The 115,343-nt window shown below is 45.3% G+C and carries 106 protein-coding genes, 1 tRNA gene and 1 other RNA gene (1 of these 108 running past the window's edge); 52 read left to right on the top strand and 56 right to left on the bottom strand.

Going from position 1 to position 115,343, the window contains the following annotated elements; genetic code table 11:
* A protein-coding gene (locus GO620_RS03380; protein ID WP_157526336.1) for a hypothetical protein crosses the window boundary here: on the top strand, nt 1-913 show its final stretch. The gene continues 1,169 nt to the left of window position 1, outside the view; 913 of the gene's 2,082 nt are visible here — the last part of the coding sequence; its start codon lies off the left edge, out of view; the stop codon is at nt 911-913.
* A 137-nt stretch (nt 914-1,050) separates the two neighbouring features.
* Here GO620_RS03380 and pruA read toward each other — a convergent pair whose 3' ends face one another.
* The 4 genes from pruA to dctA form a co-directional block, all read right to left on the bottom strand.
* Nucleotides 1,051-2,679 (bottom strand): L-glutamate gamma-semialdehyde dehydrogenase, encoded by a 1,629-nt coding sequence (gene pruA / locus GO620_RS03375; RefSeq protein WP_157526334.1) that lies wholly within the window; start codon nt 2,677-2,679, stop codon nt 1,051-1,053.
* A gap of 282 nt (nt 2,680-2,961) precedes the next feature.
* Entirely contained in the window at nt 2,962-3,840 is an 879-nt protein-coding gene (gene sucD / locus GO620_RS03370) for a succinate--CoA ligase subunit alpha (RefSeq protein ID WP_157526332.1), read from the bottom strand.
* Nucleotides 3,841-4,577: 737 nt separating this feature from the next.
* Complete coding sequence (locus GO620_RS03365; RefSeq protein ID WP_157526330.1) at nt 4,578-4,856, bottom strand: hypothetical protein; 279 nt, start codon at nt 4,854-4,856, stop codon at nt 4,578-4,580.
* Between the two features lie 99 nt (nt 4,857-4,955).
* A complete protein-coding gene (gene dctA, locus GO620_RS03360; RefSeq protein ID WP_157526328.1) occupies nt 4,956-6,215 on the bottom strand; it encodes a C4-dicarboxylate transporter DctA in 1,260 nt (419 codons plus the stop codon).
* A gap of 328 nt (nt 6,216-6,543) precedes the next feature.
* Between dctA and GO620_RS03355 the strand changes: the two genes are divergently transcribed.
* On the top strand, nt 6,544-9,549 hold the full coding sequence (locus GO620_RS03355; RefSeq protein ID WP_157526327.1) for a leucine--tRNA ligase: 3,006 nt from the start codon (nt 6,544-6,546) through the stop codon (nt 9,547-9,549).
* Between the two features lie 436 nt (nt 9,550-9,985).
* On the opposite strand, the gene GO620_RS03350 is transcribed toward GO620_RS03355, so the two are convergent.
* From GO620_RS03350 to GO620_RS03340, 3 genes are all read right to left on the bottom strand, one after another.
* The gene (locus GO620_RS03350) at nt 9,986-10,654 is read right to left on the bottom strand and encodes a carbonic anhydrase (RefSeq protein ID WP_157526326.1); all 669 of its coding nucleotides are present in this window, start codon (nt 10,652-10,654) and stop codon (nt 9,986-9,988) included.
* Between the two features lie 12 nt (nt 10,655-10,666).
* Nucleotides 10,667-11,419: a YoaK family protein gene (locus GO620_RS03345; RefSeq protein ID WP_157526325.1), complete on the bottom strand. Its 753-nt coding sequence runs from the start codon at nt 11,417-11,419 to the stop codon at nt 10,667-10,669.
* 86 nt (nt 11,420-11,505) lie between these two features.
* Nucleotides 11,506-11,838 carry a hypothetical protein gene (locus tag GO620_RS03340; protein WP_157526324.1) on the bottom strand — a complete coding sequence of 111 codons (333 nt, stop codon included), beginning with the start codon at nt 11,836-11,838 and terminating at the stop codon, nt 11,506-11,508.
* Nucleotides 11,839-11,977: 139 nt separating this feature from the next.
* On the opposite strand from GO620_RS03340, the gene GO620_RS03335 reads away from it, so the two are divergent.
* The 7 genes from GO620_RS03335 to GO620_RS03305 all read left to right on the top strand — a co-directional run bounded on the left by GO620_RS03335 (nt 11,978) and on the right by GO620_RS03305 (nt 22,414).
* Nucleotides 11,978-13,840, top strand: a complete 1,863-nt coding sequence (locus GO620_RS03335) for a glycoside hydrolase family 13 protein (RefSeq protein WP_157526323.1) — start codon at nt 11,978-11,980, stop codon at nt 13,838-13,840.
* A gap of 316 nt (nt 13,841-14,156) precedes the next feature.
* Nucleotides 14,157-14,807 (top strand): beta-phosphoglucomutase, encoded by a 651-nt coding sequence (gene pgmB, locus GO620_RS03330; protein WP_157526322.1) that lies wholly within the window; start codon nt 14,157-14,159, stop codon nt 14,805-14,807.
* 159 nt (nt 14,808-14,966) lie between these two features.
* Nucleotides 14,967-17,270 (top strand): glycoside hydrolase family 65 protein, encoded by a 2,304-nt coding sequence (locus GO620_RS03325; protein ID WP_157526321.1) that lies wholly within the window; start codon nt 14,967-14,969, stop codon nt 17,268-17,270.
* 69 nt (nt 17,271-17,339) lie between these two features.
* On the top strand, nt 17,340-19,142 hold the full coding sequence (locus GO620_RS03320) for an alpha-amylase family glycosyl hydrolase (RefSeq protein WP_244139456.1): 1,803 nt from the start codon (nt 17,340-17,342) through the stop codon (nt 19,140-19,142).
* Nucleotides 19,143-19,355: 213 nt separating this feature from the next.
* Nucleotides 19,356-20,462 (top strand): chorismate synthase, encoded by a 1,107-nt coding sequence (aroC, locus tag GO620_RS03315; protein WP_157526320.1) that lies wholly within the window; start codon nt 19,356-19,358, stop codon nt 20,460-20,462.
* Nucleotides 20,463-20,552: 90 nt separating this feature from the next.
* On the top strand, nt 20,553-21,776 hold the full coding sequence (locus GO620_RS03310; protein WP_157526319.1) for an MFS transporter: 1,224 nt from the start codon (nt 20,553-20,555) through the stop codon (nt 21,774-21,776).
* Nucleotides 21,777-21,778: 2 nt separating this feature from the next.
* On the top strand, nt 21,779-22,414 hold the full coding sequence (locus GO620_RS03305) for an HAD family hydrolase (RefSeq protein ID WP_157526318.1): 636 nt from the start codon (nt 21,779-21,781) through the stop codon (nt 22,412-22,414).
* A gap of 11 nt (nt 22,415-22,425) precedes the next feature.
* Here GO620_RS03305 and GO620_RS03300 read toward each other — a convergent pair whose 3' ends face one another.
* Both GO620_RS03300 and moaC read right to left on the bottom strand, forming a co-directional pair.
* Complete coding sequence (locus GO620_RS03300) at nt 22,426-23,541, bottom strand: NTP transferase domain-containing protein (protein WP_198173599.1); 1,116 nt, start codon at nt 23,539-23,541, stop codon at nt 22,426-22,428.
* Nucleotides 23,522-24,010: a cyclic pyranopterin monophosphate synthase MoaC gene (gene moaC, locus GO620_RS03295; protein WP_157526317.1), complete on the bottom strand. Its 489-nt coding sequence runs from the start codon at nt 24,008-24,010 to the stop codon at nt 23,522-23,524. The genes GO620_RS03300 and moaC overlap by 20 nt, the downstream gene beginning before the upstream one ends.
* A 128-nt stretch (nt 24,011-24,138) precedes the next feature.
* On the opposite strand from moaC, the gene GO620_RS03290 reads away from it, so the two are divergent.
* Complete coding sequence (locus GO620_RS03290) at nt 24,139-24,720, top strand: chemotaxis protein CheB (protein WP_157526316.1); 582 nt, start codon at nt 24,139-24,141, stop codon at nt 24,718-24,720.
* Here GO620_RS03290 and GO620_RS03285 read toward each other — a convergent pair whose 3' ends face one another.
* Entirely contained in the window at nt 24,721-25,236 is a 516-nt protein-coding gene (locus GO620_RS03285; RefSeq protein ID WP_157526315.1) for a DinB family protein, read from the bottom strand.
* 123 nt (nt 25,237-25,359) lie between these two features.
* Between GO620_RS03285 and GO620_RS03280 the strand changes: the two genes are divergently transcribed.
* Nucleotides 25,360-26,877: a L,D-transpeptidase family protein gene (locus GO620_RS03280; RefSeq protein ID WP_157526314.1), complete on the top strand. Its 1,518-nt coding sequence runs from the start codon at nt 25,360-25,362 to the stop codon at nt 26,875-26,877.
* Nucleotides 26,878-26,925: 48 nt separating this feature from the next.
* Here the strand turns inward: GO620_RS03280 and GO620_RS03275 are convergent, their stop codons facing one another.
* From GO620_RS03275 to GO620_RS03260, 5 genes are all read right to left on the bottom strand, one after another.
* Nucleotides 26,926-27,747, bottom strand: coding sequence for a murein L,D-transpeptidase catalytic domain family protein (locus GO620_RS03275; protein ID WP_157526313.1), 822 nt, complete (start codon nt 27,745-27,747; stop codon nt 26,926-26,928).
* A gap of 174 nt (nt 27,748-27,921) precedes the next feature.
* Nucleotides 27,922-28,497: a nitroreductase family protein gene (locus tag GO620_RS03270; protein WP_157526312.1), complete on the bottom strand. Its 576-nt coding sequence runs from the start codon at nt 28,495-28,497 to the stop codon at nt 27,922-27,924.
* A gap of 18 nt (nt 28,498-28,515) precedes the next feature.
* Nucleotides 28,516-28,806 carry a type II toxin-antitoxin system RelE/ParE family toxin gene (locus GO620_RS17460; protein ID WP_198173598.1) on the bottom strand — a complete coding sequence of 97 codons (291 nt, stop codon included), beginning with the start codon at nt 28,804-28,806 and terminating at the stop codon, nt 28,516-28,518.
* On the bottom strand, nt 28,803-29,009 hold the full coding sequence (locus GO620_RS17455; protein ID WP_394368544.1) for a DUF2683 family protein: 207 nt from the start codon (nt 29,007-29,009) through the stop codon (nt 28,803-28,805). Before GO620_RS17455 ends, GO620_RS17460 begins: the two co-directional genes overlap by 4 nt.
* A 17-nt stretch (nt 29,010-29,026) precedes the next feature.
* Nucleotides 29,027-31,459: an alpha-ketoacid dehydrogenase subunit alpha/beta gene (locus GO620_RS03260; RefSeq protein ID WP_157526310.1), complete on the bottom strand. Its 2,433-nt coding sequence runs from the start codon at nt 31,457-31,459 to the stop codon at nt 29,027-29,029.
* A 291-nt stretch (nt 31,460-31,750) separates the two neighbouring features.
* Between GO620_RS03260 and GO620_RS03255 the strand changes: the two genes are divergently transcribed.
* The 3 genes from GO620_RS03255 (at nt 31,751) to ssrA (ending at nt 33,965) form a co-directional block, all read left to right on the top strand.
* The gene (locus GO620_RS03255; RefSeq protein WP_157526309.1) at nt 31,751-32,152 is read left to right on the top strand and encodes a DUF1573 domain-containing protein; all 402 of its coding nucleotides are present in this window, start codon (nt 31,751-31,753) and stop codon (nt 32,150-32,152) included.
* A gap of 111 nt (nt 32,153-32,263) precedes the next feature.
* Nucleotides 32,264-33,463 carry a pyridoxal phosphate-dependent aminotransferase gene (locus GO620_RS03250; RefSeq protein ID WP_157526308.1) on the top strand — a complete coding sequence of 400 codons (1,200 nt, stop codon included), beginning with the start codon at nt 32,264-32,266 and terminating at the stop codon, nt 33,461-33,463.
* Nucleotides 33,464-33,595: 132 nt separating this feature from the next.
* Nucleotides 33,596-33,965, top strand: a transfer-messenger RNA (tmRNA) gene (gene ssrA, locus GO620_RS03245).
* A 245-nt stretch (nt 33,966-34,210) separates the two neighbouring features.
* On the opposite strand, the gene GO620_RS03240 is transcribed toward ssrA, so the two are convergent.
* Complete coding sequence (locus GO620_RS03240) at nt 34,211-34,459, bottom strand: DUF3253 domain-containing protein (protein ID WP_157526307.1); 249 nt, start codon at nt 34,457-34,459, stop codon at nt 34,211-34,213.
* An 84-nt stretch (nt 34,460-34,543) separates the two neighbouring features.
* Nucleotides 34,544-35,212 (bottom strand): response regulator, encoded by a 669-nt coding sequence (locus tag GO620_RS03235; protein ID WP_157526306.1) that lies wholly within the window; start codon nt 35,210-35,212, stop codon nt 34,544-34,546.
* A gap of 262 nt (nt 35,213-35,474) precedes the next feature.
* Between GO620_RS03235 and GO620_RS03230 the strand changes: the two genes are divergently transcribed.
* Genes GO620_RS03230 through GO620_RS03215 form a run of 4 tightly spaced genes read left to right on the top strand, consistent with a single transcriptional unit; the run spans nt 35,475 to nt 39,417 of the window.
* Nucleotides 35,475-36,434, top strand: coding sequence for a glycosyltransferase family 4 protein (locus GO620_RS03230; RefSeq protein WP_157526305.1), 960 nt, complete (start codon nt 35,475-35,477; stop codon nt 36,432-36,434).
* A gap of 6 nt (nt 36,435-36,440) precedes the next feature.
* On the top strand, nt 36,441-37,733 hold the full coding sequence (locus GO620_RS03225) for a glycosyltransferase family 4 protein (protein ID WP_157526304.1): 1,293 nt from the start codon (nt 36,441-36,443) through the stop codon (nt 37,731-37,733).
* The gene (locus GO620_RS03220) at nt 37,734-38,291 is read left to right on the top strand and encodes a D-glycero-alpha-D-manno-heptose-1,7-bisphosphate 7-phosphatase (RefSeq protein WP_157526303.1); all 558 of its coding nucleotides are present in this window, start codon (nt 37,734-37,736) and stop codon (nt 38,289-38,291) included.
* Nucleotides 38,284-39,417, top strand: a complete 1,134-nt coding sequence (locus GO620_RS03215) for a glycosyltransferase family 9 protein (protein ID WP_157526302.1) — start codon at nt 38,284-38,286, stop codon at nt 39,415-39,417. Before GO620_RS03220 ends, GO620_RS03215 begins: the two co-directional genes overlap by 8 nt.
* On the opposite strand, the gene GO620_RS03210 is transcribed toward GO620_RS03215, so the two are convergent.
* The 11 genes from GO620_RS03210 to GO620_RS03160 form a co-directional block, all read right to left on the bottom strand.
* A complete protein-coding gene (locus tag GO620_RS03210; protein ID WP_157526301.1) occupies nt 39,344-40,336 on the bottom strand; it encodes a glycosyltransferase family 9 protein in 993 nt (330 codons plus the stop codon). The genes GO620_RS03215 and GO620_RS03210 overlap by 74 nt on opposite strands.
* Complete coding sequence (locus tag GO620_RS03205; RefSeq protein ID WP_157526300.1) at nt 40,333-41,292, bottom strand: glycosyltransferase family 2 protein; 960 nt, start codon at nt 41,290-41,292, stop codon at nt 40,333-40,335. Before GO620_RS03205 ends, GO620_RS03210 begins: the two co-directional genes overlap by 4 nt.
* Nucleotides 41,204-43,009, bottom strand: coding sequence for a carbamoyltransferase family protein (locus GO620_RS03200; RefSeq protein WP_157526299.1), 1,806 nt, complete (start codon nt 43,007-43,009; stop codon nt 41,204-41,206). Before GO620_RS03200 ends, GO620_RS03205 begins: the two co-directional genes overlap by 89 nt.
* Nucleotides 43,010-43,207: 198 nt before the next feature.
* Nucleotides 43,208-43,645 carry a hypothetical protein gene (locus tag GO620_RS03195; RefSeq protein WP_157526298.1) on the bottom strand — a complete coding sequence of 146 codons (438 nt, stop codon included), beginning with the start codon at nt 43,643-43,645 and terminating at the stop codon, nt 43,208-43,210.
* 1 nt (nt 43,646) lies between these two features.
* Nucleotides 43,647-43,922 (bottom strand): hypothetical protein, encoded by a 276-nt coding sequence (locus GO620_RS03190; RefSeq protein WP_157526297.1) that lies wholly within the window; start codon nt 43,920-43,922, stop codon nt 43,647-43,649.
* A gap of 181 nt (nt 43,923-44,103) precedes the next feature.
* The gene (locus GO620_RS03185; protein ID WP_157526296.1) at nt 44,104-44,688 is read right to left on the bottom strand and encodes a GIN domain-containing protein; all 585 of its coding nucleotides are present in this window, start codon (nt 44,686-44,688) and stop codon (nt 44,104-44,106) included.
* 626 nt (nt 44,689-45,314) lie between these two features.
* Nucleotides 45,315-46,559 (bottom strand): multiheme c-type cytochrome, encoded by a 1,245-nt coding sequence (locus GO620_RS03180; RefSeq protein WP_157526295.1) that lies wholly within the window; start codon nt 46,557-46,559, stop codon nt 45,315-45,317.
* Nucleotides 46,560-46,626: 67 nt separating this feature from the next.
* Nucleotides 46,627-48,147, bottom strand: a complete 1,521-nt coding sequence (locus GO620_RS03175; RefSeq protein ID WP_157526294.1) for a RagB/SusD family nutrient uptake outer membrane protein — start codon at nt 48,145-48,147, stop codon at nt 46,627-46,629.
* A gap of 18 nt (nt 48,148-48,165) precedes the next feature.
* Nucleotides 48,166-51,588: a TonB-dependent receptor gene (locus GO620_RS03170; protein ID WP_198173595.1), complete on the bottom strand. Its 3,423-nt coding sequence runs from the start codon at nt 51,586-51,588 to the stop codon at nt 48,166-48,168.
* Nucleotides 51,589-51,840: 252 nt separating this feature from the next.
* Complete coding sequence (locus GO620_RS03165) at nt 51,841-52,833, bottom strand: FecR family protein (RefSeq protein WP_157526293.1); 993 nt, start codon at nt 52,831-52,833, stop codon at nt 51,841-51,843.
* Between the two features lie 79 nt (nt 52,834-52,912).
* Complete coding sequence (locus GO620_RS03160) at nt 52,913-53,494, bottom strand: RNA polymerase sigma-70 factor (RefSeq protein WP_157526292.1); 582 nt, start codon at nt 53,492-53,494, stop codon at nt 52,913-52,915.
* A 273-nt stretch (nt 53,495-53,767) separates the two neighbouring features.
* On the opposite strand from GO620_RS03160, the gene GO620_RS03155 reads away from it, so the two are divergent.
* Nucleotides 53,768-54,160, top strand: a complete 393-nt coding sequence (locus GO620_RS03155) for a RidA family protein (protein ID WP_157526291.1) — start codon at nt 53,768-53,770, stop codon at nt 54,158-54,160.
* 30 nt (nt 54,161-54,190) lie between these two features.
* On the opposite strand, the gene GO620_RS03150 is transcribed toward GO620_RS03155, so the two are convergent.
* The 4 genes from GO620_RS03150 to GO620_RS03135 all read right to left on the bottom strand — a co-directional run bounded on the left by GO620_RS03150 (nt 54,191) and on the right by GO620_RS03135 (nt 56,577).
* Complete coding sequence (locus tag GO620_RS03150; protein WP_157526290.1) at nt 54,191-54,733, bottom strand: DUF4142 domain-containing protein; 543 nt, start codon at nt 54,731-54,733, stop codon at nt 54,191-54,193.
* Between the two features lie 112 nt (nt 54,734-54,845).
* Nucleotides 54,846-55,178 (bottom strand): DUF3140 domain-containing protein, encoded by a 333-nt coding sequence (locus tag GO620_RS03145; protein ID WP_157526289.1) that lies wholly within the window; start codon nt 55,176-55,178, stop codon nt 54,846-54,848.
* 215 nt (nt 55,179-55,393) lie between these two features.
* Nucleotides 55,394-56,266, bottom strand: a complete 873-nt coding sequence (locus GO620_RS03140; RefSeq protein WP_157527017.1) for an IS3 family transposase — start codon at nt 56,264-56,266, stop codon at nt 55,394-55,396.
* A 2-nt stretch (nt 56,267-56,268) separates the two neighbouring features.
* Nucleotides 56,269-56,577, bottom strand: coding sequence for a helix-turn-helix domain-containing protein (locus tag GO620_RS03135; RefSeq protein WP_200229806.1), 309 nt, complete (start codon nt 56,575-56,577; stop codon nt 56,269-56,271).
* Between the two features lie 229 nt (nt 56,578-56,806).
* Between GO620_RS03135 and GO620_RS03130 the strand changes: the two genes are divergently transcribed.
* Nucleotides 56,807-56,986, top strand: coding sequence for a DUF2188 domain-containing protein (locus GO620_RS03130; RefSeq protein ID WP_157522014.1), 180 nt, complete (start codon nt 56,807-56,809; stop codon nt 56,984-56,986).
* Here the strand turns inward: GO620_RS03130 and GO620_RS03125 are convergent, their stop codons facing one another.
* The 5 genes from GO620_RS03125 to GO620_RS17175 all read right to left on the bottom strand — a co-directional run bounded on the left by GO620_RS03125 (nt 56,987) and on the right by GO620_RS17175 (nt 61,977).
* Complete coding sequence (locus GO620_RS03125) at nt 56,987-57,373, bottom strand: DoxX family protein (RefSeq protein WP_157522017.1); 387 nt, start codon at nt 57,371-57,373, stop codon at nt 56,987-56,989.
* A 100-nt stretch (nt 57,374-57,473) separates the two neighbouring features.
* Nucleotides 57,474-58,331: an NAD(P)-dependent oxidoreductase gene (locus GO620_RS03120; protein WP_157522020.1), complete on the bottom strand. Its 858-nt coding sequence runs from the start codon at nt 58,329-58,331 to the stop codon at nt 57,474-57,476.
* 59 nt (nt 58,332-58,390) lie between these two features.
* Nucleotides 58,391-60,847: a TonB-dependent receptor gene (locus tag GO620_RS03115; protein ID WP_157522023.1), complete on the bottom strand. Its 2,457-nt coding sequence runs from the start codon at nt 60,845-60,847 to the stop codon at nt 58,391-58,393.
* 61 nt (nt 60,848-60,908) lie between these two features.
* A complete protein-coding gene (locus GO620_RS03110; protein ID WP_244139455.1) occupies nt 60,909-61,640 on the bottom strand; it encodes a glycoside hydrolase 5 family protein in 732 nt (243 codons plus the stop codon).
* Complete coding sequence (locus GO620_RS17175; RefSeq protein ID WP_244139454.1) at nt 61,597-61,977, bottom strand: hypothetical protein; 381 nt, start codon at nt 61,975-61,977, stop codon at nt 61,597-61,599. Before GO620_RS17175 ends, GO620_RS03110 begins: the two co-directional genes overlap by 44 nt.
* A 595-nt stretch (nt 61,978-62,572) precedes the next feature.
* Here GO620_RS17175 and GO620_RS03105 point away from each other — a divergent pair.
* From GO620_RS03105 to GO620_RS03080, 6 genes are all read left to right on the top strand, one after another.
* The gene (locus GO620_RS03105) at nt 62,573-62,806 is read left to right on the top strand and encodes a bacteriocin (RefSeq protein ID WP_157522029.1); all 234 of its coding nucleotides are present in this window, start codon (nt 62,573-62,575) and stop codon (nt 62,804-62,806) included.
* A gap of 108 nt (nt 62,807-62,914) precedes the next feature.
* Nucleotides 62,915-63,151, top strand: coding sequence for a hypothetical protein (locus GO620_RS03100; RefSeq protein WP_157522032.1), 237 nt, complete (start codon nt 62,915-62,917; stop codon nt 63,149-63,151).
* 70 nt (nt 63,152-63,221) lie between these two features.
* A complete protein-coding gene (locus GO620_RS03095) occupies nt 63,222-63,455 on the top strand; it encodes a hypothetical protein (RefSeq protein ID WP_157522035.1) in 234 nt (77 codons plus the stop codon).
* A gap of 51 nt (nt 63,456-63,506) precedes the next feature.
* Nucleotides 63,507-63,722: a hypothetical protein gene (locus GO620_RS03090; RefSeq protein WP_157522038.1), complete on the top strand. Its 216-nt coding sequence runs from the start codon at nt 63,507-63,509 to the stop codon at nt 63,720-63,722.
* A 105-nt stretch (nt 63,723-63,827) separates the two neighbouring features.
* On the top strand, nt 63,828-65,042 hold the full coding sequence (locus GO620_RS03085) for an HlyD family secretion protein (RefSeq protein WP_157522041.1): 1,215 nt from the start codon (nt 63,828-63,830) through the stop codon (nt 65,040-65,042).
* A gap of 9 nt (nt 65,043-65,051) precedes the next feature.
* Nucleotides 65,052-67,547 (top strand): peptidase domain-containing ABC transporter, encoded by a 2,496-nt coding sequence (locus tag GO620_RS03080; RefSeq protein ID WP_157522044.1) that lies wholly within the window; start codon nt 65,052-65,054, stop codon nt 67,545-67,547.
* A gap of 263 nt (nt 67,548-67,810) precedes the next feature.
* On the opposite strand, the gene GO620_RS03075 is transcribed toward GO620_RS03080, so the two are convergent.
* Complete coding sequence (locus tag GO620_RS03075; protein ID WP_157522047.1) at nt 67,811-69,250, bottom strand: TolC family protein; 1,440 nt, start codon at nt 69,248-69,250, stop codon at nt 67,811-67,813.
* Nucleotides 69,251-69,632: 382 nt separating this feature from the next.
* Complete coding sequence (locus GO620_RS17290) at nt 69,633-69,758, bottom strand: hypothetical protein (protein ID WP_262895025.1); 126 nt, start codon at nt 69,756-69,758, stop codon at nt 69,633-69,635.
* On the opposite strand from GO620_RS17290, the gene GO620_RS03070 reads away from it, so the two are divergent.
* The 6 genes from GO620_RS03070 to GO620_RS03045 all read left to right on the top strand — a co-directional run bounded on the left by GO620_RS03070 (nt 69,751) and on the right by GO620_RS03045 (nt 78,171).
* Nucleotides 69,751-69,824 (top strand) — tRNA-Arg (locus tag GO620_RS03070). The genes GO620_RS17290 and GO620_RS03070 overlap by 8 nt on opposite strands.
* A gap of 175 nt (nt 69,825-69,999) precedes the next feature.
* On the top strand, nt 70,000-70,731 hold the full coding sequence (locus GO620_RS03065; protein WP_200230629.1) for a hypothetical protein: 732 nt from the start codon (nt 70,000-70,002) through the stop codon (nt 70,729-70,731).
* A complete protein-coding gene (locus GO620_RS03060) occupies nt 70,728-73,487 on the top strand; it encodes a TonB-dependent receptor (protein WP_157522053.1) in 2,760 nt (919 codons plus the stop codon). The genes GO620_RS03065 and GO620_RS03060 overlap by 4 nt, the downstream gene beginning before the upstream one ends.
* Before the next feature lie 2 nt (nt 73,488-73,489).
* Entirely contained in the window at nt 73,490-74,653 is a 1,164-nt protein-coding gene (locus tag GO620_RS03055; RefSeq protein ID WP_157522056.1) for a DUF4249 domain-containing protein, read from the top strand.
* The gene (locus GO620_RS03050; RefSeq protein ID WP_157522059.1) at nt 74,654-75,811 is read left to right on the top strand and encodes a DUF4249 domain-containing protein; all 1,158 of its coding nucleotides are present in this window, start codon (nt 74,654-74,656) and stop codon (nt 75,809-75,811) included.
* 2 nt (nt 75,812-75,813) lie between these two features.
* Nucleotides 75,814-78,171 (top strand): hypothetical protein, encoded by a 2,358-nt coding sequence (locus tag GO620_RS03045; protein WP_157522061.1) that lies wholly within the window; start codon nt 75,814-75,816, stop codon nt 78,169-78,171.
* A gap of 29 nt (nt 78,172-78,200) precedes the next feature.
* On the opposite strand, the gene GO620_RS03040 is transcribed toward GO620_RS03045, so the two are convergent.
* A complete protein-coding gene (locus GO620_RS03040; RefSeq protein ID WP_157522064.1) occupies nt 78,201-79,436 on the bottom strand; it encodes a Gfo/Idh/MocA family protein in 1,236 nt (411 codons plus the stop codon).
* A 174-nt stretch (nt 79,437-79,610) separates the two neighbouring features.
* On the bottom strand, nt 79,611-79,994 hold the full coding sequence (locus GO620_RS03035; protein WP_157522067.1) for a hypothetical protein: 384 nt from the start codon (nt 79,992-79,994) through the stop codon (nt 79,611-79,613).
* A 135-nt stretch (nt 79,995-80,129) separates the two neighbouring features.
* Between GO620_RS03035 and GO620_RS03030 the strand changes: the two genes are divergently transcribed.
* Complete coding sequence (locus tag GO620_RS03030; RefSeq protein WP_157522071.1) at nt 80,130-80,708, top strand: Crp/Fnr family transcriptional regulator; 579 nt, start codon at nt 80,130-80,132, stop codon at nt 80,706-80,708.
* 104 nt (nt 80,709-80,812) lie between these two features.
* A complete protein-coding gene (locus GO620_RS03025; RefSeq protein WP_157522074.1) occupies nt 80,813-81,715 on the top strand; it encodes an SDR family oxidoreductase in 903 nt (300 codons plus the stop codon).
* Between the two features lie 127 nt (nt 81,716-81,842).
* Here the strand turns inward: GO620_RS03025 and uxuA are convergent, their stop codons facing one another.
* On the bottom strand, nt 81,843-83,036 hold the full coding sequence (uxuA, locus tag GO620_RS03020) for a mannonate dehydratase (RefSeq protein WP_157522078.1): 1,194 nt from the start codon (nt 83,034-83,036) through the stop codon (nt 81,843-81,845).
* Nucleotides 83,037-83,040: 4 nt separating this feature from the next.
* Nucleotides 83,041-83,664 carry a YhcH/YjgK/YiaL family protein gene (locus tag GO620_RS03015; RefSeq protein ID WP_157522081.1) on the bottom strand — a complete coding sequence of 208 codons (624 nt, stop codon included), beginning with the start codon at nt 83,662-83,664 and terminating at the stop codon, nt 83,041-83,043.
* A 167-nt stretch (nt 83,665-83,831) separates the two neighbouring features.
* On the opposite strand from GO620_RS03015, the gene kduI reads away from it, so the two are divergent.
* The 7 genes from kduI to GO620_RS02980 all read left to right on the top strand — a co-directional run bounded on the left by kduI (nt 83,832) and on the right by GO620_RS02980 (nt 90,301).
* A complete protein-coding gene (gene kduI / locus GO620_RS03010; RefSeq protein ID WP_244139453.1) occupies nt 83,832-84,662 on the top strand; it encodes a 5-dehydro-4-deoxy-D-glucuronate isomerase in 831 nt (276 codons plus the stop codon).
* Nucleotides 84,662-85,480 carry an SDR family oxidoreductase gene (locus GO620_RS03005; protein ID WP_157522087.1) on the top strand — a complete coding sequence of 273 codons (819 nt, stop codon included), beginning with the start codon at nt 84,662-84,664 and terminating at the stop codon, nt 85,478-85,480. The genes kduI and GO620_RS03005 overlap by 1 nt, the downstream gene beginning before the upstream one ends.
* Nucleotides 85,480-86,517, top strand: a complete 1,038-nt coding sequence (locus GO620_RS03000) for a sugar kinase (RefSeq protein WP_157522089.1) — start codon at nt 85,480-85,482, stop codon at nt 86,515-86,517. The genes GO620_RS03005 and GO620_RS03000 overlap by 1 nt, the downstream gene beginning before the upstream one ends.
* The gene (locus GO620_RS02995; RefSeq protein WP_157522092.1) at nt 86,507-87,166 is read left to right on the top strand and encodes a bifunctional 4-hydroxy-2-oxoglutarate aldolase/2-dehydro-3-deoxy-phosphogluconate aldolase; all 660 of its coding nucleotides are present in this window, start codon (nt 86,507-86,509) and stop codon (nt 87,164-87,166) included. Before GO620_RS03000 ends, GO620_RS02995 begins: the two co-directional genes overlap by 11 nt.
* 17 nt (nt 87,167-87,183) lie before the next feature.
* Nucleotides 87,184-88,473, top strand: coding sequence for an MFS transporter (locus GO620_RS02990; RefSeq protein ID WP_157522095.1), 1,290 nt, complete (start codon nt 87,184-87,186; stop codon nt 88,471-88,473).
* Nucleotides 88,466-89,269: a hypothetical protein gene (locus GO620_RS02985; protein WP_157522099.1), complete on the top strand. Its 804-nt coding sequence runs from the start codon at nt 88,466-88,468 to the stop codon at nt 89,267-89,269. Before GO620_RS02990 ends, GO620_RS02985 begins: the two co-directional genes overlap by 8 nt.
* 171 nt (nt 89,270-89,440) lie before the next feature.
* On the top strand, nt 89,441-90,301 hold the full coding sequence (locus GO620_RS02980; protein WP_157522103.1) for an N-acetylglucosamine kinase: 861 nt from the start codon (nt 89,441-89,443) through the stop codon (nt 90,299-90,301).
* A 382-nt stretch (nt 90,302-90,683) separates the two neighbouring features.
* Here the strand turns inward: GO620_RS02980 and GO620_RS02975 are convergent, their stop codons facing one another.
* The gene (locus tag GO620_RS02975; RefSeq protein WP_157522106.1) at nt 90,684-91,646 is read right to left on the bottom strand and encodes a ligand-gated ion channel; all 963 of its coding nucleotides are present in this window, start codon (nt 91,644-91,646) and stop codon (nt 90,684-90,686) included.
* Between the two features lie 668 nt (nt 91,647-92,314).
* Nucleotides 92,315-93,010 (bottom strand): NUDIX hydrolase, encoded by a 696-nt coding sequence (locus tag GO620_RS02970; protein ID WP_157522109.1) that lies wholly within the window; start codon nt 93,008-93,010, stop codon nt 92,315-92,317.
* 129 nt (nt 93,011-93,139) lie between these two features.
* Between GO620_RS02970 and pfkA the strand changes: the two genes are divergently transcribed.
* From pfkA to gap, 3 genes are read left to right on the top strand one after another with little or no spacing between them, the layout of a single operon-like run.
* Nucleotides 93,140-94,120, top strand: a complete 981-nt coding sequence (gene pfkA / locus GO620_RS02965) for a 6-phosphofructokinase (RefSeq protein WP_157522112.1) — start codon at nt 93,140-93,142, stop codon at nt 94,118-94,120.
* Between the two features lie 4 nt (nt 94,121-94,124).
* On the top strand, nt 94,125-94,973 hold the full coding sequence (locus GO620_RS02960) for a hypothetical protein (RefSeq protein WP_157522115.1): 849 nt from the start codon (nt 94,125-94,127) through the stop codon (nt 94,971-94,973).
* A gap of 6 nt (nt 94,974-94,979) precedes the next feature.
* On the top strand, nt 94,980-95,975 hold the full coding sequence (gap, locus tag GO620_RS02955) for a type I glyceraldehyde-3-phosphate dehydrogenase (protein ID WP_157522117.1): 996 nt from the start codon (nt 94,980-94,982) through the stop codon (nt 95,973-95,975).
* Between the two features lie 399 nt (nt 95,976-96,374).
* Here gap and GO620_RS02950 read toward each other — a convergent pair whose 3' ends face one another.
* The 3 genes from GO620_RS02950 to GO620_RS02940 are packed head-to-tail and all read right to left on the bottom strand — an operon-like array spanning nt 96,375 to nt 97,543.
* The gene (locus GO620_RS02950) at nt 96,375-97,103 is read right to left on the bottom strand and encodes a TMEM175 family protein (RefSeq protein WP_157522120.1); all 729 of its coding nucleotides are present in this window, start codon (nt 97,101-97,103) and stop codon (nt 96,375-96,377) included.
* A 44-nt stretch (nt 97,104-97,147) separates the two neighbouring features.
* A complete protein-coding gene (locus GO620_RS02945) occupies nt 97,148-97,345 on the bottom strand; it encodes a type II toxin-antitoxin system HicA family toxin (RefSeq protein ID WP_157522123.1) in 198 nt (65 codons plus the stop codon).
* On the bottom strand, nt 97,346-97,543 hold the full coding sequence (locus GO620_RS02940) for a type II toxin-antitoxin system HicB family antitoxin (protein WP_198173459.1): 198 nt from the start codon (nt 97,541-97,543) through the stop codon (nt 97,346-97,348). It abuts the gene before it with no gap.
* Nucleotides 97,544-97,636: 93 nt separating this feature from the next.
* Here GO620_RS02940 and GO620_RS02935 point away from each other — a divergent pair, with 93 nt between their 5' ends.
* The 4 genes from GO620_RS02935 to GO620_RS02920 all read left to right on the top strand — a co-directional run bounded on the left by GO620_RS02935 (nt 97,637) and on the right by GO620_RS02920 (nt 102,602).
* Entirely contained in the window at nt 97,637-98,056 is a 420-nt protein-coding gene (locus GO620_RS02935; protein WP_157522129.1) for a GNAT family N-acetyltransferase, read from the top strand.
* A 76-nt stretch (nt 98,057-98,132) separates the two neighbouring features.
* Entirely contained in the window at nt 98,133-99,248 is a 1,116-nt protein-coding gene (locus tag GO620_RS02930; RefSeq protein ID WP_157522132.1) for a M42 family metallopeptidase, read from the top strand.
* Between the two features lie 15 nt (nt 99,249-99,263).
* Nucleotides 99,264-100,163 carry a nucleotidyltransferase family protein gene (locus GO620_RS02925; RefSeq protein ID WP_157522136.1) on the top strand — a complete coding sequence of 300 codons (900 nt, stop codon included), beginning with the start codon at nt 99,264-99,266 and terminating at the stop codon, nt 100,161-100,163.
* A gap of 180 nt (nt 100,164-100,343) precedes the next feature.
* Nucleotides 100,344-102,602, top strand: a complete 2,259-nt coding sequence (locus GO620_RS02920; protein WP_157522139.1) for a glycoside hydrolase family 31 protein — start codon at nt 100,344-100,346, stop codon at nt 102,600-102,602.
* A gap of 397 nt (nt 102,603-102,999) precedes the next feature.
* Here the strand turns inward: GO620_RS02920 and GO620_RS02915 are convergent, their stop codons facing one another.
* Together GO620_RS02915 and dnaK are read right to left on the bottom strand one after the other, a co-directional pair.
* Nucleotides 103,000-104,541: an acyl-CoA carboxylase subunit beta gene (locus tag GO620_RS02915; RefSeq protein ID WP_200230616.1), complete on the bottom strand. Its 1,542-nt coding sequence runs from the start codon at nt 104,539-104,541 to the stop codon at nt 103,000-103,002.
* 346 nt (nt 104,542-104,887) lie between these two features.
* Nucleotides 104,888-106,795, bottom strand: coding sequence for a molecular chaperone DnaK (dnaK, locus tag GO620_RS02910; protein WP_157522142.1), 1,908 nt, complete (start codon nt 106,793-106,795; stop codon nt 104,888-104,890).
* A 72-nt stretch (nt 106,796-106,867) separates the two neighbouring features.
* Here dnaK and GO620_RS02905 point away from each other — a divergent pair, with 72 nt between their 5' ends.
* The 3 genes from GO620_RS02905 to GO620_RS17280 are packed head-to-tail and all read left to right on the top strand — an operon-like array spanning nt 106,868 to nt 107,385.
* Nucleotides 106,868-107,029 (top strand): hypothetical protein, encoded by a 162-nt coding sequence (locus GO620_RS02905; protein ID WP_157522145.1) that lies wholly within the window; start codon nt 106,868-106,870, stop codon nt 107,027-107,029.
* Nucleotides 107,019-107,276, top strand: coding sequence for a hypothetical protein (locus tag GO620_RS17285; protein WP_262895023.1), 258 nt, complete (start codon nt 107,019-107,021; stop codon nt 107,274-107,276). The genes GO620_RS02905 and GO620_RS17285 overlap by 11 nt, the downstream gene beginning before the upstream one ends.
* Nucleotides 107,248-107,385: a Txe/YoeB family addiction module toxin gene (locus tag GO620_RS17280; RefSeq protein ID WP_317198321.1), complete on the top strand. Its 138-nt coding sequence runs from the start codon at nt 107,248-107,250 to the stop codon at nt 107,383-107,385. The genes GO620_RS17285 and GO620_RS17280 overlap by 29 nt, the downstream gene beginning before the upstream one ends.
* Nucleotides 107,386-107,497: 112 nt before the next feature.
* On the opposite strand, the gene GO620_RS02895 is transcribed toward GO620_RS17280, so the two are convergent.
* The 5 genes from GO620_RS02895 to GO620_RS02875 form a co-directional block, all read right to left on the bottom strand.
* A complete protein-coding gene (locus GO620_RS02895) occupies nt 107,498-107,788 on the bottom strand; it encodes a hypothetical protein (protein ID WP_157523478.1) in 291 nt (96 codons plus the stop codon).
* Between the two features lie 57 nt (nt 107,789-107,845).
* Complete coding sequence (locus GO620_RS02890) at nt 107,846-109,039, bottom strand: MFS transporter (RefSeq protein ID WP_244139452.1); 1,194 nt, start codon at nt 109,037-109,039, stop codon at nt 107,846-107,848.
* A 37-nt stretch (nt 109,040-109,076) separates the two neighbouring features.
* Entirely contained in the window at nt 109,077-111,254 is a 2,178-nt protein-coding gene (locus tag GO620_RS02885) for a bifunctional alpha,alpha-trehalose-phosphate synthase (UDP-forming)/trehalose-phosphatase (protein ID WP_157522148.1), read from the bottom strand.
* 124 nt (nt 111,255-111,378) lie between these two features.
* A complete protein-coding gene (locus tag GO620_RS02880; protein ID WP_157522151.1) occupies nt 111,379-111,864 on the bottom strand; it encodes a hypothetical protein in 486 nt (161 codons plus the stop codon).
* Between the two features lie 286 nt (nt 111,865-112,150).
* On the bottom strand, nt 112,151-113,008 hold the full coding sequence (locus GO620_RS02875; RefSeq protein WP_157522155.1) for an oxidoreductase: 858 nt from the start codon (nt 113,006-113,008) through the stop codon (nt 112,151-112,153).
* A gap of 134 nt (nt 113,009-113,142) precedes the next feature.
* Here GO620_RS02875 and GO620_RS02870 point away from each other — a divergent pair, with 134 nt between their 5' ends.
* Entirely contained in the window at nt 113,143-113,868 is a 726-nt protein-coding gene (locus GO620_RS02870) for a DUF72 domain-containing protein (protein WP_157522158.1), read from the top strand.
* Between the two features lie 5 nt (nt 113,869-113,873).
* On the opposite strand, the gene mnmE is transcribed toward GO620_RS02870, so the two are convergent.
* Nucleotides 113,874-115,244 (bottom strand): tRNA uridine-5-carboxymethylaminomethyl(34) synthesis GTPase MnmE, encoded by a 1,371-nt coding sequence (gene mnmE, locus GO620_RS02865; RefSeq protein ID WP_200230607.1) that lies wholly within the window; start codon nt 115,242-115,244, stop codon nt 113,874-113,876.
* Between the last annotated feature and the right edge of the window lie 99 nt (nt 115,245-115,343).

Below are 115,343 nucleotides of genomic sequence, written 5' to 3'. Positions count from 1 at the left end.
ACTTCAGCTGATTATTACCCGCGTGGATAATCAGGAGGTTTTTGCCTTACCGCAAACCGGCTTTTCCGCGTTTACGCTAAGCGATTCAACCTTGAGAAAGATAGCGCAGATGCCGCCGCTCATCGCCATGTTCGGGAATTACAACGCGATCGGTAATGCGGCTGTGCTTTTCAAGCAAAAGATCGGCAGCATTGGCACTAATTACCCCTTAATGGTTTTCGGTGACGATCGCGGCAGACGCACTGCAGTTCTGGCGGGTGAAGGTTTGTGGCGATGGCATTTGGCCGAGTATGAAACGTTCGGCACCCATTCAGCATTGGAAGAATTGGTATCACAAACTGTAATGTACTTAACTGCCAATGCGTCGCGGCAGCGGTTTAGGGCATACGCGGCGAAAAATATCTTTAACGAAGGTGAGCATGTATTGCTGAATGCCGAACTCTATAATGAAGCGCTCGCACTTACCAACGCACCGGACGTTAAGCTCGACCTAAAAAATTCAAACGGTAAAAACTATAGTTTTCAATTTAGCCGCAACGGGCAAAGCTACCAGTTAGATGCGGGCGACCTGCCGGCAGGCGATTATAGCTATACCGCTGCCACACAATTGGGTAAAGAAACGTTTAAAGCAAGCGGGCAACTAAGCGTAAAAGCCATCGGCCTGGAAGCCAAACAAAGTCGCGCGGATCATAACTTACTATATAACATTGCTAAATCATCGGGCGGGCAACTGCTGCAGCCAAACGAGATCGGAAAACTTGCTGACCTTATCCGCAAGAATGATAACATCAAAACCATCCTTAACGAAGACAAGCATTATTCTGAACCTATTGACCTGAAATGGGTGTTTGCCATAATACTTCTCCTCTTGTCGGCCGAGTGGTTTTTACGTAAACGGGAAGGAGAAATATAAATAAAAACAAACCATGTCATTGCGAGGAGCGTAGCGACGCGGCAATCTTATAGGACATTTTTATGCTAAGATTGCTTCGTGCCTCGCAATGACACTTGGTTATAGCCCTCTCCTTTGAAGAGAGTTGAGTGAGGCCTTTACTTCTGCAAAAACGGATACCTGTAATCCTTTGGTGGGTCAAATGTCTCCTTGATCGTTCTGGGCGACACCCAACGCAGCAAATTTAGCATTGAACCTGCTTTATCGTTGGTACCCGATCCGCGTGCACCGCCAAAAGGCTGCTGACCAACTACAGCGCCGGTAGGTTTATCATTTATGTAGAAATTACCTGCAGCGTATTTCAACTTGTCCGACGCTTTGGCGATCGCGTAACGATCCTGACTGATGATAGATCCGGTTAACGCGTATTTGCTGGTGGTGTCTATAATGCCCATAATGTTGTCAAACTCGGCATCGTCATAAACATAAATAGTCAGCACAGGCCCAAAGAGTTCGTCGCACATGGTTACGTAATGCGGGTCTTTGGTGACAATAACCGTTGGGCTGATGAACCAGCCTTTGGTTTTGTCGTGAGTGCCACCTGCTATCACCTCAACTTCAGGATCAGCGTTAGCGGCATCGATATATTTAGCCAGTTTATCGAACGAGCGTTCGTCAATAACCGCATTCACGAAATTGCCAAAATCTTCAACCGGGCCAACTTTAAATGACGCGATTTCGTTCACTAACTTGTCTTTCAGCTGCGGCCAAAGTGAGGCGGGAATATATGCCCTTGATGCGGCAGAACATTTCTGCCCCTGGTATTCAAACGCGCCGCGGAGTAAAGCCACATTCAGCACATCAACGTCGGCGCTTGGGTGCGCAAGCACAAAGTCCTTACCACCGGTTTCGCCCACAATCCGTGGGTACGATTTATATTGATGGATATTCTCACCGATGGTTTTCCAAAGATTTTGGAACACGCCCGTAGAGCCGGTAAAGTGCAAACCTGCAAAGTCGGGGTGTTTAAAGATCACCTCACCCGCGGTCGGGCCATCGCCATAAATTAAGTTGATCACGCCGGGAGGCACACCTGCTTCGAGGAATAACTGCATGGTGATGTTTGCTGCATAGATCTGCGTAGGCGCAGGTTTCCAAACCACTACATTACCCATCATGGCGGCAGACGCGCAAAGGTTGCCTGCAATAGCTGTAAAATTGAAAGGCGTTATCGCGAATACGAAACCTTCCAGCGGCCTGTACTCTACCCTGTTCCAAACGCCTTTGCCGCTTTGCGGTTGCTCCGCGTAGATCTGTGTCATGTAATGCACATTAAAGCGCAAAAAGTCTATAAACTCGCATGCGGCATCAATCTCGGCCTGGTAAGCGTTTTTAGATTGGCCCAACATGGTAGCCGCATTTAGCCTGGCGCGGTAAGGGCCTGCTAACAGATCGGCGGCCTTTAGAAAAATAGCTGCGCGCTGTTCCCAGGGCATATTTTCCCAATCATGCTTAGCTGCCAAAGCCGCGTCAATAGCCGCAGTAACATGTGAAGCGTCGCCATCGTGGTAGGTAGCCAATAGATGCTGATGATCATGCGGTGGGCGTACCTCTAAAGTTTTGCCTGTCCGAACTTCCTCGCTGCCGATATACATCGGTATGTCGGTCACAGAAGCGCGCATTTCGCTCAAAGCGGCTTGCAATTCGGCACGTTCAATACTATGCGGACCGTAGTTTAAAACGGGCTCATTGACAGGGTTAGGTACGTTGAAAAATCCTTTTAACATGGCAGGTAATTTGGTGCTGCAAAGATAAGGGTTAACGGTTGTTTATTTGTTTTGCGGGTGTAAATTCTGCCATCAATATCACGTCAAGTTCGTTTCGCATCTCACAGGACATTCAACGATATAATACCGCCCCACCCAACCCTCCCCAGAAGGGAGGGCTCTACTTTTTTTAGCCCCTCTCCGTCGGAGAGGGGTTGGAGTGAGGCTTAAACAAAAAAAGTCCCGGTTTATACAACCGGGACTTTCAAATATTTAAACCGTTCAGCTTTCGCCGTTCGGCCGTTAACCTTTTTTAGCCAATTCTTCAGCCATTGCAGCACCTATCTCGGCAGGCGATTCCACCACGCGGATACCGCACTCGGCCATGATGCGCATTTTAGCCGCAGCCGTATCATCTGCACCTCCAACTATAGCACCCGCGTGGCCCATACGGCGTCCCGGAGGCGCAGTTTGCCCGGCAATAAATCCTACAACAGGTTTAGTGCCATGCTCTTTTATCCAGCGTGCAGCTTCGGCTTCCATGCCACCGCCAATTTCGCCTATCATGATAATGCCATGCGTTTCAGGGTCGTTCATCAGCATTTCAACAGCTTCTTTGGTTGGTGTACCGATGATCGGGTCACCTCCAATGCCAATGGCAGTAGTAATACCCAAACCGGCTTTCACCACCTGGTCGACAGCTTCGTAAGTTAGGGTGCCCGATTTTGAAACTACACCTACATTACCTTTTTTGAAAATAAAGCCCGGCATAATACCAATTTTGGCTTCATCGGCAGTGATCACACCAGGGCAGTTAGGGCCAATCAACCGACTGTCTTTACCAACCAAATATTCCTTAACCGCGATCATATCTTTAGTTGGGATACCTTCGGTAATACAAACGATCACCTTGATACCTGCCGCGGCAGCTTCCATAATGGCATCGGCTGCAAATGCCGGCGGAACGAATATAATCGAAACATTTGCACCCGTTTTGTCAACCGCGTCCTGCACGGTATTGAACACAGGGCGGTCAAGGTGCTGCTGCCCGCCTTTGCCCGGCGTAACACCACCAACCACCTGTGTACCGTAGGCGATCATCTGCTCTGCATGATAAGTACCTTCGTTACCGGTAAAACCTTGTACAATTACTTTCGAATCTTTATTTACGAGAACGCTCATGATGTTTTTCTGTTAGCGATGGCAAAGCTAATGTTTTTAAGGAAAAAGCCTTAATGCGAGGAAAGAGAAATAAAGATTTTACGAAAAGTTTGTGAGGTAAGAATGGTGTGTTGTGTGAGTTAAGAGTTGCTGTTATGAATTTGATGAAGATGGTAAATCAAATTACTATTGCCAATAAGCACTCCCAACGCTTTATATTTTGGGCGTTGCCCGCTTCGCGGGCCGGGCTATCCGTTACAAGTCCTCTCCCGATATTGCGGAATGCGGGCTTTTCACTACTATCCCTAACGCAAATGTCTGAACTGGAATTTACAGAATGTAAGAATGCCATCGGCTTATTCAATAAAAGGTAACTTTTTTTTGCGCGCTGCTTCGGCAATGTTGGATGAAGTTATTTAAAAGGCAGTGGTAATAACGGAAATTGGGCCTTATATGTCAGCGCGCAGCTTCGGTGATAAATTGCTGCAGGTACTAGGCCTGCGGGGTTGAGGGCCGATGCAGCAATTTTGCAGGGCAAAGGCTTTGTGCGGCAAAAGAAGCCTTGCGCTGACTTGGCATTTTTGGTTCTTTTGTTGCTAAGACAAAAGAACAAAGCCTTTGCGGCACCTGAGCCGCCGACAATCATCCTACGGGATTGCTTCGTGCCTCGCAATGACAAATTTGTCACTTTTGATTATTCAAGCCTTGCATCTAAGGTGTTATACTGATATTTCCGAAATATCAGTAGCGCGAAAGCCCTAAAATATCGCCACCCTAAATAGCCAAACAATTATTCCGCTAAACACACTTATCGCCATAAACATCACCAGCATATAACTGCTAAGCATTTGCGTGTCTTTTGCATTAATTGCATTGCGCGCAGTCAGGAAGCGTTGAACGATAAATAACAAAACGCCCAATATCAGCCCAATGCCCAAGCCGTATTCTACCCCATCGTCCCATGCAAAACCAAGCGCGAACGAGTAGGTAAGTCCGGTAAAGAGTCCTAAAAGCGCGGTGTAAAAGGTGATGAGCATTTTTGTCTGAATCCGAATTTACGGAATTTGAGAATTAACAGAATTAACTTTCGTTCAAAGTTCGAAATTGAAAATTCGACATTCGAAATTCTTCCCCCTTCAGGGGGTTAGGGGGTTAATCGCCTTTTGATATTTCGCCTCATCAAACTCCTTTTCACTTTTAGCGATCACCACGCTGGCGAGTCCGTTTCCGATCACGTTCGTCAATGCCCGGGCCAGCGACATAAACCTGTCTACGCCTAAAAGTATAGCAACGCTTTCCAGCGGAATGATCTTTATCGCCGTCAAGGTAGAAGCCAGCACAATAAAGCCGCTCCCGGTCACGCCAGCCGCGCCTTTCGAGGTGATCATCAAAATACCAATGATGGTCAACTGCTGACCAAGTGACAGCGGGATATGAAACACTTGTGCCAGAAAGATGACCGACATGGATAAATAAATGGTTGTGCCATCCAGGTTAAATGAGTAACCCGTCGGGATCACCAGTCCGACAACCGATTTAGCACAGCCAAATCGTTCCATCTTTTGCATCATGGCAGGTAATACCGGCTCTGACGATGAGGTGCCCAAAACAATAAAGATCTCTTGCCTTATATATTTTAAATACTGCCATAAACTGATCTTGTAGATAAAGCAGATAATATTAAGCACTACAAAAATGAATATGAGCATGGCCAGGTACACCGCTCCCAAAAGCTTGAGCATTGGCACAAGTGTCGACAAACCATAAGTGCCGACTGTATAAGCCATCCCCCCAAAGGCACCTATCGGCGCTACGCGCATCACCACTCCCATTATATTGAAGAGCACCTTGGATATTTTATCTATACCGCGGACTACACCCTTGCCTTCTTCACCCAACTTGCTCAGCCCATAGCCAAATAATATCGCGAAGAATAAGATCTGCAGAATGTCGCCATCTGTAAACGCCTTAAAAGCGTTACCGGGGATAATGTGCGTAAAAAAATCGCCCCAATGCATTTGCGTGGCTTGCTTCTCATAGCCCGCCAGTTTGATATTCTGTGCGGCGCTAACGGCCTTAACAACCATACCATCGCCGGGCCGCAAAACGTTGGCCAATACCACACCCAGCAGCAAAGCAAAAGTCGTAACGATCTCGAAATATAAAATAGCCTTACCTCCTACCCTGCCCACCTTTTTCATATCATTCATGTTGGCAATGCCTAACACGATGACGCAAAAAATGATGGGCGCTATGAGCATGGTGATCATCTTGATAAAGGTGTCGCTGATATCTTTCGCCGTTGGCGCGAACGATTTAAAATAGATACCTACCAGCACACCAAGAACGATGGCAAGCAATACCTGAAAGGTTAGGTTAGAGAATAAGCGTTTCATTGATAACAATAATAATCATAAAAATCATCCGGCACTACAATGCCAGTAATGATTTGAGTTTGTCAGTAATATTAGTGTTTCAAGTGCTTAAAAGCCCACGTACTGACAAAGTAGTGCTTGCAGGTAAACGCTGTTAGCCCCTGATAACCAGCAAAGAGCAAGTTCCTGTCACATACCTAAAAGTATGGAACAACTGTTTCAACTGTTTCAGGTGAAACAGTGAAACAGCAAACGCGTTGGGTCATCTGTTCATTAAGCCATTGCCTGCCCAAAAACCGCCCAATTTTCTTAATTTCGCCATCGCTGAATATTTACAGCGATTGCGATAATGGACTACCAGTTTAAAGATATAGAGAAAAAGTGGCAAAAGTTTTGGGCCGACGATCAGACTTTTAAAGCCGACAACCACTCCTCAAAACCCAAATATTACGTGCTGGATATGTTCCCCTACCCTTCGGGCGCGGGGCTGCATGTAGGGCACCCGCTGGGCTATATTGCTTCTGATATTTTTGCGCGTTATAAACGCCTCAAAGGCTTTAACGTGCTGCATCCTATGGGTTACGATAGCTTCGGCCTGCCGGCCGAGCAATATGCGATACAAACAGGCCAGCACCCTGCCATCACTACCGAGCAAAATATAGCTACCTACCGTCGCCAGTTAGACCAGATCGGCTTCTCTTTCGATTGGAGCCGCGAAGTGCGCACCAGTTCGCCGGGATATTACAAGTGGACGCAGTGGATATTTATGCAGCTGTTCAACTCGTGGTACAATAAAGACGCTGACAAAGCCGAGTCGATAGATACGCTGGTTAAACATTTCGAAACCAATGGATCGGCAGGCATCAATGCCGTTAGTGATGAGGATACACAAACCTTTACCGCCGGCCAGTGGGATGGATTCAGCAACGAAGAACAACAAACCGAATTGTTGAAATACCGCCTCACCTACCTGCGCGAAAGCACGGTAAACTGGTGCCCTGCCTTGGGAACGGTACTTGCGAACGACGAAGTTAAAGACGGCTTCTCTGAACGCGGGGGCTACCCTGTTGAGCAGAAGAAAATGATGCAGTGGAGCATGCGCATCACCGCTTACGCCGACCGCTTACTGCAAGGCCTGGACACCATCGACTGGCCTGAGCCGCTTAAAGAAATGCAGCGCAACTGGATAGGTAAAAGTGTGGGTGCGCTGGTTCGATTTCCTATTGCCTCCCTCTCCTTTGGAGAAGGCCGGGGTGAGGCTCCTTTCATAGAGGTTTTCACCACCCGTGCCGATACCATTTTTGGCGTTACGTTTTTAGTGATAGCGCCTGAGCATGAGTTGGTTTCATCCCTGACTACTCCTGAACAGAAAGCAGCGGTCGAAGCGTACATCGCTCAAACTAAAAAGAAATCGGAACTGGACCGAATGGCTGATACCAAAACGGTATCAGGCGTGTTTACAGGTAGTTATGTAATTAACCCGCTGAATAATGAGCAGGTGCCGGTCTGGATAGCCGACTATGTGCTGGCAGGCTATGGTACAGGCGCGGTTATGGCAGTTCCGTCGGGCGACCAGCGCGATTATTTGTTTGCCAAACATTTTGATCTGCCGATCATCCCGATCATCGACATACAGAATATAGAAACAGAGGCCGATCCGACCAAAGAGGGCAAATACATTAATTCTGATTTTATAAACGGACTGAATTATAAAGAAGCTACATCGGCGGTTATTGCCAAGCTGGAAGAAGTAGGCTCGGGCAAAGCGCGCGTAAACTTCCGTATGCGCGATGCCATTTTTGGCCGCCAGCGCTATTGGGGCGAACCCGTGCCGGTTTACTTTAAAAACGACCTGCCATACCTGATCAGCGAAAGCGACCTGCCATTAATACTACCCGAAGTGGACAAATACCTGCCCACAGAAACCGGCGAACCGCCATTAGGAAGAGCCGAGGGTTGGACTTACAAAGCCCCACCCAAACCCTCCCCGGCAGGGAGGGCTTTAGAAAAAGTCTCCCCTCCCGGGGGAGATTTAGAGGGGGCTCAAAGTGAGGCTTTCCCTTACGAACTTTCCACCATGCCTGGTTGGGCAGGCAGCAGCTGGTACTGGTACCGTTATATGGATGCTGATAACAATGCTGAATTCGCATCTAAAGACGCGGTGGATTATTGGAAAGCGGTTGACCTATACATCGGCGGTTCCGAGCATGCTACCGGCCACTTGCTGTACAGCCGTTTCTGGAATAAGTTTATGAAAGACCTAAACCTTGTGGTAGAAGAAGAGCCTTTTAAAAAGCTCATTAACCAGGGGATGATACAGGGCCGCAGTAACTTTGTGTATCGTGTAACAAAATTTGATGAGGACGAGTCGCCAAGTCACTATTTTCTATCAAAAAAGCAGTGGAACCGGTACAACGACCCTAATGCAAGTGCAGGAATGTTATTCGAGGAATGGGGGTTTCCTATAAAAAGTAACTTCGCAACTCACAGTTCACCAATACACGTTGACGTTAACATAGTTGAAAACGATAACCTAAATATCAAAAAGTTTAGAGACTGGAGACCGGAATTTGCAGACGCCATTCTGATACTTGAGGACGGTTCTGTCTCCCTCCCTTCCGGGGAGGGCCGGGGTGGGGCTCCATACATCTGCGGCGTCGAGGTCGAAAAGATGTCGAAGTCGAAGTTTAACGTAGTTAACCCCGATGACATTATAGAACGTTACGGTGCCGACACCCTGCGCATGTACGAGATGTTCCTTGGTCCGCTCGAGCAAAGCAAACCGTGGAATACCAACGGCATAGAGGGTGTATTCAAATTTCTACGCAAGTTTTGGCGTTTGTTTCATAATGAGCAGTGGGAGCTAAATATATCTGATGAAGCGCCAACCAAAGCAGAACTGAAGTCGCTGCACAAGATCATTCGCAAGGTTGAAGAAGATATTGACAGGTTCTCTTTTAACACCTCAGTATCCAGTTTCATGATCGCGGTCAATGAACTCACCGACCTGAAATGTAACAAGCGGGCGATATTACAGGATATGGTGATCATCCTGTCGCCGTATGCACCGCACATTTGCGAAGAGCTTTGGGTGTTGCTGGGCAACCAGCCGGGTACGCTGTCTTACGCACCTTATCCGCAGTTCAACCCGGGTTACCTGGTAGAAGATGAGTTTGCCTATCCTATTTCTATAAACGGCAAAATGAAAATGAACCTTAACATTCCGCTTTCATTGGAGACTAAAGAAGTTGAGGATTTCGTTCTGGCCAACGCCGACGTGCAGAAATACCTGGAAGGTAAAGCGCCAAAGAAAGTGATCGTTGTTAAAGGCAGGATAGTGAATATGGTGGTGTAGGATAGAAGCAAGAGACAAGAACCAAGAGACAACAAGCAAGAAGCAAGAATTAAGGCTTAATAAAACTTTGTCAGGCTGAGCCTGTCGAAGCCCACGCTTGCGTCATGCCGCCCGATTTAAATCGGGATTGTTTCGGTATCTCAAAGGACGGCATGTGGTTACGCTCATTCGCCGCTAAAGGCTCGTTACTTTTTCCTTAGATGAAAAAGTAACCAAAAAATCAAGCCAGCGAAAGGCTTCTTTTCCGCACAAGCTTTGCCCTGCAAAACACTCGCATGGCCCTCATCACACAGCCCTCAGTAGCGGCTCGTTTTTTCGCCCGAAGCTGCACGCTGGCGTTTGAACATCCGTTGATTTGATAGCTTATAAAACACGACGCCGCTGCATTTCTGCAGCGGCGTCTATCTTGATTCGTTAATGCAGATTCCTGATTCTCTTATATATCGAACCTGAAAACTTCTTCCATACCGCTGTTGTCTTTGCGGCTAACGTTAAGGTCTTTAATAAGCCCGGTGCTTAATTCATATACCCAGCCATGTACCTGCAGCTCACGGTTCGGGTCTTTCCAGGCGTTTTGTACGATGGTTGTTTTGCCCAAGTTATATACACCTTCTATCACATTGCACTCCACCAACCGGTCAGATTTCGTTTTCTCGTCAGTGATGGCATCCAGCTCATCGGCGTGCAAACGGTATACATCCTTAATATGGCGCAGCCAGTTGTCGATCAGGCCAAATTCTTTGTTGGTCATTGCGGCATTCACGCCACCACAGCCGTAGTGGCCTACTACGATAACGTGCTTCACCTGCAACACATTTACCGCGTAATCCAGCACGCTAAGCATGCTCATATCGGTGTGCACTACAACGTTGGCAATGTTGCGGTGCACAAATATTTCGCCCGGACTGGTGTGGGTGATCTGGTTTGCAGGCACCCGGCTGTCCGCACAGCCTATCCATAAAACGGGTGGCTTTTGACCGGCGGCAAGTTTGGTGAAATAGTCGCCGTCCTCTTTCAATGCTTCGGCGACAAAAGTTTTATTGCCCTCTAAAAGCGATTGGTAAGTAATATGATCTGTGTTGTGTGGTTTTATGTCTTGATTCATGATTTCTAAAATTTAAATAGTGGTTGATGTTTTTGGTTTTTTTGAAAATATACGTAACAGTTTATGCAAAGCAATTGGCGACAGATCATAATACAAAATGGTGAGCAATATAAACGGTACCACATAAAATATCGCGAATTCATAAATATTGAAAAAGTATCCGCCTCCAACAGCGCCAATAAAGTAAAATCCTAATATGGTCAACCTGATCAGTATCTTATTACGGATCACGGTTGTTTTAGCTGTTTTTGGATGGAACCATTCAGCTACCTCACCGCCCAAATCTGTAAACAAGCCTGTCAGATGAGAGGTCTTGATCAACCCTCCGGATATGGTAGAAACCATACTGTTTTGCAGGCCCATTACAAATAACATCAGGCTGATGAGTACTTCCTTTTCAAATTGTGTTTCCTGGTAAAGATGGTGAGCGTACAAGGCCGCGGCTAACATCAAAATGATCTCAATACCTATGATGGTGGCGTTCGCCTTATACAGGCTCTTTTCCTGTACAGACCTGATGATAAATGTGGCCGCGAAAGCGCCTGCAAAAAACATGAACAGCCAGATCAAAAATATACCTATCTCGTGGTAATTCTGTTGAACCACATGATTGGCCAGGTTGGCCACGTGACCGGTAACGTTCGATGAAAACGCCAGGAAGGCCAGTAAACATACTACGTTAACAATACCCGATACAAACGCCGTAGACGATGCCAGCATCAGGTTTTCGCGAAGCGATCTATTCTCCTTTTCTTGCCTCAGCATAAACTAAAATTATAAATAAATACAATAAAGAATTGTTTCAACCCATTGAAGGCGTTGAACAAAAGTTGATAATAAACTAAAGTTTATTAGACGTTTGGAGGCGGCACAGGTACCCTTGGATGGTAAACCTGCTTAAAAAGGGCCTTCTCTTTATTATGAAGGATAATAGTTGCAGAAACTATGAGCGTATAGTCGTGGTGATGAATAAACTTCTCGTCAAAGAATTTCTTCTCCTTTGAAAAATCTTTCTCAGCGCTGTCCTTATCACCCTTAGTTTCCTGCTCTAACTGGGTGATCACGGCGTTAACCGTTTTATTGTTCATGCTCACAAAAATGGGCGCAATGCCGATGACCATCTTAGTCATAAAGATGCCCAAAAACAAAATACAAAGGCCTATTTTAAAATCGCGTAGCTTCATTAGCAGTGCGCAAACTTACAAAAAGCGAGCCAAAGCAACAGGCTAAAAACCATTGATGACATTTTGCCGACCGTCGCCTAACTTTTTCATGCATCCAAACACTTTTATTTTAAATTTGAAACACCAACAGAACCGCACTATGAAGAGATTTTTATTAGCTGCCATTTGCTGCATACTTTACAATACTCACCTTCTAGCGCAGCTACCCGCCTTAGACAAGGTAGAACCCATGAACTGGTGGGTAGGCATGGCCAACCCAAAACTGCAATTGGTAGTTCACGGCAATAATATAGCTTCGCGGCAGGTGCAACTGGCTTACCCTGGTGTAAAATTGGCAGCAGTACATAAGGTAGAAAACTCAAATTACCTGTTTTTAGACTTAGTGATATCACCGTCGGCCAAGGCAGGCACATTTGCTATAAAGTTTACTGCTAAAGGCGCGCAGCCTTTGGTTTATAATTACAAACTAAATACCCGCGACCGCAGCGCGAACCGTGTGCAGGGTGTAACCATTAAAGACCTCATCTACCTCATCATGCCCGACCGCTTTTCAAATGGCGACCCCAATAATGATGTGGTTAAAGGAATGCGCGAAACGGGCCTGCACCGCGACTCGATGTTTAGCCGCCATGGCGGCGATATACAAGGCGTGATGAACCATCTCGACTATCTGAAAGATCTGGGAGTTACTACCGTTTGGTTTACCCCTGAGATAGAAAATGACGAGCCGCAGGCATCGTACCATGGCTATGCCGTTACAGACTATTATAAAATAGACCCTCGCTTTGGCACTAACGAGCTTTACAAGCAATATGTAGAAAAATGCCACAGCATGGGGCTAAAGGTCATCAAAGATATTGTGCATAACCACGTGGGTACCGAATGCTACCTGATACAGGATATGCCGATGAAAAGCTGGGTGCACCAATGGCCTAAATTTACCAACTCCAATTATCACGACATGGTGGTGATGGACCCGCACGCTTCGGCCAACGACAAGAAGATCATGCTCGACGGTTGGTTCGACCGGCGCATGGCCGATCTCAATGAAAACAACCCTTACGTACAGAACTACCTGACCCAGAATCATATCTGGTGGGTTGAGTACGCGGGCATTGACGGGTTGCGTTTGGATACTTACCCTTATAACGACGGCCCATACATGTCGCAATGGGCAAAAGATATCCGCGCCGAGTTTCCAAACCTTTCCATTTACGGTGAGACTTTAGTTTGGAGCGCTGCCGACCAGGCGTTCTTTACCGAGGGCAACAAATTAAATCAGGGCTTGGATACACACTTGCCGGGCGTAACCGACGGCGTAGTTAAAGACGCTATCTATGAAGCGCTTAATGGTAAAGATGGCTGGACCGATGGTGCAAGCCGTTTGTATGCTGTGTTAGCACAGGACTTTTTGTACAAGGACCCGACTAAGAATGTAGTTTTTCTGGATAACCACGACATGAGCCGTGTTTTCTCGGTGGTAAATGAGGACTATACCAAATATAAATCAGCATTCGCACTTTTATTAACCACACGCGGCATTCCGCAAATGTATTATGGCGATGAGATCCTGATGAAAAACTTTTCTAATCCGGATGGCTTGGTACGCGAGGATTTCCCGGGTGGATGGCCGGGCGACAAGAACAATAAATTTACCGCAGGTGGCAGAAACAAAAAAGAGAACGATGCCTTTAACTACATTAAAAAACTGGCCAACTACCGCAAGAATACAACTGCCCTGCAAACGGGCAAACTATTGCAATACATTCCGCAGAAAGGGGTGTATGTGTATTTTAGGTACGATGCCTTGAAGACGGTAATGGTGGTTTACAACAGCAATGAAAAAGAACAGGAAATGGAAACTGCCTACTTTGCCGAGGGATTGAATGGCGCGCGCAAGGGCAAAAACGTAATTACCGATGAAGCAGTCGACATTGCAAAACTAATTATCCCTGCAAAAACAACTTTGATCTTTGAACTGATGCCGAACGGCATACATTGAGTGAGGGAAAAGGTGAAAGGCAAAGCCGGAACGCTAACGGAGGAACAATAATTTGGATCAGTTAGACAAGCGCGTTAGCGATTGACGTGCAAAGCCCGGAGTGGAACGAAGTGTAATGAGGACTTGAACAAAAAGCGCGGCCCGACGCAGGAGGGTAACGCCTAATCATTTCAACGGTCAAACTTCAAATAAGCTTTCCCCTCCTTACTTATTTTAACCAACGTAACTATAGAAGATAACAACCTCCATACATTGCTAATAACATCATTTATAGTTTTGTAAGTTTACCCAGAACATTATTATTAACATAGCACATATGCCTGATATAAAAGCTTGCCTGTTCGACCTCGACGGCGTTATTGTAGATACCGCGGTTTACCACTACAAAGCCTGGAAACGGTTGGCCAATTCGCTTGGGTTCGACTTTACCGAAGAACAAAACGAGCACCTGAAAGGCGTAAGCCGTGTGCGCTCGCTGCAATTAATATTGGGCTGGGGCGGCATCACCAAGACCGAAGCAGAACAAACAGAGCTTGCTACAGAAAAAAACAATTGGTACGTAGAAATGATCAATAAGATGACACCTGCTGAAGTGCTGCCCGGTGCGAAAGAATTTTTAGAAGGTTGTCGCTCAGCCGGTATTAAAACCGCTTTAGGATCGGCAAGTAAGAACTCCGGTATCATTTTAAAAAATACAGGCATCGAGCATTTATTTGATGCCATTGTTGATGGCAACCATGTAACGGCACCTAAGCCAGACCCTGAAGTTTTTATTAAAGGCGCAGAAGCTTTAGGTGTACTTGATACCGAATGCGTGGTTTTTGAGGATGCCATAGCGGGCATCGAGGCGGCTAAGAACGGCGGCATGAAAGCCGTAGGCATCGGCTCGCCGCAGATATTAACCCAAGCCGATTTGGTGATCAGCGGCCTGGATCAAATGACGATGGAAAAGTTGAGAGAATTATAATTATCACTTTCTTGTCATTCTGAACGGAGTGAAGCCCGATAGCTATCGGGATTATCCAGTAATGCATTAACGGATAAGATGCTTCGATAGGCTCAGCATGACATTGTAAAAGATAAACAATTAGCCCCCTCCCCTTTGGAGAGGGATGGGATGAGTCTTATGAAAAACTACATAAAAACAGACGAGTGGAAGATCATTGAAGAAGGATTTGATCCACATCTGAACAAAATTTCGGAGAGCATCTTCAGCCTGGGTAATGGCCGCATGGGTCAGCGCGCCAATTTTGAAGAGGCTTACAGTGGCGACACCTTGCAGGGCAACTACGTTGCAGGCGTTTATTATCCCGATAAGACCCGCGTAGGCTGGTGGAAAAACGGCTATCCCGAATATTTTGCCAAAGTACTTAATGCTGCTAACTGGATCGGCATTGGTGTGGAGATAGATGGCGAAGAGCTGGACCTCGCTAAATGCAGCGTTCAGGACTTTCGCCGTGAGTTGAATATGAAAGACGGCTATCTGAAACGCACTTTCACCGCCACTACAATTAACGGGAAACAGGTTGCAGTGGAGGCCATCCGTTTTTGCAGCATGGTTGATGACGAGGCCGGCGCGATCAAATACACCATTATGCCTGTGAACTTCCCGAGTTCGATAAAACTTACGCCTTACGTAGACGGCGATGTGGTTAACAAAGACTCAAACTACGATGAAAAGTTTTGGGACGAAGTGAAAAAAGGTACTTCCGGCAACGGCGGTTTTGTTCAGCTGAGAACCAAAAAGACAGGATTTGAGGTTGCTACCGGCATGCTGGTATTTGTCAATTATAACGGAAAAGCAGTTGACGCGAGTTTTTCGACTAACGAAAAGGAAAAGTTTGTGTCACTAAGCACTACCATCGATGTTAAGCAAAACGAAGCGGTCACGCTGTATAAGTTCGCGGCAAATCTGTCGTCGCAAAACCATCCGGCAGATCAGTTGGAAACAAAACTGAACGAGGTCCTGCAAACTGTTTCAGTTAAAGGCTTCGACAAAATGTTAGAAGAACAGGCAGCGGCCTGGGCTGAAAAGTGGAAGCACAACGACATCATCATCGAAGGTGACGCGTCTGCACAACAAGGCATTCGCTTTAATATATTCCAGCTAAATCAGACCTATACAGGTGAGGATGACCGACTGAACATCGGCCCAAAAGGTTTCACCGGCGAAAAGTACGGCGGTTCTACTTATTGGGACACAGAGGCTTACTGCGTGCCTTTTTATTTGGCTACAGCTCCGCAAAAAGTAACCAGGAATTTACTATTGTACCGGTACAAGCAACTGTGGAAAGCCATTGAAAATGCAAAACTTCTTGGTTTTAAAGACGGTGCAGCCCTCTACCCTATGGTTACCATGGATGGTACCGAATGCCATAATGAATGGGAGATCACCTTCGAAGAGATCCACCGCAACGGTGCCATTGCATATGCCATTTTTAACTATGTGCGTTACACCGGCGATGAAGACTACCTTGCTGATTACGGCCTTGAGGTGCTGATTGCCATTACACGCTTTTGGTCGCAGCGCATTACCTGGAGCGATGACAAGCAACAGTATGTAATGCTTGGCGTTACGGGGCCTAACGAGTACGAAAACAACGTTAACAACAATTGGTACACCAGCAAAATAGCGGTCTGGTGCTTGAAATATACGCTTGAAGTTATAGATAAAGTAAGCTCTTCAGACCGCGGTAAACTGGATGCGCTGCTCGAAAGGGTTAACTTCAGACAAGCAGAAGAATCTGCCAAATGGCAGGATATCATCGCTAAAATGTATTTGGGCGAGTCCAAAGAACTGGGTATTTACCTACAGCAGGACGGTTACCTGGACAAGGAACAAATACTGGTAAAAGACCTGCCTGCTACCGAGCGGCCGATCAACCAAAAATGGAGTTGGGACCGCATCCTGCGCTCATGCTATATTAAACAGGCCGATGTGCTGCAAGGCATCTACTTTTTTGAAGACGAGTTTGACATCGATACCATACGCCGCAACTTTGACTACTATGAACCACGCACGGTGCATGAGTCGTCTCTGTCGCCGTGTGTACACTCTATTTTGGCATCTAAACTTGGTGACGAGGCAAGGGCTTACGAGTTTTATCTGCGTACCTCACGCCTCGACCTTGACGATTATAACAACGATACGGAAGATGGCTGCCATACCACATCGATGGCCGGCACCTGGATGTCTGTTGTTGAAGGTTTCGGCGGCATGAGGGTAAAGGATGGTAAACTATCATTTGATCCGTTCTTGCCTGCTAAGTGGGATTCGTTCTCTTTCCATGTTGGCTTCCGCGGGGCTTTGCTGAATATCAAAGTAAGCAAACAGGCCGTGCAAATCACCAATAGCAGCAATACGGATATAATGGTGATTGTTCGTGGTAATGAGCAATTGGTAAAAGGGAATAGTGAGGTTATAGGATAATAAACATTACCCAAGCGTCATTGCGAGGAGTTTCGATGAATATCGCAATGATGTGTAGAAGAACTAAAAATGAAACGATTAACCTTTGCATTGGTGGTAATCGCGTTCGCTTTAACAGCAATGGCGCAGCCGCATGTAAAGCACCCGGATAAAAAGAAGAATATGTCATCAACACCAAACGATAAACTCACCATTTACCAGTTAATGCCGCGCCTGTTCGGCAATAAGAATACTACCAATAAATTTTACGGTTCTATAGAAGAGAACGGCTGCGGTAAGTTTAACGACATTAACGAAACAGCGCTTACCGAACTAAAGAAGCTGGGCATCACCCATGTATGGTACACCGGAGTGGTATCGCATGCTACCATGACAGATTATTCCGCGTATGGCATTCCTGTAGATGATCCGGATGTGGTTAAAGGCCGTGCCGGTTCGCCCTACGCGGTAAAGGATTATTACGATGTAGACCCTGATCTGGCTGTCGACGTTAAAAAGCGCATGGATGAATATCAGTCGTTGATCGAGCGCACGCATAAAACCGGTTTAAAAGTACTGATGGACTTCGTGCCGAACCACGTCGCCCGAACCTATCACTCTCCTGCTGCAGGTAAGCAAAGTTTTGGCGTCGCAGACGACAAAACCAAAGCCTTTGATCCTAAGAATGACTTCTACTACATTCCGGGTAAGCCTTTTGTAGCGCCTCAGGGATATAATTCCGGGGGCGCAAACTTTAATAGCCCGCTAAAAGATGGCAATTTTGACGAAAACCCGGCTAAAGCTACCGGGAATGATGTGTTCAGCGCGTCGCCATCGATTGACGATTGGTTTGAGACGATTAAGTTGAACTACGGCATAGATTATTCAACTCACAAAACTTTCTTCGATCCCATCCCGCCCGTGTGGCAAAAAATGTTTGATATCCTTAACTTCTGGAGTAAACAGGGTGTCGATGGTTTCCGCTGTGATATGGTGGAGAACGTACCGACGGAGTTTTGGGGTTGGGTTATCGGCAAACTGAAAGAAACACACCCCGACCTGATATTTATTGGCGAGGCTTATGACAAGAGCAAATACAACAACTACCTAACCAATGGTAAGTTCAATTACTTGTATGATAAGTCGGGTTTGTACGATTCTATCAAAAAGCTGACGCGTCATGAAGACAGCGGCACCATTTGGGACATCAACGGTGTATGGAACTACGACACCAAAGGCATAGGCAGCCATATGGTGCGTTTTATGGAAAACCATGATGAGCAGCGCGTTGCATCTCCGTTCTTTGCGGGTAACGTTTGGTATGCTATTCCGGGGATGATCATAACAGCGACATTATCTACCGGACCGGTGATGATTTACTTCGGTCAGGAAGTGGGCGAACCGGGCATGGGCACCGAAGGTTTCAGTGCCGAAGACGGCCGGACAAGTATATTCGACTATTGGGGGGTGCCGCAGCATCAAAAATGGGTAAACGGCGGCAAATATGACGGCGGTGCACTGTCCGACGAACAAAAGTCGCTGCGCAACTTTTATAGCAAGTTGCTAAATGCCGTTAAAGACAACGAAGCGCTAAGCAGGGGAGAATTTTATGAGTTGATGTTAGCAAATGGCAAGAGCCCGGGTGTCGACACGCATACTTACATTTACCTGCGTTACACGGCTAATAAACGTGTTTTGATTATCACCAATTTTAATCGCGAAGAGCGCAATATGAATGTACAATTAACACCCGACCTAATCAGGCTGTTGAAGTTAAATGGCGTGGTTAAATTTACTGATCTGCTTCATGGCGCGTCTTACAGCACTGCAGATATTACCAAAGGGCTGGATATTACGCTGCCCGCTACCAGTGGGGTAATGCTGGAGTTTTAAATCCATGTTTGTAATTCTGAACATAGTAAAGAATCTTATTTAGCAGTGCTTTAACGCATAGATCCTTTGTTTCACTCAGGGTGACAAGATTAAAAAATATGTCAGCCTGAGCCTGTCGAAGGCCTTTAACTAATGCTTCGACGAGCTCAGCATGACATTTGCGGGTTAATGTATCGGCTGTTTTTCCATCTATAATGTTAGATTTGCATCAGCATGGCAGGCAATACATTCGGGCAACTATTCAGGATAAGCACATTCGGCGAATCGCATGGCGAGGCGATAGGTGTCATCATTGATGGCTGCCCCGCCCAACTGGATATCGACCTCGAGTTCATCCAAACCGAGCTTGACCGCCGTAAACCCGGCCAGTCTAAAATTACTACGCAACGAAAGGAAAGCGATACAGTAAAGATTTTGTCCGGCGTATTTGAAGGTAAAACAACGGGGACACCTATTGCCATGCTGATCCCTAATGAAGACCAGCGTTCAAAAGATTACAGCCATAATACCGATGTGTTTCGCCCGTCACATGCAGATTACACTTATTATGCTAAATATGGTATTCGCGATCACCGCGGTGGCGGCCGCTCATCAGCCCGCGAGACTGCGGCGCGTGTAGCAGCAGGTGCTGTCGCTAAGTTGTTGCTAAAATCGCAGGGGATAGATGTGATATCTCATGTGAGCAGCGTTGGCAAGATCAACGCGCCCGCGCCTGATTTTTCTAATGCAGACCGTTTTATAGAAGAACGCGAGAAGAACATTGTGCGTTGTGTTAACCAGTACGTTGCAGAAGAAATGATCACGCGTATTGACGAGGTACGCAAGCAAGGCGATACCATTGGCGGCAAGGTTACGTGTTACATTAACAACTGTCCTGCAGGCTTGGGCGAACCGGTATTTGATAAACTACATGCTGATCTGGGCAAAGCCATGCTAAGCATAAACGCCGTGCACGGTTTTGAATACGGGTCTGGTTTCGCAGGCAGCGAAATGCTGGGCAGTGAACATAATGATAGCCCCATCCCCCACCCTTCCCCGGTTGGGAAGGGAGCACTAATTCAAACGCTTACGAACAACGCGGGCGGTATTTTAGGTGGGATTAGCAACGGCATGCCAATCGAGTTTACGGTTGCCTTTAAACCGGTAGCCACCATTATGCATAACCAGCAAACTATTAATGCAAAGGGCGAAGCTGCGGAAATAAGCGGCAAAGGCCGCCACGACCCATGCGTTGTTCCCCGCGCAGTACCGATCGTCGAAGCGATGGCCGCGCTGGTTATTGCCGACCATTTGTTAAGGCATAGGGCGTCAAAACTTTAAATATTTGCAAATGAGCAAATATGCATATGTGCAAATGTTAACGCCTAGGTGGCATATGCACATACGCACATCCTCGCATCTATAATCAAAATGCGCATCATCCAACTTTATAAAAAAGCATATAGCGGTTTATCCCTAAACAGCTGGTACTTGTCGCTGGTGATTTTGATCAATCGCGCGGGGACTATGGTGGTGCCTTTTATGACCATTTATTGCACACAGAAGCTGCATTTCAGTATCACACAGGCGGGTGTAATTATGGGATTATTTGGTGCAGGATCAATCACGGGCGCGTTCATTGGCGGCAAGGTAGTAGACAGGCGCGGTTTTTATGATGTGCAAGTAGGTTCGCTATTAAGCGCCGGCTTGCTATTTATTCTATTAGGCTATCAAACCGGTTTCGCCGCTATTTGCAGCTGCGTGTTCGTTTTAAGTTTATGTAATGACGCTTTCAGGCCGGCCAACTCAACCGCGGTGGCGCATTACAGCACTTCAGAAAATAAGACCCGCTCTTATTCGCTTAATCGCTTGGCCATAAATTTAGGTTGGTCTGTAGGCGGCGCGTTAGGCGGTTTCCTGGCTGCACACAATTACCAGCTGTTGTTTTGGGTTGATGGCGCAACCAATATTTTATCCGGATTATTATTGTTGAAGATCATTCCTCGGGCTAAAAGTTTCAAAGCGAAAGAAACTGTAGAAACATCAGAGATGGGGTCTTCACCCTACCGCGACGGCGTGTATCTGCTGTTTATATTATTGGTAGTACTATTTGCCTTCTGCTTTTTTCAGATGTTTACCATGCAGCCGGTATTTTATAAAACGCAGTGGCACTTCAGGGAGACCACCATTGGCTGGCTAATGGCTTTAAACGGATTGATGGTGGCATTTATCGAGATGATACTGGTGCACCACCTCGAAGGTAAAAGGCATCCGTTAAGATACATTTGTTTTGGTGTGTTGCTCACCAGCTTAAGCTTAACATTGGTAAACTGGCTTCCTTCAACGGTTGTGGTGGCTATAGTGGTGATGGTCGGCGCATCGTTCGGCGAAATGTTTGCCATGCCCTTTATGAATGCCTTTTGGGTAATTCGCACCAACAGCCACAACCGGGGGCAATATGCTGCACTTTATACTATGGCCTGGTCTACCGCACAGGTACTGGCGCCATTGGTTGCCAGCCAGATCATCATGTATGCAGGTTTCACCACACTGTGGTGGGTTTTAGGGGCAACATGCCTTACGGCCAGCGCAGGCTTTTATATATTATACAAAACCAGGTTTCAAAAACAACTGGTTACGGTAGCGGTTAAATAAGCATGATAAAGGCCCTGATATTAGATTTGGATAATACCATATTCCCTACTAAAACTATCTCTGATGAAGTATTTGCTAAGGTTGAAAAATTAATGGCTGCGCCGGGCAGCAACATGAGCAAGGAACAGCTGGAAGAAGCGCGTATGGAGTTAAGCCGCACACCGTTTCAAAAAGTAGCCGACCAGTTTGGCTTGAGCGAGGAATTGAAAACCAAGGCTACTGAAATACTTAACAATACTACCTACGACAAGCCTATAGCGCCATATAAGGATTATGAAATGGTACACACCATTCCGCTGCCGAAGTTCCTGGTTACATTTGGCTTTGTTAAATTACAGCAAAGCAAGATAGATTGCCTGGGCGTGCGCAGCCATTTTAAAGACGTGTTTGTGGTCGACCCGGAGCGAAGCAGCAAAACCAAAAGAGACATCTTTCTGGATATTATGGCTAAATACGGTTATGATAAAAAAGAACTCTTAGCTATTGGCGATGATCCCGAATCTGAAATTGCCGCGGCGATAGACTTAGGCATCCCCACCTATTTATACGATCCTGAAAGCCGCTTTAAAACGGGGAAGGTAACCTATCACGAGCAGAGCTACAAAAAGCTTGTTAAGCTGATAGATGAGCAGAAATAATACCTTCAGTATTATAAACTGCCGAAGAACCTAAGCGCTTCGTCACGTTCTGAGGGGTGGTTGATATTTCTGAACTCCGAAACATCGGGTGCTGCCAACAACTTTACATCGCTATTGATCAAAACCTTGCGCGGGCAAGAGTAACCCTGACTTAAAAACTGCAGCATCCGTGGATAGGCACGCGGTTCCCAAATGGTGATCAAAGGTTCGGGAAATTTACCCTCACTGTCCAAAAATGCAGTGGCCGTTTTTGATGGATCGCGATTCTGTGTAAGGTATCGTAAAGTGTCTTCCGTAAGGTATGGCAGATCGCAGGCAATGGTAAGCCAGGCTGCATCAGGGTTTTGTTGCATAGCAGACACAATGCCGCCCAGAGGCCCTAAACCTAAAAACGTATCTGCAATAATGGGGTAACCATCCTCGGCTGCGCCGGATATAAACACTTCGTCAACAATCTCTGACAGCAAATCATAAGAATGCGCGCGCTGGCTTTTGCCATGATAAGCAATTGCCCCCTTGTCGGTGTGCATACGTGTACTCTTTCCGCCCGCCAAAACCAATCCGTAAACCGGTGCAACATGTGCTTCTATGTACCGCACTAAAAATTCACCAATGCCGGCTTCATCATCCAGTGACAAAACGGGAACGTCTCTGCCATCCACCAATTTCGAAATAAAATCAGGTACAACTTGCCCGGGTGATAAAAGAATAAGTATAGCGTCTGTCAGCTTATCAGTTTTACCGTATAAACTTTTATCGGGATGGATAATAACCACCTGCTTTCGTGCATTAAAATGGTTGCCGTTTACAAGCACCAGGTCTGCATTATTAAACACTGCATGCCTGTCGAAACTATTAAACGGTTGCTGCTGGTTAAGATATTCGTTTTGGATACCTTTTGTGTAGCTTATACTAATTGAGGATACTTCCTCTCTCTTGTTATGACTTTCATCTGCAAAAGCCAATTTAAATTTCTCGCTTAAAATATCTGCCCATGCCTCAACAGATTGCCTGATGACGTAACATGGTGCGCCATATATGGCCAGTTCCAGTCGGCCAAACTCACCTAAATCTGCTCGCGCTATCTCTTCATGCTTGCGATGTTGCTCAGCGGGCCTGGTAGTCACTCTTCCCTCCTGTTTTCCTTAATAATCTGGTTTCCTTTATCACCATATCATGCGAAACTGCTTTGCACATATCATACACAGTAAGTGCAGCTACACACGCCCCGGTTAATGCCTCCATCTCTACGCCTGTTTTCGCAAGCACACTTACAGTACATGTTATGATCACATCTTCATCATTGGTGGTTATATCAAACTTTATCGCGTCAACAGGTAACGGATGACACAAAGGAATAAGGTCGCTTGTTTTCTTGACTGCCATGGTACCGGCAATAATAGCGGTTTGAAAAACGGGGCCTTTTTTTGTGAAGATTTCGTCGTCTAAAAGCAAGGCCATTACCGCGGTACCGATCCATATTGTACTTTGAGCAATAGCTATTCTTTTAGTGGTTTGCTTGTCGCCAACATCAACCATTCCGGGCTGATTAGTGCGTTCATCTATATGCGAAAATTGCGAAATGCTTGTACTCATGGCTGTTAACAAAGCTAACCATTAGTTAACTCTTTTAAATATTTTTTGGCTTTACAGCGCAATTTGATTTGTGAGACACAGTTTCGGGCATTCAAATTGTAGTTTTAAATTTTTAAGGATGCGTAAAAATGATAACCGCTAACAGTGTAACTACTCTAGATCAGATCGTTTTGATCGGTGGCTCTGCAGGCAGCCTGCATGTGGTGATCAGCATCCTTTCCGGCCTAAAGCGCGATCTGCAAATACCCATCGTTATTGTTATCCACAGAAAAAACGATGCTGCATCAAATTTAGGGCACTTGTTGGATATCCGCTCGCATCTTAGGGTTAAAGAAGCAGACGATAAAGAAATAATTCAGTCCGGAATAGTTTACCTTGCGGCAGCGGATTATCACCTATTAGTTGAGCAAAACAAGCACTTCGCTTTGGACGATTCAGAAAAAATAAACTTTTCCCGTCCGAGTATCGATGTTACTTTTCAATCCATTGCAGAGGTTTTTGGCGCAGGTGTCACTGCCATACTCCTCTCGGGCGCTAATGCCGATGGAGTTGAGGGCATGCGATTTATTCAGCAGGCGGGTGGTAAAATATTGGTACAGGACCCCGACAGTGCACAGGTTGCTTTTATGCCGCAATCTGCTGTAGACGAACTGAAGTTGGACAAGGTGCTCGCCATAGACGACATTGCTCCTTATATAAACGCCCTGTAATCAGACCCAATTTTTAAGGACATTTACTGTAACCAATAACTGGCCGGTGTGCCGCATGGTATGCTCGGCCATGTGAAACAACAAACCGCCAACGGTTGATGGTAAATTCTTTCGGCCAACACCGCGGAAATCTGTGAGTGTGGTAACATCGGTAGCTTTAAGTTCTGCGATCGCTTTCTCAATTTGATGATTAAGTATCACGAGTAACTTGTCGACTGTTACATCATCGGTTAGATGACCCTCCTTGTTAAGATAATCGAACTGCTGTTCGGATAATGGCAGGTTATGTTTGTAAGTGATCATGCGGTCTATTACCCCCGCAATATGCTGTAAATGAAAAGCAGGTGACGCTAAACCTGCCGGCTTGGTCCATAACAGGTCCTGCGGAAATTCCTTTATCAACTCATTTATTTCCAACTGCGCCTGGACTAACGCATGCGCTATAGGTTGTAACAGACCTGGCACTCCTTCTACCGGTCCTCGCAGCCAAAATTCAGGAAGTTTTACATTGTCCATTCGCTAATACTAACTGCACTAAACGGGATATGTTTATTCACATCAAAGCTCTTAAAAAGTTTATGGTATAGCAATTGCTATGTATGCGGCATATCACAAATATCATTGTAAAACTATATTCTGATGCGTAAACAATATACTTTAACTCTTTTAGCAATAACCTGCGCTTTCCTGTTTACTCTACAAAGTTGTAAAAAAAGCCGCTCTGAAATGGGCAAAGAGCTTTACCAAAAAACTAAAAATAAGGTTTTTAAAAACGTTACTCCCGAAGGCTTTTTACCCGTGTTTCAACAGGAACTGGAAGCCGAAAAATCTACGCTAAGCAACCCGAAACTCATTGCCGCGTTTTATGAACAGCATGATTATGATCCCATTTTTGTGATGGACCATCTCAAAACCGATGACCTGAAATTATTTGCGGGTTATCTGGAACATGCGAACAGCCATGGCATCAACCCCGAATATTTTAACGCGCAAGAGTATTCTTCTTTGCTAAATAAATTTTACGATAAAAAAGGTATCAAAACAACAGATGAGGCATACCATGATATGGCCAAGCTAGAGGTGATGACAGCCAATCTGTTGATCGCTTATTCTGATGCCTTGCAATACGGATTGGTTAATCCCAAGCAGCTTTTCCAGCGTTATTACATTGCCACGGCCCGTCCTGACAGTGCTTTTCATAACCGTGTGCTGGCGGTAAGCAACTTTAAAACTTACTTGGATAGCATCCAGCCCAAAAACCCGCAATACCTTGCGCTTCAAAAAGCATTGGCAGATAGCTCTACCGGCGCGGGAACGTTAGAACAAACTAAACGCGTTATCGCAGTGAATATGGAACGGTTACGCTGGAAGAATAAGCCCAATGCAGATAAATATGTATTCGTAAACGTACCAGACTTTAGGCTCGATGTTATTGAAAATGGCAAGTCGACTTTGAATATGAAAGTTTGCGTTGGCCAGGGCCGTAACAAAGACTATACGAAATCTTTAATTAGTTATCAGGATACAGATAAAAGTGACAGGCCATTTTCGCGCGAGACCCCGTTGCTAAACAGTATGATATACGAAGCGCAGGTAAACCCGATATGGAACATCCCGCAAAGCATTGTAAGCAAAGAGATTGTAAAGCATGCCCAGGATGACCCTAACTATTTAGATAACTCACATATCGACGTTTATCATCATGGAAAGAAATTGGATGACACAGAAGATATAAATTGGGGTAGCGCAGATCTGTCTGACTATGAATTTAAACAGCAGCCCGGCGAGGACAATTCATTAGGTAAAGTGAAATTTTTATTTCCTAATAAAAGCAGTGTTTATCTTCACGATACCCCTGCGCAAAAACCATTTGGATATGATATGCGCGCGGTGAGCCACGGTTGTGTAAGACTGGAAAAACCACTTGATTTTGCGCATGCCATTTTTGGCGATGGCAGCAAATATAATTTGATAGCCAAGTACATGGGTGAAGATAAACCCGAGCCAACCGATATTAGCTTGCCTAAAAAAGTGCCCGTGTATATAAATTATATCACCTGTTGGTCTGATGAAAGCGGAACCATACAATACCGTAAAGACGTTTACGGTTTAGACATAGTGCTTTACTCGCACCTTAAGAAATATTTAACGGCATAAAAAAAGCTCCCCGATTTCGGGGAGCTTTGAATTTTATCATTATCAGAATTACAATGCTGCACGCAATGTAATTGGATGTGCGCTGGTATCTGTAACAGTTGGCAATGCATAGTTGGCAGCCATAGTCATATCCAGATACTTTGAAGAGTATCTGCTATCAGGTCCGTTAACAAAGATAGCTGTCTTTCCCTTTAAAGTGCCGATAACCTGATCAACCACTTCGGGCGATACCGCAGGGCAACCAAAACTACGGCCTAAGCGGCCTAACTGGTTAATAGTATTCTGGCAAACATAATCTGCCGCGTGTAATACAATAGCGCGGTTACGAGCATGGTCATTAAAGCCCTGGTCCATACCGTCTAATCTTAACGAGCGACCATGTTTGCCCATGTAGATATCGTCTGTTACATAGAATCCTAAGCTGCTTTGATGCGACTCGTCATTATTAGAAAAATGGCTTGCCATGTCATCACCACTACCCTGGCCATGCGCCACCCAAGTATTCAACAGCAACGATTTAGAAAACAGATCTACGATCCACAGGCGTTTCTCTCGACTTGGTTTAGAGAAATCAACAACCGTCAAAATATTGCTGTTTTGCGGCAGTTTATGAGCTGATTTAAGATTGTAAAAACCTGTCAAAGCCTTTTGGAAGACACCCATATCCAAACCGGAAGCTTGCAAGCCTGCAGCCTGATAAATATCTGATACCATGGCGCCAAAGCGCATCTCGGTAGTTAAAACTTTAGGATTTGTTACACCGTTGGCAGCGCCTTCGGCATGTTTATCAGCTACAGCACTTTTAAAGCTGACAGCGATAACAGAAAAGATCAATAAAATGCTTGTTACCCACCAGAATGTTTTCTTCATTACTTTCTTTTTAAGTTTAATCAACAGTTAAAAGCAAAGCGATCAATTAGGTTGTAGTCTCGCAATTGGTACATCAAAGATAAGAAGCGTGACCGAAATTCCGGTCATGCGAGTATCACGAATATTTAAAGTTAAATAATTATTCTTAAAAGAGAAGAAGGAAGAAGAAATAAATTATTTCCAGGATATCTTTTCATCAAGAGGGACCTTGCGGCGGCCTTCGGGCTGTACATCTGTGTATCCTAAATACAGCACGCCCATCACCTGGTCAAGATCGCCTAACTGAAGATATTCTTTCATGGCGGGTTTAAGCGTCATGCCGCCTGTGCTCCAAAAAGTGCCGATGTTTAGCGCGGCAGCGCCAAGCATGATATTCTGAATAGCGCACGCGGTAGCTGCTATCTCTTCAAACACAGGGATCTTAGTGGTTTCTTCGCGGTGCATATACACGATTATCGCATGCGATGCTTTGGCACCTGTTTGGCTTAAACCGCTGTATTGCGCCTCATTGAAATTTTCTTCAGCGGTATTTTGTTTATAGAGTTGAGCGTGAACGGCATTAAATTCGAGCGGGCGTTCATAAACAACAAAGCGCCATGGTTCTGTCAAGGCATGTGTAGGTGCCCAGTTTGCCAATTCCAGCAGAGCAGCTATTTCACCATTAGGCACCTTATTACCATTCATGGTGCCCGGTTTAACTGTCCTGCGGTTTTTTATGTTTTCGGCAACTGCCGTAAAAGTGGTGTTCATCTTGGTGTTATTTGTAGATTATAAAAATTGTGGTTCTTGCCGGTTTTCCCAGAAATACATGAGAAGTATTTCTGTTTCTGATATTTTGTAGAAAACAGAGGTTTGTTCTGTAATAAATCCTTTCCTGATCTCATTTCCTAAATGAATGCTCTTAAACATCATAGGATTTTCAGATATCAGTGTAACAACTTTTTCTGCTTTGTCAATAAATTTATCAGCTACGCGAGTTCCGAATCGAAGGATTATAAAATCATGTATAGCGTTAAGTGTGCTAATAGCATCGTCCGAATAAATAATTTTCAAACTCACTTTGGTCTTATCATATCTCTGATACTCGTGAACGGATACACTTTCCCTTCTTCTGCATCTCTCAAAGATCTCTTTATTCCTTCAATTACATGAGCAGGATATTCTTCAGATTTCTGCTCAAAAGCGATCTTCATTGAGTTGATCACAGACTTCAATGCGGACAGTTGCTCTTCGTTCTCAGGATAAACAATTAATGAGTCCATATACAAAGATAATCCTTTTAATATATCGCCGGGAATTTAGCGGGGTTAGATTCGCTCATCATCTGGTAAACTGCTTCGATGATATCATCATGCGACGGCTTGCTAAAGTAATCACCATCAGAACCATAAGGCGGGCGGTGTTCTTTAGCGGAAAGTGTGCGTGGCTGCGAATCCAATTGGTAATAACCCGCCTGGGCTTCCAATACTTTCTGTAAAATATAGGCCGAGCCCCCGCCCGGCAAATCTTCATCTACAATGAGCAGCTTGCTGGTTTTGGCCAGCGATTGCGCGCATATGTTGTCTGTGTCGAACGGAAACAAGGTTTGCGGGTCTATAACCTCGATGTTGATGCCCATATCCGTTAATTCTTCTGCGGCTTCCATTACAATTCGCAAGGTTGACCCGTAAGATATTACGGTAACATCAGTTCCTTCTTTTATCACTTCTGCCTTACCCAGCGGAACTGTAAACTCGCCAACATTTTCAGGTAGCTTTTCCTTTAAACGATAGCCGTTAAGATTTTCTATTACCAAAGCCGGCTCATCTCCGCGTAACAGGGTGTTGTACATACCGGCTGCCTGTGTCATATCGCGCGGAACGCAGATGTGCAGTCCACGCATAGCGTTTAATATAATTCCAAGCGGAGAGCCCGAGTGCCATATACCTTCTAACCGGTGCCCGCGTGTGCGTACAATAAGCGGGGCCTTTTGGCCGCCACGGGTGCGGTAGCTCAAGGTTGCAAGGTCGTCGCTTAAAACTGTAATCGCGTACAATAAATAATCGAGGTATTGTATTTCAGCAATAGGTCGCAGGCCACGCATAGCTAAACCCATGCCCTGCCCTATAATGGTAGCCTCACGGATACCGGTATCTGTGATCCGCAGATCGCCGTATTTGGCTTGTAAACCTGCAAAGCCCTGGTTAACATCGCCGATATTCCCTACATCTTCGCCGAAGGCAACAATGGTTTTATCGCGCTCAAAGTTTGCGTCAAAGCAAGCGTTAAGCACTTCGCGGCCATCCAGGGTACGGGCATCATAACCATATTGGGCGGAGATCACAGGCACATTTAATGGCGAGTGTATGGTATTGGTAAAAAGTTTACTGTTGAACCGTTCATTGTCATCTGCCGACTGCTTTGCAAACCATTGCAGCAGCTGCTGCTTAGCGTTATTGCTTTCGCCCGCGGTTAAACGTAACGTTTTGCGCACCGCGTTGGCCACATCCTTACGCCCCGGATCCATACATGTACGCAGTGTTGTAGCTACGCTTTCAATTTCTGTATTTAGAGATGATTGCCGCGCAACGTCATCTATTAATAACGCAGCCTGATCCAGTTCCGACTTAATTTCGGACTCTAACTCATTCCAGGCAGCCTTTTGGCATTCGCGTACATAAGCTTTTGCTGCCGTCTCTATTTTATCCAGTTCATCCTCGGTTGAAATGGCAGACGACACGATCCATTTGCGCATTTGCACCAAACAGTCGTGCTCGTTTTCCCAAACCAAGCGGTCTTTAGATTTATAACGCTCATGCGACCCGGAAGTGGAGTGCCCTTGTGGCTGGGTCATTTCCGTAACATGGATCAGTACCGGTACCTGTTCGGTACGGCAAACCTCTATCGCACGTGCATAAGTTTCGCAAAGGCCAACATAATCCCATCCGCGTACTTTAAATATTTCGTAGCCGTTAGAGCCGTCTTCGCGCTGGAATCCTTTTAGTATTTCAGAAATGTCTTCTTTAGTTGTTTGCAACCTGGCAGGGACAGAAATGGCGTAGGCATCGTCCCAAACAGAGATGGCCATTGGCACACCTAGGACCCCCGCAGCATTAAAGCTTTCCCAAAACAAACCTTCAGAAGTCGAGCCATTGCCGATGGTACCAAAAGCAACCTCATTTCCGCTTTTTGAAAATTGCGTTTGCTTTGTCAGTTCAGGGTTTTCGCGATAAAGTTTAGATGCGTAAGCCAAACCCAATAAGCGCGGCATATGACCGCCTGTAGTTGATATGTCTGACGAGCAATTCATCGTCTCGGATTGGTTTAGCCAGTTACCATCAGCATCAACAAAACGCGTAGCATAATGGCAATTCATTTGCCTGCCTGCAGATGCGGGATCTTTCTCGATATCAGGGTTGGCATAAAGCTGGGCAAAGAACTCTTTTATATTGCTCATGCCGGTAGCGAACATAAAGGTCTGATCGCGGTAATAACCCGCGCGCCAGTCGCCGGCCTTAAAAGCCTTGGCCATAGCTAATTGAGCCACTTCCTTACCATCACCAAAAATGCCAAACTTTGCTTTTCCTGTAAGTACCTCACGGCGGCCTATAAGCGCGGCCTGCCTGCTCTCAAATCCGATACGATAATCAGTGATGACTATTTTTTTAAAGTCTTCAAAGTTTAGTTCAGAAGTGTCAAACCTGTTGGTAGTGTTAAGATCGGTCTGAGGCATATATAATTTTGGTTAGCCTGTAAAGTTATAAAATTGAATTCTGTTATTTACGTATTCTACAAGGCAATTGTTTCTCCGTTACAAATAATGGCAACCGACGTTTTATAACGTCCGTTGGACCATTTATGCAAGGATATGAAAAAATCAGTTATTTTAATCTTTGCCCTTCATTTGTTGACGCCCGACAGAGAATCCACTACCGTCGGCAAATGGTAAATTTAATTTGTGCAGGTCAACACAAATTTTTGATTAATCCATTTTATTCTATATTTGTCTTAACAACAAAAAGATATGAAAAAGTTAATGATCTTATGCGCTGTGTTAGTAGGTTTTGCCTTCAAAGCGTCTGCACAAACCGATAGCAAACCGGCATTCAAATTTAACGAAGAAAAGCACGACTTTGGCAAAGTGCCTCAGGGCAAACCCGTTACAACTGTTTTTACTTACACAAACGTTGGTGAAGAGCCATTGATCCTGACAGAGGTTAAACCAACTTGCGGTTGCACCATTGCTGATTACACCAAAACTCCGGTTAAAAAAGGTGGCGAAGGTAAAATTACGATCACTTACAACGCTGCTGTAGTAGCTCCGTTCAACAAAACGATCATTGTAACCTCAAACGCGGCTACGCCTCAAAAATATCTTAACATTGTTGGCGAAGTTGTTGCTGCGCCGGCTACCAGTTCAAGATAGGCCTCATCCTAACCTTCTCCAAAGGAGAAGGAGCTATCATATTATTGAAAGGCGCACATGTTGCGCCTTTCTTGTTTTTAGCCCGTTCTCAATTTTTCCTACCTTTGGCCCATGCCAAAAATTTCGCACAAAGGCGAGCATATGCCAGCCTCGCCCATACGTAAACTCACCCCATTTGCAGACGCCGCCAAGAAACAAGGGAAGAGGGTCTACCACTTAAACATTGGTCAGCCTGATATCGAAACGCCGCAAGGTATGCTGGATGCTATTCATAACAGCACATTTAAAGTTTGGGCTTACACAGCATCTGAGGGCACATTAAGTTATCGCGAAAAACTGACAGGTTATTATAACAAGTTACGCTACGGCATTACTCCGCAAGATATTATTGTAACTACAGGCGGATCTGAAGCCATCACCATAGCAATGATGACCTGCCTTAATCCCGGTGATGAAGTAATAATTCCGGAACCATTTTATGCTAACTATAACGGTTTTGCCTGCCAGAGCGACATAGTGGTAAAACCTATACTATCATATATTGACAATGGTTTTGCGTTGCCACCTATAAGCGAATTTGAAAAACTGATCACCGAGAAAACCAAGGCGATCATTATTTGCAACCCGAATAATCCTACAGGATATTTATATTCAAGAGAAGAACTGGAAGCTTTAAAAGAGTTGGTGATAAAGCACGACCTCTATCTTTTCTCTGACGAAGCTTACCGCGAGTTTTGCTACGACGGGCGTGAGTTTATCTCACCTATGCATTTAAGCGGAATTGATAACAACGTTATTGTGATGGACACGGTAAGTAAGCGGTATAGTGCCTGCGGTGCAAGGCTTGGCTGTCTCATTACCAAAAACAAAGAAGTTTTAAAAACAGCTTTAAAATTCGCACAGGCCAGGTTAAGTCCGGGTATGCTTGAGCAAATTGCAGGCGAAGCAGCGGTGGATACGCCCGACAGTTACTTTGAAGCCGTGAACAAAGAATACACACAACGCCGCGATATACTGGTAAACTCGCTTAACGCAATGGACGGCGTGTTTTGCCCAAACCCGGGTGGAGCATTCTATGTGGTAGCTCAATTACCGATAGACAATGCCGACAAGTTTTGCCAGTGGATGCTGGAGGAGTTTAGTCACGATAATCGAACCGTGATGATGGCGCCTGCAACAGGTTTCTACAGTACGGCAGGCAGCGGCAGTAACGAAGTGAGAATGGCATACGTTTTGAATACTACCGACCTGCAAGCCGCGATGGTTTGCCTTGAAGAAGCCCTTAAGGTTTACCCGGGACGAGTTAACTAGTTATAGGTTGTCGGTCTTCTGTTGTGAGCATGTGACAATAATAATTAATGACCATAGTTTAGCTGATTACTTTTCGTAATTTTGATGACTCATCTGATAACTGAAAACTTACAACAGACAACTTATAAGAAGGGGGCCGACCGGAATTGACAGGATGGAGATAAGTAGGTAAGCATGCAGCGCGTTGGGCGAATTAGCGCTATAATCTGAACGCTCAAAACAACAAATGGCGAAAATACTTACGCCTTAGCTGCCTAATTTAGAATTAGCATAGCTTTTGTCCCGCCGGTTTTCCGTTCTACCGGACCGGCATATGGGGCATCGAACAGATAGAACTGGCCTGCTTAATGGTGTGCAAAGCGGGCGAGATAAAGCACCTAAGGCAGACGGTATAGGCGAGCAACTGGCCTTCCCCTACCCTACAACTAAACAGCGCTAAGCATGTAGAAAGCTTACCTTATACCATGTTTGGACGAGGGTTCGAATCCCTCCGGCTCCACTTTAAACAAATTAAGCTGCTCGTAAGAGTGGCTTATTTTGTTTAACAATAGTTTGCGATTTGAACCCGGTAAGAGGGTTCGGACTATTCTCCCCGAGCGAAGCGAGGAACATTCCTCCGGCTCCACTAAATGTAAAAAGACCGGCCTGCAAGGGTTGGTCTTTTTACATTCACTGAACTTAAGATTTGAACCCGGCATGAGAGGGTTCAAACTATTCTCTCTGAAACGCAGCGAATAAAAGCATTGACTACTTTACAATTCTGATCCGTATCGGCCCTTTGATATGGTCTGTATCGATCATCTCGCCTTTCTGGGTAATTACAACTTTTCCGGCATGCTGTAGCTCAATTGCAGCGGCCCGCACTTCCGGCATATACCTTCGCCAATCTTTATAGAACAACGCTCGGACTACATCACTGGGGCATATCGTCTTGTCAACGCCGCGCTCGGTAGCCATGCTCACTATTGTGTTGCTAATTTGATCCTGATTACGCATGCCCTAATATGGGTATTAAAATCTGTAGTGAAAGATCTTAAGCAGATCGCTTTACAATGGTAATAATGCAGATTAACGGTGTAATTAATTGCCAGACACCATTGCTCTCAGCAATTGGTATCGCATTGCGTATTTGATTAGTTCGGGCGTGTTTTTCACGCCTGTTTTATTGATCATTGCCTGCCTGTGCCCTTCGACTGTCCGGCGGCTGATAAATAGCTTCTCTCCTATTTTATTGTTTGTCGCGCCATCAGCAATTAGCTGCAGCACCTCCAATTCCCTCGGCGAAAAGTCTATCATGTTAGAGGTATTGGCTTCATCTGTAGGTGTACCTCTTAAAAATAATTCGGTGAGCTTTGATGCCAGGCGTGTGCAGATATAATTTTGACCATTGTGGACCTGCCTTATGGCGAACAGTAGTTCCTCGCGCGATACATTTTTGCTGATGTAACTTTTAACGCCAGACCTGAACGCATCGGCCATATAATGCTCTTGTTCTTCCTGAGTAAATACCATGGTCTTAATAAAAGGGAAATCTTGATGGAGTCGTTTAGCTAGAGCCAAGCCGTTCATACCGGCTAAATGCACATCTGTAAGTAAAATGTCGGGGGTTAAACCGTTACTGATCAGGTCCAGTGCTTTGGCGCCGTCGTTCGCGGTACCCAAAATCTCCACTTCCCGCGAGTAACCCAGCATCCCGCTTATGGCATTTACGGTAGCTTCGTTACCGTCTGCAATCATCACCGTGATCATAAATATCAGATTATCTGTATTAGTTGCAATACCGCATTCGTGGCGACGGAACTGGTCGGAACTTACGTTCTAATTAATAAAATTTCTTTCTTAATGTTTTAAAAATGGTGTAATAACTACACCTGTTAGAGGTAACAATCTCATTGCAATAACACATCGCGTAATTTACACTACTCCATTACGTAGTCTCCAGGCAAACCGCATTCGCTTCTGTCACGTTGTCATTTCACCGTTTCTAATGTCAGAAGCGCTTACAGTACCAATGAGAATATTCACCTGGCACATCCACGGCAGTTACCTGTTTTATCTTTCGCAAGGCAACTATGAAATTTATATCCCAACGCGTTCTCAAAATGACGAAGGGTACTACGGCCGCGGCGAGACATTTCCTTTCGGCGACAACGTTATCGAGATAGATGCCGAAAATGTAAAAGATCAAGAGTTTGATTGCATCCTGTTCCAAACTAATCAGAACTATCTGGCAGACCAGTATGAGATATTGTCTGCACAACAACGCCAATTGCCAAAGATCTACCTGGAACACGATCCGCCAAGACAACACCCTACTGATACCCGACATGTTGTAAATGACCCGGATGTTACCCTTGTCCATGTAACACATTTCAACAATTTGATGTGGGATTGCGGCGAAACACCTACTACCGTCATAGAACACGGCGTTACAGACCCGGGGTCGCTTTATAGGGGCGATACAGAAAGGGGCATTGTGGTGATCAATAATCTCCCGAGCCGTGGCAGGTTATTAGGCTTCGATATTTTTAAAACCGTTGCTAAGCAAGTACCGCTAGACCTGGTAGGCATGGGAACCGGAGAATGGGGACTTGGCGAAGTACTGCACCCGCAACTGCCCGAGTTTAGGGCTGCATACCGTTTCTTTTTCAACCCAATAAGATATACCAGTCTTGGGCTGGCCATTTGTGAAGCGATGATGGCCGGTATCCCTGTTGTAGGGCTGGCCACGACAGAGCTCTCCGCAGTGATCACTAACGAGAACAACGGGTTTATTCATACCAACGTGGATTACCTGATTGGAAAAATGCAGGAATTAATTGCCGACCCGGAACTGGCAAGGACCATTGGTGAGCGCGGGCGACAGACTGCCTTAGAAAGGTTTAATATACAGCGATTTACAAAAGACTGGGAACATCTGTTCGAAAAAGTGACCAGGACAGTTAACAACGGTGCAATCGCTTTAGCATAGAATATCATGAAAAATAACCCGATAAGAATTGCTTTAATAAGTGAACATGCTTCGCCGTTAGCAGACCTTGGCGGTGTAGATACCGGCGGCCAAAACGTTTATGTGGCTCAATTGGCTAAAGAACTTGCCGAGCAAGGCCATTACATTGATGTTTACACGCGTAAAGAAAGCGCTCAAAATGCCGAGGTTGTGGATTGGCTGCCGCATGTAAGAGTAATACACGTTAAGGCAGGGCCTGCGGCTGTTATCGCTAAGGAAAACATTCTGCAATACATGGACGACTTTAGAGATAACATGCAGCAGTTCATACTAAACGAGGGTTTACAATATGATCTTTGCCATGCCAATTTCTTTATGTCGGGGCTGGTGGCATCGGGTTTAAAAAACGCTTTAGGCATTCCATTCGTGATCACATTCCATGCTTTGGGCCACATTCGCAAGCTGCATCAAAAAGATCAGGACAAGTTTCCGGTTGAACGGCTGGCAATCGAGAAAATGCTATGCCGCGAAGCGGACATGATCATTGCAGAATGCCCGCAAGACAAAGAAGATCTGATGAACCACTGTAGCGCCGAAGAGGAGAAGATTGCAGTTGCGCCATGCGGATACAGCCATACAGAATTTTACCCTGTAAATAAAGCACTGGCCCGCAAAATGCTCAATATCAAGCCCGAAGATAAAATCATATTGCAATTGGGCCGCATGGTAGAGCGCAAGGGCATTGATAACGTAATCCAGGCCGTAGCATTGTCTAATCAAGGGTCGGCGGAAAAAATCAAATTGGTTATTGTTGGCGGAGACCAGGATGATATGTCATCATCCAATTGCCCGGAATACGCAAGGTTGCTGAACCTGGCTAAGTCTTTAGGCGTAGCCGACGAAGTGATTTTTGCAGGAAAGAAAACCCGCAAAGACTTAAAATATTATTACGCGGCCGCGGATATTTTTATCACAACGCCCTGGTATGAGCCTTTTGGCATTACTCCTTTAGAAGCTATGGCTTGCGGTACGCCGGTTATCGGGGCAAACGTAGGAGGAATTAAATATTCTGTTGCCGACGGCGTAACAGGCGCGCTGGTACCGCCTAAAGATCCTGCAAAGCTTTCACAAAAGATTAACGAACTCATAACTAGCGACGTCTTGCTCGAACAGTTAGGGACAAATGCTTTAGCGCACGTGAAAACACATTTCACCTGGAAAAAGGTTGCTTCATTAATGCATGATGTTTACAGATCTGTTTTGTTGGCGGCGGGAAATAATGTTGCCGAAACAGATCTTAAAGACACGGCTGCCGCGTAAATGAATAAGGCACTTTTTTTAGATAAGGATGGCACGCTAATACCCGATATCCCATACAATGTGGACCCTGCGCAAATCACTTTGAACGTAGAGACAATAGAAGGCCTGCAAACACTTTCTGCAAATGGCTATAAACTTATAGTTGTGTCAAATCAATCGGGCATTGCACGCGGCTATTTCTCAGTTGAAGATTTTCAACCCGTGATAAGAAAAATACGTGATCTTTTCAAAGAACAGGATTTGGAATTGACCGCTTTTTATTTCTGTCCACATCACCCCGAAGGCACTGTAGAAGGTTTTAGTATACAATGCGATTGCCGCAAACCACAGCCGGGCATGTTATTACAAGCTGCCGCGGAACACGACATAGACCTCACCAAAAGCTGGATGATAGGCGACATTTTAAATGATGTAGAAGCCGGCAACCGTGCAGGATGCAAAACTGTTTTAATAGATAATGGCAATGAAACGGAGTGGATTGCCGGGCCGTATCGCGTGCCAACGTACACTTGCAAAACAATAAACCAGGCGGCCGGCTTTATAGAGCAATATGTTTGATTGGAGCGGTGTAAAAAATATTCTGGTCATCAGGCCGGATAACATGGGCGACCTGATTATGAGCGGGCCGGCACTTCGCCAACTAAAACAGCGACTCAACGCCCGTGTTACGGTGCTTACCTCGTCGATGGCGAAAGCGATTGCCGATTTTATGCCCGAGATAGACGATGTGATCATCTTTGATGTGCCCTGGGTTAAAACCGAAAAAGAGACAGGTGCTGATGATTTAGCAGCTTTAGTTGCTGAATTAAAAGAGCGGAACTTCGACGCCGCGGTGATGTTTACGGTATACAGCCAAAATCCGCTTCCTTCGGCTATGATAGCTTACCATGCAGGTATAAAACGGGTGTTAGGCTACTGCCGCGAAAACCCGTACGGACTGATCTCTGACTGGGTACCGGAAGAAGAGCCGTATCAACTTATTCGTCACCAGGTAGCGCGCGATCTGCACTTGGTTAGCCATGTCTGTGAGAGAATTGATGATACCAATCTTGCGTTAGAAGTAGATGACTTACTTTGGCCAGAAATAGAAACCAAATTGAGCGCTATAGGCTTGAATACAGGTCGTCCCTGGCTAATGCTGCACGCCAGTGTAAGTGAATCAAAACGACGTTTACCTGAGGACATTTGGATCGGGACAGGAAAGCGTCTTACATCATTGGGTTATCAATTGCTGTTAACCGGAACGCAAAGTGAAAAGGCTTTAACAAGCAGACTGGCATCAGGGATTGGCGAAAACTGTTTCAACGGTGCGGGCCTCTTCCCCATCAGCCAGTTGATTACCCTGATCGATCACGCACCTGTACTGTTGTCGGTAAATACAGGCGTAGTACACATCGCGGCGGCAGTAAGCACTCCTGTGGTTGTTCTGTATGCACAAACCAATCCGCAGCATACGCCCTGGCAAAGTCCTTATACTGTGATAGAATTCCCTGTCGACCCGGCTTTAAAAAGCAGGAACAAGGTCATCAGATATGTTGACAACACGGTGTATGCACAGCCGGCAAAAATGCCATCGGCTGCTGAGATCGCAGATGCCGTAACACAGCTACTTAAACTACCTGCTGAAGCAGATCAACTGTCTCACGGAACACCAAGTGAAAATCGGGATGCTGAAGCCAATTAACCGTCCGGTGCGTGTAATGATCTAAAGGCCCCCAACGCTGGGGTTCGCCATCCATACTGATCACAACACTTGGCGTTTTAAAGGCCGCCGCTATATGCGACACGCCGGTACAATTAGATATTAGTGCCGCTGCATCTTTAATCAAAGCAGCCACAGCGCCAAGTGATGTTGTGCCTGCTGTGTTGATGGGCTCGCTTTTCATTTGGCCGGCAACTTTTTCCGTAATTTCTATTTCATCGCGTGTACCTGTAATTACAATCCTGTAACCCTGGTCTGCACAGAAATCGCCCAAGGCGGCAAAATATGCCGTTGGCCATTGGCGCCAGCTACCGCGCGATCCCGGATGTATGCACACATACTTTTGCGGCTCTATCGGCAAATTCAGTTTCTCTACCTCTGCTATATCAGATCCGGACAAAGGAAATTCCAAATCGATGCCTTGTGTTTCAATACCCAAATATTCCATCAAATGTAAATGGCGCTCAATTTCAGAACCTTCATCCGGGTAATCTATGAACAGCCCATTATCAGGGGCGTAATGCCCTTCGGTTTTGAATCCCGATAAAAACTTAGCGCTAAATTGTTCGAGCATGGGATTAACCAGCGATCCGTTGCCCTGCATCTGAAGTAAGAGATCGAACTTTTCGCTCAGCATTTCGCCTGCAAAAAGGTGAAAGGCAGCCGGGTCAAAGCCTTGCTCGGGCAAACCCGGATAGCCGGGAAAACTGATAAAGCCGTCGAAATATTCGTTAAATCTTTCGGTAAAAGTTTTTGCCCACGGTAACCCGATGAGATATATCCGCGACTGCGGGTAGGCACGCCTAAGGGCGCGTACGGCCGGAATCGCGCACAGCATATCGCCTAATTGTAAGGCGCGGAAGATGCCGATCTTTTGAACTTCTTTAGTGCTTAAAATCATGGTAATATCGTACGGTATTTAATAGCGCCATACCATTGCCAGTACAGCGACAAATGGGGGATCAGCATAGAGGTATAAACCATTTCTAAAATATGCGCCGGTTTTAAACTTGTTTGCTTTAAACGTTTAACTACTAAAAATGTGGTAAGCAATAACCATATTATACCACCAAAAATTTCTGTACGTGGCATACCTATTACCCATCCCGTAAGAAAAGTCACCAATGCTATCAGGATGCCGTAATATAAATATGGCGGCTTTGGTTGTATCCTTTCCCGATAGATCTTAGGGAATTTCTTATAAAGTAAAGCATTAAAAAGTGTTTTCTTCTGCTCGTCTATACTTGTGCCCCATTTGGCAGCTCTTACGGGATGTACGACAATGGCATTGTCGACCTTAGTAATGGGAATATTTTGCTGCAGTAATTTAAACTCAAGGTCGCTATCCTCCCGCCAGGCCATGCTAAACCTTTCGTCAAAACCGCCGCAGGCTATTAGCGCAGCTTTTGTACAAGCGCAATTAGCCGTCACAAAGTCTGCAGTTTCTAAGCCTGCAGTATTTAATTCATAATCTGTAGGCCTTTCAAACCGAGGCACTATTACCCGGCCTGTGAATGCTTGTGGCTTTGACACATCTGCCCTTCCAAGCAAGTGATTCAGCCAATTTTCGTTAGGCAGGGTATCATCATCGGTAAACGCGATCAGCGGTGCCCTGGCGTTTAACCAACCAAAATTGCGGGCGGCGGCAGGCCCGCGCTTCTCGGCTAAAGATAAATACCTGAAGCGATTGCCGTCTTCGAATTCAACTACAACGTCGGCGCTAATTTCGTCGGGGCCGTCACTTACAACAATAACCTCAAAGCAATCCTTATTCAACAACTGCTGCTGCAAAGCCTTCAGGCACTTTCTCAGCAAGGCCTGTCGTTGATAGGTTGCTATTACTACGCTGATCTGCATTCTTTTCAATTAAAAATGATCCGATAATCAAAGCATCAAATGGCGAACTCCAAAAACACTCTATTGCATCGCGCGGAGTGCAAACTATTGGTTTGCCAAGGGTATTAAAGGATGTATTAATTAGCACCGGCACGCCCGTGCGGCGATAAAAGGCCTGCAGCAAATCGTGATAACGCTTGTTTTGCAGTGCATTAACGGTTTGAATGCGTGCGGTGCCGTCGGTATGCCTTACCGCGGGTATACGGCCTGCCTTATCGGCTTTAACATTGTTTACAAAAAGCATAAAAGGCGAGAACTCCGCATCGTCAAACCACTCAGAAGCTTTTTCTTCTAACACAACCGGCGCCACAGGTCTAAAATCTTCACGGTCTTTTACCTCATTTAAGCGCGCCTGCATTTCAGGGCTTATCGGCGATGCCAGGATAGAGCGGTCGCCCAAGGCACGCGGACCAAACTCCATGCGGCCCTGGTACCAGCCAATTATTTTATCCTGTGCCAAAAGTTCCGCGGTCTCTTCGGCCACGTTATCCAGGCGGCGGTATGGCTGCTTGCACCATTTCATGAATTTCTCTATCTCATTATCGCTGTACTCAGGCCCCCAGTAAGCGTGGTTCATCACAAAATCGCGCTTGCTGCTTTTACGCTGCTGCGCATCGATGTAGAGCGCAGCCCCGAGGGCCGTACCATCGTCGCCTGAAGCCGGCTGCACCCAAACATTTTTAAACTGCTTACTATCGCGGATGCGGGCATTCGCAACGCAGTTAAGGGCTACACCTCCTGCCATGCACAGGTTTTCCACACCGGTTTCTGATCGCAGCCAGGCGGTCAACTCCAGTAAAGTTTCCTCCAGGACTACCTGCAGCGAATGCGCGATGTTAAAGTGATGCGCATTGAATTCTTCGTGCCGCAAACGCTGCGGGCCAAAACGCTCTGCAAGCCGCTGATCAGTGATCGTAAACTGACCGTTTGCCTGCAATTGGATCATCTCCCTGAAATCCTTTACAAAATCATTATTGCCATAAGATGCAAGCGCCATAACCTTGTACTCGTCTGAAGAGTGCAGAAAGCCCAGATGGGTAGTGATCTGCTCGTAAAGCAAGCCGAGCGAATGCGGCAAATTAACCTGCCCTATCCGGTTTAGCTGCTGCCCGTTACCGATATTGTAAGTAGTGGTAGCAACTTCGCCGCGCCCGTCAACCGTCATTACCGCGGCATCATCAAACGGCGAACAATTGAACGCGCTGGCCGCGTGCGCTATATGATGTTCAACGTAGTGCCATTGACCGGGTTGTATGTTGGCACCTATAAATCTTTTTTGCAGATGGTGCGGGTAACCATCATTGAGTTGCTGCCTGGCGTTTACGATGGAAGACAAAAACAACGGATCCCAGGGATTTAACCATGCCGACGGTTTCCCGCCGGCCAAACTCTCAAACGGGATCTCAATAGTGCTCTTGCCGCGATACTCCTCGCCTATTAGTAAGTACGGGTCGAAGGAATACGCCACGTGATCTACATCGTTGATATGAATGTCTGCAATCTTAAGGCAATAGTCAATTGCATGAAAAGGCAGCTCCCAGGTTGAAAATGGCACAGGCCTTTTACCGTGCTTAAAATGCGTAAACCGCTCTTCTTCCGCGGCGGCAATTAAAATTCCGTCTTTAATTAAACATGCCGCCGAATCGTGAAATACAGCGTTGATCCCGAGTGTGTACATTATGAATGGTGTTTATTGAACACTTATAACAACAGCTACAAGCGCTCGGCGTTTAGCCCGATACTTTTCCAAAATGCAGCAGACAGCCACAAAATTTACATAAACGCCTGTTTATCAATAGCAAACGTGGACACAGGTGTCGCGGTTCAAACATTTTAGGGTAGTTTACACGACGCATTGCCGTATAAATCCGCACCGTCATCGCAAAGCCTGCATCACCTTTGCTGCTACCATACCACCAATAGTGTACCATGCAACGGTAAGTACCTTTGTTTCTAAGGTTTTGGTAACCGGAGCATCACTAAGGCCCATTGGTTTAGGTAGCGTGATGGCGCCAATACCGGCACAAAGGCCGTGCGCGACACCGTGATATAACAGGTACTTCTTTTTGCCCAGGCCGATAGCGGAATAATAAAAGGCATTGCTTACCAGATCTGACGCTAATGTAGCTGCAAATAAGGCATCACCTTTAGGCGGCTCCACGCAAACGCTTTCTAATCCTTTTGATAACGCTTCTTCGCCAACAAGGTCTACCCTCGGTGCGTCGTGGTCAAATTGTTTCGCTACCTGGTGAATAACATTGAGCGCCACCGCGCCTGCAATGCCGCCAATGATAGTGCTTGCCAGTTTGTTCATGTTATGAGTTGGTTTCGATAGGGTTAGCAGGGCCCTCCGGCGAATCATCCCGGTTGCTTTCATCTGACTGGTAATCGTCTACATTGGGTTCGTCCAGGTCATCACCGGCTTGTATTTCGTGCAGATCATCCGCGTCTTCAACTTCATCCGGATTGTTTGCTGTACCGCCGTTTTCTTTTAGCTGATCTAAAGAAAGATTGGTGGTACCTGCCAAATCTTGCTGATCATTGCTTTGGGCATCTGATGCCGTCTGCTGGTTTTGTTCTTCAGGTAACATACAATAAGTTTTCAAGTAGCAACATCACAGTAAGCGGACAGTTTTTAAACCGCTTGCTTTAGGTATTTACCACATTGCTTTTAAGTTAAAGGTGCAAACGCCCCGGAGATGTGAAAACTGAAGCAAACAAAAAAGCCATCCTGATTTTGCAGGATGGCTTCTCTATTGCGTGTGTGAAAGATTACATATCTGTAATTCGCGTATCTGCGACCATTGTGAACGACGGTTTATTGTCATACAGGTGAGTTGCAACAAACGCGGTGCTGTTAACGGTAGAACTTAAATCGCGGTTCAATACCATTTGTTGTGCTGTACCTTTGATGTTTGCCTTTGCACTGTCTTTAACGGTTAGCGTGGCTGCAAATGTTTCTAAATTTAAATTAGCTTGAGCACGGTTATGCAGCTCTACATTAAATTCAATTTTAGATAGGTTGCCGAAAGAATTAACAGTGGCATTGTCATAAGCAGTAATTGAACGCAGGTCTGTAGCGCTTACCCAAACAACCAATTTCTCATTGTTGTAAGACGTGATGCGCAGTAAACCATTCTTATTTTGTACCAATGCGTTTTCTGCATAGTACTTATTGTACACTTTGATCTGGTCTGATGTAGCGTCAGAAACGTAAAGGTCTACGTTGCCGCGCACTTCAATTTTATTGATGGCACCAGTTTCCTTTAAAACGGTTGACGCATTGTTACCGAATGCGGTAGAAGTAGAAATTAATGCAATTAATACTGTGATGATGGTTAAAAATTTACTTTTCATTTTGTTATAAATTATTGTGACACATTTTGGTCGTACGCCTTGTACGGCCTCAAAATGGTACAGGATCGGCATGGTATTTAATCAATTTTGAACGTGTTGAAACCCTGTCCTTTTTGATGGTGCAAAGGTAAGTACAGTATTCAAGAGATTTTTCATCTTAGTGTAATTTATACACTATCAAAATCGTTTAGAACCCGTCAAAAATCCATTCGGTAAAACGTATGCTATCAATAATTTACAACGATGCTAAACTCATCTGTGGTTAAAAAAGACAGGGGTGGCCGTCGCCAGGGGGGCACGCGATTATTAAAGAGGGTGCTTTTTATAATAATCTTATATTCAGGTACTTAACAAAACAGCCGTGTGAGTTTAAGCGCTAAAAATAACTTAAACGCCATAAATCCTAATTAATCGCCATAGCATCGCCACCCCCATCGCCATGACCGTTCTTCGGCCCAAGACCAAGAAACTACCAGGGAAATGACAACGGCATAGTGCAGCAATATGGCATAAAAAAAGCGCTGCGGCTCTCACCCCGCAACGCTATGTCATCAATTAAATGATAACTCAACTAAAAAATCAGATCTTATGTTACCTGATCTTGCCAAGGGCGCTCTCACCCGCCCTTAGTTCCCTTGTTTATATTGTTTACTTAGGTAAGCAATTACTTTATCTGTCTCCTGCGGATAAACCGCAATGTGGTGTGTACGCACCATATAAGGCACAACCTTTTTACCGCCCGACGCCTCGACAGCGATCACGTTTGATGGCTTTTGCGGCATGTGGCAATCGATGCAATTTTTGCCGAGGATCCCCTCATTTACAAGCCTGCCGTTGAATTTGTGCTGCACATCTTTATGACAAGCCATGCACCGTTGCGAATAGACAAGCGTATTGCCGATGTCATTTTTATGGGCATCGTGGCAGCTGCTGCAATCCATATTGCTCTTTAAGAAGCATTGGCTGGTACGCAGTAACCCATCCTGGTTGCCGTGCACGTCAAGCGTTGCAGGGTTAAGATCCTGTTTCAAGAAGTTAGGCTCTTTAAAATTTTCCAGTTTATCGCCCATTTTGAACCTGAAAGCTGTTACCTGGAAAACATCCTTACCTCCCGAATGGCATACCCCACAGGCATCCATCTTTTGTGAGCGGGTTAGCGCCGCGAACTTAACGATGTACTTTGCCTGCTTCTCCTGCGGAAACTGCGTGTGATAATTCACGTGGTTGGCAGCAGGGCCGTGGCAGCGTTCGCAATCGATACCGTTGATGAGCGATTCCTTGTCAAAATCTACCTCGCGCCTTTGCATATCTTCGGCTGTTTTAGGCAATTCTTTAATATATGAGCTGTGGCATTCAAAACAGCGGCGGGTTATCGGCCTGTCAAACTCGGCATGGTCTGTGGCATACCCCGGGCTGTTGGTCCAGCGGTGTACATTGTTAAAGTACGAAACAGGTAACTGAAACAACCGGTTGCCCCGCCACGACAGGTATGTTTGCGCCTTTGTCCGGCCAAAAACGATGTCGAACCTATGCGCTTGTTGTAATTTTCCGTTAAAATAAGCAGCCTGGTAAAACCCACTGTCGCGTTTCTCCATCACTACCTGCAGCTGCTTATTAAACCGGAATGTATTGTTTCCCGGTAAGAAATCGCCGTTAATACTTTGAGCCGTTGCCGGTGCGGTTGACATATAGTGTGCCGTATGCACGTAATTGTTGTAGATGTCTTTATGGCAATTGATGCACTTATGCGAACCTGCAAAAACCTGGTCGCGCGGATCGGGCTTTTCCTTATCAGGCGGTAAGCATTGCGTAAGCACCGCGGCCAATGGCAATAACAATAATATAAATATGCAGATGCGTTTGCCGTTCATTAACTTCTAAGCGCCTTTTCAAATTAAGCTATGCAGCGCATTGCTGCATAGCTTAACCGGCACCTGATCAATAACCAGGGTTTTGTTTTATTTGTGTGCCGTTTAATGTTTCTGTTAACGGTATCGGCAATATTTCATTCACGCCGGCTTTAAAGCCTTTAAAAGCTAAAACGGTTGGGGCCTGGCCTGTGCGTACCAGGTCGAACCAGCGATGACCTTCTGTAGCTAACTCCAGTCTGCGCTCATTATAAATATTAGCCAGTGTAGCCGCTACAGGTGCCAGTTTAACACGTGCACGTACAGCGCTTAGCAATGCTAAAGCTCTTGCCGCGTCGCCGCCACCATTAACCAAAGCTTCTGCTTCCATCAGATAGGTATCTGCCAAACGGATCTCAATGTAATCGTTAGGCCAGTTCAGATCTGTAAGGCCGGTGGTAACAATATTCTTTAACAGCGGCGCATACTTTTGAATGTAGTAACCGCTGCCCTGGTAGCTTTGGTCATAGCTGCCGCCGGTTGCTTTGGTTAAGCTGTCGATGTTGGCAATGGTGTAACCGTAACGCGGGTCGCCTTTCATTGCGGTTACCAATTGCGGGGTTATTGGGCAAAAACCATAACCACCACCATAATAGATCGGGCCTTTGTAGTTACGCGGGCCAACCATTTGTACGTAGATGTTAGACTTGAATTGGTCCCAGTTGTTCCAGGTATAGCTTTGCGCGCCTGAGTGAACTAACTCGAATATAGACTCGCTGTTAAACTTGTTTGTCGGGTCGAATATCGCACCGAAATTTGCCTGTAAATGATAACCGTAGCCGCTGGTGCCGCCCGGTGTGCCGTTCACTTGCGCCAAAGTTGAAGCAGCTTGTGTCCATTTTTTCTCGTACAAATAAACTTTACCTAACAAGGCAATTGCCGCGCCCTTGGTAACACGGCCATTTTCTGTAGCTGATACCGTTGTCGGTAAACCATTGATCGCGTCTGTCAGATCTTTTTCTATCTGCGCGTACACCGCTTCGGGTGTTGCCTGCGGCTGTTTGTACACATCTGCAGTTTGCAGCGGGGTTAAGATCAACGGCACGTTTTTAAATAACCTCACCAGGTCGAAATAATAGTGTGCACGCAAAAATTGCCCTTCGGCGGTGTAACGTTTCAGCAGATCTGCACTTAGTCCGGGCACCTGCGGTAATTTTGCAAGCAGCACGTCTGCACGGTTTACGCCCTGGAAGTTGATACCCCAGAAGCCACCCTGCGGGCCCAATGCCGGTGTCATGGTGTAATTGTTTATTGCCTGCCATTGTGGTACGTCTGACGAGCTGCCACCACCAGCGAATGTATCATCAGATGCTGAGTTCAACGGGCCAAGCGGGTCAGAGTAGGTGTTGTCTATACCACCTGTTTCTGTAACCAGCGGGTCATAAGCGGCAACAACGGCGGTAAGCGCCTCTGCCGGATTTGAGTAATAGTTAGACTCCAGGAACTCGCCCTGTGGCTGTAGCTCGAGGAAAGATTTTTTACAAGATGAAACACTAATGCCTATGGCTCCTAAAATGCCAAAGGCAGTATATTTTATATATTTTCTGTTCATTTTCTTAGGTCTTAATTATTATAAAGTGATGTCCATACCAACCATAAACGTGCGCGACTGCGGGTAGATACCCATGTCTATACCACCCTGAATTTCGGGATCGTAACCTTTGTATTTGGTGATGGTTGCCAGGTTGTTGCTGCTCACAAACACGCGCACTTTGTTCACGTCAATTTTATTAAGGAACGCCTTTGGCAAGGTGTAACCAAATTGCAGCGTTTTAATACGGAAGTATGCACCGCTTTGTAAGTAGAAGTTTGACGGGTTACGGAAGTTGCTGTTAGGATCGGCGTCTGTTAAGCGCGGATAATTGCTTTGCGGGTTGCTTGCTGTCCATGAATTAAGCGCTTCGATAGGATAGTTTGCAGCTACAAGGTCTAAACGGCGGTAAGCCTGGTAAATTTTATTACCCCAAACTCCCTGGCCAAATAACCTCATGTCGAAGTTTTTATAGCTGCCGTTAAAGTTGAAGCCATAAGTAAATGTTGGCAGCGGGTTACCCAAAAATTTACGGTCGCTCGCGTCAATTTTACCGTCGCCGTTTATATCGGTCCATTTAAAATCTCCCGGTTTAGCGTTAGGCTGAATCAATCCGCCATTCGCGTTGGTGTACCCGTTTATCTCTGCCTGAGAATGGAACACGCCCTGGTTTTCGAAACCATAGAACGCGCCAACCGGCTGACCTACCGCTGTACGGCCGATCTCGTAGTTGGCATTTTGTACAGAGCCGACTGTTAAGAAGTTGATCTGTGTACCCAGGTAGGTAACACGGTTACGGTTGTATGAAATGTTACCGTTCATAGAGTAGCTAAACTCGCCTATCTTGTTGCGGTAGCCCAGGTCTAACTCTATTCCTTTGTTTTCCATATCGCCGATGTTGGCATACGGCTGGCCTGCAAAACCCGCGTAAGCCGGCAATTGCACAGCTTGCAGCATGCCTTTGGTAAGCTTGCGATAGATATCAACTGTAACTGTCAGATTGTTTAATAAGGTAGCGTCGATACCGATATCGGCAGTGCGTGTTTCTTCCCATTTCAAGTCGGGGTTTGATGGCGCGTTAGGGCTGTAACCAATGATGAGGTTATCCTGGCCGAAAACATAGTTACGGCCGCTGCCGATGGTTGAGGTGAACTGGAATGGCGATAAAGACATTTCGTTACCTACCACGCCGTACGAACCACGGATCTTCAGGAAGTCAACAAAAGTATCTTTCGGAAAAAAGTTTTCGCGGGTGATCACATAACCCACCTCTGCAGAAGGGAATACACCAAATACGTTATTACTGCCGAATTTTGATGAACCATCGCGACGGATGATACCTGTAAACAGGAACTTTTGGTCGTAATCGTAAGTTAACCTTGCAAAGGTTGATGCCAGTCTGTATGGCTGGTTGTCAAAACCGTTGGCGATTTTATTGGCGTTGGCCAATGTAAAGTTTGGCGATGCCTGCGCGAAGGTATTAATCGGTTCGCCAATAAATGTACCGCCAATACCCGATGCACTCTCCTGCTGCGCACTTTGACCAATTAACGCGGTAAAGTTGTGCAAGCCAAAGCTGCGGGTATAAGTAATGGTATTATCTATATTCCAGGTAAAGTTCCTGTTATTGGCTTCGTATTGCGACGTGTTTGACAGGTTGGTAGAGTTTGCGTTGAGATAGTATAGCGGCGTAAATGAATTGCTGCCATAGTAAGCCTGCTTGGCGCTGATCTGCGACCTGATCTTTAAACCTGCAACCGGCGACACTTCAACAAACGCGTTGCCTAACAAGTTGGTGGCATAATTATAGTTGCCTTGCTGTGTTGCAGCATAAGCAAACGGGTTGGTTATCTCGTTCGCTACATAGTTTGATATGCCATACGGTAACCCTGCGCCATTACGCTGTATCAACGAAGCGTTGTTATTATAGGTAGAAGCATTAGGCTGTGCGTTGATATCGCTTACAACAACCGGCGTTATCGGGTCGAGGTTAAGGGCAGAACTTAACGGGCCGCCAAACACGCTATTGGTGTTGAAGTTATTTTGGCTGCGGGTATAGGTATAGGTAAAGTTCTCACCTATGGTCAGCCATTTTTTTACTTTATAACTGGTGTTAGTAGTAAAGTTGAATTTCTTGTAATTAGAAATTTCGGGCATTACGATCCCCTGCTGATCAAGGTAACCGAAGGAGGTATAGTAGCTGGCATTATCATTAGCGCCGCTGATACTTAAATTATGGTTTTGTATACGTGCGCTGTTGCTGAAGATCTGGTCTTGCCAGTTGGTGCCTACACCATACTGCGAAGGGTTTGCAAATAGCGCCGCGTTACCATCATTAGTTAAAGCCTGGTTGCGTAGAGTCGCGTATTGTGTCGCGTTCGCCAGTTTAACTTTGCTTACGGGGCCCTGCCAGCCGATGTATCCGTTATAGGCTAACTTTGCCGGGCCCTTAGCACCTTTTTTTGTTGTAACGATTACCACACCGTTCGACGCGCGCGAACCGTAAATAGCAGCAGACGCGTCTTTCAATACGTCGATAGATTCAACATCGTTAGGGTTGATATTGTCTATACCACCATTGTCTACAACAACACCATCTATAACATAAAGCGGGTCGCTGTTATTGATCGATGTTACACCACGTACACGCACAGTTGGCGTAGAACCCGGGGCGCCTGAACTTTGCACCACGGTAACGCCGGATGTACGGCCTTTTAAGGCGTCATCGATACGGGTTAATTGCTGGTCTTGCAGGTCCGACGAGCGTACACTGCTGATTGCGCCTGTAACAGCGCTTTTCTTTTGTGTACCGTAACCAACAACAACCACCTCGTTAAGCGACCTTACGTTGGCGGTTAAGGTAACGTTGATGGTTGTTTGTGCACCTACTACAACTTCTTTGGGGTTATAGCCAAGGAAGCTGATCACCAACGTAGCATCAGGGCCGCTCACGTTTAAGCTATAGCTGCCGTCAACACCGGCGCTTACACCGTTTGTGGTACCTTTTTCAACAATGGTAGCACCAATTACAGGCTGCCCGCTTTCATCTGTCACCTTACCGGTTACGGTAATGGCCGCGTTTAAAAAAGCCGGGGCGCTTGATGTTGTAACAGTACTGTTCGTCGCTGTTGGGGCATCGGCAGGCATCTTCTCTAAGATCACCCTGTCTTTCAAAACAGAATAATTTATGTTATTGGCTTTCAGCACCTGGTCTAACACGTCGCCAAGCTGGCGGCCCTGCACATTTACAGACACGCGTTTATTCACGTCTATCACATTAGCGCTGTAAATAAACTTTACGTTGTCTGTTTTTTGCAGGTATGTGATAATATCAAGCAGGGTAACATTCTGCAGCGATATAGTAACCGGTTTGGTTAAGATATTCTGCGCCATAAGCGGGCTTGCAAATGTTGCCGTGCTTATTACTGCTGCTATTAATATTTGACTAACTGTTATCTTCATTACTTTACTCCACGGGCAAGCCCATGGTAAACGATATTTCATATATTTGTTATGTTTCTTTGTTAAAAATGAGACAATTAAGGCCCATACGCCTTTGGCGTTATTCCTAACCGGGATGGGGCTTTTCTTAAAGCTTAGGAGTACTCGCAATACTTCTAAGCTTCTTCATTTATAGGGTGCCGGGCACCTTTTCAGTTTATTTACGTTTGTAATTTATTCCTCATAGATCATTCTTCTTGGTTATGTATTGGTTTAAACTAATTCAATATTGCTGTCGTCTATTTTGTAATTCACGTTCAGCACTTTTTTAAATGTTTCTAATATTTCGGGAAGGTTAAAACCGTCCATGTCGGCATTAAGCACATAGCGCGTAAGCTTTGTGTTGTTGGCCTTTATATGCACATGAAATGTCGCGTTAAGCACCGGGATGATCTCGCCTAACTGCTTATTGGTGAAAGAAAGGTTAACCCTGTCCCAAATGTGCATCTTAAGGTCGGGCTGGTTGAGCCTGGTTTGCAGCGTTTCAGTCTCGCCCAGGTAGGTCACCTTTTGGTTTGGATAGAGCATTACCTCGCCCGCTTCTACCTTCGGTAATACTCGCTCGCTTTTCTTTATGCTTACAGAGACCTTACCGGTCATCACAGAAACATTTGCAATGGGCATAACCTCATTATCCCTTACCAAAAAGCTGGTACCCCAAACCTTGGTTACAATGTGCCTGCTGCTGATGATGAACGGCCGTATTGGGTTTTTGGTCACCTCGAAAAAGCATTCGCCTTTCATAGAAATATTTCTCGACGCATCAGAAAATTGCTTAGGGTAGCTGATCTGTGCATGCGGCTCGAGCCAGACAACACTCCCGTCTGGTAATGCAGTTCTAAGTATTTGCCCGGTTTTATTCTCAACTGTATTTGTCTTAGCGACCGCCACTGTGCCATTTTTTGTGCGCAACACATGGGCAAGCAAAGTAACGCCTAATGCCAGAACCACAGAGGCAGCAGCAGCCCAGCCATACCATTTCTTTAGAGAAAGAGATCGTACCGGCGTTTGCCTTTTAAGATCTGCGCTATTTAAAATATTCTGATAGATGCGCGATCGCGCATCTATAACCTCACCGGTGTTGAGGTCTGCATCGGGTTCGTTTTCAAAAGAAGCATACCACTCTTCTACCAATACGCGTTCCGCGTCGGTACAAGTGCCATTAACATACTTTTCCAGTACAGCAACGGGTAAGAGTTTCTTCATGAAAAGAAAATAATTTCGGTTATAATAATTGATGACGTACGAAACGCCCTTACCCCTAAAACTTTTTTAACTTTTTTTCCTACTGCACAACCAGCAGCAATATGAGCAGTAAGTAATGGCCAAGGCTTAGCCGTAACTTCCTGAGGGCGTTGGTGATATGATTTTCGACAGTTTTTTCAGATATACTCAGTTCCCGCGCTATTTCTTTGTTCGACTTGTGCTCCTTGCGACTAAGTTCATACACAGAGCGGCATTTATCGGGCAGGCGGCTTACTTCGGCAGCAATAGTTTGAGAGAGCTCCCTTAAATCGATCTCAGTCTGGGTGGTATCATCTACCTCACTGTTAAATAATTTGTAGTGTTCGCGGTAACGGGCCCGCACCGAGTCTTTACGAAAGAAATCGATAACCAGGTTGCTTACCGCGGTGTGCAGGTAACCGCCTACCGTGCTATTGATCTGTATGCCTTCGCGTTTTTGCCAAAGATTAATGAATACTTCTTGCACCACCTCTTCGCACAGTTGCTTGTCTTTCAAACGCTTGTAGGCATCATTGTATAATGTGCGCCAATATCTGTTGTAAAGTTCCTGAAACGCACTACGTCTGTCTTGCTTTAGCAACGTGATCAATTCATGATCAGACAGGATAGACAATTCTTGCATTATAGTACGCTAGTAGATGTAATCCGACGCTTACAGGCAGCAAAATTCTTTAAAAATCATAAAAATATCAACCACATCGTGTCAACATGACACCTAACTGATATTCAATTCAACCGCCTGTAAAACGGGCTTTTTAATATCATAAACGTTGTTTTTAATCCTGTAGTACCGCAAAAACTACAACTAAATGTTGTAACATGTTTGTTTCAAAAAAAATCAGGGTTATGCGTAACGCGTTGTTGAAAATGGTGGTCTTGATTAAAAAAAATCACAATGGAATTAAACAAAATCAGCCCCTGGGCCTGGCAAGATAATTTTGGCTATTCGCAAGCCATAGAAGTTAAACAAAGTGAAGGCACGCTGTACTGCTCCGGCCAAACCGCTATGACTGCAGATGGTCAACCTTTTAACGGAACCATGGAAGAACAGATCGCACTAAGTCTGGATAACCTGAAGACGGTAATAGAAAAAGCCGGATACGAGATTAAAAACCTGGTCCGTTTGAATATCTACACAACGTCTATCCCCGAAACGTTTGCTGCGTGGGGCACCTTAGCAGGTTGGCTGCAAAAACATGGCAGCGTACCAACCTCGACACTCTTAGAGGTAAAAGCGCTGGCGTTTCCGGAGTTGAAAATTGAATTCGAGGCTACAGTTATTAAATAAAAAAGGCCGCCCTTCCGGCGGCCTTTTTTGTTATCCTAGTCGTTTAAGCAGATCTTGTGTTAGTTCTATATGCTCATTAATGGTTGCTAACGCCAGGCTGGTAATGTGCTTAGCGTTGATATCGGCAGTTGCATTATGATAAGCGGTTACAGCCATTTTTAAGTTCTGGTGGCCTTTGATCTGCCCGCTTATGTATGCTTTGTCAAAAGCTTTACCGTTTAACCTTTGTAACATAGGTAGCAATTCCGCGTCGGCAGGTTTAGGCGAAGGTACAGTAGTCCCCATGTCTTTTAAAATACCGCCCATAGCTTCCTGCTCGGCAGCCTCAAACTTGGCGAACATTTTTACCATAGGGTTTGATGCCTTGGTCAACGCCAATTTGCTGGTTTGCAAAGAAGTGGTGCCTATCGCCGCGATCTTGTTGCGATACTCTGCATCTGATGAGGATTGCGCTAAGCTTTGCAGTGGTAAAATTGCTGCTCCGCCAAATAAAGCACCAGCACCTAAAATTGCTGTCCCTTTAATTCCTGTCGCCAAAAAATTGCGACGGGATTCCTGAATTGAATTTTTCATAAAGATGTTTTTTGTAATGATTAACACCTTGAAAAACAACTTTAAACACAATTGTTTTAATTACAAGTAAAATATATTGCTGATAATTACAACTGAGATGATTAATACACAGTTACTTTTTAGAATAATCATGGCCCCAGTTTTTTAGCGAGTAATCCCAGTTTGAATCCTTAGGCTCTTTTGGCTTTTGGGCCATATGGCGCTTAATATACCCATGGACCTTTTGCATGTGCTTATAATCGGGCCCTGTCAGATCAGCCTTCTTTTTCTTTAGAATTTGTACGATGTGCTCCCCCGATTTGTGGCCGATAGATTCGCCGTCGCCGCTGTCCCAACCCACTTTTTTAGACTCATCTGTTTTAAGCCATTTCTCCAGGGCAGCAGCTGTCATGTTTACGGCATCCTTAAATTCTTTGTAAATGGTTTCTTTTTCTTCGGTTTCCATTGTATGCGTTTTAAATGAAATGTCGCCGAACAAAAAAGGTTTTAATAAAGGCAATGCGATCAATTCAAATTTGGCGGTGACATGAATTTGCCGGTGTAACACCCTGTGACAATGTGTGACAGTTTTTGAGTATGACCTGTCCTAAAAAAAGTTGACACTTTTAATTGTTAATACTGAATTGAATTTACACTTTTTATTTTAGTCCTTAAAGGGGTTTACACTTGCTCTGTTATTTGTTGATGATTGGGATAATAGTTTCGCCATCGCCGCCTGAGGGGTCCGGATTCCCGGTGTGCTGCCTGTGGTGTCATCATATCTATACTGCTGTGCGGCCTTAAGTTGTTGTAAGTATTTATAGCGCTGCGTACCGCACGTGTTGCACCGCTCAGGTTTTTGTAAGCCTCATTTAACAGTTCAAGTTTAAGTATACCGTTTACACGTTCTGCAATGGCATTATCACGCGGGTTCCCGCTTTGGGTCATACTGATACCAATGCCTTCTTTGATCAAAAGTGCTGTATAGGTACCGCTGCAATATTGCGTGCCGCGATCCGAATGATGGATCAGCGGGGTGTCGGGTTGCTTTTGTGATAAGGCCATTTCAAGTGCTGTAAGGCAGCTGCCGGTAGAAAGATCATGGCTCAGACAGAAGCCAATGATCTTTCGGCTGTAAGCATCCGTGACCAGGCTCAGGTAAGCAAAGCCCTGCCCCACGCGGATGTAAGTGATATCGCTCACCCACAGCCGCCCCGGCGCTGCAGGCACCAGGCCGCCCGTCAGGTCGGGGTATTTCTTAAAGCGGTGGCAGGAAAAGGTGGTACGCGTACGGTATATTTTCCTGCGCACCAGCAAGCCGTTTTCTCTCAAAAGCTCAAAGAATGCATCCCGCCCTATGCCGGGCCGTATCAGTTCAAGCAGTTTCCTTGCACCCAGCCGCGGCTGGCGGCGACGGTGTGCCATTACTTGCTGAATGATTTCTTCTTGTTTAAAAGTCCGCATTTCTGTGGACCGGTGATGCTGGTAATAGGCTTGTGAACTGTAACCAAGCAGTCTGCATAACTCGCGCAGCCCGCGGCTGCGTTTTTGCATGCTTACTCCGACTGCCTGGTGCCAGACTTTTTTCTGATGTTGGTACCCAGCTCCTTATCTGCTATATCTATGATGTTATTCAGCAGCTCATTCTTTAGCTGCTCTGTCCGTAACATCGCTTTCAATAAAGACACATCATCGGGAAGAACTGTCTTCTTCGAACTTCTCAATGCCTTTTCGTTTAACTTGTCCTTGTTCACTATGCGGGAAATAGTTGTGGGTGATACGCCGTACTTTTTTGCTAAGGTACGCAAACTCTTACCCATGATCTCACGCTCATGTATGATACGCTCCGCTTTCCATTTGTCCATCTTGTTCCTCTACTTTTCTGTAAACTTATTTCAGGACAAGTCAGTAATTATTGTAAAACTGAAACACTGACATAATTATGCATGGTTGAAACTCAACTTATTACAACACTGACAAATGTCTGTCAGATACCAATAAGTAAGTATTCGTAAGAAAATTGTCACATGTTACACCCGCAATATTAGGGCAACAATTATAGGTGATCGTGTGTTTATTACATAAACGCCAACTATGCCCTGGTACAACGGAACTTACCCACCCAGTTATAAGAATCAGCCCAAAAAGATTCGCGACAAAGCTGTGGAGATCGCTAATGAAGTTTTAAAAACTACAGGTAATGAAGGCGAAGCCATAGCCACCGGCTTAAAGCAAGCGCGCCTGCATTTTAAAAAGCATTCCGAAGAGAAATAATTATTTGCTTGTGCTGGCAAGCGCCCAGTACACCAACAGGGGTTGAAAGAACAGCCTGCCCAATCTTTTACCATCGGTATTTAAACCGAAAGCGCTGCGCCTTTCTGTGTATTGTGCCACATTACCGGGGAATACCGCGGTAAAAAATCCGGCGGCTACTTTGCCTACGGCATCTTCATATTTTTCTGGCGTAAATACCAATGCAGCACCCAAGGCGATCTCGGCGATACCTGAGTAAACGACAGTATCATCTTTTTTAAGCGGCACCCAGTTAGGCACCTGCGCGCGAAACTCCCGCCTTACAAAGGTAAGGTGACCTATTCCCGCGAAAACGAGGTTCGCACCCAACAAAATCCTTGCTGCCTTTTTTATGTTTCTGGTATCCATACTGCCTACGTTTTTTAAGCGTTTGTTCGCGCTTGTAAAAATTAACAGTAACCCGGCGAATGGGTTTGTAAGCTGCAGAAATAATTTAAACCTTGGCGAATTAGCGTTGCAGATATTTTATAATAGCCATCACATCCTCGTCGCCAAGACCGCTATCGCGAGCTTGTGTAAATGACTCATATAGCGGCTTTGAAAGTGGGGTATTCATGCCTTGCTCTGTGGCTAAGCGAACGTCTTTAGCCAAATGCTTTAAAGCAAATGCAGCGGGGAAATTATTGCTTAATATCGATGCCGATTTCAGTTTGGTGATACCATTGCCAATGGCGCCCTCATTCACAATGGTGAGCATATCTTCGGTTTTTACACCGTTCGCGTTAGCGAACAATACTGTTTCTGCCAGGCCTTGCAGGTTTAAGCCTAACAGATAATTTATCGCTAGTTTAGCCGCGCTGCCGGTCCCTGCCGCGCCGACATGAACGTGAAGTTTGCCTAATCTTTCCAAAACGGGTTTAGCCCGTTCAAAGTCCGCGGCATCACCGCCAATCATAAATATAAGCGTGGCATCCTGCGCAGGCTTTACGCTACCCGATACCGGCGCTTCTAAAAATGCCGCGCCTTTATTGCAGCACCATTCATCTAATAACTTTGAGGTATCGGGCGAAACCGTGCTGACGTTAATAAACAACTTACCTGAGACCTCACCACTCAGCAAGCCCGTGTCGGAATTGAAAATATCCTTAACAGCGGCATCGTCAGACACCATTACAAAAATTATATCGTTATCCTCAGCCAATACTCGCAGATCAGCCGCGGATTGCGCACCGGCTTCAATGGCCTCATGTTCTTTGTCGCGGGAGCGGTTAAACACCTCGACACTGAAACCCGCATTCAATAGATTTTTAACCATTGGCGTACCCATGTTGCCCAGGCCGGCCCAACCAATTTTTACGCTATTCATATTTGGCAAATATAAAGGTCTAGAGTGACAACAATTATTTGAACCACATAATTGTTGTCTTAGTTGCCGGGATCCGGTACAGACATTTGGCCATTTTCATCTTTCCCTTTCTTGAATTCCAATTTGCCAAACTTGTAACTCAAGCTGATGCCGAACGACCGGAATGGAACCCGGCGTAAATTACTCTGGTAAAAATTAGACCCATAAGTGGTGGACGTTTGATTAACAAATTCTGAAAAAGGTGTCGCGGTGGTTAGCCCAACACTAGCCATCTTATTCCAAAATTGTTTCCGCACGGCAATGCTGTAAAAACCAAAACCCGGGCGTGTGCCTTGTATATTCTTCTGGCTCGAATTGTAATTACCAAACACTTCTGCTATAAGGTTTTTAGGAAATTCATAGCTGGCATTTAAATTTATTCTGTAAGTAAAACCGCTAACAGTAGCCAAACCTTGTGTGCTGTTTGAGCGGACGCCTAGTTGCACATTTGTGCGAAAGTTGAACTTCCCGACCGGTACTGATCCATACAAATTGGCACCGACACCGGTTTGTGAACCAATATTGTAACGTTGGGTTAGCGTTACATTATTGTACCTGGTACCGCCAATGCTTAGCGTGTCGTAGTAAGTGCTAAATGCTTGAATATCCTGAGTATTATAGCGATAAAAAAGAGATGCTGTAAAACTTGCCCCGCTATTAAAACCCTTGCTGTAACCCAGTTCATAATTGTGCCCTATCTCGGGTTTTAGGTTTGGGTTACCCGTGCTGATGTTATGCGGATCGCTGATGTTGTAAAACGGATTAAGGTCGCCATAATCTGGCCGTTCTACACGATAAGAATAAGCGATTTTGATCGATTGACTATTTTTCATTTTATGAGATAGCAAAAACGACGGAGCGAACGTGTTGTAGCCGGGTATATTGGTGCCCGGAAAATCTGCACTGGTATTGGTTCGTTCATATCGTAAACCCGTTTTGCCTTCTAATGCCTTATTAAATAATGAGAACGAACCTGAAATATACCCGGCATAAACTTTTCGGCTGTAGTTAAAACCATAAGTTTGATTGGCGTTATGCCCATAATTACCGTTTGCCAATAAACTATCGGTATTTGTATTGCTGCTGTAATTTTCAATAACAGTTTTAAGTCCCGTCTCCAAGGTAAGGTATTTGGTTAAAGGGTCTGTGTAATCAATAGCAATATCTGTCTCGTTGCTTTTGCCGGGGTTGTTAGCTATCGATGCCGAAGTTGGATAAAGGCCCCCCAAATAACTTTGTTGCTGCTGGTAAAACGACGTATTTTTCCCGTAACTGGATGAGTAAAGTATTTGTAACTCCCTGTCTTCTTTTTTAAATGTCTTTTTATAATCCAGACTGTAATCTGTTGAATGCGCACTAAAACTACTGGCGGAGTTTCGTAAACTTTGAATGTTAGACAGGATACCCGCCAGCCCCATTGTTAACTGTTGCTGATTGGTTAAACCGGTATTGCTATTGGCGAAATGATTAAATCCAACTGATCCCGTTAGGTTATCATGTTTGGTGATATCCCATTGAAAATTGAGGCCACTCTGATAGCCGTTTCGTTTGGTGGTGCCGCTGCCGTCTTGTAATAAAGTTGTTGTGGTGTTATTCGCGGCATTGGTGGATGTACGGTTGTTGGATGTATAAATTGTAGAATTTAACTGTTCATTACCGCTAAAGAAAGCACCAGCCCCAAAGTTGCCGCTGCGAATATTGAGATTAGCAGAACCATTTTCTAACCTGGTCCCGGCCGAAAGGTTAACAGTACCATTTATCCCTTGTACCTTACTATCTTTCAGCACAATGTTTATGATGCCCCCCGTACCCGTTGCATCGTACTTGGCGCCGGGACTTGTAATTACTTCTACACTTTTTATCTGACTGGCAGGAATAGATTGCAACGCGTCTGACAAACTTGAGCCAAAAATACTGGACGGTTTGCCATTGATAAGAAATCTGATGTTCGCGTTTCCCTGTAATTCTACATTACCATCTATATCAACGCTTACCTGCGGTACCTTTTTTAAAACATCTATTGCAACACCTCCTTGAGCAGTAAGATCATTAGCTGCGTTGTACACCATCTTATCGATTTTATTTTCGACTATAGGTGCCTTGGCAGTGACATTCACAGTATTAAGAGTAGTCTGAGAGGCATTCAATTCTACAGTGCCTAATTGAGTATTGCCACCGGCAGTTACCACTACGTTATCGACGGTCCGTTTTTGAAAGCCAAGAAAATCTATTGTGATTTTATATATCCCGGCCGGGATACCTGTTAACACAAACATCCCTTTAGGGTCTGTACTTATGCCATTGAACGGGCTTGAAGCGCCTGCTTTAAATATACTAATGGTGGCGTAGTCGACAGGGGCCTTTGTAGCAGCGTCCACTACCCTGCCGCTAACGCGCCCGCCAGACTGGCTAAAAGAAATTTGAATATTTATAAAAACCAGAACAAAAGCGAAAGCCGCTTTCCAAACATTTATCATAAGGGCAAAAGTGCCCTTAGATTTTGGATAAACTCTGTATCATTAACTCTGCGCGGACAGCTTACTTAACGCCGTTTAACTTTTTGATGAGGTCTGTTTCTTCTTGCTTGTAAGGCGTGCCATCTTTACGGAACACTTCGTGGAACCAAAGCTTAGGCTCTTCGCCGCTTGCTATAGGAGTATCCCAGGCGTACATGGTATTAGTTTTACCGGCAACAAGCCCCCAGTTGATGGCGCCTACATGTTGCTCTTTAAGCATCGGCATCACATTATCGAAACGGCTGCCACGCGGGCGTGCCATATATTCTGTGCAAATAAGCGGCTTGCCGTTTGCCTTAAGCATTTGTATAACACGCAGGTGCCAGTTTGGCTCTTCATAATCATGATAAGTAATAACGTCTGAATTGGCGACCTGGAAGGCGTTTAGCTTCTCAAAACTCCAATCCCATAACCCTGCAGATAGCGGCTGGTCCGGGTGTGAAGATCTTGCCCACTCAAAGGTTTTTGCCAGCAAGGGCAAAGAAGACTCCTTTTTGTTTGAATTGCCCGGCTCATTGTACAGGTCCCAAAGCAGTATGCGCTTGTCATGCGCGAAAGTGGCAACCACATCCTTTACATATCTTTCTAATACAGGATAGTGTGCCGGCAAGTTCACATGCGTACCCGGGTCTTGCACCCAGCCCGAATTATGGATACCTGTCTTGGGCGCGGGCTGTATACCAGGCTTCGGGTCATTGTTCCAGCAATCATCAAAAAAAAACGAAAATGGTTTTAATGTGGTGCTTATCAGCAATGGCCAGGTATTTGCCCACGCGATCTTTAAATCCTTTAGGATCTTCGGTATAAGCCACACTGTGCAAAAACACACGCATGGTATTAAAGCCAATGCCTTCGGCCCAGCCTAACTCGCGGTCAATGGTTTGCGGATCAAAGGTTGCGGCCTGCCACATCTCTAACTGGTTGATGGCTGTGCTGGGAATGAAATCGCTGCCGCTCATCCACTTGTATTTAGCGTACCAGGCGTTTGCCTTAGCGGCCGGCCATACTGCTGTTGGTTTTGTTTGTGCTGATACGGTTATTGCCAGCGTTACTGCTGCAGCAAGCAAAAAAGTATTTCTCAGGATTCTCATAGATTGTATTGGTGATGCGGCAGTTTCCTGCCTGCACACTAAGGAAATAAAAAATCGCTAAAACGCTGTGATAATTTTATACATTTTTCTAAAACGTATTCCGGTATCTGAAAGTCTATATAATTAAGTAAGGTGGAGCAGTAAAGTGCATCCTCGCAAGCTCGCAAGCCTGTACATTATCTTGGACTTTACCTTTATCTTTTGTTCACCAAACATTCTTAGATGTGTATTTAACTATCCTCACAAGGGTTGCTTAACATGAGATACAGATTTTTCACTCCGTTTAAGAATTAATTATTGAATTTTCTTTAACAAAAGTCTTCAAGTTTTCTGCGCGCCTTGATAGCCTCATTGCGTCGAAACCAACATTCTAATTTTTGACACGAAATCCCGCCATGTTCGGTTTCAAGTTTCGCATAGCGTAAAGTTGTATGTTACACATCAGGGTTTTAAATTAAAACAAAGGTTAAATTTTTATGGCACGGTTTCGGTTATGTTGGCAATGTTAACTTGATAGAAAATATTTATCAGGTTAAATAATAAGGAGTTGCCGAAAACCTTACAAACAGAGTAGGCGAAACTAATAATGAATACCATGAAAATGCAAGAATTGAATGAGCAAGAATTGAAAGCTGTAAACGGCGGTAGCCTTTTCGGTGGAAATGATTCATCAAGTCAAAACGCTTTTGGCGGGGCATTGTCGATAGGCAATTTATTGTCTACATCAAACTCAAGCCAGGACGGTGACGAGAGCAACTCATCATCAACTTCAGTAGGTAACGGTATCAGTTTAGACTTAGCTGGTATCTTCAACAAAGTAACCAGCTAATTAAACAATTAGCATCGCGGCGGCAAAATGCCGCCGCTTTTTTTAGCAACAAAACAGGGGACGCAGAAAACCTTACAGAGTATGCACATAACAAATAAATTTTCTACCATGAAAACTCAAAAATTAAGCGAGAAAGAGTTAAAAGAAACAAACGGCGGTTCAATTTTAGGTGGCGATGATTCATCAAGCCAAAGCGCATTGGGCGGTTCTGTAGGTATCGGTAACCTGTTGTCAACATCAAGCTCAAGCCAGGACGGCGACGAAAGCAGCTCATCATCAACTTCTGTAGGTAACGGCATTGGTGCAAACCTGTCAAGCATTACCAGCAAATTAACCAGTAATTAATAAAGTAAAACAGGCCACGCCGAAAACCTGAAACAGAGTAGGCAAAATTGTAAACTAAAATTATACTACCATGGAAACTAAAAAATTAAGCCAGGAAGAGGCTAAAGAAACTAACGGTGGATCACTGTTAGGAGGTAACGACTCATCAAGCGATAGCGCATTGGGCGGATCATTAGGCATCGACAACTTGTTGTCAAGCTCTAACTCAAGCCAGGATGGCGATGAAAGCAATTCATCATCAACTTCTATTGGCAACGGCATCAATTTAGATGCAGCAGGCATTGCCAAAAAAGTAACACAATAATTAAAGTAAGCAACGGGGGCATCGCCTCCGTTGCTTTTTAAATATAATACTATGAAAGCGCGCAAACTAAATTCACAAGAATTAACAGAGATCAACGGCGGTAGTAACGACGCGATGTCTAGCGGCGTTGGAATTGATTTAGGCACAGGATCTATCCTGACCCTTAACTATCAGTGGAGCCAGGGCGACAAAAGCTACAGCTCTACAACAGAAATTGGCAAGGATACTCATGTAAACCTTGACATACTGAACCTGAACACAGACTAACAGCAACACAACATATAGATAAGAATGGGATGACTTTTTGCATCCCATTTTTTGTAAACACACATTTTTGGGCAAAAACGGTTGTAACAAAACACACTAATAACGATGGAAAAAACAGACGCAGAACTATTCCCGGCCGATTTTATGGCGCTCACAACGGAATATCATTTCCATAAGTATGACCCCAGCACTACGCTCATATACCGCATAGTTTTGGGATTTACCCTGTTGGCGTTATTTTCCATGTTTTTTATCAAGATAAACGTCAATATAAAAAGCGCGGGAGTTATAAAATCACCTTTTGAGCATAATGAGGTAAAAACTTTGGTATCTGCCAAAGTTGATTCCAGTTTTCTTAAAGAAAATATGCACGTTAAAAAGGGTCAGGTCCTGGTGGTACTTAAAGCCGATGCTATTGCCCAGAAAAGCCTGGTTGTAACCAACCAGGAAGAAGAATATAAGGCTCAGCTGGCCGATCTTCAGTCACTTACGCAACTTATAAAGTCAAAAAACTGGTCGCAACATTTAAACTTAAAATCAGAGTTGTATAGCCAGCAATATGTGCTGTTCTTGCAGCAATTACGCAATGCAGGTTCTGTGCTTGATGTAGCCCAGAAGAACTACAACCGGTACAGTTACCTTTTAAAAACCCGCGCGGTATCAGCCGCCGAGTATGACAATGCCAACCTTACTTATCGCAACGCGCTAAATGACCGGCAATTGGTGATTGACGGGCAGGGCACTAAATGGCAGGCTGCCTTAAATGATCTGAATGTTAAAATGCGCGATATCCAGTCGACCGGTCAGTCGGTAAAAGAAGAGAAAGATTACTATACTTTAAGGGCGCCCGTTTCAGGTACGCTACAAAATGTCAAAGGTATTGAGCCGGGCAGCGTGATCGCCGCCAACGAAATTGTGGCCGAAATATCGCCGGAGACCGGCCTTATTGCCGAGGTGTATGTTTTGCCTAAAGACATTGGCCTTTTAAGATCAGACACTAAAACCAACTTTCAGATCGATGCCTACAATTACAATCAATGGGGAATGCTGTCGGGTAAGGTAACCTCTATCTCTAACGATATTTATGTGGTTGAAGGTCAGCCGCCCTATTTTAAGGTAAGATGCAAACTGGATGATGATAAGCTAAAACTTAAGAACGGGTATGTGGGCCGGCTAAAAAAAGGGATGAGTTTACAAGCTAACTTTTACGTAACCCGCCGTACTCTCTTCCAGCTTCTGTATGATAAGGTAGACAACTGGCTCAATCCGAATAAACTGAAAACAACTGTCGAAACTTCCAACACATCTAACAACTCTTAACCTACACCTATGGCAAACTTCGACAGCTTTTGGAACAAAGTAACAGCCCTGTATGAGAAAGTAAGCACCGGCATAACAGAATCTGCCTACTACCTCAAGTGGAAAAATGCTATTGCTAACAAACGTCGGCTCGAAAGCATTAAGATACAGCAGCATGATATAATGGACTGCGGTGCCGCGTGTCTGGCTTCCGTTTCTTCGTTTTATAATCTCAATGTGCCTATTGCCCGCATAAGGCAGTATGCTTCTACAGATAAGAAGGGCACTAATGTGTTGGGGCTTTTAGAAGCAGCCAATAAATTGGGTTTTTCTGCAAAAGGAGTTAAAGGTGATGTCAAAAACCTGAAGGATGTACCGGTGCCCACTATAGCACACGTGATCCTGCGAGAGCAGTTACAGCACTATGTAGTGATCTATAAGTACACAAAAGATTACATAGAAATTATGGACCCGGGCGACGGACAAATGCACCAGATGCCGCACGAGGAGTTCGCCCAAATCTGGACAGGTGTACTTATACTGATAGCGCCCAGCGAAGACTTTGTTACCGGTGACACAAAAGTATCTGTCGAGCGCAGGTTCATGTTCTTGCTGAAGCCGCACAAATCAATGCTGTTGCAAGTGTTGTTGGGGGCCGTTGTGTATACCATATTGGGCCTGGCAACATCCATATTCCTGCAAAATATTATCGACCACGTATTGCCGGAGGACAACCGCAACCTGCTAAACCTGATGGGTTTAACAATGGTAGTGATCATCTTCCTGCAGATCTTTATTAACCACGCGCGGACGCTGATTACGCTGAAAACAGGCCAGCAGATTGATGCGCGTTTGATATTAGGCTACTACAAACACTTGCTGCGCCTGCCGCAACAATTTTTCGACAGCATGCGAGTGGGCGAGATCATCTCGCGGATAAATGACGCGGTAAAGATCAGGCTGTTTATAAATGAGGTTCTGGTAACCTTCGCGGTGAATATCTTTATCCTGATCTTTTCTTTTATGCTGATGTTCAGTTATTACTGGAAACTGGCTATCATCATGCTCACGATAGTCCCGCTGTTTGGGGTTATTTATTACTTCTCAAACAAAGTGAACAGGCTTACCCAGCGTAAGCTGATGGAAAACGCTGCAGACCTGCAAACACAACTGGTAGAATCTGTTAATGCCATCCCAACTATTAAGCGCTTTGGATTAGAAAGCTATGCTAATTTTAAAACCGAAACGCGCTTCATCCAAATGCTGCAAACCATTTACCGCTCGGCCACAAACAGTTTGTGGATAGGCAATGGCAGTACCTTAATATCCAGCAGTTTTACAGTGATACTACTATGGTCCGGTTCTTTATTTGTATTGAACAAGATCATCACCCCGGGCGAGCTCCTCTCCTTTTATTCCATCATTGGTTATTTTATGGCACCGGTGGCCGGGCTCATTGGTATGAATAAAACTTTACAGGATGCCAGGATCGCTGCCGATCGTTTGTTCGAGATCATGGACCTGGAGCAGGAGTCGGTTGAAAACCGCGCAGAGATGACACCTGATATGGTTGGGGATATCCACTTTAAAGATGTTCACTTCAGATACGGCACCCGTGCCAATGTATTTGAGGGATTAGACCTTGAAATTAAGAAAGGACAAATTACCGCGATTGTTGGTGAGAGCGGTTCCGGTAAAACTACCCTTCTGTCGCTGATGCAGAATATCTATCCGCTAATGTCGGGGTCGATATTTATTGGCGACTTTGACATCAAATACATCACCAACGAAAGCCTTCGGAAAATAGTGAGTGTAGTACCCCAGGATGTTCACCTATTCGCGGGCAACGTTACCGAAAATATTGCCGTTGGCGAATTGGAACCTGATATGCGCCGTGTGGTACAGATATGCAGCGAGCTGCAGATAACAGATTTTATAGAGCGGCTGCCAAACGGGTTCAATACATTTTTGGGGGAGAACGGCACAAGTTTATCCGGCGGGCAACGGCAGCGTTTGGCCATAGCACGTGCGTTATACCGCGACCCCGAAATACTGATCCTTGATGAGGCCACGTCATCCCTCGACTCGGAGTCTGAGCAACACGTTCAAAATGCCATAGCGTTGCTTCGCGAAAAACAAAAGACCATCATCATCATTGCTCACCGCCTAAGCACCGTGATGAATGCCGATAAAATATCCGCGCTCCACATCGGCAAACTGGTAGAAGAAGGCACACATGATGAGTTGTTGAAGAAAAAGGGTTACTACTATAACATGTGGCAAAAGCAATTCCCTTCAGAGAAGCGCATTTATGAAATGGCCAAAGAAGCCGAGCAGTCTTTTGAGCAAAGCCATGCTGCTGTTGAGCGGGATAGTGCCGCGGTAAGCAAAAAGGGAGCAAAATCAAGGGTTGCACCGGATGCTGACGAAAGCCGGAAGGACGTCATCAAAAAGACCAAAGATGCAACTGTTAAAAAGGCCGCGGGTAAAGTTATAGCAGACAAGGCGACTGCAACCAAAAAATGAGTTTAGAGGTTTAAGAAACTGCTGATCCGTCAGTTGAGGCGCGGGTGTCACATGTTACACTTTCTCTATAAATACCTACTTATTAGTATCTGACAGAATTTTGTCAGCGATGTAACGCCCTGTTTATCAAGGGTGCATAAGTATGTCAGTGTCACAGGTCCGCGAATTTTAACCCAAAAAGTGTCACACACTGTCACATGGTGTGACAGCAACATAACTCACAATGAACTTATCAGTGATCGAATTAAAGTAGATCTAAAACCCTACAAGCTCAAAGGGTTACCCAGATAATAATCTATCAGCTTGCTTTTGAAAACAAGGTCGTACTTAGCCTGTATCACATTAAACTCGGCAACATTACGGCCGGTTACTGCCACTAAAACATCTACGCCGTCTGCCAATCCTACAGTGTAACGGTCGGACATTGCGCTGAACGCCTCTTTCGCCGAGGTGAAGTTGGCCTGGGCCGCCTTATATTTCTTATTTGCGGCCTCAAGGTCAAGAACGGCTTCATTGATTACTTTATTAAGGTTAGTTTTTACGATCTGTTCATCTAACCTGGCTTCCTGATTCAAGATCTTAGCCTTTCTTAAATTCACTCTCGACTGTAAACCATTAAGCACAGGTATTACCAATGTAAAACCTACAGCCTGGTTAAAATTCTGTTTAAGCTGCTCACCAAAGCTCAATACGCTGCTTTGATACACGGGCGTTACCACCTGGTCGCCGCTGGTAGACACCACCCCTATCGGCGCCAAACCTGTTATCTGCGTAGTTACACTTGTACGTAAATTACTGGAGTAACTGGTGTTTATTGTACCACCCATTGATAGTGTAGGCAGCAATTTTCCCCTTGCCACGCTAACTGCTTTCTCTGTTGCCAATCGCCTGTTAAGGCTGAGCAACACATCCGGAAAGTTTTGCAAAGACCGCGTATAAATATCTGCAGGGGTATACCTGGTATTAAGGATATTCAACTCATCATCAGACGGGCTTACGGCCACAAATCTGTGGGCCGGGTTGCGCTCCATTAGCTGCGACAACAGCAAATATGTTCGCTCTACTTCATTCTGCGCATTGATCACGTTCAGGTCAGAGCCTGCGTAAACCGACTTCGCCATAGCCAGGTCGGCTACGGTTTTTTGTTTCACCTTGAAAAACTTTTCCTGTTGCCTTAACTCCTCGCGCGATACGATCAGTTGCTGTTTGGCTACTTTTAACAATTCCTGGTTGGACAACAATTGCAGATAGGTGGTCAAAATAGATAGCACCAGGTCATTCTTTACCTTGCGGGTATTGTTTTTACCGGCTTCTAGCAAATACTTATTCGCTTTTATCTGGTTAATGCGTTGAAAACCCTGAAACAGCGTAACATCGGCATATAAATTTCCCTGGGCTAATTTAACAGAGGCGTCTGTAAATGTGTTGGTTGTTGGGTCGAGCACACGGCCAAATACCTTGTAAGCGGCAACCGTACCGGTGATAGATGGCAGCAAGGCAGCTTTAGCCAGCGTAAGGTTCGCGTCATTTATACCTTCATCAAACTGCGCCTTTTTAACGTTTAGGTTATTAGTTAGCGCGCTATCTATGGCCTGCGATAAGGTAAGCACTTGCGCGGTGGTGTCTGTTTGTGCTTTACAGTAAATTGGTGCAAGAAAGAATATTGCGAATAGGACATTAATTACAGAAGTAGAGATTTTCATAAGCCTTGTTGTGTTTACAGGTTTTATAGAACTATAACCAATTGGTTTAGTTTGGGTTAATAAGGCGAATCACCTAATTGGAGTAAGAATAATTTAAACGCCATTTTGAATGAGATTGGAGACATACAACATGGCCATGAACAACTTTGAGATTTTATTTACTTTAATGTAGATGCTGACCGGTTCTTACACTTAGCGCATTCATAGTACTTCCCAAGTTGCTTGCTTTAAAAGCGCCGCAGCGACAATTTTTCATCAATGAAGGATTGAACATTTCAGAGTCGCTGAACCTAGTCCTTGTGGTTGGATCTTAGCTATGCCCTCGTGTAAATGCGGCTAAATTTTGACTGAGTTTTGTTGCGGGGCAAAAAATTATTACACGCTACACAACCACGGTATTGAAGGTTGTGTAAGTGTGTTTTGTGAAGTCGTCGCTTGTGACTATCTTTGGGCCGGTAACTATTTGGCGCACATTTGGCGCAGAGTGGTTAAATACCAATGGTCTCATAGCTCAGCTGGATAGAGCAACAGATTTCTAATCTGTCGGTCTCAGGTTCGAATCCTGATGAGATCACTCAAAAGACCTTTTGGTGTTGCCAAGAGGTTTTTTTATGGCTATTCGATGGGTCAATCCATTTAAAATCCTCCCATGTTGGCATCGCAACCACCTTTGTAATAACTTTCTTACACAGTAATGGGCGTGCAATAAAATGTATTGTATACATTGGATTAATTATACTCCTAAGAAAATGATTCGCTTTTTACGGATAACACAAATTTGTGCGTTGGCATTTTGTATTTCTGCCTCGGCGTTAGCTCAATCTGTAACCGCGGATAGTTCTGCAAACAATCTCACCAGGAACAGGCTGATAGCAAAGTACCATTCCGAGATTGGCCACCAATCTGGTTTATATAACGGCAGGGCTTATGATCCTAACAGCGCCTATGTTAAAGGAAGCCCATACTTTTTAAACGCGGGCTGGGTGAAAGGCAGCATCGTTTATGATGGTGTTTTATATACCAACGTGCCATTAAAGTATGATATGTTTAAAGACGAATTTGCAGCCTTATGGTATGATAGTTTTTCTGATTACAGCTTTATAGAGCATCGTGTAGCGGCTGTAGACCTAAGCGGACACCACTTCATAACGGTCCCCGGCAATGCGGAAATGGAAGGATACTTCGATGAACTGTATAATGGCCAAAGCAGGTTGCTTGTTAAAAGAAAAATGGTTGTACAGGCAATTAGCGGTATCTCTGAAGCCGGGAATGTTTATGAATATAAGACAGAATTTTACGTGTTCGCCAACGGCCGCTATACCGGCGTAAGCAATATAAGTGACGTTACATCGCTGTTTAAAACGCGTAAAAAAGAGATAAACGCATATCTCAAATCTCGTAACATAAAATTTAAAGAAGACAAAGAACGTGCGTTGATAAGTGCCGTTTCTTATTACGACAGCATAAACAACACCAAATGAAGAAATTTTACCTGATCATGCTTTTCTTCATTTTTAAGAATGCTGCTGCCTCTGCACAGGTGGCCGTAGTTACTGCTAAATTCGATAATGCGGGCGTAAAGCAATTTACAACCGAGATAGAACGCCAAACCGCTTATAAATTTTTCTATGACCCTATCCAAATGGATAGTTTGCGGGTAACCTTTACTGCCAACGCGTTACCGGTAGATAGTGTTCTTAAAACAGTGTTCAAAAACACTTCTTACAATTTCGCTATTGACGGCAAACGTGTCTTTCTTACTAAAGGAAAGATCATTATTACGCAATTGGCTAAGAGTTATGGCGCTGCCGGCTTTAAACAGCCTGCCCAAAGTGCGAATATTTCAACGCTAAATAATTCAATGACCGATGGCGGCAAAACAGTGGTAGCTACAACCGCCAACAAAACATATGACATTGGCCTCAAAACCAATGAGTTTAAAACGGGGAATGCTGTACTGGCAGGTTATCTCCGCGACGTAAAGTCAGGGGAAGCAATAGTTGGTGCCAGTATCTATGTACCCGAATTGAAGGCGGGTGTGGCATCAGACCAATTTGGGTATTACAGCTTTACACTGCCCCGTGGTATGCACACCCTTGTAATTAAGGGTATTGGCATGAAAGACGCGCGCCGGCAAATTGCGCTTTACAGCGATGGCAAACTGGATATAGACCTGCAAGAACAGGTAACCACCCTTAAGGAAGTAAAAATATCTTCAGAACGGGTAGCAAATGTCCGCAGTACAGAACTTGGGGTAAACCGCTTAGATATATCAAGTATAAAGCAGGTGCCAACAGCATTCGGAGAGTCTGATGTGTTACGTGTTGTGCTCACCTTGCCGGGCGTACAATCGGTAGGCGAAGCTACCACTGGGTTCAATGTTCGCGGCGGCGCGGCAGATCAGAACCTGATATTACTTAATGATATGACGATCTATAATCCGTCGCATTTCTTTGGATTTTTCTCTGCCTTTGACCCCGACATTGTTAAGGATATAGAATTGTACAAAAGCAGCATCCCGGAGAAGTACGGAGGCAGGCTGTCTTCTGTATTGGATGTTACAGACCGCGAAGGGAACAAGAAGAAGTTTGAAGGATCTGCAGGCATAGGTCTTATAACCAGCCGTATAAACCTGGAAGGACCTATAGACTCCGGCCGCACATCTTTCATCTTTGGTGCGCGTACAACTTATGCTAACTGGCTTTTAAGCACCCTCCCGCGCGATTACAGGAATAGCCGGGTATCATTCTATGACGTAAGTTTCAACCTAAGCCATAAAATTGATGCTAAGAACGACCTGTACCTGACCAGTTACTTAAGCCACGACAATTTTAAATTAAACAGCGATACAGCTTACGGTTATAACAATAAAAACATCGCTTTAAAATGGAAACACAATTACAACAACAAGTTATACAGTGTATTAACCACGGGGTATGACCGTTATGATTATAACGTTAAAAGCGATGTAAACCCGGTTAATGCCTACAACCTAAACTTCAACATAAATCAGTCTAATTTTAAGGCCGATTTCACTTATTATCCAAATCCTAAGCATACTGTAGGTTTCGGCCTTAGCTCTATCTATTACAAACTTAATCCCGGTTCTAATCAGCCTCTTGGGTCTGCTTCATTGCTGACGCCCGATGTGGTGCCGCCAGAGCAGGCGTTAGAAAGCGCCTTATACCTTGGCGATAAGTACGACATAACGCCAAACTTTACCATTAACGCGGGTGTAAGGTATTCGCTTTATAATTTCCTGGGGCCGTATACGGTAAATAATTATGCGCCAAATTTGCCGAAGGAAACCGTTAACCTGCTAAATAGCACAACTTACGGCAGCGGCAAGGTCATCAATACCTATCACGGCCCGGAAGTAAGGCTATCTGCGCGATATGCGTTTGGCGATAACTTTTCTGTAAAGGCAGGTTACAATACTTTAAGACAATACATACACTTGCTGTCAAATACGACAGCTATCTCTCCAACTGATGTTTACCAGCTGAGTGATCCTAATATTAAACCGCAATTTGGCCAGCAACTATCATTAGGCTTGTACAAAAACCTGGAGAACAATACCATTGAAACGTCAGTAGAGGTTTACTATAAAAAACTCACAGACTATCTCGATTATAAAAGCGGCGCGGTTTTGGTCTTAAACCACCACATTGAAACTGATGTTTTACCAACGCAAGGCAAAGCCTACGGTGTTGAATTTTTTGTGAAGAAAACCGCAGGTAAATTAAACGGCTGGCTAAGCTATACCTACTCCCGTACCTTCCTGCGGCAAGATGATCCTTCTCTCGGTACATTAATAAACGGCGGCGCGTATTACCCTGCTAATTTTGACAAACCACACGCGGTAAATTTTACGGGTAATTACAGGTTTAAGCACAGATACAGCATGTCCTTAAACGCCACATACAGTACCGGCCGGCCAATAACATTGCCTATTTCGCGGTTTTATTATGACGGCGGACAGCGAATTTTATATTCAGACCGTAACCAGTACCGCATACCTGATTACTTCCGTACAGACCTTTCTTTCAACATAGATGGTAATCATAAAGTGCATCAGCGCTTTCATAATTCCTGGTCATTCGGCGTGTATAATTTAACGGGGCGAAAAAACGCTTATTCAACATATTTCTTACAAGAAAACGGAGTTGTAAATGCTTATAAGCTATCCATATTTGCCAACCCTATCCCTTTTATAAACTTCAATATCAAATTTTAAGAATGAAGATCAAAAGTTTAAAAGCAGGGTTAATTTTCATGACGGCTGTTGCGATGATCTGCAGCTGTAAAGAATCCTACGTGCCGCCGACCCCGGTTGGCGGGACAACCAACAATTTAGTTGTTGAAGGGATGATCAACGTAAGTGCTGATAGTACCGTCATCAGGCTTAGCAGAACGGTAAAATTGACAGACACCACATCTGTTAAACCCGAGCTTAACGCGCAATTGTCTGTTGAGAATGATGCCGGTGCAACCTATAACCTTACATCGCTGGGCAAAGGGCGGTATTATGCAACCGGACATCCCCTACCATCCACCAGTAAATATAGGTTGCGTATTAAAACTGCAGACGGCAAGACCTATTTGTCAGACTACGTGGAGGCAAAGATATCACCACCGATTGATAGTGTATCATGGAAGGCGTTCTCTGACCGGATTGAGATATACGCAACTACACATGATCCTAATAAGGCCAGCACTTACTATAAATATGACTATACTGATGCGTGGGAATTTCATGCTGCCTTTCAATCACAGTTAAAAGTGGTTGGCAGCACCATAGTAACAAGAAATTTGCCGGCCGACGACATCTTCACATGCTGGTCTAACAGTTCGTCAACTTTGATTAATCTGGCATCATCAGCCAAACTTTCACAGGATGTCATCTATCAAAATCGGGTTAACACTATACCTTCTGACGCCGAAAAAATAAGCGTGCGGTATAGCATTTTAGTGAAACAACGTGTGCTTACAAAAGAGGAATTCGACTTTTGGACCAACCTGCAAAAAAACACTGAAAAACTGGGCAGCATTTTTGACGCGCAACCCTCTGTACTAAGTGGTAATATACATAATATTAATGATGCCAACGAGGTTGTGGTAGGTTACGTTACTGCCGGAACAGAGGCCACCCAACGTATTTTCATTAACAGGTCGCAGCTTCCGATATCTTACCACAAGGCAGATCCAAATCACTGTGCAACAGATTCTTTGCTTTACTATAACCCATTAAGCGGTATCCATGAGGTGCAGGAATATATTCTTACCAATCAGCAGATACCCATAAGTGGCTTTAACCTTCCTGCACAGGGCATAATTGGTGCGCCACCCATTTGTGCAGATTGCACTTTACGTGGCACCAAAGCAAAACCATCCTATTGGTAAATGACGATCAAACTATCTACATATCGCAATTTATTATTTGCTGTGGTGGCTTTGACGGTTACTGCATGCAGGCAGGCGTATGTGCCGCCGGTTTCGTCTGCAACGACAAACAGCCTGGTTGTTGAGGGTCTGATCAACGTAAGTGCCGATAGTACGCTTATACAGCTGAGCAGGACGGTTAAACTTACAGATACAGTATCGATAAAGCCAGAGCTTAACGCGCAATTATCTGTTGAGAATGATGCCGGTGCCAATTATAATCTTACCGCTATGGGAAAGGGCCGGTATTATGCCGTTAATCATCCCTTGCCCGCGAGCGCTAAATACAGATTGCGTATCAAAACTGCCGATGGTAAAGCCTACCTGTCGGATTATGTACAAGCAAAAATTTCACCGCCTATAGATAGCATTAATTGGAAAGCAGCACCAGATAAATTAACTATTTACGCGAATACACATGATACGCAAAATGCTACCACTTATTACAAATATTCATACGCCGAAACCTGGGAATTTCATTCTGCTTCAGAGTCGTTTTTAAAAACCGGTGTCAATATTGTCGTCAGCCGCCCTGCTGCAGAAGAAATATATACCTGCTGGGCTAATGCAAACTCTACGCTCATTAACCTGGCTTCATCTGCCAAGCTAACGCAGGATGTTATCTTTCAGAATCCTATAACTACTATCTCTTATGATTCTGAAAAATTGGGTATAAGATACAGCACGTTGGTTAAGCAATACGCGTTAACTAAAGAGGCATTTGATTTTTGGACCAACTTAAAGAAAAACACAGAACAACTGGGCAGCATTTTTGACGCTCAGCCCTCTGTATTGAGCGGCAATATTCATAACACCAATGACCCGGCAGAAGTTGTAGTTGGGTACATAAGCGCAGGCACTGTAAGCGCCACGCGTATTTTTATTAATAAAACCCAATTGCCCGCCAATTATATTATTAACCGACAATTTGAGTGTTCTGAAGATTCGATTCCCTTCGTCGCGATGGGGGGCCGCAGGCCGGTAGAGGAGTTTATTTATACAAATTTATTGATCCCGCTTAGGGGATATGGAAGCCCGCTGACGGGATACATCGCTACCACACATGAATGTGCAGACTGTACCTTGCGTGGTGTTAACAATAAACCAACTTTCTGGTAGATATGAAATTGACAATTACCTATATCTTATTTGTGTTGTGCCTGGGTACGTTGCAATTACATGCACAGTCTTTACAGGACATTGAAAAAAGTTATACCGACTTTGCTAAAAGCCATCCCCGCGAAAAGGTCTTTGTGCATACAGATAAAGAGGTTTACCTGGCGGGCGAATTGTTATGGCTTAAGATTTATAATACAGACGCTGCAGAGAACAAGCCACTGGATGTAAGTAAGGTTGCATACGTAGAAGTATTGGACAAACAACAAACGCCTGTAATACAAGCTAAAATTGCACTGAAAAATAGCACCGGCAGTGGTTCGCTCAATATTCCCCTAACTTTAAATGACGGTACCTATACAGTAAGGGCATATACAAACTGGATGAAAAACTTCAGTCCGGAACTGTTTTTTGAAAAAGCCATCACCATCGTTAATCCGTTAAATAGCGCCGAACTTGCCAAAGACAAAGCCCCCATTAAATACGACGTGCAGTTTTTTCCCGAAGGCGGTAACCTGATCAATGGCGTAGAAGCAAAAGTTGGATTTAAAATAACGGACAGCTTTGGTAACGGCGTTGATAATGCCCGCGGCGCAATCCTTGATCAGCGGAATGATACCATCGCCCGCTTTAAACCCATGATGTTTGGCATGGGTAATTTTTTGTTACCGGTAACTTCATCTTATCGTGCGGTAGTGTATGTTAATGGCAATACTATTAATACTGCTTTACCGGCGGTAAAAGAAACCGGTTATACAATGCAGGTAAGTGCATTGCACAGCGGCGAAGTTCAAGTGCAGGTAAGCACTACCGGGGTTTCTGATAATGAGGTATACCTTTTGGCAACCAACGCCGCAACATTGAAGGTTGCAAAAGCTTCGCCGTTGCAAAGAGGGAAAGCGCTATTTATTGTTAACAGGGATGTTTTGAGCAACGGGGTTAATCGCATCACCATATTTAACGCGCAAAAAAAGCCGGTTTGCGAAAGGCTTTTATTTAAACGCCCGCAAGCAGATTTAAATATTACAAGTAAAACAGACAAGCCTGTTTATGGCCAACGCGCAAAGGTAGCTCTGGACCTTTTAAGTCAGGGCCAAACGCCTGCCACATCTGCAGATCTTTCTGTTTCTGTTTATCAGACAGATTCATTGCAAAAAGGCCCTGGTATCGACATTAAAAGCTATTTGTGGCTAAAAAGCGAATTAAAAGGAAATATACAGTCGCCGGGATATTATTTTAATAATGTAACTCCGCAGGTTGACGAAGCCCTTGACAATCTCTTACTAACGCAAGGCTGGCGGCAACTCGATGAAACATCAACCCTCCCTGTTCTGAAATTTTTGCCGGAGTTTACAGGCCATGTTGTAAGGGCAATGGTTACGGATAGTATTACCGGAGCGCCCGCAAAAAATGTACTGGCGTATCTGGCTATGCCCGGCCTACGCACTCAAACTTATGCCGCTGAAAGCGACAACAACGGCGAATTGCTTTTTAACACTAAAGATTTTATCGGTAACGAAGAATTGGTTATAGAACCAAAGCCTGTAAAAGATTCTGCATATGTAATTAAACTTTTAAGCCCCTTTGCAGATCGCTATTCAACCGCAATACCATCAGCACCTTTTGATTTCGACAATAAAAAAGCAGATGCGTTAAAAAAACATAGTGTTGAAATGCAAGTACAAAATATTTACGCCGGTAATATGCTTAGGCAATATTTTAATCCGGGAGTTGATTCTACCGCATTTTATTATAAGCCCTACAAAACTTATAATCTGGATGATTATACCCGTTTTACGACTATGGAAGAAGTTTTGCGCGAATATGTACGTCAAACACTTGTATACCGGTCGCGCGGCCATTTCGCCATCCATATTTCGTCTGGCGAAAGCGGCATACTTGACGACGGCCCCCAACTGATAATGGTTGATGGCGTTCCTGTCTTTAATTTCGATAAAATAGTGGCTATGGATCCGTTAAAGGTCCAAAAGTTAGACGTAATTCCTATGCAGTATTTCTACGGACCATCAAATACCCAAGGTGTTCTGAATTTTAAGACTTACATGGGCGACATGGGTGGTATCGAGCTTGACCCGCATGCGCTGGTTGTAGATTATGAAGGCATGCAGTTAGAACGCAAATTCTACTCTCCTGTTTATGATACGCCTGACAAACAGAGCAGTACGATACCCGACTATCGCAACGTACTTTATTGGAATGCTAACGCAGGCACAGATGCAAGCGGCAGAAACCAATTAAGCTTTTACACAGGGGATCAGCCCGGCAAATATGTTATCGTAGTACAAGGCATTACGCCCGATGGTACATGTGGTAGCAGCTATTCTTATTTTGAAGTTAAATAGCTGGCAATATTTTCGGTGGCAATAATTTGCTAACTGTCACCTTTTGGCGGTGTCCCTCTGAAAGTATCTATAGTGGTTATGGTTTGCAGTTTTACAGGTTTGCCTGTTTTGGCCGACTCATATATTGCCTCCATTATCTTTTGATCTTGCAACCCTTCTTCGCCGGGAGTAAATGGCGTTTTGTTATCGAGGATGCACTGCGCAAAGTGGTCTAACTCCAATGCAAATTGCTGCACTTCTTTTATAGACGGCGCTATTTTAATTTCCTGGTTCCCTTCGGCATGTGAGCCTTCCATCTGCAGTCGCGAATACTCAAACGCAGGGTCCAGGCCAAACCACCCGCCTTTGTCTGCATAACAGCGGTACCTGCGCGACTGGTGTACCCCATAACTCGTAGCTGCGCTTACAACAGCCCCGCCCGGGAAATGCATTTGCCAGGACACTGTCTCTTCTACTTCTTTAAAACGTTCGTCGCCGGGAGTGCTGTAGGTCGACGCTATTACCGTATGCGGTTCTTCGCCTAATACAAACCGTGCGGTGTTAAGGCAGTACAGTCCGATGTCGGGCAGCGACCCGCCGCCTGATAACGCCTTCTTCAGACGCCATTGCGAAGGGTCGCCAATGTTCTGCGAATTCATCATATCTATCACCTTTACCTTACCGAATTTCTGGCTGCGCACCCACTCCATTGCCAGGCGGTTGTGCGGTTCGTACTGAATACGGTAAGCAACCATCAGTTTTTTGCCGGCTTGTTTACACGCGTCTATCATTCGCTGGCATGCAGCTGCAGATGTTGCCATAGGTTTCTCGCACAAAACGTGCTTTCCTGCTTTAGCGGCGCGCACCACGTATTCTTCATGCATAGAATTTGGCAGCACAATGTACACGGCGTCTACCTCGGGATTACTCTTTATGTTATCAAAATTCTGATAGTTATAAATGTTCTTAGGGTTGATACCATATTGAGCGGCTACTTTTTTGGCTTTATCGGCATCGCCGCTTACCAGCGCAACCGGCTTACCATATTTGCTTGCACCAAAACCGGGAAGTATCTGCCCTAACGACAGGTTGCCTAGGCCTACTATCGCATAACCTATGCGTTTATCTTTGGGCATACTGACAGAAGAAACGGCCTGCTCCTTTTCTGTAGGCTGCTCCAGCGGCGGCAGTTTTATGCTGATAACATCGTTGATAGATTTATCCGGCAAATTGGTTCCGCTGCCCATTGCAGATGCCGGCACACTGTTTAAAATTCCCGCTGCCATGATCCCTGTAGTTGTTTTAGTTATAAAATCCCGCCGCTCCATAATGATTCGCTTTCTAAGGCAACATGATTTAGGGCGTATAGTTTAAGGAAAGACAAATGAATTAACCGAGACCGTTAAACAAAAAAGCCCCGCCGGAAATCCGGCAGGGCTTCTAAAATTTTTTAATACCGGTTATTTACCTTCTTTAACACGCACGCCTTTTGCGTCGAACATGTTCATCAGGTTACCTTTAACGTTTTGCTCGTCAACAGGCTCTAAAAACAAGGTTACATCATATCCCTGGATGTTGAAAGCCGCGTTAATGGTTTTGTCTTTTTCTTCTAACGACGTCACTTTAGAAACTTCTTTCCCGGTAGAATCCTGGATAGCTCCGCCAACCAGTTTACCATCCGTGCCGCGGCTAAAGTTAAAGGTAAGTTTAGCATCGCCATTAGGCGTACCAAATACGGTTACGTTCCATTTGCCGATAAAATAGGTGCCCGATGATTGTGCTTTTACATTAAGTGAGAATAGTAACGCGGCAACTACGGCCAGCATTGCGAAAGTCTTTTTCATTTGTTTGGTTTAATTGGTTATGAGATGTGTTATCCCGACACAATAAATGTATTTGGATAGTTTCATATATGCAAATAGTTTTTGATGCACGTATACCGCGACTGAACTTTTGATTATTTATTATGTTTGCTATGCATGTTTGCCGAATTTGAAAAGTATTTACAACAGAATACGCCCTTAACTGCCGAGGAGATCGACCTTTTTGAAAAGACGGCTATAACCCGTACCATACGCCGCAAAGAGTTTCTTTTACGCGATGGCGAAATTGCCCGGCATAAAGTATTTGTAGCCAAAGGAATGCTGCGAAGTTACCGCACCACTCCAGACGGCAGCGAGCACATTATGCAGTTTTCGCCTGAAGACTCCTGGTGTACGGATCCCGAAAGCTACAATAACGGCACCCCATCGCGGTATAACATTGATGCGCTTGAAACCACGGAGGTGTTGATGTGGACACGTAACGACTTCAATTACCTGTTCGAGCGCTTGCCCGAGCTGCGTAAACATACAGAGCAATTGATCCAAAGAAACCTGTTCCACACCCGCGAGCGTGTATTCAGTGCCATAAGTGCGAGTGCAGAACAGCGTTACGACGAATTTTTGGTGCAATATCCCGGCATCATCAACCGCGTGCCTTTGCATATGGTAGCTTCCTTTTTAGGCGTTACGCGCGAAACGTTGAGCCGTATACGACACGCGCAGGTAAAGCAGTAATTGTAAACAGTGACAAATGTCCTCGTTTGAGGCTTGTATGTTGAGCACCTTTGCAGTGTTCAGTGATTAGAGAACATTTTCCGTTTACCAAAAAAATTTAAAACATGCGTGTATTTGTTACCGGCGCAACGGGCTTTGTAGGCTCGGCCGTAGTGAAAGAATTGATCAACGCGGGTCACCAGGTTTTGGGCATGACCCGTTCAGAAAAAGGCGCCGAAGATTTAAGGGCCGCTGGTGCCGACGTGCATCATGGCACTCTGGAAGATTTGGATAGCCTGCGCAGCGGGGCTTTACAATGTGATGGCGTGATCCATACCGCGTTTATCCATGACTTTTCTGACTTTAAAAAGAATTGCGAAACAGACAGAGGAGTAGTTGCGGCGCTTGCATCGGCCCTGGCCGGAACGGACAAACCGCTCATCGTCACATCGGGGACTGTATTGGGTGCTGCTAAACCCGGCGACGTGGCCACAGAAGATTTTGTAGCGACATCTGAAACTACTCACCATCCGCGGGTAGCGTCTGAAGAAGCCGCTGCATTAGCAAAACAACAAGGTATCAATGTATCCATAATGCGACTCCCGCCATCTGTGCATGATCGCGGCGATCACGGCTTTATACCAATGCTAATAAATCTTGCACGTGAGAAAGGCATATCTGCCTACATTGGCGAAGGCGCTAACCGCTGGCCGGCAGTGCACCGTTTAGATGTGGCAAGTTTATATCGTTTGGCGCTCGAGAAAGGCATATCAGCCACTTACCACGCGGTAGGCGACACAGAAATACCTACCCGTGAAATTGCCGAATCGATTGGCAAGCATTTAAACATTCCCGTTAAAAGCATTTCTGCCGAAGAAGCACCCGAACACTTTGGCTGGATCACAGACTTCTTTGCAGGAGATTTCCCTGCATCTGCTAAAATATCACAAGAGCGCACAGGGTGGAAAGCCACGCACATCGGCTTGTTAGAAGACCTGGAAACAGGTGATTATTTTGATCAAAAGTAAAAATCTCATTATTGCCCCTCTCCTTCGGGGAGGGAAACGAGAACGTAAAAAGCAAGAGCCCTTCAAGAAATCTCGTGGGGCTCTTTGTTTCTATAGCCCCTCTCCTTCGGAGATGGATTGGGGAGAGTTAATTCTCTAAACTTCTTTTCACCCCCATCTCCAGGCCCCTTAACTCGGCCAGACCTTTCATACGCCCGGTAACAGAATAGCCTGGGAAAGTATTGTAATTTACATCATCCAGCATTTTATGCCCGTGGTCGGGGCGCATGGGAATGGCTACGTCTTCGCGGCCGGTTTTGGCACGCTTTTGCTGTTCCAGCACCAGCGCTTTCATTACCGCAAACATGTCTGTGCTGCCTTCCAGGTGGTTGTCTTCAAAGAAACTGCCGTCGGCTTCGCGCTTTACGTTGCGCAGGTGCAAAAAGTGAATGTGGCCGCCAAGCCGTTCTATCATTCCGGGAAGATCATTGTCTGCCCTAGCTCCTAAAGAACCTGTACAAAATGTTAAACCATTGGCCGACGACGGGCTTGCATTAACCACAAACTGCAAATCTTCCTCTGTTGATACCACACGCGGCAAACCGAGGATAGGAAAAGGCGGGTCGTCGGGATGGATACATAATTTTACGCCTGCTTTCTCTGCTTCCGGTATTACGGCCTGCAAAAAATACTTCAGGTTCGCTTTCAAGCCAACAGCGTCAATGTCCGCGTAGCGCGCAAGGTGAGCTTTAAAGTCGGCCATTCCATATACGTCATTCGTTCCGGGCACACCGGCCATGATGTTGCGGCTCAACTGTTCAGCTTCTTCTCTGGATAGACTTTCTAAGAACCTCTTAGCGGCTTTTTGTTGTTCGGGTGAGTACTCTGCCGAAGCGCCTTCACGCTCTAAAATGTACAGGTCGAATGCCGCCATAGCCGCCGCCTCGTATCGCAAAGCCGAAGTTCCGTCGGGCATCAAATAGTCCAGATTAGTCCGCGTCCAGTCGAGAACAGGCATAAAATTGTAGCAGACAGTAGTGATGTTCGCGGCTACGAGGTTCTTGAGTGTAGCGAGGTAGTTTTCGATAAGCTCATCGCGCTTCGGGCCCGCGGTTTTGATCTGCTCATGTACGTTAACGCTTTCCACAACAGACCAGCGCAAGCCGGCGTTTTCGATCATTTCTTTGCGTTCAAATATATCGGCCAGGCCCCAAACCTCTCCTACTGGGATCTGGTGCAGGGCGGTGACTATACCTGTCGCGCCGGTTTGTTTTATGGCACTTAAGGTTACAGGGTCGCCGGGACCAAACCACCTGAACGTTTGTTCTAAGTTCGGAATCATAAGTTTAGTTTGCTACGCGGATTTTGACAACAAGCTTTTTTACCATATCGTACCCATCAACTTTTATAGAAGGCCTGTGCGCGTCCTGCGGGAAAAATAGATAGAAAGTCCCCGGTGTTGCGGTATAAAATTTGCCCTCGGCGGTATAATTAGCCAAGTCGCGTTTGTCATCGTACTGCATGGTTACCGTAGCTTTATCAATATCAGCACGACCAATTTTTTCCGCACCGCTTATCACATATTGCAAGTCGATATAATTACGATGCGATTCCCACCTGGTATCATCAAAAGCCTTGGAGGGCGCAAGGGTGACATTAGCGTAAGCCTTATCGCCGTCGATAATATGCTTTCCGGCATAAAGTGTGTCCAGTTTAGTTGTTTTAAGCCATGCAAACACTTTTTGCCATAACGCAGGATTTGCGTGATATTGCTTATAAAAAGTAACCGCGTTTACATCGCCATATAATTTGAGGCTCAAACCACCTGCCCAGGCACGGCTTTTAACCCATTGCTCTGCTTGCCTTTGCGTTACCACACTTTTTTGAGCATAAACAGTGGAACCCGCGAAAAGTAATAATGAGAATACAGCAATTAAAAAAGTCTGCAAGAATAGCTTTTGATTTTTCATGTAATGCTAAATGTCGGGATCCAATATTACAATCTATCCGGCGCATTTCGTTATAATCAACATAAAATCACGGCCGGCAACAGAAAAATTACTGCCAGGCCTTTCGTTTAAACATGCTTAATCGTACCATTGTTAAAACGATTATTTACCTACCTAATATTACCGTTTTGAAAGTTTTAAACAGCGTACATCCCGCCGACTTTAAGGGATACGATACAGCCCTCATCCGCGAACGCTTTCTGGCAGACGGGCTTGTGCAGGCCGATCAGATCAATTTGGTTTACACCCATCATGACCGGATGATCTTAGGCATAGCCAATCCCGTAAATCACGATCTGGCTTTAGGCACCTATCCAATACTTCGTGCGGGTTATTTTTTGGAGCGCCGTGAATTAGGCATCATTAACGTAGGCGGCGAGGGCGAAATTAGTGCTGATGGTAAGGTACACACGTTAGGCAAGCTTGATTGCTTGTACTTAGGCAAGGGTACTAAGGGGGTAAGTTTCAAAGCAAAAGGTGCCGCAAATCCGCCCGTTTTCTATTTAGTATCGGCACCCGCACATGTGAATTATCCTACAACTTTAATGACACATGCCGCAGCAGTTAAGGTTACCCTCGGCGACGCCGCGACAGCAAATCATCGCACCATTAACAAATACATCCACGCGCAAGGCATTAAAAGCTGCCAGCTGGTTATGGGCTTAACCATTTTACATAGCGGCAGTGTGTGGAACACTATGCCGGCACATGTGCATGACCGCCGAATGGAGGCCTATTTTTATTTCGACCTGCCGCAAGATCAGCGCGTTTTTCATTTTATGGGTGAGGGTACAGAAACAAGGCATATTGTGATGGGCAACCATGAGGCTGTTATTTCTCCGCCCTGGAGCATCCATTCCGGCGCGGGTACGGCCAGCTACAGTTTTATTTGGGGTATGGGCGGCGAAAACCAGGATTATACCGATATGGATCCCATCGCACTAACAGACATCAGGTAATGGAACAAAATATTTTTTCGCTTGAAGGAAAGGTTATCGTCGTTACAGGCGGCACCGGCATTCTGGGCAATTCGTTCGTGAACGGCATTGCGGCCGCGGGCGGCGCAGTGGGCATACTTGGCCGTAACCAGCAAGTAGCCGAAGAACGCGCGGAAGCCATTAAACAGGCAGGTGGAAAAGCAATTGCCCTTATCGCAGATGTGCTCAATGAGAACGATCTCATCGCTACTAAACAAAAGATGACCGATGCCTTTGGGCGGATAGACGGCTTAGTTAACGCGGCCGGCGGCAACATGCCCGAGGGTGTTTTGCAAAATGATGAAGATATTTTTAAAATGGACCTCGATGGTATGCGCAAAGTGCTCGACCTTAACCTGTGGGGAACGCTTTTGCCAACCCAGATATTCGGTGAGGCCATTGCAGAAAATGGCGGCGGCAGTATCGTCAATATATCATCCATGAACTCTAAACGCGCGGTTACTAAAGTGTTGGGCTACAATATGGGTAAAGCCGCGGTAGATTGCTATAACCAATGGTTCGCGGTTGAACTGGCCAATCGTTATGGCGACAAGATACGGATGAACGCGCTGGCACCGGGCTTCTTTTTGACCGAGCAGAACCGAAACCTGCTGACTAAACCCGAGGGTGGTTACACTCCACGTGGCGAATCGGTGGTGAGGCAAACACCTTTCAAACGTTTTGGTGACCCGGACGAATTGATAGGTGCTTTAGTTTGGCTTTTGAGTGATGCTTCGAAATTTGTAACCGGATCTATGATCTGCGTTGACGGTGGTTTTTCTATATTCAGTGGTGTGTAATGGGCATACAGGTAGCAAATAAAGGGAAGATATTAACCTTTGGCGAAATTCTTTTAAGGATAACACCGGATGCGGGTGGCGATTGGCTCCGGCACAACTCGCTGCCATTTTTCATTGGGGGAGCGGAACTTAACGTCGCTACAGCACTGGCCTTATGGGAAGTTGAAACCCGCTATTTTACCGCCATGCCCGATAATGGCCTGACTGCACAGCTAACAGATCATCTTCAGCAAAAAGGCATAGATACTTCCGCAATTCAAAAAAGCGGTGAACGTATAGGGTTGTTCTTTTTGACGAAGGGACAGGATATGAAGCATGACGCTTTGATCTATGACCGCGCAGGTTCGTCATTTGCTTCTTTGCAACCAAATACGATCGACTGGGACAATGCACTCGACGGCGTTAACTGGTTTCACTTCAGTGCTATCAGTCCTGCCCTGTCGCAACAAACAGCTGACGTTTGCCTGGAAGCACTTGAGGCGGCATCGGCCAAAGGCATCACCATTTCTCTCGACCTGAACTATCGTGCAAAGCTATGGCAGTACGGTAAATTGCCAAAAGACGTTATGCCTGCGCTTGTGCAGCACTGCGATTTGATAATGGGTAACGTGTGGGCGATGAACACCATGCTTGGTACAGACATCAGCACAGACCTGACAGAAACGGGGCAGAAAAGCTTGTATTTAAAAGAAGCGCAATACGCGTCTGAGCAGATAATGAAATGGTTTCCAAAATGTAAAGCGGTGGCAAATACTTTCAGGTTCGGCAACAACGAAAGGATAGATTATTACGGAACGCTATATACAGACGGGCATTTGTATCATTCGGAAGAATACCATACCGATGAAGCGGTTGACAAGGTTGGCAGCGGCGACGCTTTTATGGCTGGTTTGATTTACGGATATTGCAATAACTATAACCCGGCGCAAATTGCTGAATACGCCTCGGCCGCGGCATTTACCAAGTTGTTTGTACCAAGCGACGCGACAACTATTAAGGCCGATCAAATAATTAAGACCATGAAAAATGCCGGATAAACAACAAGTAATTGATGCTATTATTCAGCAGGGCATGCTGCCGCTATACTACCACCGCAGCAAGCAGGTGACTGTCGAAGTTGCGCGCACGCTTTACAGCGCCGGTATACGTATTATCGAGTACACCAATCGAGGCGAAGCGGCACTGAAAAATTTCAGGATACTAAAGACCGTTCAGGAATCAGAAATGCCGGGCATGATCATAGGCGCGGGTACCATCCGGTCCTCCAAACAGGCAAATGATTTTGTTGAAGCCGGTGCAGAATTTATAGTTGCCCCTATCGTTAACCCCGAGGTTGCCGCTGTTGCTGCGAAGAACAGCATGGTGTGGATCCCGGGTTGCATGACGCCCACAGAAATACATACTGCACAGCACTTTGGCGCGCAATTGATCAAGATATTTCCGGCAAATATATTAGGCCCCGGCTTTGTATCAGCGGTAAAGGAATTATTCTCGGGGCAGTTGTTTATGCCGACCGGCGGAGTAGAATTGGAACAAAAAAATATCACAGCCTGGTTTAAGTCGGGTGTATGTGCTGTGGGATTAGGCAGCAAACTCATTAGCGCCGAGGTAATGGACACCGCCAATTACGATAAACTTTATAACGATACTTTAACTGCCATGCGTCTGGTAATAGCGGGCAGATAGATTTTATAAACCTGTTTATGGAAGAAAAAAAGACCGGCTACCGATGGGTGGTAGTGGCGCTGCTGTTTTTTGCCACCACGATAAATTACCTCGACAGGCAGGTGATCGGCTTGCTGAAACCTGTACTGGAAATGCAATTTAAATGGACAGAGAAAGATTACAGCGCCATTGTGATGGCTTTTCAGGCATGTTACGCGATCGGTTTTTTAGCCTTCGGTAGTTTCATAGATAAGATAGGAACAAAGATCGGTTATGCTATTTCCATGATGGTATGGAGTGGCGCGGCTATGCTGCACGCCTTGGTGACTAGTACCTTAGGCTTTGGAGCGGTGCGGGGATTATTAGGCATTGGTGAATCGGGTAATTTTCCGGCGGCAATCAAATCGGTTGCAGAATGGTTTCCAAAGCGCGAACGCGCTTTGGCTACGGGCATATTTAATTCGGGAGCGAATATTGGCGCGGTTGCTGCCCCAATCATGGTGCCGTTTATCTTAGGCATTTACGGCTGGAAAATGGCATTCGTTATCACCGGCGCCATTGGTTTTGTGTGGCTGGTATTTTGGCTGATATTTTATGAAATACCGTCGCGGCATGCCAAAGTAAACCAGGCAGAGTTAGCCTATATCGCCAGTGACACCGACGAGCCTGTTGCAGCCGGCGACGCAGACAGTAAAGTAAACTGGGGCAAATTGTTTGGTTATAAACAAACGTGGACATTTATCACAGGCAAACTACTGTGCGACCCGGTTTGGTACTTCTTTCTGTTTTGGCTGCCATCGTACTTCTCATCAACCTTTCACCTCGACCTTAAAAAGCCCAGTTTGCCATTGGTTATCGTCTATACCGCGACAACCATCGGCAGTATCGGCGGCGGCTACTTATCCTCATACTTCATAAAAAAAGGCTGGCCCGTTTACAAAGCCCGCAAAACCGCCATGCTGATATTTGCCCTATGTGTGGTGCCAATTGTTTCGGCAAGGTATGCAACCAACATATGGCAGGCTGTCGCCCTGATAAGCTTAGCTGCTGCTGCCCACCAGGCTTGGAGCGCTAACATTTTAACTACTGCGTCGGACATGTTTCCTAAAAAGGCGGTAAGTTCTGTGGTGGGCATTGGCGGTATGGCCGGTTCTGTAGGCGGCATATTTTTTCCGCTGCTCATCGGTATCATTCTCGACACTGCTAAATCGGCCGGAAATATTACCGCGGGCTATAACATCCTCTTTATTATCTGCGGCTTCGCCTACTTGCTGGCCTGGCTCATCATGCATTTGCTGACACCAAAAATGGAACAAGCCCATGTATAAATTTTTGCTGTCGTTACTGGTTTTCGCCGGACTGTCAGCCGCGGCTTTGGGTCAGAAAGTAACGCTTGATTATTATTTCAATCACGAAGTTCATACAAACGCCGAAGGCAAAACCATGCGCTACCATTACCTGTGGGACGAGAAAGGCAACACGGGCTTTTCCATCTGGGGAGATACTTTCAAGTCGCTTGGCGCAACCTTAGATACAGTAGGCGAGGCGCCAACTGCAACAAACCTTCAAGGCACTGCAATCTATATCATTGTAGATCCCGATTCAAAAAAAGAAAATCCCAACCCGCATTACATCACACCAAAAGATGCCGACGTAATCGCGAAATGGGTTAAAAGTGGAGGCGTATTGGTGATGATGGCCAATGACAGTGCCAATGTTGACTTACAGCACTTCAACATCCTGGCGGCCAAATTTGGGTTGCATTTTAATAATGATCTGCAGAACCATGTGATTGATGATAGCCACTTCGAGGATGGTGTTCCGGTAATCGGTACTGGCAGCTCAATTTTTAAACCAGCAGATAAATTCTTCATTAAAGACGCTTGCAGCATATCCGCACCGAAAAGCGCAAGTGCGGTTTTACGATCGAACAAGGGCGGCCTTGCAATTGCCGTAAGTTTAAAATATGGCAAAGGCACAGTGTTCGCTGTGGGCGACCCATGGTTATACAACGAGTATGTGAATGGTCGCCTGCCCGCCGGCTTTGAAAACAATAATGCGGCTATAGAATTGAGTAAGTGGCTGATAGCAAAAACCAAAACGGCCAGACGCAACCGGCATTAATAATTCTGCATAACCAACATATAGTGACATTCTTTGCCATTTTTGCAACACAACCATCAGAATAAAGCCTGATTTAATAAATTGTTAATTATACACTATTAAAAAACCTGCATTCTTTTTTATTTGCAATTACTAAATCATACTTTTAACACGACTTTTAAATTATAGATCATGATAATTATCGCTGATGGCGGCTCAACCAAGACCAACTGGTGTTTGGTTACAGAGGACGAGAAGAAAATTTATTTTAACACAGAAGGCTACAATCCATACTTTGTTGGTGAAGAATATATCATTAACTCATTGAATGAAAGCCTGCCTACCGACCTCGACAAGAGCAAGATCACAGAAGTAAATTATTATGGCGCAGGCTGCTCCGTTCCGGAGAAGAACGAGATAGTTGCAAGTGCGATGCGCAAGGTATTCAGCAGCTCGCGCGTAAGCGTAGGTCACGATCTGCTTGCCGCCGCACGTGCTTTATTGGGTAACAACGAGGGTTTTGCTGCCATTTTGGGCACCGGTACCAACACTTGTATCTATGATGGCAAAAAGATCACCAACAACATCGACTCAGGCGCTTACATCCTTGGCGATGAAGGCAGCGGCTGTGCTATCGGTAAGAAATTACTGATAGATTACCTGCGCGGCTACATGCCAGAGGCTGTTCGCAACAGCTTTTGGGAAACATTTAAATTAACGCCAGACGAGGTTAACGATCGCGTGTACTCTCAGCCGTTGGCTAACCGTTTTTGCGCCAGCTTTAGCAAGTTTGTTTACGACAACAACGTGAATATAGAGTACTCACGCAACCTGGTGCAATCATCGTTCGAAGACTTCTTTAGAAACCTGGTTACCCACTACCCCGATTATCAGAAATACAGCTTTAACTGTATTGGTTCTGTTGGTTACAACTTCCGTAATGTATTAGAAGAGGTAGTAACCGCGCACGGCATGATGGTAGGTAACATTATCCGCTCACCTATAGATAACCTGGTGAAGTATCACCTGGAATTGGCGCCAAGTCAATTGTAAATTTCATGAAACAAGATATTGCAGGCAGCCAGATCAGGCTGCCTTTTTTGGTGGTGTTTCACTGTTTCACCTGAAACAGTGAAACAGCTGTTCCATACTTTTAAGTATGTGACAAAATGTTGCTTATTGTTCTTTTTCAATTTATTACAGCGTTTACCTGCAAGCACTACTTTGTCAGTAGTGGGGCTGTGAAACACCAAATTGCTGACAATTGGGTGCAGTACTGCACAAAGTTGTCATTGTTCTGCCGAGGCTTCGGGGCCATTGCTGGAATTGCGTCTAACAATTTTACACGTTGATTTTACGCCATTGTTGGTGTTGTCACCAACAATAGTAATAGGCTGTGAGCTGTTGGTGACAACACCAACAGCGGCATAGATGCTTATCCCCTGCTTGCGGTGTAGATAAACCAGCCATTCAGTACAAGGTAAGCTACCAGTACCACCTGAGCTGAAATAAAATCGAAGCGGCGGCCTTCTTTTAATTTGTTGGTTTTTATAAGTCTTAGCGAAAACGTATTGCAAATGATCGTCGCAAGGATAAACAGCAATGTAAGTCCGTGCAGGGTGTCTACAAGGGTAAAGGTTGTGCTCTCCGGTAAGGTATTATCTATGATGTATTTATTACCTATCACGGCAAACAAGGCACCAACGCTAAGCCCAAAGCGCGAGTCGATGCTATCTGCATGGATGTAGAAACACATGTAAGCGATCAGGAACGCCACATACATACCCAAAAACATTTTCCAGAACAGGCCCATCGCGTCGCGGTGTATCCTCAGTACTGCTTTGAAGTTGCTGTACTCTGTGTGCGGCGGCACAATACTGTCGCCAAAGGCTGTTTCATATTTTTTGATACCGCTGGTCAGGCTAATGCTGTCAATGGCCCAACCATTAAGCGTGAACCTCGGGTCGAAGTGCTGCCCGCGGTTATCTATCTTAAATATTATCGCCTTAGAGTCAAACTGGGAGTTTTCGATGGAGAAACGCAGTTTCTGACTGTCAAACGGGAAATTATTTATCGCCCACGAATCCTTCATCACACACTGCAGTTTCATCAGGATGAAGATCTTATTGTTAGATGAATCGACCGTGGTAAAAGACTTGGTTACCGTTTTAGCCTGCGGCACTTCCAGGTTTTTGATAAAGTCGAATTCCTTCTTTTTGTATCGCAGCCAAAGCCACATATCGGCGGTGTATTCCTTGTCCTTAAAGTTTATATCGTGAATGCTGGTAATGTACAAGCCGGCGGTTACGGTATCTGGCTTAGGCTTTTGAGCGTAGGTGATACCGGTAACAAAAAGCGCGGTAAACGTGATTAATATTTTTGCAAGTAGTTTGTTCATAGACCGTTGGGATTGCGGTAAATACATATGAAAGCGGGAAATGTTCTGGGGTGATGATACTAGTATTATGGAGGCCGATGCCATTCAAGGCATGCTGTTCCAACAATTATGGGGATTATTGGTATCTCAAAGGAGACTATCTTTTACGCTCATTCGCCGCTAAGGCTCGACACTTTTGTCTTAGCCACAAAAGTGTCCAAAAAGGCCAAGCCAGCGAAAGGCTTCTTTCGCACAGGGCCCATCCTGCAAAGCACTCGCATGGACCTCATCACACAAGCCCTCAGTAGCGGCTCGTGCTTTCACCCGAAGCTGCCCGCTGGCGTTAAAAACCCAAATACGATATGCTTTGAATCTATGATTCTGAAAATTCTTAAATTGCAAAAAGTCAGGTTCAGACAAATGCGTTAAGGATAGAAACGAAAAGCCCGGAGTGAGCGTACCGAAATGAGGACTTGTAGTGGATAGCCCGACCCGACGAATGAGGGTAACGCCCAGTAATCTAAGGCAATGCAATTTTCTCCACTCCTATTGCAAAAATCGATAAGATTCTTCGCCAGGCTCTGAATGATAAAATACTTTTAGCCCCTCTCCTTCTGGAGAGGGGTTGGGGTGAGGCTCCAAAGAGATTCTTCGCTGCGCTCTGAATGACAACTTTCGTTGGTAACTTTTTACCCTTCTACAGTCAGTTCGTTTTGAAAAATCTTGGTGTATTTACGCTTGTCGAATTTGTAAAGCTTGGCGGCACGGTATGATACACCGCGTTGTTTTTCGTCAAGCTCTTTCAGGAAACCATAGCTCAGCATCTTTTTGCGGAAGTTGCGCTTGTCCAATTTTTTGTTCAGGATGGCTTCATAAAGCATTTGCAGCTGTGTAAGTGTAAACTTTTCCGGTAGCAGTTCAAACGCTATAGGCTGATAGCTTAACCTACGGCGAATTTTATTGAAACCTGTGTTGAAGATCTCGCTATGGTCAAATGCCAGTTTAGGCAACTCGTTAACCGGGTGCCAGAATGCTTTACGCGCGTACTGGGTCACCGGGCGCAGCTCCTTTTGTCCGTTGATACGAATGAGCGCGTAGTAGGCAACTGTTACCACACGGCCTTGCGGGTGGCGGTTAACTTCGCCGAAGGTGTGGAATTGCTCCATGTGCAGGCCGCGCAAACCTGTAAGCTCGTTAAGGATACGCTCGGCAGCGTCGTCAATGCTTTCCTGCTGGCCAACTATGTAGCCCGGCAGGGCAAACCAGTCTTTAAAAGGCTCTTCGTTACGTTCTATGAGCAGTACTTTTAACTCGCCGGCATCGAAACCGAATATCACACAGTCGATAGAAAAAACCGACTCAAACTTAGGTAGTAGTTCGTCCAAAAGAATTTAAACTTAAAGTAACGATTTAAATATAGGTCTTATTTCGAAATGCAAAAAAAGAAATAAAAATTCTATCGTGTTAAATATACACATTATCTTAGGCCAGTTTTTGAATGCTTCCCTTTCTAAATGAGCAAAGTTTCTAAGATTGCTGTTTTAACATCCGGTGGCGATGCCCCCGGCATGAACCCTTGTATAAGGGCGGTTGTACGTACTGCTATGTACAACAATGTTAAAATGGTGGGTGTAAGGCAAGGCTATAAAGGGCTTATAGAGGATGATATTTACGACATGGACAGCCGTTCTGTGAGTAATATCCTAAACCTTGGGGGCACCATTCTCAAAACCGCCCGTTGTGCCGAGTTCCGCACGCCCGAAGGTATGGAAACTGCTTACAATAACCTTAAAAAACGCGGCGTTGATGCCCTGGTAGTAATTGGCGGCGATGGTACTTTTACCGGTGCCTTGCGCTTCTCTAAACAATACCCCGATATGGCCATAATGGGCGTGCCGGGGACTATAGATAATGATCTTTTCGGATCCGACTTTACTTTAGGCTTTGACACTGCGACCAATACCGTTGTGGATGCCCTGGATAAGATCCGCGACACCGCAGACGCGCACGACCGATTATTCTTTATAGAAGTAATGGGCCGCGACGCAGGTTGTATCGCTTTACGCGCAGGTATTTCGTGCGGCGCCGAAGCGATTATGCTTCCCGAGAAAGACACCGCTATTGCAGATCTTATCGCATCGGTTAAATCTAACCAGGCAAAAAAATCATCAAGCATTGTTATCGTTGCAGAAGGTGATAAAAACGGCGGCGCCTATGATGTTGCGCAAAAGGTTAAAGCAGAGGTAAAATCTTACGATGTAAAGGTGACCATATTAGGCCACCTGCAGCGCGGCGGCAGCCCAAGCGCCTTTGACCGTGTGCTGGGCAGCAGGCTTGGGTTTAGCGCAGTAAACGCGCTGATACAAGGCGAAACGCAAAAGATGGTTGGCCTTAGAGGCAACAAAATAGAACTAACCAAGATTGAACAGGCGCTTACACATCAGTTTAAGTTGGAAGACGACCTGATGCTGATGTCTGATATATTGTCGATATAAAAGGATGATAGCAGTAGTTTACAGCGGTTCGCATATTGCCGATTGGCGATTATCAAACAAAGGGAAAACTATTGCATCATTTAAAACCAGCAGCATTAATCCGCAGTTTAATGATGAGAAACATATCCAACAGCTGCTTAATAAAAACATAAACCTTATCCACCACGCCGAAGAAGTAAAGCGTGTTTATTTTTTTAGCGCGGGTGCCTCAACGCCCGAACTTAAAGAACTGATCAGCAAGGCTATGTCGGCTTTTTTTAAGTTTGCCAAAATTACCGTTGGGCATGACATGCTGGCGGCGGCAATAGCCTGTTGTAAGAGCCAGGAAGGCATTGTTTGCATTTGCGGCAGCGGCAGCAACGCGGCGTGGTACGATGGCAGGAAACTTGCAGTAAACAATTATGGTTTAGGTTATGTACTGGCCGATGAAGGCTCTGCCAATTGGCTGGGCCGTCAGTTGATAAAAGCATACATGAACGAGACGTTGCCGGAACATCTGAAAAAAAGCTTTCAGCACCGATATGATGCCGACCGGAAAACTATGCTCGAGAAGGTTTACCGCTCGCGCCAGCCGGCCTTGTTCTTAAGTTCTTTTACAGATTTTTACAGCGAAAACTATAACGATCCGTTCATTAGGCAAACCATAACCAAAGGTTTTACATTATTGACAGACACTTACCTGGTACCGCTTAAAGAGAAACATCCGCGTGCCAATGTTCACTTTACCGGGTCTGTCGCGGCATTGTTTCAAACCGAATTAAAAGAGGTTACCACTGCAGCAGGTTTGCAGGTAGAGAGCATTTTAAGAGAACCCATAAATAATTTGCTAACATACTATTCAAATAAAAATTAAAAAATCATGAAGATAGGAATTAACGGTTTTGGCCGTATCGGCCGTTTGGCTTTCAGGGCTGCAATTGCAAGACCTGACATTGAAGTTGTAGGTATCAATGACCTTGTTGAGCCTGATTACATGGCTTACATGCTTAAATATGATTCAACCCACGGTAAATTCGACGGCACTATCGCTGTTGAAGGCGGCCACCTGGTTGTAAACGGTAAAACCATCCGTGTAACTGCAGAAAAAGACCCTGCTAACCTTAAATGGAATGAAGTAGGCGCTGAAGTGATCATCGAGTCGACCGGCTTATTTTTAACCTTAGAAACTGCTCAGAAACACATTGATGCGGGTGCTAAAAAAGTAGTAATGAGCGCCCCTGCAAAAGATGATACCCCTACGTTTGTAATGGGTGTTAATCATAAAGAGTTAAAGGCGGAACAAACCATCGTATCCAACGCGTCTTGTACCACCAACTGTTTGGCTCCTATCGCGAAGGTACTGAATGATAAATTTGGTATCGAAGAAGGCTTGATGAGTACTGTACACGCGGTTACCGCTACTCAGAAAACTGTCGACAGCCCGTCAGCAAAAGACTGGAGAGGCGGCCGTGGTGCTTACCAGAACATCATCCCTTCATCAACAGGTGCTGCTAAAGCCGTTACGTTGGTTATCCCTGAGTTAAAAGGTAAACTAACCGGCATGAGCTTCCGTGTACCTGTTGCAGACGTTTCTGTGGTTGACTTAACCGTGAAATTGAAAAACGGTGCAAGCTACGAAGCCATTAAATCTGCCATGAAAGAAGCCGCAGACGGCGAGTTGAAAGGCATTTTAGGTTATACTGAAGATGACGTGGTTTCTGAAGATTTCAAAGGTGATCCGCGCACTTCAATATTCGACGCTAAAGCAGGTATCGCGCTTAACGACAACTTTGTTAAGGTTGTATCATGGTACGATAACGAGTGGGGTTATTCAAATAAATTGATAGACCTTGTACAAGAAATAGGCAAACTATAATAGCCTGTTGCTAAATATGAAAGCCGCCCGGTTCTTAACGGGCGGCTTTTTTTGTGTTACTCTGTAACGTCCAAATTACGACGATGCGAATCAGGTCAGCGGGCAGCTTCGGATGAAAACATGAGCCGCTACTGAGGGCTTGTGTGATGAGGGCCATGCGAGTGTTTTGCAGGGCAAATGCCTGTGCGGAAAAGAAGCCTTTCGCTGACTTGGCATTTTGGTTACTTTGTTGCCAAGACAAAGTAACGAGCCTCCGCGGCGAATGAGCGGAATGGTATTGTAATAAAATGAGATGGCGGCTTAATTCCGATAGCTATTGGACTGAATAACACATGCATGCTCGGATTGCTTCGTTCCTCGCAATGACAAGTTGAGAAGCACACTGTATTTCTTAATTAATCAAGACAACCTGCTCTCCTCTTCATCAGCCAAGCGCTCCTCGGTGTTTTTCAGTTCGTGTTGCTTTATGTCCCTTGAATAATAGCGCCTTATGAAATAAAACACAGGCCAGATCAGGATGGGGCACATGCGGCTGATGGTAATGGTCCATGACGGAGAAAAAGGCAAAAATGACAACAGCACCCCTAACAGAAATATGGCAGGTATGGCAAAACCGCGGGTAAGGAACATTTTTTTGAGCAGCGGGCTTGGCTGGTGCTCAACAACGTTGTTCTTTGGATCGAACACATACTTTATCAGCATGTAATTGGCAATGCTGGTGAGGATGATGTTGGCATGGTAGAAATAAAAAGGAACGCTATAAGCACCGCTTTCGCTGTAATAGGCCGATGAAAATGGCATCAACACTATGGTAAGCAAAAACCTGAAGTTTAGCCATATTAGCTTTTCATCGTAATTGGTAACAAAACCAAAAATGCGGTGGTGCCCGCGCCAATAGGTTGCTATCACAAAAAAGCTAAGTATAAAGCCAATGAATTTACCCACCAGATGGTGCAGCTGATTCAGTTGGTCTGCCGGCGTGGAATTATCGGGTACATAAGGCGGCTTGATTTCAATGATAAGCAGCGTTATCGCGATAGCGAAAACCGCGTCCGTAAATAGGATCAAACGGTCTATTTGAAATTCCCTTCTATCAGGGTCGTGTTGTTCTAGGAAGTGATTAGCCATAAAATTACTATAGCTTAAGGTAGTGATTTCGTATGAAACAGAAACTATAGAAAGCCGGCTTGTTTAAGTATGCTACGCGCCGTACCATATGGCAGCTCTTTTTTAGGATGGGGCACAACCGCACGCTTTTTATCAACCGGATGATAGTAAATATGGTGGCTTCCTTTAACCTGGTCGAGTATAAAACCACCGTCTTCCAGTAATTTTATTATTTCCCTGGAGCTATAGCTTTGCTTGGGCATTTAAGACAGCTGGATATTATATTCCAGCACGTTTTCGTCTGAAGGAATCTCTTCGCCATGGGCTCGTAGACTTTCAATATATAGTTCTATCGCTTCCTGGGCATTAGTTCTCGCCTCTTCAAGTGTTTCACCATAACTTATGCAACCGGGCAAGGCCGGCACATTAACCGTGAAGCCACCCTCTGGTTCTGGTTTCAATAATACTTTATAAGACAAAGACATAGCTAAAGTTAAGGATTGTAATGTTAAACGACAATAATTTCACGCGCCTAATGCTATATTCGGCAGATAATGATCATAGAACAAATACGCCCGCAGGTAACATGGTGGCTGCGCAGGGATGTACTCTATCCCAATGAGCAACCGGCGGATATGGCCATGCCCGAAGATGAGACAGGTATGCATTTTGGCGGCTTTCATAACGGGCGGCTTATCGCGGTGGTGTCGCTGTTTATGAATGGCAAAGACTTCCAATTCCGAAAGTTTGCCGTTCAGCATGAGGCACAGGGCAAAGACTATGGAAAACAGCTGCTTGAATTTCTTGTTAACTTTTCGACGGGAGAAGGTGCCCAACGTTTATGGTGTAACGCCAGGGAAAGCGCCATTGGTTTTTACAGCCGCTTCGGCTTTATTTCTAAAGGCGAAACTTTTGAACGCAAGGGAATAAATTACACCGTGATGGAGAAAAAACTTATGGGCTTTACTTACTAAATGCCAATAATCTTTACCTTCATATTTTTACAAAATTTGTGTTGAGCTGCCCTTGGCAGCATGTTATTTTTAATATATGCCCCAGGATAAAAAAGAGAAAAAACCACACGTTCCGGTGGTTACAGAAACGTCTTTAGCGTTTTTTGAAAAATATATAAACAACCCCTCGCCTACCGGTTTTGAATGGAAAGGCCAGCAAATGTGGCTTGAATATTTGAAGCCATACATTGATGACCATTACGTAGATAACTACGGCACTACAGTAGGTATAATCAACCCCGGGGCCGATTACAAAGTGGTGATAGAGGCCCATGCCGACGAGATATCCTGGTTTGTAAATTATATTACCAGCGATGGGTTGATCTACGTGATACGTAATGGCGGCTCCGACCACCAGATAGCCCCTTCGAAACGCGTTGATATCCATACGGACAATGGCATAGTTAAAGCGGTTTTCGGCTGGCCGGCGATACATACCCGCACGGGCGGCGAAAAAGAAGAGGCACCAACTTTAAAGAACATCTTCCTGGATTGCGGCGCAACTTCTAAAGAAGAAGTAGAGAAGTTGGGCATCCATGTAGGCTGTGTGATCACGTACGAAGATGAGTTTATGGTACTGCACGACCGCTACTACGTAGGCCGCGCACTGGATAACCGTGCCGGCGGATTTATGATAGCCGAGGTTGCACGCTTGCTGAAGGAAAACAACAAGACTTTACCTTTCGGCCTATACATCGTTAACGCGGTGCAGGAAGAGATAGGGCTTCGCGGTGCAGAGATGATAGCCCATCACATCAAACCAAATGTGGCCATCATAACAGACGTAACGCATGATACCACTACCCCAATGATCAATAAGATCATTCAGGGCGACCTTGCATGCGGCAAAGGCCCCGTAGTATCTTACGCGCCTGCCGTGCAAAACAATCTAAATAAGTTATTGGTTGAAACTGCACAGAAGAATGATATACCGTTTCAGCGGCAGGCATCTTCGCGGTCGACAGGGACAGATACCGACGCGTTTGCATACTCAAACGATGGTGTACCGTCTGCATTAATATCGTTGCCGTTACGGTACATGCATACAACTGTAGAGATGATCCATAAAGAAGATGTTGATAACGTGATCAGGTTAATTTATGAGTGCTTGTTAAATATCAGCAACGGACAAGATTTTAAATATTTCAAATAAACTTCCTTTAACACAATGAAACCTACATTATTGATCTTAGCTGCCGGTATGGCCAGTCGCTATGGCAGCATGAAACAAGTTGACGGCTTTGGCCCTAATGGCGAAACCATCATCGACTATTCTATACATGATGCTATTAAAGCCGGTTTCGGTAAGATCAGCTTTATCATCCGCGAAGAATTTCTGGATAGCTTTAAGAGCATCTTTGAGCCTAAACTGAAAGGTAAAGTAGAAACCGATTACGTTTTCCAAAACTTCGACCTTAAGCCATTTGGCATAGACGAAGAGATAGAACGTGCAAAACCATGGGGCACCGCTCACGCGGTGTTATCTGCCCGCAACCAGGTGCACGAGCCTTTTTGCGTGATCAACGCTGATGACTACTATGGTTATGATGCGTTCGAGAAGATGGCCAAGTTTTTAACCACTGAAGTGGCTGATGACAAATATTCGCTGGTAGGTTACCAGATAGATAAAACTTTATCAGACTATGGTTCTGTATCGCGCGGTGTTTGTAAAGTGAACGACCAAGGCAACATGGTTGAGATCAATGAACGTACAGAAGTTTATTTTAAGGATGGCGACGTATTTTACAAAGATGCCAACGGCGAAACGCAGCTGCCTACAGACACTCGTGTATCTATGAACTTTTGGGGCTTCACGCCTGCTGTTTTTGAGCAGAGCCTTCCCATGTTCCAAAAATTTGTGCAGGAGAATAAAGATAATCCAAAAGCAGAATTTTTTATTCCGCTTGTTGCCGACGAACTGATCAAATCTGGCATTGCAGAATTTAAAGTGATCCCTACCTCGTCAAAATGGTTCGGTGTAACTTATAAAGAAGACAAACCTATCGTTCAGGATAGCATTGCCAAACTGGTTGAGAGCGGCACCTATCCTACTAAACTTTGGGATTAAGTTTTAATTACTTACTAAAACCTCCCTTTGGGATCCCGAAACAAAGTTGGGGATGACAAGCAATAATAAACAAAGAACCCCGCAAAAGCGGGGTTCTTTGTTTATCGCGCCCTCGCCCTAATTATACATTCCCGGAAACGATATACTTGTGCCTGCGTTTATGGTATAAAACACCACCAAATGCAGGTAGAAATATTAGGCCAAGCGGGCGAGATTAACAAGCAAGACAATACACTGATTATAAAGTCGGAAATAGCCACAGCAAAGATCAGCGTTTATAGCCCCACGATCATACGGGTGCAGGTAATGCGAAACCCTGATGCCAAAGATCATTCTTATGCTGTTATACAACAGGCAGGAAGCAATTTTGATTTTACCGAAGATGATGCCGGCTTTGAGATAAGAACTTCGGCCCTTAAGCTGGTCATCGAGAAAGATCTCCTTAGGTTCAACTTTTACACCGCTGATGGTAAAGAACTAAGCCGCGACGACGAACGCTTTGGCATTAACTGGCAAGGCGAGCGTGTGGTTAACTATCGCAAAGTATACGCCGACGAACGTTTCATAGGGTTGGGTGAAAAAACCGGGGATCTTGACCGCCGCGGTTGCAACTATATAAACTGGAACAGCGACGTGCCTTTCTATACCGAAAAGTCGGATCCATTATATCAAACCTTTCCGTTCTTTATTGGCATACATAGCGGCGCCACATACGGATTATTTTTCGACAACACCCATCGCAGCTTTTTTGATTTTGGTGCCACTACCGATCACAAGATGAGCTGGTTTGGCGCTGATGGTGGCGATATGAATTATTACTTTTTTGGCGCACAATCTGTTGCCGAGATCATTAAAGACTATACCTGGCTTACCGGCCGCATGGAAATGCCGCCGCTATGGTCGCTGGGATATCAGCAGTGCCGCTGGAGCTACATGAGCGCGCAGGAAATTTTAGATATCGCCAAAACGTTTCGCGATCATAACATCCCGGCCGATGTAATGTATTGCGACATCGATTACATGGATGGCTTCAAGATATTCACCTGGAATAACGAGACCTTCCCCGACCCTAAGTCTTTTATAGACAAGTTGAAAGAAATGGGGTTCCGGCTGGTGACCATTGTTGACCCGGGAATCAAAATGGAAGAAGGCTATAAGCAATATGATGAGGGTGTCGAAAACGAATACTTTGCCAAATACCCTAACGGCGAAAACTTTGTTGGCGAGGTTTGGCCGGGCCGCTGCCATTTCCCCGATTTCTTTAGGGATGACGTTCGCGAATGGTGGGGCGCATCCTTTACCGCATTGACCGAACCCGGTGTCGAGGGTTTTTGGAACGATATGAATGAGCCTGCCGCGTGGGGACAAAATCTACCATGGATGGTTAAGTTTGGCGATAAGTACATGCCCGAAGTGCGGAATGTGTACGGCATGCAAATGGCCCGCGCTACTTACGAAGGCACTAAAAAGATATTGGGCAAGCGCCCATTTGTGCTTACCCGCGCTGCTTATAGCGGCACGCAACGCTATTCCGCTGTATGGACCGGCGATAATTCGGCGTATGATGAGCACATGCTTTTGGGACAGCGTTTGGTAAATAGCTTAGGGTTGAGTGGTATGTCCTTCACCGGGGTAGATATCGGCGGTTTTAGCTATAACCCTACTCCTGAGTTGATGGTGCGCTGGAATTCTCTTGGCGTTTATACACCGATGTACCGCAACCATGCGCAGCAGGGCACTGTTATGCGCGAGCCTTGGGAATGGGGTGCGGACAATGAAGCCATCATCCGGAAGGATATAGAGTTGAGGTACCAACTGTTGCCATATGTTTATTCAACTTTTTATCAGTCGGCACAAACCGGCTTGCCGGTCGCAAGGTCTTTAGCTATCGGGCACACCTTTGATGCTGCGGTTTACAAGTCAGAATTCCAAAACCAATTTATGTTTGGCGATTCATTGTTGGTGGCTCCTGTGGCAAGTGCTGCTGATACTGCAAGGGTTTACCTGCCACAAGGCAACTGGTACCGTTTTGGTACCGACGAGCACTTCATGGGGAGCGCTGAATATACCGTTGAAGCGCCGCTCAACAACTTGCCTGTGTTCGCAAAGGCCGGCGCCATAATTCCAATACAAAATATCGTTCAAAACACTAATGAAAAAGGTGATGGCATTTTGCTCATACACATTTGGAACGGTGAGGAAACAAATACATTCACTTATTACGAGGATGACGGCTTAAGTTATGACAATGAACAAGGCGTTTATTACAAGCGTGACATAACATTCGACCCGTCGTCAAGGCAGATCATTTTTGGCGAAGTTGAAGGAAGTTTTGTTTCAAGATTTGATAAAGTACAAGTAGTGATGCATGGGTTTGAGGGGTTAGAACACACCGCGACACTTGACAATATTAAAGACCAAGTGATATTCACTCTATAACTTGTCCTTGCGATCCGCTGAAAGCGACGTGGCAATCCTTGCATAAAAATGTCCTAAAGATTGCTTCGTCGCTACGCTCCTCGCAATGACAAATTGTAAAATTTGTAATCTCGAACACATGTGAGAGATCTTCCTCACCGCGCCATTATACAGCAGAAGATTTCTCGCTGCACTCGAAATGACAAGGGGGATAAGGGCCTTCGACAGGCTCAGGCTGACACAACCGTTGGTGTCATCTCGAACCTACGTGAGAGATCTTCTTCGCTGTGCCTTTATCCCAAGAAGATTTCTCGCTGCACTCGAAATGACAAGGGGGTTAAGGGCCTTCGACAGGCTCAGGCTGACACTTCATGATTTTGCTGCCGTCTTGATTCTTGGCACTTGATTCTTGATTCTCTTACAACGGAATATTCCCGTGCTTTTTGCGTGGTAGGTTTACCACTTTGTTCTCCAGCATTTTAAAGGCGTGGATCAACTTGCTGCGGGTTTCCGATGGTTCTATTACCTCGTCAACAAAGCCACGCTCTGCAGCACGGTACGGATTAGCAAACTTGTCTGAGTATAACTGCTCCATCTCCTTCCATTTGGCTTCAGGATCGGCTGCGGCGGTGATCTCTCTTTTAAAGATGATCTCGGCAGCACCCTTCGCCCCCATCACAGCTATCTCTGCCGATGGCCACGCGTAATTCATATCCGCGCCAATATGCTTAGAGTTCATTACATCATAAGCACCGCCGTAGGCTTTACGGGTGATCACGGTAATGCGTGGTACTGTTGCTTCGCTGAAAGCGTACAGCAGTTTAGCGCCGTTGGTGATAATGGCATTCCACTCCTGATCGGTACCGGGTAAGAAACCGGGAACATCTTCGAATACTAAAAGCGGAATATTAAAGCTATCGCAGAAACGTACAAAACGGGCGCCTTTCACTGATGAGTGCCTGTCTAACACGCCCGCCAAATACGCAGGCTGATTGGCTACAACACCGATGCTTCTGCCGGCCAGCCGCGCAAAGCCGACCACAATATTTGGTGCAAAATCTTTTTGTACTTCTAAAAAGCTGCCGCCGTCTGCAACCTGCTCAATAACGTCGCGCATATCGTAAGGCTGCTGCACGTTTTCTGGGAGTAAACTATTTAAATCCGGTCGGGATTCGTTGCCTGGTTGGTACGGGATTGCAGGTGCGGTTTCCTCACAATTCTGCGGCATATAGCTTAGCAATTTTTTAATATGCTGAATGGCATCTATCTCATTTGCACACGCGAAATGTGTTACGCCCGATTTGGTGGCATGAGTGTTTGCGCCGCCAAGTTCTTCGGATGTTACCTCTTCATGGGTTACCGTTTTAACCACGTTAGGCCCTGTAACAAACATGTAAGAAGTGTTCTCCACCATTAAGATAAAATCGGTAATGGCAGGCGAATAAACTGCCCCTCCCGCGCATGGTCCCATGATAGCCGACAGTTGAGGTATCACGCCGGATGCGCGCGTATTGCGGTAAAAAATATCAGCATAGCCACCTAACGATACAACTCCCTCCTGGATACGCGCGCCTCCCGAGTCATTCAGGCCAATAACAGGTGCGCCGTTTTGCATTGCCAGGTCCATGATCTTGCAGATCTTCTCGGCATGCGTTTCCGACAGTGAGCCGCCAAAGACGGTAAAATCCTGCGAAAAGACGTAAACAGGCCTACCGTTAATAGTACCATAGCCTGTAACTACGCCATCACCGGGATAGTTTTCCTTCTCCATCCCAAAGTCGGTAGAACGATGGCTGACCAGCATACCAATTTCCTGAAACGAACCCTCATCCATCAAAAAGTGCAACCGTTCTCTGGCAGTTAGTTTGCCTTTTTTATGCTGACTGTCTACACGTGCCTGGCCACCGCCTGCCAACGCTTGCAAGCGTTTCTGATTAAGGGTTTCTATCTTCTGGTCCACTACTGGTTTATAATTGGTATTGGCTAAAAGTAAGGAATGTTGAGGGAAAATGGGGTTATTATTTCCGCTAACAAAGGCGTTAATGCGTTAGCGATAGCAGCGGCATCCTGCGAAGCAGATAAAGCGGATAGCGCGGGCCCTCTCCCGATATGTATCGGGAGAGGGCAACGCCCAAAATAACGATACAAAAATGCTTCGACATACTTATTATGACTGATAGAATTGTAAGCTAAGATTGCTTCGTACCTCGCAACGACAACACTTATTGACCTGTGGTACATTTAAAGTGCAACAAAAAAAGCCCTGCTAATTGCTCAGCAGGGCTTTCTCTTATAGAAACACTAAATTATTTAACTTCTTCGAAGTCTACGTCGGTAACAGAATCTGCGTTACCTTCGGCGTTTGCGCCACCTTGCGGGCCCTGGTCGGCACCACCTTGCGCGCCGGCATCGCCGGTTGCTTTGTACATCTCTTCTGACGCGGCAGCCCATGCAGCATTCAATTCTGTTTGTGCAGCCTCGATAGCGTCATGATCTTTTGCAGAGTAAGCAGTTTTAAGTTTCTCTAATGAAGATTCGATAGGCGCCTTTTTATCAGCAGAGATCTTATCACCATATTCTTTCAACTGTTTCTCTGTAGAGAAAATCAAAGCATCGGCAGAATTCAGCTTTTCAACTTCTTCTTTTGCTTTTTTATCCGCGTCAGCGTTTGCTTCCGCCTCGTCTTTCATCTTTTTGATCTCAGCATCGGTCAAGCCGGAAGATGCCTCGATACGGATCTTTTGCTCTTTACCGGTAGCCTTATCTTTAGCGGCAACGTGTAAAATACCGTTAGCATCAATATCAAATGTTACTTCGATCTGCGGCACACCGCGAGGTGCAGGCGGGATACCATCCAGGTGGAAACGGCCTATAGTGCGGTTTTGCGCGGCCATCGGGCGCTCGCCTTGTAAGATGTGGATTTCAACAGACGGCTGGTTGTCAGACGCGGTAGAGAACACCTCAGATTTTTTGCTTGGGATGGTAGTGTTGCTCTCGATCAGTTTGGTCATTACACCGCCCATTGTTTCGATACCTAAAGAAAGCGGGGTAACATCAAGCAATAATACATCTTTAACCTCGCCGGTTAACACACCACCTTGAATAGCAGCACCGATAGCCACCACCTCATCAGGGTTAACACCTTTAGAAGGCGCTTTACCAAAGAATTTTTGTACTGCTTCTTGTATAGCAGGGATACGGGTTGAACCACCTACCAGGATGATCTCATCGATATCTGAAGTGCTGTAACCTGCATTCTTCAACGCGGTACGGCAAGGCTCAATGGTACGTTTGATCAGGCTGTCTGCCAGTTGCTCAAATTTTGCACGGGTTAAAGTTTTAACCAGGTGCTTAGGCATACCGTCGGCAGCAGTGATGTATGGCAGGTTAATCTCGCTTTGTGCTGTACTTGAAAGTTCGATCTTAGCCTTTTCTGCAGATTCTTTTAAACGTTGTAAAGCCATAGGGTCTTTACGCAGGTCTATACCTTCGTCGTTTTTAAACTCATCTGCCAGCCAGTCTATAATTACCTGGTCAAAGTCGTCGCCACCAAGGTGGGTATCACCATCGGTAGATTTTACTTCGAATACGCCATCTCCAAGATCGAGCACAGAAACGTCATGTGTACCACCACCGCAGTCAAATACCACAATTTTCATGTCTTTGTGGGCTTTGTCTAAGCCATAAGCCAGGGCAGCAGCAGTAGGCTCGTTAATGATACGTTTAACAGTTAAACCTGCAATTTCACCGGCTTCTTTAGTAGCCTGGCGTTGCGCGTCATTAAAGTAAGCCGGTACAGTTATAACCGCTTCTGTAACTTCTGTACCCAGGAAATCCTCAGCAGTTTTTTTCATTTTCTGCAAGATCATTGCAGAAATTTCTTGCGGGGTATATTTGCGGTCGCCAATTTCCACACGTGGTGTATTGTTGTCGCCTTTCACTACATTATATGGTACACGCTCAGCTTCTTTTGTAACATCGCTGAACTGGTTACCCATGAAGCGTTTGATAGAATAAATAGTTTTTGTAGGGTTGGTAATAGCCTGACGCTTGGCAGGGTCGCCCACTTTACGCTCGCCATTATCAACAAACGCCACTACCGATGGGGTGGTGCGTTTACCCTCGCTATTCGCAATAACTACGGGCTCATTACCCTCCATTACCGCGACGCAAGAGTTTGTTGTTCCTAAGTCGATTCCGATTATTTTAGCCATTATGATTGATTTTATCTTTTGTAATTGATTAGTTAGACACCCTTATTTAACAAACGTTGTACCAAGCAGTAATTGGCAGAAAAGAAAATATTGTTGTGGCAGATTTATATCAAATCGTCAGCACCACATGAGATTGCGGTGACAGGTTGGCAGTTTGAATTGAATTTAAATAGTTATAAATTTGAGTATGGACATCTAGGCAGAGAAGTTAGAATTGATAAGGTTGATAGCTGATATTGATAGCGAAACCGTGTTGATAAAAGTGAGGTGTATTTTACAGCCCAAAAGCAAATCTTTAAAAATTGAAAGTCCTGCGATGATTGAACGACTTGAAGAAAGCCGTCGGCAAATCAGTGAGGGGAAAGGTGTAAAAATTCCGCTCAACGATCTATGGAAATATTTTTTTTCTCCAAGTGCGCGCGAAGACATAGCATGGTGGAAACGATCTAACCATTCTGCTCAGAATAAACCAACTACTTAAGGCTATAGAACAAGACCCGTTTAAGGGTATTGGCAAACCCGAACCTCTAAAACATAATCTTTCCGGACTGTGGTCTCGTAGAATTAATCGCGAGCACCGAATTATATAAGAAGTAGCATACGGCGATATAATAATACACGCGCTCAAAGAGCATTATTGCCAAACACAAAACGCCCCGCGTGCTTCTCAGCAGGCGGGGCGTTTCTTCGTTGAATAAGCGATTAGTGGTTATTCAAAGCTTCTTGCTCTTTTAACGCAGCGATGTTATTGCTGTCGCCGAAGTTATCTTTCTGACCTGCAAAATATTCCAGGATGCCGGCAATGGTATCCAGATTGTCTGACACACGCTGGTGCATATCCGGCAGGTCTTTATCCAGTTTCTTATCTCCCAGATCAATATTGTCTACTTCTATTTTGGCCAGCTTTTGAATAATGGCCTGCTGACTATTCTTTAAATCTTCTAACTCGTGGGTGATCTTCTCCATCAAGTCAAACTTCTTGATCTTGTCCATAGTATCTGAATTTGTATTACCTATTGGTAACGTCATTGCAGATATTTTGTTTAGATTTTAATACTTTACGGTCGCTGGAGCAACTACTGAATGCCCGCTATCATCTATTTTAGATACCATCCAAACGATGACCAATCCTAAAGATGCTATGATGCCAAATGACACCCTTATGCCTACAATCTGTGCCACAAAACCAACCAATGGCGGCACCAATAAGAATCCCAGATAACCTACGGTTGAAATGGAAGCCAAAGCGCGCGCGCCGCTCATTGTAGGCGACTTGCCGGCTAAACTAAATACCAAAGGGACCACACATGATACACCGAAGCCCACCAAAATAAAACCCAATACTGCCGGAATATTATATGGAAAAAGGACGGCTATAAACAGTCCGGCGGTAATGAGCAAGCCGCTGCAACCCAATATTTTTTTAATGCCGATGCGGTTTACCAGCGCGTCGCCGGCAAAGCGGCTTAGCGTCATGGCAACCATGTAAAATACAAATGCTGCTACCGCCATCTGCCGGGTTGAATGTACGGCCTTAAGGAAATATACACCGCTCCAGTCATACATGGTATTTTCGCAGGCCATGCTGGCGAAGGTGATAAATGAAAATTTGAGCAGGTATTTATCCGGCAACGCAAATATGGGTTTACGCTCAGTGGTTTTAACCGGTGGCGCATATAAGGCATAACGGTAAAAGGCTAGCGATAAAACGATCATTGCGATACCAACCGCCGGTAAATGCCACCGCACAGCAATGTTATGATCTACCATTATATAACCCAGGCCCGCACCGGCAAAACCCGCAAGGCTCCAGATTCCGTGAAACGTAGTCATGATAGACTTTGTATAAAGCTGCTGCACACCCACAGCCTGTGCGTTGGCGCTAATGTTGAAAATATTGCGCGACGAACCGAATCCAAACATGATGATGGCGATTTGCCATGGCGCGGCAGCAAAACCTGCGAAGCAGAGCATCACATTGAAAAACAAAGCTCCAAACAGCAACACGCCTTTGCCGCTATATTTGCTCAGCAAATAATTAGTAAGCGGCATGGTGAGCATAAGGCCGATGGGCAGGGCAAACAAGACTGTTCCTAAACCCGCTTCGCTTAGGTGCAGATTGTGTTTAACTGTAGGTATGCGCGACGCCCACGCCGAGTAACCAAAGCCGGAGATAAAGAAAAACACCGCGTTAGCGATACGCATCCGGCGCGGAGACAATTGTTTAACAGCTGATGGTGCCACGCGGCAAAGAAAGCAATTTATTGCCGTAAGATGCCGGCTAAACTACAAAACTGTGCAACAAGCCGCGTACCTCGGCGGGGTTATGCAGGTAAAACTTGGCAGCGGATATATTGCTTCCGACTTTGATGGTAACAGCGTTGTCTGGCAGGCTCTTAAAAATATCTTCGTCAGTATAATCGTCGCCAAAAGCAATGATCAGGTCATAATCTTCATTTTCTGAGAATGTTAATGCCGCCTTCCCCTTATTGATCTCCATATTCTTCACCTCTACCACCTTGTTACCGGGCAGCAGTTGCAGCCCTTTATCCGCAACAAGATATTTAAGCGTATTCATCAGCTCGTTAGCCCGCATCTCTCCTAACCCGCTTTGCGACTGCCTGTAGTGCCAGGCCAGCGAAAATGTTTTCTCTTCAATAAATGTACCCGGTGTGCGGTCAACAAATGTTTCCAGTATAGGCGAGATCTCTGTTTTCCAGGTGCTCGACATGCCACCTAATTTATGCCAGTGTTTACCCACATGTTTTAACCAGGCGCCATGCTCTGCAACAAGGTTTATTGGTAAATGCCCAAACCATTTCTCCAGGTTTTCATGCTTACGGCCGCTGATGATCACTACATCATTCTTTTCGTCAGCACTCAGCGCTTCCAGCAGGTCAAACAGATCTTTATCGGGCTTTGCTTCTTCTGCAGATGGCGCAAAATCTACAAGCGTACCGTCATAATCTAAAAATACAAGCCGTTTCTCTGTTTTACGATACCTGTTGATGATGGACTGGCGGGTGCCGTTCTGTACATGCCTTGTCAGCAGTGACCTTTGCATCTGCTTAACTTCGTCCAACCGCTCTTTAAATATTTTAACCCAATGGCCGATATTAAATTTTCCCACATTGTTTCGCATTAAGGTCATGCGTCGCTTTTGTTCGGCTAAGGGCATATTAAGCGCCACAAACATCGCTTCGCTAACCTCATATTCATTATTTGGATTTACAATGATGGCATCTATCAATTCTTTTGACGCGCCAGCCATCTCGCTCAATATCAATACACCATCGTTGTTGACACGGCTGGCCACGTATTCTTTGCTTACCAGGTTCATCCCATCGCGCATGGGCGTTACCAGACAAACGTCGGCAGCGCTGTAAAGGGCAGAGAGTGTTTCGATCGGGAATGAGCGGTAAAAATATTGGATAGGCGACCACTCCAGCGTACGGTATCGCGCGTTGATGTTGCCAACTTTTTTATCGATCTGGTCGCGCAGTTCTTTGTATTGGGCCACCTGGTCGCGCGATGGTACCACGATCATATAGAATGTGATATGGGTAAGCAGTTCGGGGTGACTGATCAGCAACTGCTCGAACGCCCTCAGACGCTGCAGGATGCCTTTACTATAATCGAGCCTGTCTATAGACAGAATAAGTTTTTGACGATTAAAGGTCTTGCAGATAGCAGCTACTTCCTTTTTAACTGCCGCGTCTGTTGCCAGTGAAGCATACTTTTTATCATCGATACCCATGGGGAATGATTCGGCCACCACTACCCTGCGGTTATTGGTGATCACGTTGGCCGATGTTTGCAATGCAAGCACCCGGGTCACCGAGCTTAAAAAGTGCCGTACATCGTCAAAAGTGTGAAAGCCTATCAGGTCCGCACCAAGCATGCCTTCTAAAAGTTGCTTACGCCATGGAATGAGCCTGAACATTTCATGTGATGGAAACGGGATATGCAGAAAGAAACCTATTGAAATATCGCGCTGCGCATCGCGTATCATTTTAGGTAGCAGCAACAATTGATAGTCATGCACCCATACCATATCGCCCGGTTGAGCTATCTTTAATATCTGGTCACAAAATTTCTGGTTTACTTCCTTGTAGCATTCCCAATTTTGCTGTTCGTAGTGCGCATAGGTGGAGGCGTAATAATGAAATACCGGCCAAAGCACTTCGTTAGAGAATCCTTCGTAAAACCGCGTGATCTCATCCTTATCCAAAAACACCGGCAGCAAATTTTGCTCTCTTAATTCTTCTGTGATCTTCTGTTGCTGCTCTTCGCCTTCTACTTCCAAACCGGGCCAGCCTATCCAAACGTTGTCTTTGCTTTTATAGATAGAGCCTAAGCCGGTAGCAAGTCCGCCTTCGCTGGTGTGCAGTTTAAATTCGCCTGTGTCGTTTACTATTTTAACGGGTAACCTGTTTGCTGCTATAATGGTTTTAGACATACGGGGGTCTCTCTCTTTGTTGACCTGTACAACACAAAACCGCCCGGAATGTTGAACCGTAGAAAATAAAAAAGGCGGCTATCATTAAGATAACCGCCTTTTTGGGCTTAATTAATGTCCCGAATTATTTGATCGTTTTTTCGATGGTAACGTCTGCTTCAGGAGTTACTTTTACCAATACCTCTTGCGCATCACCTTTAAGGTCAACGTAATATGCACCGTCCTGACCGTCGCCTACAACACGCTCATAAGTGCTGATAACACGGCTTGGCTGGAACCTTAACACTTCATTTACCATGTAACCTTTGTAAGTTTCTGCAAGTTGTTTTTTGGCTGCAGAAGGTAATTGCCTAAAGGTAACCGCTTCTGTATGCCCTAAAAATTGACCTTGATTGTTGAAGTACGCGCTCATTTTAACACCGTCAATATCAAAAGAAGCCTTTTGTCCTGTGCTGGTTGGTATCCAGATAATGTTTTCTGCGCCGGCAAATTGGTTGTATAGTTCTGCCTGTAGTTGGTATGATGCTTTGGTAACTTTAATAGCGTCGGCAGCAAAAGCGCCTGTAAATAATGTAGCAGTTAATGCTGCGGTTAAAAATATCTTTTTCATTTTCTTTAATTTTTAAATCCACAACAAAGTTCAGTATGAAATATAAATAATTAAAATAAAATTTAACTTTTATGAAAATTTGATAATAAAAGTGAGTTTTTTAAACATCTTGAAAAAAACAAACCAATACTTAGTGTATTTTTTACAATATGGCAATGATCAAACATAACACTTAGTGTATAATTTACAATAAGTATTAGAATTGTGTTTGTCTAATGTTAAATAATTGGTGATAAATAAAAAGTCTTGCCCTTTTCGAAACAAGATTTTTCTAAGTCACAGTGAACTAGCGTTCATTTGGAGGGAAATCGGCACTGATGCTGAGTTCTTTACAATCGTCGAAGTTCTTTGTAAGCGTGTTTACTTTTTCTTTGGCCATGTTGTATGCCATCTCGCCTAAAAGTAACCTCAAAGGCTGGTCAGGATTTTCCACGGCCTTGATGATAGCCTCACATCCGCGAACCGGGTCGCCAACCTGCTTACCGCTGCCTGCCAAGCTTTGATCCATACGTTTGCCAACTGCTTCTTTGTAATCGTCGAGTTTGGTTTCTGTACGCGAGGTTGACCTACCTGCCCAATCTGTGCGAAACGGGCCCGGTTCCACAATTAAAACTTTAATGCCCAGAGACGCAACTTCTTGCGATAAGGATTCTGAAAATCCCTCAACCGCGAATTTGGTCGCGTGGTAATAACCTGTGGCCGTGAAGGCACGCAAACCACCGATTGAAGATATATTTACGATGTGGCCGCTGCGCTGCTTGCGCATCATGGGTAACACCTGCTGGGTAACATTTATGAGTCCGAAAACGTTAGTCTCAAATTGCGCCCTGATCTTATCTTCTTCGCCCTCCTCAATGCTGGTAAAATATCCGTAGCCTGCATTGTTTACCAGCACATCTATTTTACCAAATTTTTGCTGCGCCTGTTCAATTGCAGATTTAACCTGCCCTTTGTCGGTAACATCCAAAGGCAGCACGAGGGCATTTTCTGCGTACCCGTCTGCAAGCTCGTTTACCTTTTCTGTATCCCGGGCGGTGATCACCGCGTTCCATCCACGGTTAAGGACCAGTTTTACTAGTTCGCGGCCAAAGCCGGTAGAGCAACCGGTGATAAACCACACCGGGTTGTTATTTTGTTGTTCCATTTTAAATAATATGTATGACATCAGATACAACATAGCATACGCCGACTGGTTCTTTACACTTAAAAGTTTTACAAAAGTAGTTAATGTTTAGAACCGATTTCTTGAATGCCATGTTAGACTAAAAAATTATTGTAATGAGGTGGCATATCGGATGTTCGGGTTTTCACTATAAGCATTGGAAGGGCACTTTCTATCCCGAAGATATTCCGCAACGCAAGTGGTTTGAATTTTATGCAGATCATTTTCGTACACTTGAACTTAACGTTACTTTTTACCGTTTTCCAAGAGTTGAGTTTTTAAAGAAATGGTACGCCGATTGTCCTGCGGACTTCAAGTTTTCTGTAAAGGCGCCAAAAGCGATCACCCACTTCAAGCAGTTCGACAATACTACGGATATGCTCACAAGCTTTTATGCAACCATCCGCGAAGGGCTAGGCGATAAACTCGGCCCGGTATTGTTCCAGTTCCCGCCACGTTTTATTTATGCCGAAGACCGTCTGCAACGGGTGCTCGATCAATTGGATTCGGCATTTGACAACGTGCTAGAGTTCAGGCACCCAAGCTGGTGGCGCAAGGATGTTTATGATAGGCTAGCTAATCGGCAGGTATCGTTCTGTGGAATGAGTCACCCCGATCTGCCTCAAGATGTGATCGTTAATACAGATGTAGTTTATTACCGCTTTCACGGCGTACCAAACTTGTATAGCTCTTCTTACACCGACGACGAACTTAGTGCCGTTGTGCAACGCGTAAAGCAAAATTTAAAAATTAAAAGTGCCTGGTTTTACTTTAACAATGACGCCGCTGTAGCTGCCATACCCAATGCGCAAAAGATGATGGAGCTGGCTGTAGAGAAATAAAAATGTTACTTGCCGATACAGAACTTGCTGAAGATATTCTCCAGCAAATCATCTGTAGTGACGGTGCCGGTTATCTCGCCCAGGTAGTGCAGTGCTTGCTTGATATCCATAGCGAGGAAGTCTGACGTTATGGGGTTATCTATTCCTTCCAATACTTTTATAAGCGAGGCTTCTGTTTTTTGGAGTGCTTCCAGATGGCGAACGTTGGTAATCAGCGTTTCATTTTCATCTATACCGTCGCTAATGGCGGTGTGGTATATCCGCTGTTTTAACTCGTCTATGTGTTGTTTTTCTTTGGCAGACACATAAAGCATGTTGGATATTTTGGGAATATCATCAGAAACATCTGCTTGCAGCAGATCCGTTTTGTTGGCCACTATAAGTGTTGGCAAGTCGCCGCGCTGCAGGTTAGCAAGGTCTGCCGCCAACTGCTCCTTTGTGGTGGCAGTAACGTCAAACACATAAATCAGCATGGCCGACTGCCTGATCTTCTCATATGCCTTTTCAACTCCGATCGCTTCGATGGTGTCTGTAGCTTCGCGCAGGCCTGCAGTATCCACCAGCCGGAAGTTTACCCCGTTGATGTTCAATACCTCTTCGATTGTGTCGCGTGTAGTGCCGGCAATGTCGCTCACAATGGCACGTTCTTCATTTAATAAGGCATTTAATAAGGTTGATTTACCCGCGTTAGGCCGTCCGGCGATAACTGTGCTTATCCCCTGCTTTATCGCATTACCTAACTCGAAAGATTTGATAAGCCTGGTAAGGATATTCAGCGTATCAACCACCGCTTGTTTTAACTGCCCTCGGTTGGCGAATTCTACATCCTCTTCGGCGAAATCAAGTTCGAGTTCTATAAGCGATGCAAAATTGACCAGTTGTTGGCGCAACGCGCTAAGCTGATTACTAAAACCGCCCCGCAATTGGTTCATCGCTGCATGCTGAGACGCTTTTGAGTTAGAAGCGATCAGATCGGCCACCGCTTCGGCCTGCGACAGGTCCAGCTGACCGTTTAAAAAAGCGCGTAACGTAAATTCCCCTGGCTGCGCTGCACGGGCACCTTGCCTGATCAGCAATTTTATCACAGACTCGATAATATATGCCGACCCGTGACAAGAAATCTCGACGACATTCTCTCGTGTGTATGATCTTGGGGCGATAAATAGCGACACCAACACTTCGTCCAAAATGATATCGCCATCTGCAATATGCCCAAAATGTACAGTGTGAGATGCTTGTACAAAAAGGTCCTTACCCTTAAAAACTTTTTGGGTAATTATTAACGCATCGGGGCCCGACAGGCGTATCACACCTATAGCCCCGCTTCCTGCCGGAGTAGCCAGCGCCACAATGGTGTCGTTAGTAAGGTAATTCACAGTGCAAAGATAGCACAACGGACTGTAAAGAAATCCGGAGCGGCATCTGCGCCATGTGATAAACGCCTGCCACTATTAATAACCATTATGGCAGGCGTT

The sequence above is a fragment of the Mucilaginibacter ginkgonis genome, assembly GCF_009754905.2.
GTDB lineage: Bacteria > Bacteroidota > Bacteroidia > Sphingobacteriales > Sphingobacteriaceae > Mucilaginibacter > Mucilaginibacter ginkgonis.
The sequence above is the reverse complement of the archived record's forward strand: the minus strand, read 5'-3'. Positions and strand labels throughout refer to the sequence as shown.

Bases quoted from the DNA above. Each gene is read 5' to 3' on its own strand.
- pruA (WP_157526334.1), bottom strand. From the start codon at position 2,679: ATGTTAAAAGGATTTTTCAACGTACCTAACCCTGTCAATGAGCCCGTT.
- sucD (WP_157526332.1), bottom strand. From the start codon at position 3,840: ATGAGCGTTCTCGTAAATAAAGATTCGAAAGTAATTGTACAAGGTTTT.
- GO620_RS03365 (WP_157526330.1), bottom strand. From the start codon at position 4,856: ATGCTCATCACCTTTTACACCGCGCTTTTAGGACTCTTTACCGGACTT.
- dctA (WP_157526328.1), bottom strand. From the start codon at position 6,215: ATGAAACGCTTATTCTCTAACCTAACCTTTCAGGTATTGCTTGCCATC.
- GO620_RS03355 (WP_157526327.1), top strand. From the start codon at position 6,544: ATGGACTACCAGTTTAAAGATATAGAGAAAAAGTGGCAAAAGTTTTGG.
- GO620_RS03350 (WP_157526326.1), bottom strand. From the start codon at position 10,654: ATGAATCAAGACATAAAACCACACAACACAGATCATATTACTTACCAA.
- GO620_RS03345 (WP_157526325.1), bottom strand. From the start codon at position 11,419: ATGCTGAGGCAAGAAAAGGAGAATAGATCGCTTCGCGAAAACCTGATG.
- GO620_RS03340 (WP_157526324.1), bottom strand. From the start codon at position 11,838: ATGAAGCTACGCGATTTTAAAATAGGCCTTTGTATTTTGTTTTTGGGC.
- GO620_RS03335 (WP_157526323.1), top strand. From the start codon at position 11,978: ATGAAGAGATTTTTATTAGCTGCCATTTGCTGCATACTTTACAATACT.
- pgmB (WP_157526322.1), top strand. From the start codon at position 14,157: ATGCCTGATATAAAAGCTTGCCTGTTCGACCTCGACGGCGTTATTGTA.
- GO620_RS03325 (WP_157526321.1), top strand. From the start codon at position 14,967: ATGAAAAACTACATAAAAACAGACGAGTGGAAGATCATTGAAGAAGGA.
- GO620_RS03320 (WP_244139456.1), top strand. From the start codon at position 17,340: ATGAAACGATTAACCTTTGCATTGGTGGTAATCGCGTTCGCTTTAACA.
- aroC (WP_157526320.1), top strand. From the start codon at position 19,356: ATGGCAGGCAATACATTCGGGCAACTATTCAGGATAAGCACATTCGGC.
- GO620_RS03310 (WP_157526319.1), top strand. From the start codon at position 20,553: ATGCGCATCATCCAACTTTATAAAAAAGCATATAGCGGTTTATCCCTA.
- GO620_RS03305 (WP_157526318.1), top strand. From the start codon at position 21,779: ATGATAAAGGCCCTGATATTAGATTTGGATAATACCATATTCCCTACT.
- moaC (WP_157526317.1), bottom strand. From the start codon at position 24,010: ATGAGTACAAGCATTTCGCAATTTTCGCATATAGATGAACGCACTAAT.
- GO620_RS03290 (WP_157526316.1), top strand. From the start codon at position 24,139: ATGATAACCGCTAACAGTGTAACTACTCTAGATCAGATCGTTTTGATC.
- GO620_RS03285 (WP_157526315.1), bottom strand. From the start codon at position 25,236: ATGGACAATGTAAAACTTCCTGAATTTTGGCTGCGAGGACCGGTAGAA.
- GO620_RS03280 (WP_157526314.1), top strand. From the start codon at position 25,360: ATGCGTAAACAATATACTTTAACTCTTTTAGCAATAACCTGCGCTTTC.
- GO620_RS03275 (WP_157526313.1), bottom strand. From the start codon at position 27,747: ATGAAGAAAACATTCTGGTGGGTAACAAGCATTTTATTGATCTTTTCT.
- GO620_RS03270 (WP_157526312.1), bottom strand. From the start codon at position 28,497: ATGAACACCACTTTTACGGCAGTTGCCGAAAACATAAAAAACCGCAGG.
- GO620_RS17455 (WP_394368544.1), bottom strand. From the start codon at position 29,009: ATGGACTCATTAATTGTTTATCCTGAGAACGAAGAGCAACTGTCCGCA.
- GO620_RS03260 (WP_157526310.1), bottom strand. From the start codon at position 31,459: ATGCCTCAGACCGATCTTAACACTACCAACAGGTTTGACACTTCTGAA.
- GO620_RS03255 (WP_157526309.1), top strand. From the start codon at position 31,751: ATGAAAAAGTTAATGATCTTATGCGCTGTGTTAGTAGGTTTTGCCTTC.
- GO620_RS03250 (WP_157526308.1), top strand. From the start codon at position 32,264: ATGCCAAAAATTTCGCACAAAGGCGAGCATATGCCAGCCTCGCCCATA.
- GO620_RS03240 (WP_157526307.1), bottom strand. From the start codon at position 34,459: ATGCGTAATCAGGATCAAATTAGCAACACAATAGTGAGCATGGCTACC.
- GO620_RS03235 (WP_157526306.1), bottom strand. From the start codon at position 35,212: ATGATCACGGTGATGATTGCAGACGGTAACGAAGCTACCGTAAATGCC.
- GO620_RS03230 (WP_157526305.1), top strand. From the start codon at position 35,475: ATGAGAATATTCACCTGGCACATCCACGGCAGTTACCTGTTTTATCTT.
- GO620_RS03225 (WP_157526304.1), top strand. From the start codon at position 36,441: ATGAAAAATAACCCGATAAGAATTGCTTTAATAAGTGAACATGCTTCG.
- GO620_RS03220 (WP_157526303.1), top strand. From the start codon at position 37,734: ATGAATAAGGCACTTTTTTTAGATAAGGATGGCACGCTAATACCCGAT.
- GO620_RS03215 (WP_157526302.1), top strand. From the start codon at position 38,284: ATGTTTGATTGGAGCGGTGTAAAAAATATTCTGGTCATCAGGCCGGAT.
- GO620_RS03210 (WP_157526301.1), bottom strand. From the start codon at position 40,336: ATGATTTTAAGCACTAAAGAAGTTCAAAAGATCGGCATCTTCCGCGCC.
- GO620_RS03205 (WP_157526300.1), bottom strand. From the start codon at position 41,292: ATGCAGATCAGCGTAGTAATAGCAACCTATCAACGACAGGCCTTGCTG.
- GO620_RS03200 (WP_157526299.1), bottom strand. From the start codon at position 43,009: ATGTACACACTCGGGATCAACGCTGTATTTCACGATTCGGCGGCATGT.
- GO620_RS03195 (WP_157526298.1), bottom strand. From the start codon at position 43,645: ATGAACAAACTGGCAAGCACTATCATTGGCGGCATTGCAGGCGCGGTG.
- GO620_RS03190 (WP_157526297.1), bottom strand. From the start codon at position 43,922: ATGTTACCTGAAGAACAAAACCAGCAGACGGCATCAGATGCCCAAAGC.
- GO620_RS03185 (WP_157526296.1), bottom strand. From the start codon at position 44,688: ATGAAAAGTAAATTTTTAACCATCATCACAGTATTAATTGCATTAATT.
- GO620_RS03180 (WP_157526295.1), bottom strand. From the start codon at position 46,559: ATGAACGGCAAACGCATCTGCATATTTATATTATTGTTATTGCCATTG.
- GO620_RS03175 (WP_157526294.1), bottom strand. From the start codon at position 48,147: ATGAACAGAAAATATATAAAATATACTGCCTTTGGCATTTTAGGAGCC.
- GO620_RS03170 (WP_198173595.1), bottom strand. From the start codon at position 51,588: ATGAAGATAACAGTTAGTCAAATATTAATAGCAGCAGTAATAAGCACG.
- GO620_RS03165 (WP_157526293.1), bottom strand. From the start codon at position 52,833: ATGAAGAAACTCTTACCCGTTGCTGTACTGGAAAAGTATGTTAATGGC.
- GO620_RS03160 (WP_157526292.1), bottom strand. From the start codon at position 53,494: ATGCAAGAATTGTCTATCCTGTCTGATCATGAATTGATCACGTTGCTA.
- GO620_RS03155 (WP_157526291.1), top strand. From the start codon at position 53,768: ATGGAATTAAACAAAATCAGCCCCTGGGCCTGGCAAGATAATTTTGGC.
- GO620_RS03150 (WP_157526290.1), bottom strand. From the start codon at position 54,733: ATGAAAAATTCAATTCAGGAATCCCGTCGCAATTTTTTGGCGACAGGA.
- GO620_RS03145 (WP_157526289.1), bottom strand. From the start codon at position 55,178: ATGGAAACCGAAGAAAAAGAAACCATTTACAAAGAATTTAAGGATGCC.
- GO620_RS03140 (WP_157527017.1), bottom strand. From the start codon at position 56,266: ATGCAAAAACGCAGCCGCGGGCTGCGCGAGTTATGCAGACTGCTTGGT.
- GO620_RS03135 (WP_200229806.1), bottom strand. From the start codon at position 56,577: ATGGACAAATGGAAAGCGGAGCGTATCATACATGAGCGTGAGATCATG.
- GO620_RS03130 (WP_157522014.1), top strand. From the start codon at position 56,807: ATGCCCTGGTACAACGGAACTTACCCACCCAGTTATAAGAATCAGCCC.
- GO620_RS03125 (WP_157522017.1), bottom strand. From the start codon at position 57,373: ATGGATACCAGAAACATAAAAAAGGCAGCAAGGATTTTGTTGGGTGCG.
- GO620_RS03120 (WP_157522020.1), bottom strand. From the start codon at position 58,331: ATGAATAGCGTAAAAATTGGTTGGGCCGGCCTGGGCAACATGGGTACG.
- GO620_RS03115 (WP_157522023.1), bottom strand. From the start codon at position 60,847: ATGATAAATGTTTGGAAAGCGGCTTTCGCTTTTGTTCTGGTTTTTATA.
- GO620_RS17175 (WP_244139454.1), bottom strand. From the start codon at position 61,977: ATGAGAATCCTGAGAAATACTTTTTTGCTTGCTGCAGCAGTAACGCTG.
- GO620_RS03105 (WP_157522029.1), top strand. From the start codon at position 62,573: ATGAAAATGCAAGAATTGAATGAGCAAGAATTGAAAGCTGTAAACGGC.
- GO620_RS03100 (WP_157522032.1), top strand. From the start codon at position 62,915: ATGAAAACTCAAAAATTAAGCGAGAAAGAGTTAAAAGAAACAAACGGC.
- GO620_RS03095 (WP_157522035.1), top strand. From the start codon at position 63,222: ATGGAAACTAAAAAATTAAGCCAGGAAGAGGCTAAAGAAACTAACGGT.
- GO620_RS03090 (WP_157522038.1), top strand. From the start codon at position 63,507: ATGAAAGCGCGCAAACTAAATTCACAAGAATTAACAGAGATCAACGGC.
- GO620_RS03085 (WP_157522041.1), top strand. From the start codon at position 63,828: ATGGAAAAAACAGACGCAGAACTATTCCCGGCCGATTTTATGGCGCTC.
- GO620_RS03080 (WP_157522044.1), top strand. From the start codon at position 65,052: ATGGCAAACTTCGACAGCTTTTGGAACAAAGTAACAGCCCTGTATGAG.
- GO620_RS03075 (WP_157522047.1), bottom strand. From the start codon at position 69,250: ATGAAAATCTCTACTTCTGTAATTAATGTCCTATTCGCAATATTCTTT.
- GO620_RS17290 (WP_262895025.1), bottom strand. From the start codon at position 69,758: ATGAGACCATTGGTATTTAACCACTCTGCGCCAAATGTGCGCCAAATA.
- GO620_RS03065 (WP_200230629.1), top strand. From the start codon at position 70,000: ATGATTCGCTTTTTACGGATAACACAAATTTGTGCGTTGGCATTTTGT.
- GO620_RS03060 (WP_157522053.1), top strand. From the start codon at position 70,728: ATGAAGAAATTTTACCTGATCATGCTTTTCTTCATTTTTAAGAATGCT.
- GO620_RS03055 (WP_157522056.1), top strand. From the start codon at position 73,490: ATGAAGATCAAAAGTTTAAAAGCAGGGTTAATTTTCATGACGGCTGTT.
- GO620_RS03050 (WP_157522059.1), top strand. From the start codon at position 74,654: ATGACGATCAAACTATCTACATATCGCAATTTATTATTTGCTGTGGTG.
- GO620_RS03045 (WP_157522061.1), top strand. From the start codon at position 75,814: ATGAAATTGACAATTACCTATATCTTATTTGTGTTGTGCCTGGGTACG.
- GO620_RS03040 (WP_157522064.1), bottom strand. From the start codon at position 79,436: ATGGCAGCGGGAATTTTAAACAGTGTGCCGGCATCTGCAATGGGCAGC.
- GO620_RS03035 (WP_157522067.1), bottom strand. From the start codon at position 79,994: ATGAAAAAGACTTTCGCAATGCTGGCCGTAGTTGCCGCGTTACTATTC.
- GO620_RS03030 (WP_157522071.1), top strand. From the start codon at position 80,130: ATGTTTGCCGAATTTGAAAAGTATTTACAACAGAATACGCCCTTAACT.
- GO620_RS03025 (WP_157522074.1), top strand. From the start codon at position 80,813: ATGCGTGTATTTGTTACCGGCGCAACGGGCTTTGTAGGCTCGGCCGTA.
- uxuA (WP_157522078.1), bottom strand. From the start codon at position 83,036: ATGATTCCGAACTTAGAACAAACGTTCAGGTGGTTTGGTCCCGGCGAC.
- GO620_RS03015 (WP_157522081.1), bottom strand. From the start codon at position 83,664: ATGAAAAATCAAAAGCTATTCTTGCAGACTTTTTTAATTGCTGTATTC.
- GO620_RS03005 (WP_157522087.1), top strand. From the start codon at position 84,662: ATGGAACAAAATATTTTTTCGCTTGAAGGAAAGGTTATCGTCGTTACA.
- GO620_RS03000 (WP_157522089.1), top strand. From the start codon at position 85,480: ATGGGCATACAGGTAGCAAATAAAGGGAAGATATTAACCTTTGGCGAA.
- GO620_RS02995 (WP_157522092.1), top strand. From the start codon at position 86,507: ATGCCGGATAAACAACAAGTAATTGATGCTATTATTCAGCAGGGCATG.
- GO620_RS02990 (WP_157522095.1), top strand. From the start codon at position 87,184: ATGGAAGAAAAAAAGACCGGCTACCGATGGGTGGTAGTGGCGCTGCTG.
- GO620_RS02985 (WP_157522099.1), top strand. From the start codon at position 88,466: ATGTATAAATTTTTGCTGTCGTTACTGGTTTTCGCCGGACTGTCAGCC.
- GO620_RS02980 (WP_157522103.1), top strand. From the start codon at position 89,441: ATGATAATTATCGCTGATGGCGGCTCAACCAAGACCAACTGGTGTTTG.
- GO620_RS02975 (WP_157522106.1), bottom strand. From the start codon at position 91,646: ATGAACAAACTACTTGCAAAAATATTAATCACGTTTACCGCGCTTTTT.
- pfkA (WP_157522112.1), top strand. From the start codon at position 93,140: ATGAGCAAAGTTTCTAAGATTGCTGTTTTAACATCCGGTGGCGATGCC.
- GO620_RS02960 (WP_157522115.1), top strand. From the start codon at position 94,125: ATGATAGCAGTAGTTTACAGCGGTTCGCATATTGCCGATTGGCGATTA.
- gap (WP_157522117.1), top strand. From the start codon at position 94,980: ATGAAGATAGGAATTAACGGTTTTGGCCGTATCGGCCGTTTGGCTTTC.
- GO620_RS02950 (WP_157522120.1), bottom strand. From the start codon at position 97,103: ATGGCTAATCACTTCCTAGAACAACACGACCCTGATAGAAGGGAATTT.
- GO620_RS02945 (WP_157522123.1), bottom strand. From the start codon at position 97,345: ATGCCCAAGCAAAGCTATAGCTCCAGGGAAATAATAAAATTACTGGAA.
- GO620_RS02935 (WP_157522129.1), top strand. From the start codon at position 97,637: ATGATCATAGAACAAATACGCCCGCAGGTAACATGGTGGCTGCGCAGG.
- GO620_RS02930 (WP_157522132.1), top strand. From the start codon at position 98,133: ATGCCCCAGGATAAAAAAGAGAAAAAACCACACGTTCCGGTGGTTACA.
- GO620_RS02925 (WP_157522136.1), top strand. From the start codon at position 99,264: ATGAAACCTACATTATTGATCTTAGCTGCCGGTATGGCCAGTCGCTAT.
- GO620_RS02920 (WP_157522139.1), top strand. From the start codon at position 100,344: ATGCAGGTAGAAATATTAGGCCAAGCGGGCGAGATTAACAAGCAAGAC.
- dnaK (WP_157522142.1), bottom strand. From the start codon at position 106,795: ATGGCTAAAATAATCGGAATCGACTTAGGAACAACAAACTCTTGCGTC.
- GO620_RS02895 (WP_157523478.1), bottom strand. From the start codon at position 107,788: ATGGACAAGATCAAGAAGTTTGACTTGATGGAGAAGATCACCCACGAG.
- GO620_RS02885 (WP_157522148.1), bottom strand. From the start codon at position 111,254: ATGTCTAAAACCATTATAGCAGCAAACAGGTTACCCGTTAAAATAGTA.
- GO620_RS02880 (WP_157522151.1), bottom strand. From the start codon at position 111,864: ATGAAAAAGATATTTTTAACCGCAGCATTAACTGCTACATTATTTACA.
- GO620_RS02875 (WP_157522155.1), bottom strand. From the start codon at position 113,008: ATGGAACAACAAAATAACAACCCGGTGTGGTTTATCACCGGTTGCTCT.
- GO620_RS02870 (WP_157522158.1), top strand. From the start codon at position 113,143: ATGAGGTGGCATATCGGATGTTCGGGTTTTCACTATAAGCATTGGAAG.